At 66.3% G+C, this 111,926-nt stretch carries 107 protein-coding genes and 2 tRNA genes (2 of these 109 only partly in view); 44 read left to right on the top strand and 65 right to left on the bottom strand.

Going from position 1 to position 111,926, the window contains the following annotated elements; translation table 11 throughout:
* Positions 1-71, bottom strand: the start of a protein-coding gene (gene tyrS / locus B3K53_RS04105) for a tyrosine--tRNA ligase (protein WP_292082824.1). It extends 1,186 nt beyond the left edge of the window; 71 of the gene's 1,257 nt are visible here — the first part of the coding sequence; the start codon lies at positions 69-71; the stop codon falls past the left edge of the window.
* A 182-nt stretch (positions 72-253) separates the two neighbouring features.
* Here tyrS and B3K53_RS04100 point away from each other — a divergent pair, with 182 nt between their 5' ends.
* The 3 genes from B3K53_RS04100 to B3K53_RS04090 all read left to right on the top strand — a co-directional run bounded on the left by B3K53_RS04100 (position 254) and on the right by B3K53_RS04090 (position 3,483).
* The gene (locus tag B3K53_RS04100; protein WP_292082823.1) at positions 254-1,396 is read left to right on the top strand and encodes an anhydro-N-acetylmuramic acid kinase; all 1,143 of its coding nucleotides are present in this window, start codon (positions 254-256) and stop codon (positions 1,394-1,396) included.
* Between the two features lie 5 nt (positions 1,397-1,401).
* Positions 1,402-2,349, top strand: coding sequence for a DMT family transporter (locus B3K53_RS04095; RefSeq protein ID WP_292082822.1), 948 nt, complete (start codon positions 1,402-1,404; stop codon positions 2,347-2,349).
* A 156-nt stretch (positions 2,350-2,505) separates the two neighbouring features.
* Positions 2,506-3,483, top strand: coding sequence for a TerC family protein (locus B3K53_RS04090; RefSeq protein WP_292083365.1), 978 nt, complete (start codon positions 2,506-2,508; stop codon positions 3,481-3,483).
* A gap of 7 nt (positions 3,484-3,490) precedes the next feature.
* On the opposite strand, the gene B3K53_RS04085 is transcribed toward B3K53_RS04090, so the two are convergent.
* A complete protein-coding gene (locus B3K53_RS04085; protein WP_292082821.1) occupies positions 3,491-4,141 on the bottom strand; it encodes an alpha/beta hydrolase in 651 nt (216 codons plus the stop codon).
* A 161-nt stretch (positions 4,142-4,302) separates the two neighbouring features.
* Between B3K53_RS04085 and B3K53_RS04080 the strand changes: the two genes are divergently transcribed.
* The 12 genes from B3K53_RS04080 to B3K53_RS04025 are packed head-to-tail and all read left to right on the top strand — an operon-like array spanning position 4,303 to position 14,009.
* Entirely contained in the window at positions 4,303-4,770 is a 468-nt protein-coding gene (locus B3K53_RS04080) for an Rrf2 family transcriptional regulator (RefSeq protein WP_292082820.1), read from the top strand.
* A complete protein-coding gene (locus B3K53_RS04075; RefSeq protein ID WP_292082819.1) occupies positions 4,767-5,903 on the top strand; it encodes a cysteine desulfurase family protein in 1,137 nt (378 codons plus the stop codon). Before B3K53_RS04080 ends, B3K53_RS04075 begins: the two co-directional genes overlap by 4 nt.
* Positions 5,904-5,906: 3 nt before the next feature.
* Positions 5,907-7,373 carry a Fe-S cluster assembly protein SufB gene (gene sufB / locus B3K53_RS04070; protein ID WP_292082818.1) on the top strand — a complete coding sequence of 489 codons (1,467 nt, stop codon included), beginning with the start codon at positions 5,907-5,909 and terminating at the stop codon, positions 7,371-7,373.
* Entirely contained in the window at positions 7,370-7,732 is a 363-nt protein-coding gene (locus tag B3K53_RS04065; RefSeq protein ID WP_292082816.1) for a hypothetical protein, read from the top strand. The genes sufB and B3K53_RS04065 overlap by 4 nt, the downstream gene beginning before the upstream one ends.
* On the top strand, positions 7,732-8,481 hold the full coding sequence (gene sufC, locus B3K53_RS04060) for a Fe-S cluster assembly ATPase SufC (RefSeq protein ID WP_292082815.1): 750 nt from the start codon (positions 7,732-7,734) through the stop codon (positions 8,479-8,481). Before B3K53_RS04065 ends, sufC begins: the two co-directional genes overlap by 1 nt.
* On the top strand, positions 8,478-9,500 hold the full coding sequence (gene sufD, locus B3K53_RS04055) for a Fe-S cluster assembly protein SufD (RefSeq protein ID WP_292082813.1): 1,023 nt from the start codon (positions 8,478-8,480) through the stop codon (positions 9,498-9,500). Before sufC ends, sufD begins: the two co-directional genes overlap by 4 nt.
* Positions 9,479-10,717 carry an aminotransferase class V-fold PLP-dependent enzyme gene (locus tag B3K53_RS04050; RefSeq protein WP_292082812.1) on the top strand — a complete coding sequence of 413 codons (1,239 nt, stop codon included), beginning with the start codon at positions 9,479-9,481 and terminating at the stop codon, positions 10,715-10,717. The genes sufD and B3K53_RS04050 overlap by 22 nt, the downstream gene beginning before the upstream one ends.
* Positions 10,718-10,722: 5 nt before the next feature.
* Entirely contained in the window at positions 10,723-11,124 is a 402-nt protein-coding gene (locus tag B3K53_RS04045; RefSeq protein WP_292082811.1) for an SUF system Fe-S cluster assembly protein, read from the top strand.
* Positions 11,125-11,134: 10 nt separating this feature from the next.
* Positions 11,135-11,533: a HesB/IscA family protein gene (locus B3K53_RS04040; RefSeq protein ID WP_292082810.1), complete on the top strand. Its 399-nt coding sequence runs from the start codon at positions 11,135-11,137 to the stop codon at positions 11,531-11,533.
* A gap of 1 nt (position 11,534) precedes the next feature.
* Positions 11,535-12,524 carry a methionine ABC transporter ATP-binding protein gene (locus B3K53_RS04035; protein ID WP_292082809.1) on the top strand — a complete coding sequence of 330 codons (990 nt, stop codon included), beginning with the start codon at positions 11,535-11,537 and terminating at the stop codon, positions 12,522-12,524.
* Complete coding sequence (locus tag B3K53_RS04030) at positions 12,524-13,180, top strand: methionine ABC transporter permease (RefSeq protein WP_292082808.1); 657 nt, start codon at positions 12,524-12,526, stop codon at positions 13,178-13,180. The genes B3K53_RS04035 and B3K53_RS04030 overlap by 1 nt, the downstream gene beginning before the upstream one ends.
* Before the next feature lie 19 nt (positions 13,181-13,199).
* Positions 13,200-14,009 carry a MetQ/NlpA family ABC transporter substrate-binding protein gene (locus B3K53_RS04025; RefSeq protein WP_292082807.1) on the top strand — a complete coding sequence of 270 codons (810 nt, stop codon included), beginning with the start codon at positions 13,200-13,202 and terminating at the stop codon, positions 14,007-14,009.
* Here the strand turns inward: B3K53_RS04025 and B3K53_RS04020 are convergent.
* From B3K53_RS04020 to B3K53_RS04010, 3 genes are all read right to left on the bottom strand, one after another.
* Positions 14,006-14,788: a lysophospholipid acyltransferase family protein gene (locus tag B3K53_RS04020; protein WP_292082806.1), complete on the bottom strand. Its 783-nt coding sequence runs from the start codon at positions 14,786-14,788 to the stop codon at positions 14,006-14,008. The genes B3K53_RS04025 and B3K53_RS04020 overlap by 4 nt on opposite strands.
* 41 nt (positions 14,789-14,829) lie before the next feature.
* Complete coding sequence (locus B3K53_RS04015; protein ID WP_292082805.1) at positions 14,830-15,888, bottom strand: GGDEF domain-containing protein; 1,059 nt, start codon at positions 15,886-15,888, stop codon at positions 14,830-14,832.
* 90 nt (positions 15,889-15,978) lie between these two features.
* Positions 15,979-17,523, bottom strand: coding sequence for a DEAD/DEAH box helicase (locus tag B3K53_RS04010; protein WP_292082804.1), 1,545 nt, complete (start codon positions 17,521-17,523; stop codon positions 15,979-15,981).
* Positions 17,524-17,832: 309 nt separating this feature from the next.
* Between B3K53_RS04010 and B3K53_RS04005 the strand changes: the two genes are divergently transcribed.
* Positions 17,833-18,096: a hypothetical protein gene (locus tag B3K53_RS04005; RefSeq protein WP_292082803.1), complete on the top strand. Its 264-nt coding sequence runs from the start codon at positions 17,833-17,835 to the stop codon at positions 18,094-18,096.
* Between the two features lie 41 nt (positions 18,097-18,137).
* Here B3K53_RS04005 and topA read toward each other — a convergent pair whose 3' ends face one another.
* Complete coding sequence (gene topA, locus B3K53_RS04000; protein ID WP_292082802.1) at positions 18,138-20,798, bottom strand: type I DNA topoisomerase; 2,661 nt, start codon at positions 20,796-20,798, stop codon at positions 18,138-18,140.
* A 205-nt stretch (positions 20,799-21,003) separates the two neighbouring features.
* Here topA and B3K53_RS03995 point away from each other — a divergent pair, with 205 nt between their 5' ends.
* Complete coding sequence (locus tag B3K53_RS03995; protein WP_292082801.1) at positions 21,004-21,159, top strand: hypothetical protein; 156 nt, start codon at positions 21,004-21,006, stop codon at positions 21,157-21,159.
* A 5-nt stretch (positions 21,160-21,164) separates the two neighbouring features.
* On the opposite strand, the gene dprA is transcribed toward B3K53_RS03995, so the two are convergent.
* The 5 genes from dprA to ruvX are packed head-to-tail and all read right to left on the bottom strand — an operon-like array spanning position 21,165 to position 25,682.
* Positions 21,165-22,250 carry a DNA-processing protein DprA gene (gene dprA / locus B3K53_RS03990; RefSeq protein WP_292082800.1) on the bottom strand — a complete coding sequence of 362 codons (1,086 nt, stop codon included), beginning with the start codon at positions 22,248-22,250 and terminating at the stop codon, positions 21,165-21,167.
* A complete protein-coding gene (gene plsY / locus B3K53_RS03985; RefSeq protein WP_292082799.1) occupies positions 22,247-22,882 on the bottom strand; it encodes a glycerol-3-phosphate 1-O-acyltransferase PlsY in 636 nt (211 codons plus the stop codon). The genes dprA and plsY overlap by 4 nt, the downstream gene beginning before the upstream one ends.
* Before the next feature lie 16 nt (positions 22,883-22,898).
* Positions 22,899-24,197 (bottom strand): dihydroorotase, encoded by a 1,299-nt coding sequence (gene pyrC / locus B3K53_RS03980; protein ID WP_292082798.1) that lies wholly within the window; start codon positions 24,195-24,197, stop codon positions 22,899-22,901.
* Positions 24,194-25,177, bottom strand: a complete 984-nt coding sequence (locus B3K53_RS03975; protein ID WP_292082797.1) for an aspartate carbamoyltransferase catalytic subunit — start codon at positions 25,175-25,177, stop codon at positions 24,194-24,196. Before B3K53_RS03975 ends, pyrC begins: the two co-directional genes overlap by 4 nt.
* Positions 25,178-25,217: 40 nt before the next feature.
* Complete coding sequence (ruvX, locus tag B3K53_RS03970) at positions 25,218-25,682, bottom strand: Holliday junction resolvase RuvX (RefSeq protein ID WP_292082796.1); 465 nt, start codon at positions 25,680-25,682, stop codon at positions 25,218-25,220.
* Positions 25,683-25,801: 119 nt separating this feature from the next.
* Between ruvX and gatC the strand changes: the two genes are divergently transcribed.
* From gatC to gatB, 3 genes are read left to right on the top strand one after another with little or no spacing between them, the layout of a single operon-like run.
* On the top strand, positions 25,802-26,089 hold the full coding sequence (gene gatC, locus B3K53_RS03965; protein WP_292082795.1) for an Asp-tRNA(Asn)/Glu-tRNA(Gln) amidotransferase subunit GatC: 288 nt from the start codon (positions 25,802-25,804) through the stop codon (positions 26,087-26,089).
* 3 nt (positions 26,090-26,092) lie between these two features.
* The gene (gatA, locus tag B3K53_RS03960) at positions 26,093-27,571 is read left to right on the top strand and encodes an Asp-tRNA(Asn)/Glu-tRNA(Gln) amidotransferase subunit GatA (protein ID WP_292082794.1); all 1,479 of its coding nucleotides are present in this window, start codon (positions 26,093-26,095) and stop codon (positions 27,569-27,571) included.
* Positions 27,572-27,573: 2 nt separating this feature from the next.
* A complete protein-coding gene (gatB, locus tag B3K53_RS03955) occupies positions 27,574-29,067 on the top strand; it encodes an Asp-tRNA(Asn)/Glu-tRNA(Gln) amidotransferase subunit GatB (RefSeq protein ID WP_292082793.1) in 1,494 nt (497 codons plus the stop codon).
* Positions 29,068-29,146: 79 nt separating this feature from the next.
* On the opposite strand, the gene B3K53_RS03950 is transcribed toward gatB, so the two are convergent.
* From B3K53_RS03950 to B3K53_RS03940, 3 genes are all read right to left on the bottom strand, one after another.
* Positions 29,147-30,073, bottom strand: coding sequence for an RcnB family protein (locus tag B3K53_RS03950; RefSeq protein ID WP_292082792.1), 927 nt, complete (start codon positions 30,071-30,073; stop codon positions 29,147-29,149).
* A 171-nt stretch (positions 30,074-30,244) separates the two neighbouring features.
* A tRNA-Ser gene (locus tag B3K53_RS03945) sits at positions 30,245-30,334 on the bottom strand.
* A gap of 95 nt (positions 30,335-30,429) precedes the next feature.
* A complete protein-coding gene (locus B3K53_RS03940) occupies positions 30,430-31,359 on the bottom strand; it encodes a DMT family transporter (RefSeq protein ID WP_292082791.1) in 930 nt (309 codons plus the stop codon).
* A gap of 138 nt (positions 31,360-31,497) precedes the next feature.
* Here B3K53_RS03940 and B3K53_RS03935 point away from each other — a divergent pair, with 138 nt between their 5' ends.
* The 5 genes from B3K53_RS03935 to B3K53_RS03915 are packed head-to-tail and all read left to right on the top strand — an operon-like array spanning position 31,498 to position 35,548.
* Positions 31,498-32,319: a septal ring lytic transglycosylase RlpA family protein gene (locus B3K53_RS03935; RefSeq protein WP_292082790.1), complete on the top strand. Its 822-nt coding sequence runs from the start codon at positions 31,498-31,500 to the stop codon at positions 32,317-32,319.
* Between the two features lie 37 nt (positions 32,320-32,356).
* Entirely contained in the window at positions 32,357-32,983 is a 627-nt protein-coding gene (gene tmk / locus B3K53_RS03930; RefSeq protein WP_292082789.1) for a dTMP kinase, read from the top strand.
* Positions 32,980-33,960 carry a DNA polymerase III subunit delta' gene (locus B3K53_RS03925; protein ID WP_292082788.1) on the top strand — a complete coding sequence of 327 codons (981 nt, stop codon included), beginning with the start codon at positions 32,980-32,982 and terminating at the stop codon, positions 33,958-33,960. Before tmk ends, B3K53_RS03925 begins: the two co-directional genes overlap by 4 nt.
* Positions 33,957-34,742, top strand: coding sequence for a TatD family hydrolase (locus tag B3K53_RS03920; protein WP_292082787.1), 786 nt, complete (start codon positions 33,957-33,959; stop codon positions 34,740-34,742). Before B3K53_RS03925 ends, B3K53_RS03920 begins: the two co-directional genes overlap by 4 nt.
* Complete coding sequence (locus tag B3K53_RS03915) at positions 34,739-35,548, top strand: MBL fold metallo-hydrolase (RefSeq protein ID WP_292082786.1); 810 nt, start codon at positions 34,739-34,741, stop codon at positions 35,546-35,548. The genes B3K53_RS03920 and B3K53_RS03915 overlap by 4 nt, the downstream gene beginning before the upstream one ends.
* A gap of 7 nt (positions 35,549-35,555) precedes the next feature.
* Here B3K53_RS03915 and B3K53_RS03910 read toward each other — a convergent pair whose 3' ends face one another.
* Entirely contained in the window at positions 35,556-36,254 is a 699-nt protein-coding gene (locus B3K53_RS03910; RefSeq protein WP_292082785.1) for a TetR/AcrR family transcriptional regulator, read from the bottom strand.
* Positions 36,251-37,777 (bottom strand): carboxylesterase/lipase family protein, encoded by a 1,527-nt coding sequence (locus tag B3K53_RS03905; RefSeq protein WP_292082784.1) that lies wholly within the window; start codon positions 37,775-37,777, stop codon positions 36,251-36,253. Before B3K53_RS03905 ends, B3K53_RS03910 begins: the two co-directional genes overlap by 4 nt.
* Before the next feature lie 194 nt (positions 37,778-37,971).
* On the opposite strand from B3K53_RS03905, the gene B3K53_RS03900 reads away from it, so the two are divergent.
* Positions 37,972-40,206, top strand: coding sequence for a TonB-dependent receptor (locus B3K53_RS03900; RefSeq protein ID WP_292082783.1), 2,235 nt, complete (start codon positions 37,972-37,974; stop codon positions 40,204-40,206).
* Positions 40,207-40,266: 60 nt separating this feature from the next.
* On the opposite strand, the gene B3K53_RS03895 is transcribed toward B3K53_RS03900, so the two are convergent.
* The 4 genes from B3K53_RS03895 to B3K53_RS03880 all read right to left on the bottom strand — a co-directional run bounded on the left by B3K53_RS03895 (position 40,267) and on the right by B3K53_RS03880 (position 44,786).
* A complete protein-coding gene (locus B3K53_RS03895; RefSeq protein WP_292082781.1) occupies positions 40,267-40,662 on the bottom strand; it encodes a hypothetical protein in 396 nt (131 codons plus the stop codon).
* Between the two features lie 717 nt (positions 40,663-41,379).
* A complete protein-coding gene (locus tag B3K53_RS03890) occupies positions 41,380-42,603 on the bottom strand; it encodes an SAM-dependent methyltransferase (RefSeq protein ID WP_292082780.1) in 1,224 nt (407 codons plus the stop codon).
* A gap of 57 nt (positions 42,604-42,660) precedes the next feature.
* Positions 42,661-43,464 (bottom strand): DUF1365 domain-containing protein, encoded by an 804-nt coding sequence (locus B3K53_RS03885; protein WP_292082779.1) that lies wholly within the window; start codon positions 43,462-43,464, stop codon positions 42,661-42,663.
* Complete coding sequence (locus tag B3K53_RS03880; RefSeq protein WP_292082778.1) at positions 43,461-44,786, bottom strand: NAD(P)/FAD-dependent oxidoreductase; 1,326 nt, start codon at positions 44,784-44,786, stop codon at positions 43,461-43,463. The genes B3K53_RS03885 and B3K53_RS03880 overlap by 4 nt, the downstream gene beginning before the upstream one ends.
* Positions 44,787-44,948: 162 nt before the next feature.
* Here B3K53_RS03880 and B3K53_RS03875 point away from each other — a divergent pair, with 162 nt between their 5' ends.
* Genes B3K53_RS03875 through B3K53_RS03865 form a run of 3 tightly spaced genes read left to right on the top strand, consistent with a single transcriptional unit; the run spans position 44,949 to position 46,962 of the window.
* On the top strand, positions 44,949-45,527 hold the full coding sequence (locus tag B3K53_RS03875; RefSeq protein ID WP_292082777.1) for a sigma-70 family RNA polymerase sigma factor: 579 nt from the start codon (positions 44,949-44,951) through the stop codon (positions 45,525-45,527).
* Positions 45,524-46,162, top strand: a complete 639-nt coding sequence (locus tag B3K53_RS03870; protein WP_292082776.1) for a ChrR family anti-sigma-E factor — start codon at positions 45,524-45,526, stop codon at positions 46,160-46,162. Before B3K53_RS03875 ends, B3K53_RS03870 begins: the two co-directional genes overlap by 4 nt.
* Positions 46,159-46,962, top strand: a complete 804-nt coding sequence (locus tag B3K53_RS03865; protein WP_292082775.1) for a DUF1295 domain-containing protein — start codon at positions 46,159-46,161, stop codon at positions 46,960-46,962. Before B3K53_RS03870 ends, B3K53_RS03865 begins: the two co-directional genes overlap by 4 nt.
* Here B3K53_RS03865 and B3K53_RS03860 read toward each other — a convergent pair.
* Positions 46,959-47,366 carry a DUF2177 family protein gene (locus B3K53_RS03860; protein ID WP_292082774.1) on the bottom strand — a complete coding sequence of 136 codons (408 nt, stop codon included), beginning with the start codon at positions 47,364-47,366 and terminating at the stop codon, positions 46,959-46,961. The two genes, B3K53_RS03865 and B3K53_RS03860, sit on opposite strands and share 4 nt — an antisense overlap.
* 482 nt (positions 47,367-47,848) lie before the next feature.
* Between B3K53_RS03860 and B3K53_RS03855 the strand changes: the two genes are divergently transcribed.
* Together B3K53_RS03855 and B3K53_RS03850 are read left to right on the top strand one after the other, a co-directional pair.
* Positions 47,849-50,065, top strand: a complete 2,217-nt coding sequence (locus tag B3K53_RS03855) for a TonB-dependent hemoglobin/transferrin/lactoferrin family receptor (RefSeq protein WP_292082773.1) — start codon at positions 47,849-47,851, stop codon at positions 50,063-50,065.
* A 46-nt stretch (positions 50,066-50,111) separates the two neighbouring features.
* Entirely contained in the window at positions 50,112-51,080 is a 969-nt protein-coding gene (locus B3K53_RS03850) for a DUF6607 family protein (RefSeq protein WP_292082772.1), read from the top strand.
* A gap of 63 nt (positions 51,081-51,143) precedes the next feature.
* On the opposite strand, the gene B3K53_RS03845 is transcribed toward B3K53_RS03850, so the two are convergent.
* The 16 genes from B3K53_RS03845 to rpmF all read right to left on the bottom strand — a co-directional run bounded on the left by B3K53_RS03845 (position 51,144) and on the right by rpmF (position 68,077).
* The gene (locus tag B3K53_RS03845) at positions 51,144-54,362 is read right to left on the bottom strand and encodes an efflux RND transporter permease subunit (protein WP_292082771.1); all 3,219 of its coding nucleotides are present in this window, start codon (positions 54,360-54,362) and stop codon (positions 51,144-51,146) included.
* 12 nt (positions 54,363-54,374) lie between these two features.
* Complete coding sequence (locus B3K53_RS03840) at positions 54,375-55,547, bottom strand: efflux RND transporter periplasmic adaptor subunit (RefSeq protein WP_292082770.1); 1,173 nt, start codon at positions 55,545-55,547, stop codon at positions 54,375-54,377.
* Positions 55,544-56,797 (bottom strand): TolC family protein, encoded by a 1,254-nt coding sequence (locus B3K53_RS03835; RefSeq protein WP_292082769.1) that lies wholly within the window; start codon positions 56,795-56,797, stop codon positions 55,544-55,546. Before B3K53_RS03835 ends, B3K53_RS03840 begins: the two co-directional genes overlap by 4 nt.
* Positions 56,798-56,850: 53 nt before the next feature.
* A complete protein-coding gene (locus B3K53_RS03830; RefSeq protein WP_292082768.1) occupies positions 56,851-57,171 on the bottom strand; it encodes a hypothetical protein in 321 nt (106 codons plus the stop codon).
* Between the two features lie 133 nt (positions 57,172-57,304).
* Positions 57,305-58,255 carry a transcriptional regulator GcvA gene (gcvA, locus tag B3K53_RS03825; protein WP_292082767.1) on the bottom strand — a complete coding sequence of 317 codons (951 nt, stop codon included), beginning with the start codon at positions 58,253-58,255 and terminating at the stop codon, positions 57,305-57,307.
* The gene (locus B3K53_RS03820) at positions 58,252-59,256 is read right to left on the bottom strand and encodes a cysteine synthase A (RefSeq protein WP_292082766.1); all 1,005 of its coding nucleotides are present in this window, start codon (positions 59,254-59,256) and stop codon (positions 58,252-58,254) included. The genes gcvA and B3K53_RS03820 overlap by 4 nt, the downstream gene beginning before the upstream one ends.
* Positions 59,257-59,323: 67 nt before the next feature.
* Positions 59,324-60,730: a dihydrolipoyl dehydrogenase gene (lpdA, locus tag B3K53_RS03815; protein ID WP_292082765.1), complete on the bottom strand. Its 1,407-nt coding sequence runs from the start codon at positions 60,728-60,730 to the stop codon at positions 59,324-59,326.
* A 2-nt stretch (positions 60,731-60,732) separates the two neighbouring features.
* Positions 60,733-61,212, bottom strand: coding sequence for a glutathione peroxidase (locus B3K53_RS03810; protein ID WP_292082764.1), 480 nt, complete (start codon positions 61,210-61,212; stop codon positions 60,733-60,735).
* Positions 61,213-61,227: 15 nt separating this feature from the next.
* Positions 61,228-62,511: a pyruvate dehydrogenase complex dihydrolipoamide acetyltransferase gene (locus B3K53_RS03805; protein ID WP_292082763.1), complete on the bottom strand. Its 1,284-nt coding sequence runs from the start codon at positions 62,509-62,511 to the stop codon at positions 61,228-61,230.
* Positions 62,511-62,828: a DUF5076 domain-containing protein gene (locus B3K53_RS03800; RefSeq protein WP_292082762.1), complete on the bottom strand. Its 318-nt coding sequence runs from the start codon at positions 62,826-62,828 to the stop codon at positions 62,511-62,513. Before B3K53_RS03800 ends, B3K53_RS03805 begins: the two co-directional genes overlap by 1 nt.
* On the bottom strand, positions 62,825-64,168 hold the full coding sequence (locus B3K53_RS03795; RefSeq protein WP_292082761.1) for a pyruvate dehydrogenase complex E1 component subunit beta: 1,344 nt from the start codon (positions 64,166-64,168) through the stop codon (positions 62,825-62,827). Before B3K53_RS03795 ends, B3K53_RS03800 begins: the two co-directional genes overlap by 4 nt.
* 3 nt (positions 64,169-64,171) lie before the next feature.
* Positions 64,172-65,203 (bottom strand): pyruvate dehydrogenase (acetyl-transferring) E1 component subunit alpha, encoded by a 1,032-nt coding sequence (gene pdhA, locus B3K53_RS03790; protein ID WP_292082760.1) that lies wholly within the window; start codon positions 65,201-65,203, stop codon positions 64,172-64,174.
* A 114-nt stretch (positions 65,204-65,317) separates the two neighbouring features.
* Entirely contained in the window at positions 65,318-65,638 is a 321-nt protein-coding gene (locus B3K53_RS03785) for an FtsB family cell division protein (RefSeq protein WP_390182934.1), read from the bottom strand.
* 148 nt (positions 65,639-65,786) lie between these two features.
* Positions 65,787-67,064 carry a phosphopyruvate hydratase gene (eno, locus tag B3K53_RS03780; protein ID WP_292082758.1) on the bottom strand — a complete coding sequence of 426 codons (1,278 nt, stop codon included), beginning with the start codon at positions 67,062-67,064 and terminating at the stop codon, positions 65,787-65,789.
* Positions 67,065-67,163: 99 nt separating this feature from the next.
* Positions 67,164-67,778: a hypothetical protein gene (locus B3K53_RS03775; RefSeq protein ID WP_292082757.1), complete on the bottom strand. Its 615-nt coding sequence runs from the start codon at positions 67,776-67,778 to the stop codon at positions 67,164-67,166.
* A gap of 116 nt (positions 67,779-67,894) precedes the next feature.
* The gene (gene rpmF, locus B3K53_RS03770) at positions 67,895-68,077 is read right to left on the bottom strand and encodes a 50S ribosomal protein L32 (protein WP_292082756.1); all 183 of its coding nucleotides are present in this window, start codon (positions 68,075-68,077) and stop codon (positions 67,895-67,897) included.
* Positions 68,078-68,287: 210 nt separating this feature from the next.
* On the opposite strand from rpmF, the gene B3K53_RS03765 reads away from it, so the two are divergent.
* Positions 68,288-69,256, top strand: coding sequence for a hypothetical protein (locus B3K53_RS03765; protein ID WP_292082755.1), 969 nt, complete (start codon positions 68,288-68,290; stop codon positions 69,254-69,256).
* Between the two features lie 16 nt (positions 69,257-69,272).
* Here the strand turns inward: B3K53_RS03765 and B3K53_RS03760 are convergent, their stop codons facing one another.
* From B3K53_RS03760 to lipA, 3 genes are read right to left on the bottom strand one after another with little or no spacing between them, the layout of a single operon-like run.
* A complete protein-coding gene (locus B3K53_RS03760) occupies positions 69,273-70,403 on the bottom strand; it encodes an NAD(P)/FAD-dependent oxidoreductase (RefSeq protein ID WP_292082754.1) in 1,131 nt (376 codons plus the stop codon).
* A gap of 4 nt (positions 70,404-70,407) precedes the next feature.
* Entirely contained in the window at positions 70,408-70,860 is a 453-nt protein-coding gene (locus B3K53_RS03755) for a type II toxin-antitoxin system RatA family toxin (RefSeq protein WP_292082753.1), read from the bottom strand.
* A 7-nt stretch (positions 70,861-70,867) separates the two neighbouring features.
* A complete protein-coding gene (gene lipA / locus B3K53_RS03750) occupies positions 70,868-71,839 on the bottom strand; it encodes a lipoyl synthase (RefSeq protein ID WP_292082752.1) in 972 nt (323 codons plus the stop codon).
* Between the two features lie 200 nt (positions 71,840-72,039).
* Here lipA and B3K53_RS03745 point away from each other — a divergent pair, with 200 nt between their 5' ends.
* The gene (locus B3K53_RS03745) at positions 72,040-73,596 is read left to right on the top strand and encodes an AMP-binding protein (RefSeq protein ID WP_409515773.1); all 1,557 of its coding nucleotides are present in this window, start codon (positions 72,040-72,042) and stop codon (positions 73,594-73,596) included.
* A 107-nt stretch (positions 73,597-73,703) separates the two neighbouring features.
* Positions 73,704-74,123, top strand: a complete 420-nt coding sequence (locus tag B3K53_RS03740) for a DoxX family protein (protein WP_292082750.1) — start codon at positions 73,704-73,706, stop codon at positions 74,121-74,123.
* A gap of 21 nt (positions 74,124-74,144) precedes the next feature.
* Here B3K53_RS03740 and ygiD read toward each other — a convergent pair whose 3' ends face one another.
* The 4 genes from ygiD to B3K53_RS03720 form a co-directional block, all read right to left on the bottom strand.
* Positions 74,145-74,900 (bottom strand): 4,5-DOPA dioxygenase extradiol, encoded by a 756-nt coding sequence (gene ygiD / locus B3K53_RS03735; RefSeq protein ID WP_292082749.1) that lies wholly within the window; start codon positions 74,898-74,900, stop codon positions 74,145-74,147.
* A gap of 4 nt (positions 74,901-74,904) precedes the next feature.
* Complete coding sequence (gene wrbA, locus B3K53_RS03730) at positions 74,905-75,507, bottom strand: NAD(P)H:quinone oxidoreductase (RefSeq protein ID WP_292082748.1); 603 nt, start codon at positions 75,505-75,507, stop codon at positions 74,905-74,907.
* 88 nt (positions 75,508-75,595) lie between these two features.
* Positions 75,596-76,063, bottom strand: a complete 468-nt coding sequence (locus B3K53_RS03725) for a hypothetical protein (RefSeq protein WP_292082747.1) — start codon at positions 76,061-76,063, stop codon at positions 75,596-75,598.
* Complete coding sequence (locus B3K53_RS03720; protein ID WP_292082746.1) at positions 76,038-76,901, bottom strand: D-alanyl-D-alanine carboxypeptidase family protein; 864 nt, start codon at positions 76,899-76,901, stop codon at positions 76,038-76,040. Before B3K53_RS03720 ends, B3K53_RS03725 begins: the two co-directional genes overlap by 26 nt.
* A 112-nt stretch (positions 76,902-77,013) precedes the next feature.
* Between B3K53_RS03720 and B3K53_RS03715 the strand changes: the two genes are divergently transcribed.
* Genes B3K53_RS03715 through B3K53_RS03705 form a run of 3 tightly spaced genes read left to right on the top strand, consistent with a single transcriptional unit; the run spans position 77,014 to position 79,739 of the window.
* Positions 77,014-78,378: an MFS transporter gene (locus B3K53_RS03715; protein ID WP_292082745.1), complete on the top strand. Its 1,365-nt coding sequence runs from the start codon at positions 77,014-77,016 to the stop codon at positions 78,376-78,378.
* Entirely contained in the window at positions 78,379-79,182 is an 804-nt protein-coding gene (gene mazG / locus B3K53_RS03710) for a nucleoside triphosphate pyrophosphohydrolase (RefSeq protein WP_292082744.1), read from the top strand.
* Positions 79,179-79,739: an HAD family hydrolase gene (locus tag B3K53_RS03705; protein ID WP_292082743.1), complete on the top strand. Its 561-nt coding sequence runs from the start codon at positions 79,179-79,181 to the stop codon at positions 79,737-79,739. Before mazG ends, B3K53_RS03705 begins: the two co-directional genes overlap by 4 nt.
* Positions 79,740-79,846: 107 nt before the next feature.
* On the opposite strand, the gene B3K53_RS03700 is transcribed toward B3K53_RS03705, so the two are convergent.
* The 7 genes from B3K53_RS03700 to dusB all read right to left on the bottom strand — a co-directional run bounded on the left by B3K53_RS03700 (position 79,847) and on the right by dusB (position 88,731).
* Entirely contained in the window at positions 79,847-81,475 is a 1,629-nt protein-coding gene (locus tag B3K53_RS03700) for a Na+/H+ antiporter (protein ID WP_292082741.1), read from the bottom strand.
* A gap of 4 nt (positions 81,476-81,479) precedes the next feature.
* Positions 81,480-82,793, bottom strand: a complete 1,314-nt coding sequence (gene hflX, locus B3K53_RS03695; protein WP_292082740.1) for a GTPase HflX — start codon at positions 82,791-82,793, stop codon at positions 81,480-81,482.
* Positions 82,794-83,039, bottom strand: a complete 246-nt coding sequence (hfq, locus tag B3K53_RS03690) for an RNA chaperone Hfq (protein ID WP_105563529.1) — start codon at positions 83,037-83,039, stop codon at positions 82,794-82,796.
* A gap of 107 nt (positions 83,040-83,146) precedes the next feature.
* Positions 83,147-84,007, bottom strand: a complete 861-nt coding sequence (locus B3K53_RS03685) for a D-amino-acid transaminase (protein ID WP_292082739.1) — start codon at positions 84,005-84,007, stop codon at positions 83,147-83,149.
* Entirely contained in the window at positions 84,007-85,416 is a 1,410-nt protein-coding gene (locus B3K53_RS03680) for a sigma-54-dependent transcriptional regulator (protein WP_292082738.1), read from the bottom strand. Before B3K53_RS03680 ends, B3K53_RS03685 begins: the two co-directional genes overlap by 1 nt.
* Before the next feature lie 10 nt (positions 85,417-85,426).
* Positions 85,427-87,679 (bottom strand): sensor histidine kinase NtrY-like, encoded by a 2,253-nt coding sequence (locus tag B3K53_RS03675; protein WP_409515771.1) that lies wholly within the window; start codon positions 87,677-87,679, stop codon positions 85,427-85,429.
* Positions 87,679-88,731, bottom strand: a complete 1,053-nt coding sequence (gene dusB / locus B3K53_RS03670; protein WP_292082736.1) for a tRNA dihydrouridine synthase DusB — start codon at positions 88,729-88,731, stop codon at positions 87,679-87,681. Before dusB ends, B3K53_RS03675 begins: the two co-directional genes overlap by 1 nt.
* 65 nt (positions 88,732-88,796) lie before the next feature.
* On the opposite strand from dusB, the gene B3K53_RS03665 reads away from it, so the two are divergent.
* A complete protein-coding gene (locus B3K53_RS03665) occupies positions 88,797-89,933 on the top strand; it encodes a bifunctional 2-C-methyl-D-erythritol 4-phosphate cytidylyltransferase/2-C-methyl-D-erythritol 2,4-cyclodiphosphate synthase (protein WP_292082734.1) in 1,137 nt (378 codons plus the stop codon).
* On the opposite strand, the gene B3K53_RS03660 is transcribed toward B3K53_RS03665, so the two are convergent.
* The gene (locus B3K53_RS03660; RefSeq protein ID WP_292082733.1) at positions 89,930-91,231 is read right to left on the bottom strand and encodes a diguanylate cyclase domain-containing protein; all 1,302 of its coding nucleotides are present in this window, start codon (positions 91,229-91,231) and stop codon (positions 89,930-89,932) included. The two genes, B3K53_RS03665 and B3K53_RS03660, sit on opposite strands and share 4 nt — an antisense overlap.
* A 287-nt stretch (positions 91,232-91,518) precedes the next feature.
* Here B3K53_RS03660 and B3K53_RS03655 point away from each other — a divergent pair, with 287 nt between their 5' ends.
* Positions 91,519-92,349, top strand: coding sequence for a YihY/virulence factor BrkB family protein (locus tag B3K53_RS03655; RefSeq protein WP_390182931.1), 831 nt, complete (start codon positions 91,519-91,521; stop codon positions 92,347-92,349).
* Here the strand turns inward: B3K53_RS03655 and B3K53_RS03650 are convergent.
* Together B3K53_RS03650 and B3K53_RS03645 are read right to left on the bottom strand one after the other, a co-directional pair.
* Positions 92,315-92,512 (bottom strand): sulfurtransferase TusA family protein, encoded by a 198-nt coding sequence (locus tag B3K53_RS03650; protein WP_390182913.1) that lies wholly within the window; start codon positions 92,510-92,512, stop codon positions 92,315-92,317. The genes B3K53_RS03655 and B3K53_RS03650 overlap by 35 nt on opposite strands.
* 38 nt (positions 92,513-92,550) lie before the next feature.
* Entirely contained in the window at positions 92,551-93,045 is a 495-nt protein-coding gene (locus B3K53_RS03645) for a CinA family protein (protein ID WP_292082729.1), read from the bottom strand.
* 83 nt (positions 93,046-93,128) lie between these two features.
* On the opposite strand from B3K53_RS03645, the gene B3K53_RS03640 reads away from it, so the two are divergent.
* Complete coding sequence (locus B3K53_RS03640) at positions 93,129-95,405, top strand: fused MFS/spermidine synthase (protein ID WP_292082728.1); 2,277 nt, start codon at positions 93,129-93,131, stop codon at positions 95,403-95,405.
* Here the strand turns inward: B3K53_RS03640 and mfd are convergent.
* Together mfd and B3K53_RS03630 are read right to left on the bottom strand one after the other, a co-directional pair.
* Positions 95,402-98,839 carry a transcription-repair coupling factor gene (gene mfd, locus B3K53_RS03635; protein WP_292082727.1) on the bottom strand — a complete coding sequence of 1,146 codons (3,438 nt, stop codon included), beginning with the start codon at positions 98,837-98,839 and terminating at the stop codon, positions 95,402-95,404. The two genes, B3K53_RS03640 and mfd, sit on opposite strands and share 4 nt — an antisense overlap.
* Before the next feature lie 11 nt (positions 98,840-98,850).
* A complete protein-coding gene (locus B3K53_RS03630) occupies positions 98,851-99,165 on the bottom strand; it encodes a succinate dehydrogenase assembly factor 2 (RefSeq protein WP_292082726.1) in 315 nt (104 codons plus the stop codon).
* An 83-nt stretch (positions 99,166-99,248) separates the two neighbouring features.
* Here B3K53_RS03630 and recG point away from each other — a divergent pair, with 83 nt between their 5' ends.
* Positions 99,249-101,339 (top strand): ATP-dependent DNA helicase RecG, encoded by a 2,091-nt coding sequence (gene recG, locus B3K53_RS03625; protein WP_292082725.1) that lies wholly within the window; start codon positions 99,249-99,251, stop codon positions 101,337-101,339.
* Here the strand turns inward: recG and B3K53_RS03620 are convergent.
* From B3K53_RS03620 to kdsA, 4 genes are read right to left on the bottom strand one after another with little or no spacing between them, the layout of a single operon-like run.
* Positions 101,336-102,433 carry a DUF3089 domain-containing protein gene (locus B3K53_RS03620; RefSeq protein WP_292083364.1) on the bottom strand — a complete coding sequence of 366 codons (1,098 nt, stop codon included), beginning with the start codon at positions 102,431-102,433 and terminating at the stop codon, positions 101,336-101,338. The two genes, recG and B3K53_RS03620, sit on opposite strands and share 4 nt — an antisense overlap.
* Positions 102,434-102,435: 2 nt before the next feature.
* Positions 102,436-103,437 carry an ADP-glyceromanno-heptose 6-epimerase gene (gene rfaD, locus B3K53_RS03615; RefSeq protein WP_292082724.1) on the bottom strand — a complete coding sequence of 334 codons (1,002 nt, stop codon included), beginning with the start codon at positions 103,435-103,437 and terminating at the stop codon, positions 102,436-102,438.
* The gene (rfaE2, locus tag B3K53_RS03610) at positions 103,434-104,894 is read right to left on the bottom strand and encodes a D-glycero-beta-D-manno-heptose 1-phosphate adenylyltransferase (RefSeq protein ID WP_292082723.1); all 1,461 of its coding nucleotides are present in this window, start codon (positions 104,892-104,894) and stop codon (positions 103,434-103,436) included. Before rfaE2 ends, rfaD begins: the two co-directional genes overlap by 4 nt.
* Before the next feature lie 18 nt (positions 104,895-104,912).
* Positions 104,913-105,791: a 3-deoxy-8-phosphooctulonate synthase gene (kdsA, locus tag B3K53_RS03605; protein WP_292082722.1), complete on the bottom strand. Its 879-nt coding sequence runs from the start codon at positions 105,789-105,791 to the stop codon at positions 104,913-104,915.
* 156 nt (positions 105,792-105,947) lie between these two features.
* Here kdsA and sseA point away from each other — a divergent pair, with 156 nt between their 5' ends.
* Entirely contained in the window at positions 105,948-106,784 is an 837-nt protein-coding gene (gene sseA, locus B3K53_RS03600) for a 3-mercaptopyruvate sulfurtransferase (RefSeq protein ID WP_292083363.1), read from the top strand.
* A 3-nt stretch (positions 106,785-106,787) separates the two neighbouring features.
* On the opposite strand, the gene B3K53_RS03595 is transcribed toward sseA, so the two are convergent.
* Together B3K53_RS03595 and B3K53_RS03590 are read right to left on the bottom strand one after the other, a co-directional pair.
* Complete coding sequence (locus B3K53_RS03595) at positions 106,788-108,092, bottom strand: dicarboxylate/amino acid:cation symporter (RefSeq protein ID WP_292082721.1); 1,305 nt, start codon at positions 108,090-108,092, stop codon at positions 106,788-106,790.
* 31 nt (positions 108,093-108,123) lie between these two features.
* Positions 108,124-109,209 carry an amino acid ABC transporter substrate-binding protein gene (locus B3K53_RS03590; RefSeq protein WP_292082720.1) on the bottom strand — a complete coding sequence of 362 codons (1,086 nt, stop codon included), beginning with the start codon at positions 109,207-109,209 and terminating at the stop codon, positions 108,124-108,126.
* A 96-nt stretch (positions 109,210-109,305) separates the two neighbouring features.
* Here B3K53_RS03590 and metC point away from each other — a divergent pair, with 96 nt between their 5' ends.
* The gene (metC, locus tag B3K53_RS03585; protein WP_292083362.1) at positions 109,306-110,499 is read left to right on the top strand and encodes a cystathionine beta-lyase; all 1,194 of its coding nucleotides are present in this window, start codon (positions 109,306-109,308) and stop codon (positions 110,497-110,499) included.
* On the opposite strand, the gene B3K53_RS03580 is transcribed toward metC, so the two are convergent.
* The 3 genes from B3K53_RS03580 to B3K53_RS03570 form a co-directional block, all read right to left on the bottom strand.
* Positions 110,458-110,534, bottom strand: a tRNA-Arg gene (locus B3K53_RS03580). The two genes, metC and B3K53_RS03580, sit on opposite strands and share 42 nt — an antisense overlap.
* Positions 110,535-110,564: 30 nt before the next feature.
* Positions 110,565-110,870: an ETC complex I subunit gene (locus tag B3K53_RS03575; protein WP_292082718.1), complete on the bottom strand. Its 306-nt coding sequence runs from the start codon at positions 110,868-110,870 to the stop codon at positions 110,565-110,567.
* Positions 110,871-110,953: 83 nt separating this feature from the next.
* A complete protein-coding gene (locus B3K53_RS03570) occupies positions 110,954-111,256 on the bottom strand; it encodes a sel1 repeat family protein (RefSeq protein ID WP_292082717.1) in 303 nt (100 codons plus the stop codon).
* Positions 111,257-111,514: 258 nt separating this feature from the next.
* Here B3K53_RS03570 and B3K53_RS03565 point away from each other — a divergent pair, with 258 nt between their 5' ends.
* Positions 111,515-111,926: the 5' portion of an RcnB family protein gene (locus B3K53_RS03565; RefSeq protein ID WP_292082716.1), read on the top strand. It continues 140 nt past the right edge of the window; the window shows 412 of its 552 coding nt (coding positions 1-412); the start codon lies at positions 111,515-111,517; the stop codon falls past the right edge of the window.

Below are 111,926 nucleotides of genomic sequence, written 5' to 3'. Positions count from 1 at the left end.
GTCACCTGGTGGATGTAGCCGCGCGATTGCAGGGTCTTGAGGAAGTCGGACTTGAAGGCTTGGTCGGTCATGGACGGCTCCGTAGCAGGGATGCCGGCGGCCGTCTTCCTTTCGGGAAGTCGCACCGCCAGCGAAGGCGGCACGAGATCGCGGCCGCTCTCTAGCTCAGCGAACGGTAATACAGGCCGGAAATGGCGCGGACGGCGATCATGGGCGCTAGCTACGGCGTGCGTGACGTGGCAGTCAACCCGCCATGACGACCTCCTCCTCGACAAAGACCCTCCGCGTGCTCGGTTTCATGACCGGCACCTCGCTCGACGCCGTGGACATGGCGGTGATCGAAACCGACGGCGAAAACATCATCAGCTTCGGCCCGGCGGGCGAGATGAAGCTGGACACGGAAACGCGCGCCATCGTCGAGGACGCCATCGAGGACGCCCTTGACTGGGAGCGTGACGAAGAAGAGCCCGACAGCTTTGAAGACGCCCGCATGGCGGTGGCCGACGCCCATCTGGCGGCGGCGCTCGGCTTCATGGCGGTGAACGGGGTCAAGGCTAGTTCGTTGGACCTGGTCGGTGTGCATGGCCAGACGGTTTTGCACGAGGCGCCGACGCCGGAACTGCCGGGCCGCACGGTGCAGTTGATCGACGCCCTCAGCGTGGCCGAGGGGCTAGGCGTTCGCACCGCCTATGATTTCCGCAGCGCCGATGTGGCGGCGGGCGGGCAGGGGGCGCCGCTGGCCCCGGTCTATCACGCGGCCCTGGTGAAGAAGGCGGGTCTGAGCGGGCCGGTCGCCGTGCTGAACCTGGGCGGGGTCGGCAACATCACCCTGGTCCGCGCCGACGGCGAGCTGGAAGCCTTCGACACCGGCCCAGCCAACGGCATGGTCGACTTGCTGGTCCAGTCGCGCGGCAAGAAGCGCATGGACGAGGGCGGCAAGCTGGCGGCGGCGGGGACGGTCGATCAGGCTATTCTGGACGCCTATCTGGCCCATCCCTATTTCGCGGCGATGGGGCCGAAGTCGCTGGACCGGTTCGATTTCTCGCTGGACCCCGTCGCAGGCCTGTCGCTGGAAGATGCGGCGGCGACGCTGACGGCCTTTGCCGCAGAGGCCGCGGCGCTCGGCGTGGCGCGCTGTTCGGAGAAGCCGGCCAAGGTCGTGGCCTGCGGCGGCGGCCGGCATAATCCGGTCCTGCTGGCGGCGATCCGCGAACGGGCGGGCGTGCCGGTCACAACCGCCGAGGACGAGGGTTGGCGTGGGGACTCGATCGAGGCCGAAGCCTTCGCCTTCCTCGCCGCTCGCTGCCTGCTGCGCCTGCCGATCAGCTTCCCCGGCACAACCGGCGTGGCTGAACCGATGACCGGCGGCCGCATCGTGGAGCCGGGCGACCAGTGAGCCTGATGCAGTCCCGGCGCGTCTGGGGCGTCGCCAGCGGCATGGCGGCCGGCGCCCTGTGGGGTCTGGTCTTTCTGGCGCCCAAGGTAGCGCCCGAAGCGTCGCCCATGATGCTGACGGCGGGGCGCTATCTCGCCTATGGCCTGATCGCGGCCCTGCTGATCGCGCCGCGCTGGCGGCGGGTGACCGCCGCGCTGGACTGGAAGGCGTGGCGGGCGCTGGCCTGGCTGAGCCTGGCCGGCAACATCATCTATTTCGTCTTCCTGGTGGTCAGCGTCCATTTCGCCGGCGTCGGGGCCTCGGCCCTGATCGTCGGCATGGTGCCGGTCGTGGTCGCTTTGTGGGGGCTGAAGGACAAGGATTCGCCGCCGCTGGCGCGGGTGGCGCCGCCCATCGCGGTCGCGGCGCTGGCGGTCGGTCTGATCGGCTGGGAATCCTTGAGTCAGGGCGGGGGCGGCCACGACGGCGTTCAGACCGTGATCGGTCTGGCCTGTGCGCTGGCGGCCCTGCTGTCATGGTCGGCCTTTGCGGTCGGCAATAGCCGCTGGATGAGGCGACTGCCGGAAGTCTCGCCGCATGACTGGTCGCTGCTGACCGGGGTGGTGACGGGCGGGGTCGCCCTGCTGCTGGCCGTTCCGGCGGTTCTGACCATGGGTGCCTGGTCAGGCGAGGCCTGGGTGCGCTTCCTCGGCGTCAGCTTGGGCGTCGCCGTCTTCGCCTCCATCATCGGCAACGCCTTCTGGAACCAGGCCAGCCGTCTTCTGCCGCTGACCATGCTGGGCCAGATGATCGTGTCCGAGACCCTGTTCGCCTTCCTCTACGGCTTCCTGTGGGAGGGGCGTGGACCGACCATTATCGAGATCGTGGCCATGATCCTGATGGTGGCCAGCGTCGTCTGGTGCGTGCGCGCTCACCGTCCGGCGGCGGTCGCTGCGGCGGAAGGGGAACACTAGGTCGCAGCCGGGCGGCTGAACGACCTCGCCATTTCCGCGTTGCCTTGTGAGCGGACCGGGCCCCTCTGGCGACCCTGTGGGAGATGATGGTCGTGATGTCGGGCCGCGCCGGTCGTCCGCTCGGGCGTCGGGAGCGTGAACGGTCCAGAGGCGCGGATGGAGTTCCTGACGGTTGAATGGATGGGCAAGCCCGCCTGGATGTGGGCGGGTTTTATGGTGGTCGTGGTCGCCCTGCTGGCCTTCGATCTGGGCGTCCTGCATCGCAAGGCGCACGAGATCGGCGTGCGGGAGAGCCTGTTGCTCTCGGCTTTCTATATTGCGGTCGCCCTGCTGTTCGGGATCTGGGTCTGGGTGCGGCTGGGGACGGGCAGCGGGCTCGACTATCTGACCGGCTACGCCATCGAAAAGAGCCTGGCGATGGACAATGTCTTTGTCATCGCCATGATTTTCAGCGCCTTCGGCATCCCGCGCCTGCATCAGCACCGCGTCCTGTTCTGGGGCGTGCTGGGCGTCATCGTGCTGAGGGCGGTGATGATCGCGGCAGGGGCGGCTCTGATCAGCCGCTACGAGTGGGTGCTCTTTGTTTTCGCCGGCTTCCTGATCTTCACCGGCGGGAGGATGATGGCCACCAGCCCCACCGAGGAAGCAGCCACCGGGCAAGGTCTGGTAAATTGGCTGAGGCGTCACATGCCAGTGACGGATCAGTTGCACGGATCGCGGTTCTTCGTACATGAGAAGAACTCCGCCGGGCGGATGATCTGGCACGCCACGCCGCTGTTCCTGGCCCTGGTGACCATCGAGTTTGCGGACGTGATCTTCGCTGTGGACTCGGTGCCGGCGATCTTCGCCATCACGACGGACCCCTACATCGTCTACACGTCCAACATCTTCGCCATTCTGGGGCTACGGGCGCTCTATTTCGCCTTGGCGGCGGTGATCCACCGCTTCGCCTATCTGAAGCAGGCGCTGGCGATCCTGCTGGTCTTCATCGGGGGGAAGGTCATCGCCGCGCCGCTGATGGGGTTGGAGAAGTTTCCGCCGGCGATCTCGCTCGGCGTGACGGCCGCCATCCTGGCCGCGGGTATCCTGTGGTCGATGTGGAAGACCCGGGCCGAAACCCGGGTCGACACATGAAGTCCGATCAGGCCGGGTTCTCGGCCAGTCGCTTGTCCAGATAGGCGCCGACGCGGCGATCGACGGCGTCGATATGGTCCTGCCAGAAGTGGCTCGCGCCTTCTTCCAGTTCGTAGTCGATGACGATGCCTTTTTGCGTGCGCAGCTTGTTGACCACGCGCTCGACCTCGACCGGCGGCACGACGGTATCGGCGGTGCCGTGCAGGAACAGGCCAGACGCCGGGCAGGGGGCCAGGAAGCTGAAGTCGTACATGTTCGAGGGCGGCGACACCGAGATGAAGCCATCCGTCTCGGGACGACGCATCAGAAGCTGCATGCCGATATAGGCGCCGAACTGATAGCCGGCGACCCAGGTCTGGGTGGCGGCGGGGTTGTTGGCCTGCAGCCAGTCCAGGGCCGTGGCTGCATCGGCCAGTTCGCCGATGCCGCTGTCGAACTCACCCTGCGACTTGCCGACGCCGCGCGAGTTGTAGCGCAGGGTGGCGAAGCCGCGCTGGACGAACAGCTGGTGCAGGGTCACCGCCACCGGGTTGTTCATATGCCCGCCCGCCTTGGGGTGCGGGTGCAGGATCAGGGCGATCGGCGCATTGGGGCGCTTGCCGGGCGAATAGCGGCCTTCGATACGGCCCGAGGCGCCGGGAAGAATGACTTCAGGCATGGATCAGCGGAATCCTGTCTTCAACTGTCGTTTCGCGGGCGGACAATACTTGACCAACGCAGTAGGACTTTTTAAGTCCGCTCGGCGTGGCGCACTTGTCTGCGAGGGCGCGGGTTCTAGCACATGAGCCCCGAAAAGCGTGAAATTTTTGAGGGCATTCCATGCGTCTGTCGACAAAGGGACGATACGCCGTAATGGCGATGGCCGATCTGGCAAAGAACGGCGCGGATCGCGCGGTGTCTCTGGCCGAAATCGCCACGCGTCAGGAAATCTCCCTTAGCTATCTGGAACAGTTGTTCGCACGGCTTCGTAAAAGCGGTCTGGTCAAGAGCGTGCGCGGACCGGGCGGCGGCTATCGCCTGGCGCGCGAGGCCTGTGCGACCGCCGTGGCTGAAATCGTTCTGGCCGTCGACGAGCCGATCCGCGCCACCCGCTGCGTCGGCGCCGGATCGCCCAAGGGCTGCATGATCAAGGGCGAGCGCTGCATCACCCACCACCTGTGGGAAGATCTGGGCCAGGAAATCCATCGCTATCTCGCCAGCGTCAGTCTGGAAGACGTCATCCAGCACCGCACGGGTCCGGCGCGCCTGGGCGTGCCGACCGGCGCCGGGATGGAGGCCGCGGCATGAGCGTCTATCTGGATTACAACGCCTCGGGTCTGGTCCGTCCGGAAGTGCAGGAAATCATGGCCAAGGCCCTGGCCGACAACGGCAATCCGTCGGCGGTCCACGCCGCCGGGCGCCGGGCGCGGGCGCGCATCGAGACGGCGCGGGCCCAGGTGGCGGAGCTGGTGGGGGCTGATCCGACCGCCGTGGTCTTCTCGTCCGGCGGCACGGAATCCAACGCCCAGGCCATTGTCAGCGCTCTGGCGGCGGGCTGCGAGCGGTTGATCGTCGGCGCGACCGAACATCCTTGCGTGGCCGAGGCGGCGACGGCGACAGGCGCACCGGTCGAGGTCCTGCCGGTCGACGAAAACGGCGTGGTCGATCTGGCCTGGCTGGCCGGGGCGCTGGCGCGTCCGGGCCGCGCCGTGGTCGCCATCCATCACGCGAACAATGAAAGCGGCGTGATCCAGCCCATCGCCGAGGCGGCGGCTCTGGTCCGCGCGGCGGGAGCCTGGCTGCACGTCGACGCCATCCAGTCGGCGGGCAAGATTCCGGTCGATATGCGGACGCTGGACGCGGACAGCCTGACCCTGTCGGCGCACAAGCTGGGCGGGCCGCAGGGCGTGGGCGCTCTGGTGCTGAAGGAAGGCGTCGCCGCCGTGCGTATCCTGCATGGCGCGGGTCAGGAGCGCGGCCTGCGCGCCGGGACCGAGAACATGCCGGGCATCACCGGCTTCGGCGCCGCCGCCGATTGCGCGGCCCGCGATCTGGACCAAGCGATGGCGCATGTGGTTTGGCGCGATACGGCGGAAGCCAAGGTCAAGGCGGCGGGCGCCACCATCATCGGCGGCGCGGTTCCCCGCCTGCCCAACACCCTCTTCATGGCGATCGAGGGCTGGGACAGCCCGCAGCAGTTGATCACGCTCGATCTGGTCGGAGTCATGGTCTCGGCCGGCTCGGCCTGTTCGTCGGGCAAGGTCAAGCCGTCCAAGACGATCAGCGCCATGGGCCTGGATTCGCTGGCGACCGGGGGCGTGCGCGTTTCCGGCGGCTGGGGCACGACGCAGGGCGACTGGGACCGGTTCGCCGAGGCCTGGGTCACGGCCTGGAACAAGCATCAAGCGCGTCTGTCTGAGCGCGTGAAGGAAGTCGCGTAAGTCATGGCTGCTGTTAAGGAAACTGTCGAAGCTGTCGCCGCGCTCGAGAAGTATGAGCACGGCTTCACCTCGGACATCGAAACGGAATATGCGCCGCGCGGTCTGAACGCCGACATCATCCGCTTCATCTCCGAGAAGAAGGGCGAGCCGGAATGGATGCTGGAATGGCGCCTGGCCGCCTATGAGCGCTGGCTGGCGATGGAGGAGCCGACCTGGGCGGCGGTGAAATACGAACCCGTCGACTATCAGGACCTCTACTACTACGCCGCGCCGAAGCAGAAGGAGGGACCGAAGTCGCTGGACGAGGTCGATCCCGAGATCCTGGAAGTCTACAAGAAGCTGGGCATCCCGCTGAAGGAGCAGGAGGTCCTGGCGGGCGTGCAGGGCGCGCCCAAGGTGGCCGTGGACGCCGTGTTCGACAGCGTCTCGGTCGTGACCACCTTCAAGGAGGAACTGGCCAAGGTCGGCGTGATTTTCATGCCGATTTCCGAGGCCTTGCGCGAATATCCTGATCTGGTGCGGCAATATCTGGGATCGGTCGTGCCGGTGTCGGACAACTATTTCGCGGCCCTGAACAGCGCGGTCTTTTCCGACGGGTCGTTCGTCTACATCCCGCCGGGCGTGAAATGCCCGATGGAGCTGTCGACCTATTTCCGCATCAACGCCAGCCAGACCGGCCAGTTCGAGCGCACCCTGATCATCGCCGACAAGGGCAGCTACGTTTCCTATCTGGAAGGCTGCACCGCGCCGATGCGCGACGAGAATCAGCTGCACGCGGCGGTCGTGGAGATCGTGGCCCTGGACGACGCCGAGGTGAAATACTCGACGGTTCAGAATTGGTACCCCGGCGACGCCGAGGGCAAGGGCGGCATCTACAACTTCGTCACTAAGCGCGCCGACTGCCGTGGCGACCGCTCGAAGGTCAGCTGGACCCAGGTCGAGACCGGCTCGGCCGTCACCTGGAAATACCCGTCCTGCATCCTGAAGGGCGAGGAGAGCTCGGGCGAGTTCTATTCCATCGCCATCACCAATGGGCATCAGCAGGCCGACACCGGCACCAAGATGATCCATCTGGGCAAGAACTCGAAGTCGCGGATCATCGCCAAGGCGGTGTCGGCGGGCAAATCGGACTCGACCTATCGCGGCCTGGTCTCGGTGCATCCCAAGGCCACGGGCGTGCGCAACTTCACCCAGTGCGACAGCCTGCTGATTGGCAAGGAGTGCGGCTCGCACACCATCCCCTATATCGAGGCCCGCAACGGCTCGGCCCAGCTGGAGCATGAGGCGACGACGACCCGCCTGTCGGAAGACCAGCTCTTCTACGCCCAGCAGCGCGGCCTGTCGGAGGAGGAGGCGGTGGCCCTGCTGGTCAACGGCTTCGTCCGCGACGTGATGCAGAAGCTGCCGATGGAATTCGCCGTCGAGGCGCAGAAGCTGGTGGCGATCAGCCTTGAGGGGAGCGTGGGGTGACCTTTACGAAAGCCTATCTTCGCGAAGCCCACAAGCACTGTGCCAACCACAGAGCCGAAGTTCAGGCGAGCTTGGTTTGTGGCTGCTTTTACTGCCTGGAGACCTATCCTCCGACCGAGATTGAGGATTGGATTGATGATGTGGAGGGAACTGCGCTTTGCGCCCGATGCATGATCGATTCCGTTATCGGTGACGCTTCGGGATTTCCCGTGGAAGACCGTGCGTTTCGTGAAGAAATGCATGAGTTCTGGTTCAAACGGACTGTCACGCTTGATCGCGCCGGAAACGTTATTCCCCAACAAACGTCCAAATCATTGTCGGCCCGAATTGCCGGCTGGTTCACCAAGAAGACCGTCTGATGCTTTCCATTTCCAACCTCCACGTCTCGGTCGCTGACAAGCCGATCCTCAAGGGCCTGACGCTCGAAGTGCCGGCGGGCGAGGTCCATGCCGTCATGGGGCCGAACGGGGCCGGCAAGTCGACGCTGGGCTACAGCCTGTCGGGCCGTCCCGGCTATGAGGTCACGGACGGCTCCGCCTCGTGGAACGGTCAGGACCTGCTGGCCCTGGCCCCCGCAGAGCGCGCGGCGGCGGGCGTCTTCCTGTCCTTCCAGTATCCGATGGAGATTCCCGGCGTGCCGGCCATGACCTTCATCCGCACGGCGCTGAACGCCCAGAAGCGCGCGCGTGGCGAGGAGGAGGTCTCGGCCCCCGCCTTCCTGAAGCAGGTCAAGGCGGCGTCGCAGGCGCTGAAGATGGACTTCGACATGCTGAAGCGGCCGCTGAACGTCGGCTTCTCGGGCGGTGAAAAGAAGCGGATGGAGATCCTGCAGATGGCCCTGCTGGAGCCGTCGCTGCTGATCCTGGACGAGACGGACTCCGGCCTCGACATCGACGCCCTGCGCATCGTGTCCGAGGGGGTGAATGCCCTGCGTCGCGCCGACCGCTCCATGCTGGTCATCACCCACTATCAGCGCCTGCTGGACTATATCAAACCGGACAAGGTGCACGTGCTGGCCGCCGGCCGCATCGTCGCCTCGGGCGGGCCTGAACTGGCGCTGGAGCTGGAGGCGGAAGGGTACGACAAGTTCCTGCCGACCGCGGCATGAGCGCAGCGCCGCAAATCGATCTGACGAACGCCGAGACCTTTCCGTCGCGGCGCACGGAGGCTTGGAAATACAGCGACTTGAAGCGCTGGCTTCGTGAAGCGCCTGAGCCCTCGGGAACGGCGCTGGTCGGAGCGCCGGGGCCGTTTTATGACCTGGGCGGAGAGGCGATCGTCTTCGCCAACGGCCGCCCGGTTGGCGTCACTGACTTCATCGCCTCGGGCGTGCAGACCCTGCGTCTGCGCTTCCTCTCGGACGCGGTCGGCACCGGCCACACGGCGGCGGCGCGCATCGTGGCCCGTCCGGGCGCGAAGCTGCTGCTGCTGGAGACGCATGAGGGCAAGGGCTCGGCCTATGTGGCCCACAACAAGGTCGAGATCGACGTCGCCGGCGACGCCGAGGTCACCCGCATCGTCCTGATCGAGGAGCCCGAGGACGCTATTTCGGTGATGAACGCCGAGGTGCGGCTGGAGGCCGGCGGTCGCTATCGCCAGACCATCGTCACGACCGGCGCCAGGCTCCAACGCATCGAGACGCAGTTGAGCCACGGGGCCGAGGGCGCCGACACGCGTCTGGATGGCCTCTATTTGTTGAAGGGTTCGCGCCATGCGGACCTGACGACCGTGGTCGATCACCGGGCCGCCGACGGCACGACCAGCCAACTGACCAAGGGCGTCGTCCACGACACCGCACGCGGCGTGTTTCAGGGCAAGATCATCGTCGAGCGCGGGGCCGACGGCACCGACGCCCGCATGGCCCACAACGCCCTGATCGCGTCCGAGCGCGGCGAGATCGACGCCAAGCCCGAGCTGATCATCTATGCCGACGACGTGCAGTGCGCCCACGGCAATACGGTGGGGACGCTGGATGAAAGCGCGCTCTTCTATATGCAGCAGCGCGGCATTCCGGCCGACGAGGCTCGCGCCCTGCTGGTCCAGGCTTTCCTGTTCGAGGTCGTTGATCGCATCGAGGACGAGGCCGCCAAGGAGGTTGTGCGCGCATGGCTGACGGCTCGCCTGTGAATACCTTCGACCCCTACGCCGCGCGGGCGCAGTTCCCGATCCTGTCGCGACAGGTGAACGGCAAGCCGCTGGTCTATCTGGACAACGCCGCCTCGGCGCAGAAGCCGCGTGCGGTGATCGACGCCCTGGTGGCGTCGATGGAGGGCAGCTACGCCAACGTCCATCGCGGCCTGCACACACTGTCGAACGAGGCGACCGAGGCCTTTGAGGCGGCGCGCGAGATCGTCGCCAGCTTCCTGAACGCGCCCTCGGGCGAGAACATCGTCTGGACCAAGGGCGGGACAGAGGCGATCAATTTGGTCGCCAACGGGATCGGCCTGAGCATCGAACCCGGCGACGAGATCATCGTCACCGAGATGGAGCACCACTCCAACATCGTGCCGTGGCACCTGCTGCGCGAGCGCAAGGGCGCGGTGCTGAAATGGGCGCCGATCAAGGACGACGGCTCGCTTGATATGGAAGCCTATGCCGCGCTTCTGGGGCCGAGGACCAAGGTCGTCGCCGTCACCCACATGTCCAACGTCCTGGGCACCATCAACCCCATCGCCGAGATCACCCGTCTGGCCCATGCCGCAGGCGCACGGGTGCTGGTCGATGGCTGCCAGGGCGCGGTTCACGCCACGCCAGACGTTCAGGCCGTCGGCTGCGACTGGTACGTCATCACCGGCCACAAGCTGTATGGCCCGACCGGCGTCGGCGCCCTGTACGGCACGACCGAGGCTCTGGAAAGCCTGCCGCCCTATCAGGGCGGGGGCGAGATGATCCAGACGGTCGAGAAGGACCGCATCACCTATGCGGCGCCGCCGCATCGCTTCGAGGCCGGGACGCCGCCGATCCTGGAGGCCATTGGTCTGGGCGCGGCGCTGGAATGGCTGTCGGGCTTTGATCGGCAGGCCGTGGCCGCGCACGAGATGGCCCTCTATGACCACGCACGCGCCCGGCTGGCCGACGCCGACTGGCTTCGGGTGCTGGGCGAGGCCGAAGAGAAGGGCGCGCTGCTGACCTTCTCGGTCGAGGGCGCCCACGCCCATGACGTGGCCCAGATCATGGACCGTTACGGCGTGGCCGTGCGGGCCGGTCTGCACTGCGCCGAACCGCTGGCGAAAAGACTGGGCGTGACCTCGAGCACGCGCGCCTCCTTCGCCCTATATAACACCGTGGAGGATACAGACGCCTTCATGGATGCGCTGATCAAGGCGCGGAACTTCTTCGTGTGACGAGTATGGACGACGCCAAGACCGAAACCGCCATCAGCGACAGTGACGCCTTCGCCGCCAGCTGGGACGAGCCGCAGAAGAGCGCCCTGTCGCAGGCCGAGCTGGACAAGCTGACCGACGACCTGATCGAGGCGCTGAAGACGGTGTACGACCCGGAAATCCCGGTCGACATCTATGAGTTGGGCCTGATCTACAAGGTGGACGTGTCCGACGACCGCGACGTCCTGGTCGAGATGACGCTGACGGCGCCGGGCTGTCCCGTGGCCGGCGAAATGCCGGGCTGGGTCGAGGCGGCGGTGATGAAGGTCGAGGGCGTGCGCAGCGCCCGCGCCAATCTGGTGTTCGATCCGCCGTGGGACTCCTCCAAGATGAGCGACGAGGCCAAGCTGGCCCTGAACATGTTCTGAGGACGTAGCGATGACCGAGCTTCAGACCGCCGCCCGACCGCGCCGCCCCCGGCCCAAGGCCGTAACCCTGACCGCCGCCGCCGCCGCGCGCGTGCGCGAGATCATGGAAAACGCCGAAAAGGATTATGTGGGTCTGCGCGTCGGGGTGAAGAACGGCGGTTGCGCCGGGCAGGAGTACACCTTCGCCTATGCCGAGCAGATCGAGCCGCTGGACGAGGTGGTCGAGGACAAGGGCGTCACGATCCTGATCCAGCCCAAGGCCGTATTGTTCCTGATCGGCTCCGAGATCGACTATGAGACGACCAAGCTGGCGTCCAAGTTCGTCTTCCGCAATCCGAACGAGACCGACGCCTGCGGCTGCGGCGAGAGCGTGACCATCATCCCCGCCGCCGCTCTGGACGCCGACTGACATGATCCGACTGGAAGGCGTGACCCGGCGCTATCGCAGCGCGGCGGGCGAGCGCACGGCGCTGGACGGCGTCGACCTGACCATCGGACGCGGCGAGGTGTTCGGCGTAGTCGGGCGTTCGGGCGCCGGCAAGTCGACCCTGATCCGCGCCATCAACCGGCTGGAGACGCCCGACGCGGGCCGCATCTTCGTCGATGATCAGGAAATCACGGCGCTGAAGCCCGCCGAGCTGCGCGCCGCGCGGCGGCGGATCGGCATGATCTTCCAGCATTTCAACCTGCTGAACGCCAAGACCATCGAGGATAATGTCGCCTTCCCCCTGCGGCTGGAAGGACGGCCCGAGGCCGAGGTGAAGGCGCGCACTGCGCAGCTGCTGGAGCAACTGGGGCTGGCGGAACACGCCAGGAAGCATCCGGCCCAGCTGTCGGGCGGTCAGAAGCAGCGCGTCGGCATCGCCCGCGCCCTGGCCTGCGGTCCCAGCGTCCTGCTGTGTGACGAGGCGACCAGCGCGCTTGACCCGGAGACGACCGAGGACATCCTGACCCTGCTGGACGGGCTGAACCGCGACCTCGGCCTGACCATCGTCCTGATCACCCACCAGATGGAGGTGGTGCGCCGCGTCTGTGACCGGGTGGCGGTGTTGAAGGACGGCCGCATCGCGGAGCAGGGCGCGACGGCGGATGTCTTCCTGCATCCGCAGCACGCCGTGACCCGCGCCATGCTGGCCGAGGGCGAGGAAGCCTTTGACGCCTCGGTCGTGCCGGTCGGTGCGCGGATGGCCAAGCTGACCTTCCGCGGCGGCTCGACCTATGAGCCGGAACTGAGCCGCGTCGCGCGAACGGTGGGCGTGGACTATTCGATCCTGTCGGGACGGATCAGCCGCATCCGGGGCGAGCCCTATGGCCAGCTGGTCGTGGCCTTCACCGGCGGCGACGCCGAGGCGGCCGTGGCCCAGCTGACCGCGCGCGGCGTGACGGTGGAGGCAGCCTGATGTTCAAGAACGTTGATTGGGCCGAGATCGGCCGCGCCACCATCGACACCCTGCTGATGCTGGGCGGCTCGCTGGTGCTGACCGTCATCCTGGGCGTGCCGCTGGGCGTGCTGCTCTATCTGTCCGGCAAGGGGCGGCTGGCGGCCAATCCGGTGCTGAACGCCGTGCTGTCTCTGATCGTCAACGTGCTGCGCTCGGTGCCCTTCATCATCCTGCTGATCGTCATGTTGCCGGTGACAGTGCTGCTGGTCGGCACCTCGCTGGGCGTGGCCGGGGCCATTCCGCCGCTGGTCGTGGGGGCCGCGCCCTTCTATGCGCGACTGGTCGAGACGGCCCTGCGTGAAGTGGACAAGGGCGTGGTCGAGGCGACCCAGGCCATGGGCGGTTCGACTTTCCAGATCGTCACGCGGGCCCTGCTGCCTGAGGCCATGCCCGGCATCATCGCCGGGGCGACGGTCACGGCCATCGCCCTGGTCAGCTACACCGCCATGGCGGGCGTGGTGGGGGCAGGCGGACTGGGCGATCTGGCCGTGCGCTTCGGCTATCAGCGGTTCCAGACCGACGTCATGGTGGTGACCGTAGTTCTGCTGCTGATCCTCGTACAAATTCTGCAGATGATCGGCGACCGTCTGGTCGCTAAGGTTTCGCACCGCTGATTTTTCGAAAGCCTGCCCCATGATCCGCCGTTCGCTGCTGCTGTCCGCCGTCGCTGTCCTGACGCTTGCCGCCTGCGGTCAGGGCGCGGACAAGAAGGCGGGCGCCGAGGGCGCGCCCCTGCTGGTCGGCGCCACCGCCGTGCCGCACGCTGAAATCCTTGAGGTGGTGAAGCCGATCCTGGCCGCCGAGGGCGTGCCGATCGAGATCAAGGTCTTCAACGACTACGTTCAGCCCAACGTGCAACTGTCTGAAAAACGGTTGGATGTGAACTACTTCCAGACCAAGCCCTATCTGGACGAGTTCAACATCGCGCGCGGCGCGGATCTGGTGACGGTGGCCGGCGTCCACGTCGAGCCTCTGGGCATCTATTCCAAGAAGCATGCGACGCTGGCGGCGATCCCGAACGGGGCGCAGGTGGTGCTGCCGAACGACGCCTCGAACACCGGGCGCTCGCTGCTGCTGTTGCAGGGCGCCGGCCTGATCACCCTGCGCGATCCGACCAATCCGCTGCAGACCGTTCGTGACATCGCGACCAATCCCAAGGGGCTGAAGTTCCAGGAGGTCGAGGCCGCCACCATCCCGCGCATCCTGCCCCAGGTCGATGCGGCGGTGATCAACACCAACTACGCCCTGGACGCCGGATTGAAGCCCAAGACCGACGCCCTGTCGCTGGAGGGGGCCGACAGCCCCTATGTGAACTATCTGGTGGCCCGCCCGGACAACCAGAACGACCCGCGCGTTCAGGCCCTAGCGACGGCGCTGCGCAGCCAGGCGGTCAAGGACTTCATCGCCAAGAAGTACGACGGGGCGGTGATCCCAGCGGCTTAGGCCGCCGCAGGCGTCGCGAGCGTGGCGGCTTCGCTGGGCGTGGCGACCTGAACCGCCGCGGTGATCGGCTGGCCGGTGGCCTCGGCGATCAGTTCAGCGGTCTTGCCTTCAATCGCCGCTTCCAGCCTGGCCAGGAACTCATCCTTGGGCAGGCCGGTTGGAATGGGCGCCAGGAATTCCAGCGTGGCGGTACCCGGTGTCTTGCGTGCTTCTTCCTGGGGCCAGAACAGGCCGAGGTTGGTCGCCAGCGGCACGACCGGCATGTCGAAGTCGCGATACATGTGCCAGACACCCGAACGGTAGCGATACTTCTCGCCGACCTTGGCCAGGTGGCCTTCAGGATAGATCAGGATCTTGCGGCCTTCACGATGGGCGTCGGCGGCGCGTTCCTTGAGTGCGGCGCGGGCAGTGTGGCCGCCGCAGCTGTTGACGACGATGGCGCCGAGTTTTCTCAGCACCGTACCCAGCAGCGGAAATTTCTCGAGGTGGTCGCCGGTGACGAAGGCCAGGTCGTCGAACTGATCATAGGTGGCGAAGCCGTCGCCCCAGCTCTGGTGCTTGGAGGCGATGATGAAGGCGCCTTGCGGCAGACGCTCCTTGCCGCGAACCTTCAGGTGAATGCCGGCGAACAGTGCCATGGCCTGCACCATGCGACGCACATAGCGGCGGATGACCCAGGTGGTCGCACGCCGACCTGGCGCCAAGGCTGCGAAGGCTGCGGTCAGACCATAGCCGATCGAGAGGGCCCAATAGGCGAGATTGAAGGTGAAGCTTCTCATCCGGTCGATATGAAACGGACCCGGGGCGGTTCGGCAACCGTTTAAGCGGCGGCCTTCTCCATGAGCTCGGCGTTGGTGACGCAGTTCCGACCGCCGCGCTTGGAGGCGTAAAGCGCGGCATCGGCGCGCTCAAGCAGACCCAGAGCCGTCTCGCCGGAACCACGCTCGGCGAAACCGACGGAGATGGTCACGGCGCCGAGGTCGTCGTTGGTTGATCGGCGGCGCAAAGAACGCGAACCGATTTCTTCGCGAACCGCGTTGAGGGCGGCTTCCACGGCGCCGGGCGTCTCGCCGGGGAAGATGACCGCGAATTCCTCGCCACCGTATCGGGCGGCGATACGAGGATTGCGTGCGATCCGGCCCAGGACACTGGCGACGTAACGCAGCACCTGATCGCCGGTCTGGTGACCCCAGGTGTCGTTGAAGCGCTTGAAGTGGTCGATATCGACGATCGCCAGCGTCAAGCCCTTGCCTTCGGCCTCGGCCTCATCACAGAGGCGCGCCAACTGTTCATCGAACGTCTTGCGGTTGGCCAGATTGGTCAGGGCGTCGGTCATGGCGTCGCGACGGACCTGCTCCAGGTGTTCGCGCAAACGAACCACTTCGCGGTTCGACGATTCCAGCCGCTTCTCAAGCGCGGAGGTGTGGCGTTGGACCTTGCGCGTCGCGCTGGAAAGGGTGCTGACGATGGCGGAGAGATCCGTCGCTCCGCCCGCGTCCTGCATCTTCGCCGACGCAGAACTGAGCGTCTCGCCATAGGCAGTCTGGGTCTTGCGGGCGTTGTCGATGGCCTCGGCCACCGCAGCGAGTTCGCGGTTCAGGACAGCCCCGACATCGCGGATTTCCTCGGAGAGGCGGCCGCGCGGAAGGAATTCCGCAGCCAGCATTTCAGCCGTCGCGTCGGTGAACGGCGCGTCACCGGCCAGCAGGCGGTCGAGTTCCCGGCCCAATGGACCTTCGGGGTCGCTGACATAGTGCAGCCAGAGCTCGAAATTCAGCGGCGTCGGCCAGACGGAGGCCTGTTGCATGGCGTCGACGATGCGGTGCGCCAGCTCATATGCCTCCGGTCCCCGAAGGGCGGTTTCGACCTGCGCCGTCATTCTGATTCTCGCGCCCCAATTCTTAGTTGGCGGACACTAGAACGCCGATCCGTAATGACCAGTTAAACCGAGGGCCAGAATGCCTCTGCTTTAATCCTGAAAGACGACCGGACGACGCAGGAATGCAGGGATGTCGTCGCCGAAACCGCCGCTGGCGGCGCGAAGCGGCTGTTCCTTGGCCTGCTCGGACTTACGCGGTTCGCGCGGTTCAGGAGCGCGATCGCGGCGTTGAGAGGCGGGCTTGGTTGCAGGCGTCGCTTGCGCTGTCGTGTCGACGACGGCGTCCGCAGCTTCCGAAGTCGTGAGGGGCTTGGCGGAGCGGCGGCTGCGCGAACGACGGGGGGCTTCCTCGAGGGTTTCTTCTGCCTTGGGAGCGGCGCGGGCGATGGGCTCCATCGACGCGACGTTGTCGCTCTTGGGGATCGGGCGCGGGCGGTCACTGCGGCCACGGCCACGGCCCTTGGAGTCGTCGCTGCGCGGGCGGTCCTTGATAGAGGCGAAGTCGATGTCGTCCAGCGACATCTCTTCCGGGGCTTTCTTGATGAGCTTCAGCACCTTGTCCAACGACTTGTCGTCGGAGGGCGTGACGATCATGAAGGCTTCGCCCTTGCGACCGGCGCGGCCGGTGCGTCCGATACGGTGCACATAATCGTCGGCATGGTGCGAGACGTCGTAGTTGAAGACGTGGCTGACGTCCGGGATGTCCAGACCGCGCGCGGCGACGTCCGAGGCCACCAGGATCTTCAGGTCGCCGGCGCGGAAGTCGGCCAGAGTCTTCATCCGCAGCGACTGATCCAGGTCGCCGTGGATCGGCGCGGCGTCGAAGCCATGAGTCTTCAGCGACTTGGCGACGATATCGACTTCCGACTTGCGGTTGCAGAAGACGATGCCGTTCTTGACCTCTGACCGTTCGATCAGGGCGCGCAGAGCGGTGCGCTTGGCCTTGGGGTCGCTGGTCGGGATGCGGACCAGATACTGGGTGATGGTATCGGCGGTCATGGCCGGACGCGAGGCCTCGATCCGGGTCGGATCCTTGAGGAACTGCGTGGTCAGGCGCGTGATCTCGGGCGGCATGGTGGCCGAGAAGAACAGGGTCTGGCGACGCGGCGGCGTCAGCTTGAAGATGCGCTCAATGTCGGGAATGAAGCCCATGTCGAGCATGCGGTCGGCTTCGTCGATGACCATCATCTCGACGCCGGTCAGCAGGATCTTGCCGCGTTCGAACAGGTCCAGCAGACGACCCGGCGTCGCGATCAGGACGTCGACGCCCTTGTTCAGCAGGGCGACCTGGTCGCCCATGGACACGCCGCCGATCAGCAGGGCCCAACTCAGCTTGGTGCCCTTGGCGTATTTGGCGAAGTTCTCGGCGACCTGATCGGCCAGTTCGCGGGTCGGGGCCAGGACCAGGGCGCGCGGCATGCGGGCGCGGGCGCGGCCCGAGCCGAGGCGGTCGATCATCGGCAGGGTGAAGGCGGCGGTCTTGCCGGTGCCGGTCTGGGCGATGCCCAGGACGTCGCGGCCGGCCAGGGCCACCGGGATGGCGGAGGCCTGAATTGGGGTCGCTTCGGTGTAGCCCGTGTCAGCGACCGCTTGCAGGGTCGTGGCCGAGAGGCCCAGCTTGGTGAATTCTGTCATGAAACCTTGAGGACGGAGGAAACGTCGTAACGTCTTCGACTTACGGAACCGCCCCTCGTGGGCGAGTGGGCGGCGCGCATCGCCAGTCCAATTCCGAGCCTGCGGCGGTATATGGAAACCCCTACGCCTCAGTCAAGTATTTCCGTTCGGGAACCGGGCGGTTGGCAAAGTCTTACAGCCCTGTAATGTCGCCGAGGGGAAGGGAGGCTCTGTCGTATGCGTATGAAAACGCTTGCGTTCGCCTTGGCCGCTTGTTGCGCGACGGCGCTGCCGGCTCAGGCGGAGATGGAATCAGCTTTTGGAAACACCGTGATCTCCCACTATCCGGATGGAAGTTGGGTAAAGCACTGGTTTGACCGCGACGGCAGCTACAGGGCCGTGTTTTCCGACGGTCGGCGCCTGACCGCGCGCTGGGCTGTCGAAGGCGAACGAGTCTGCCTGAACGGCATCCGACCGCGAATGCTGCTTTCGCGGTTCTGTACGGCCATGGTCGAGGCGTCTGTCGGTCAGACCTGGCCCGGACGTGATCCGCTGGGGCGCCGGGTTCGCAACGAACTGGTGGCGGGGCGCTAAACCCTCCCGATCCGCTGGCGGACCGGGAGGGCATGGCGACCTTACTCCGCCGGAGCGGTCTTTTTAGCGGCGGCTTTCTTGGCGGCCGGCTTCTTGACCGCAGGCTTTTTCGCCGCCGCGGGTTTCTTCTCGGCGGCGGCCTTGGCCGGGGCCTTTTTGGCGGCGGGCTTCTTGGCCGCAGCCGCCTTCTTCTTCGGCGCTGCACCGGCCTTGGCGGCCAGCAGAGGCAGGGCGGCTTCCAGCGTCACGTCTTCGGGCGTCATGCCCTTGGGCAGCGTGGCGTTGACCTTGCCCCATTTGACGTAGGGACCGAAGCGGCCGGCCATGACCTGAACGGGGACTTCATCGTCCGGGTGAGCGCCCAGTTCCTTGAGCGGCGCCGTGGCTGAGCCGCGACCAGGACGACCGGCGCGCTTTTCAGCCAGCAGGGCGACGGCGCGGTTGATCCCGACCTCGAACACCTCGTCGATGTCCGAGACGTTGGCGTAGGTGCCGGCATGCAGGACGAACGGACCGTAGCGGCCGAGACCCGCCGTGATCATCTTGCCGTCCTCGGGGTGAGGACCGACTTCCCGCGGCAGGGCCAGCAGACGCAGGGCCTGATCCAGCGTCAGGGACGCGGGGCTCCAGCCCTTGGGCAGGGAGGAGCGTTTCGGCTTTTCCTCGCCCGGCGGCGTGGTTTCGACATAGGGGCCGAAGCGACCGATCTTGAGCTGCACCGGCTGGCCGGTCGCCGGATCGGCGCCCAGTTCGCGGTCGCCGCCGTCCGCGCCGCCTTCGGCGCCGTCAGGCGAGGCCACGGGGCGGGTGTACTTGCAGTCGGGATAGCGCGAGCAGCCGATGAAGGCGCCGAAACGGCTGGTCTTCAGGCTGAGCTGGCCCTGATGGCACAGGGGACATTCGCGCGGGTCCGAGCCATCCCCCTTGTCCGGGAAGATGTGGGCGCCGAGGGCGTCGTTCAGGTGATCCAGAATGGCCGTGGTGCGCAGTTCGCCCGCGGCCTGGGTCGCGGCGTGGAAGTCGGTCCAGAAGCTGCGCAGCAGCGCCTTCCAGTCCAGATCGCCGGCTGAGACCTCGTCCAACTGGGTCTCCAGTGCGGCGGTGAAGTCGTACTCGACCCAGCGCGTGAAGAACTGCTCCAGGAAGGCCGTGACCAGCCGTCCTTTGTCCTCGGGATAGAAGCGGTTCTTGTCCATGCGGACGTATTCGCGGTCACGCAGGGTCGTCAGGATCGAGGCGTAGGTCGAGGGGCGGCCGATGCCCAGCTCTTCCAGCTTCTTGACCAGGGTGGCTTCCGAGAAGCGCGGCGGCGGCTCAGTGAAATGCTGGTCGGTGCGGACGCCTTCAACCTTGGCCTTGGCGCCTTCCTTCAGCGCGGGCAGGCGACCGCCTTCGTCCTCGTCGTCCTCGGACCCTTTCTGCTTCTCGTCGCGGCCTTCTTCGTAGGCGGCGATGAAGCCGTCGAAGACCACGACCTGACCGGTGGCGCGCAGGCCGGTCTGGCCGTCGGGCGTCTCGATCTCGACCGTGGTGCGGTCCAGACGCGCGCTCTCCATCTGCGAGGCGACCATGCGCTTCCAGATCAGCTCGTAGAGGCGCTGCAGGTCGCCTTCGAGGCGCAGGGATTCCGGGTGGCGCGCGATGTTGGTCGGCCGGATGGCTTCGTGCGCTTCCTGGGCGTTCTTGGCCTTGGTCTTGTAGTAGCGCGGTTCGGCCGGGACATAGGCGGGGCCGAAACGGTCGGCGATGACTTCGCGCGCCTGGGCGATGCCCTCGGGGCTGACGAACAGGCCGTCGGTCCGCATGTAGGTGATCAGGCCGCCGGTGTCGTCGACGCCCTCGTACAGCTTCTGCGCAGCCTGCATGGTCCTCTGGGCGGTGAAGCCCAGCTTGCGCGCGGCTTCCTGCTGCAGGGTCGAGGTGGTGAAGGGCGGGGCGGGCGAACGCTTGGCGGGCTTCTTCTCGACCGACTTGATGGTGAAGTCGCCGGCCTTGATGGCGTCGCGAGCGGCGAAGGCCATTTCCTCGGTCGGGATGTCGAGGCGCTGGATGCGCTTGCCCGCGTGCTTGACCAGGCGCGTGGTGAAGGGCGGGCTGTCGGCGACCAGATCGGCCTCGACCGACCAGTATTCCTGAGCCTTGAACTTTTCGATCTCCATTTCGCGATCGACGACGATGCGCAGGGCTACCGACTGCACTCGACCGGCCGAACGGGCGCCCGGCAGCTTGCGCCACAGGACGGGCGACAGATTGAAGCCCACCAGATAATCCAGCGCGCGGCGGGCCAGATAGGCTTCGACCAGCTCCATATCCAGCTGACGCGGATTGGCCATGGCTTCCAGCACGGCGGCCTTGGTGATGGCGTTGAAGGTGACGCGCTGGACCTCGGTGTCCTTCAGCGCCTTCTTCTTGTTCAGGACCTCCAGAACGTGCCAGCTGATCGCTTCTCCCTCACGGTCGGGGTCGGTCGCGAGGATGACGCGGTCGGCGCGCTTGGCGGCCTCGGCGATCTCGGACAGGCGCTTGGAGGCCTTGGCGTCGACCTCCCACTGCATGGCGAAATCTTCGTCAGGCAGGACGGAGCCGTCCTTGGACGGCAGGTCGCGGATATGGCCGTAGGAAGCCAGCACCTCGTAGCCGGAGCCCAGGTATTTATTGATGGTCTTGGCCTTGGCGGGGCTCTCGACGATGACGAGATTCATGGCGCTCTATCGGGGAAATCGGGGCGCGAACGTGGTTGGCGTCGCGAGGGAAGTCAATCGCATGGATTTCAGGAACTACCTGAAGGCGTTTAGCGCGGCTTGTCCGTCTACTCAAAGTTGTGTATTGCCTTTGTCTGCAATCGGGAGCGAGACGATGTCGAGCCAAGGCGTTGGGGTGCCGCTGCAGCAAGATGCTTCGAGGACCATGGGTCCGACGCCCGACCTCGCCGACTATCCCGTGCGGGAATACGTCACCTCCATGGCGCGGGAACTGGCCAGAATGGCCCGATGGGACGGCGATGAGGCCTTGGCCGGCGCGCTGGAAGCCGCATCGACCATGGCGTCCGGCCCGACCAAGTAGCTCGATCAGTTGGAGGCTAGCCCGCCGGGTAGAAGCGTTGCTCGACCGGCCAGGTTCAATTCCAGCAGGGCGGCGGCGACAAGTCCGATCGGCAGGTTCAGCGCCCGCGCCAGTTCGTCGCGTGGGGTCGGCGTAGGAGACAGAAGGGCGGCGACCTGTTCGATCAGGGCGTCGTCCAGAACGTCCGGCGCGCCGTCGAAGGGCGAATCGACTGGGGGCTCGCGCAGGGTCCGCAGGGTGGTGAAGGCGCGTTCGACATCCTCCAGCCCCTCGCAGAGGATGGCGCCCTGACGCAGCAGTTCGTTTGGGCCTTTGGAGCGCGGGTCCAGCGGCGATCCTGGAACGGCGAAGACGTCGCGTCCCTGTTCATTGGCGAGGCGGGCGGTGATCAGCGAGCCAGAGCGGATTTCAGCCTCGACCACGATCACCCCGCGCGACAGGCCCGAGATGATGCGGTTGCGGCGGGGAAAGTCGCGGGCCTGGGCGCGGGCGCCGACGGGGCTTTCCGAGACGATGCAGCCCCGTTCGACGATCTGGCGATAAAGGTCGGCGTTCTCGGACGGGTAGATGTCGTCCACGCCGCCGCCGAGGACCGCTACCGTGCCGGTCGGCAGTGCGCCCAGATGCGCCGCCGCGTCGATGCCGCGCGCCAGACCCGACACGACGACATGGCCGGCTTCGCCCAGTTGCTGTGACAGGCCGCGCGCGATGCGCTGGCCGCCCGCCGAGGCGATACGGGCGCCGACGACCCCGACGCTGGGGCGCGACAACAGGGCGACGTCGCCGCGCGTCCAAAGCAGGGGCGGGGGCGGGTCGATGGCGGCCAGCATGTCGGGATAGTCGGCGTCGCCCAGCAAGATCAGTCGCGCGCCGGCACGGTCACCGGCCGCCAGCTCGGCCTCGACGCGATCGACGGCGGGCAGGGCGTAGCCGTCGCGTCCGCTGCGGCGCACCAGATCAGGCAGGGCTTCGATCGCGCGGACGGCGGAACCGAAGCGTTGCAGCAGTTGAGAAAAGGCCACGGGGCCGACGCGGTCGGTGCGGGCCAGCCGAAGCCGGGCGAAACGCTCGGCGTCGGACAGGAGGGTCAAGCCTTCTTGGCCCCGATCTTGGGCTCGGCGCCTTTCAGCAGCCGGGCGATGTTCTCATGGTGGCGGATATAGATGAGCACGGCGGTGAAGATCGCCAGGATCAGGATGGGCGCGGGCGCGGGCAGATCCAGCATCGTCAGGGGCAGCAGGGCGTAGAGGGGCGTCAGCGCCGCCGCGACCAGGGCCGCCAGCGAGGAATAGCGCAGGGCGAAGGCCACGATCAGCCAGGTCGCCGCCGCCAGCAGGCCCAGAGGCCAGCAGGCGGCCAGGATCAGGCCGAAGAAGGTCGCGACCCCCTTGCCGCCTTTGAAGCCCAGCCAAACGGGGAAGAGATGGCCCATGAAGGCCGCGCCGCCGGCGATGGCACCCGCGGCTTCACCGAACAGATAGCGGGCGATCAGCAGGGCGACCGCGCCCTTGCCTGCGTCCAGCACAAGCGTGGCGATGGCCAGATCCTTGCGGCCGGTGCGCAGAACATTGGTCGCGCCGATATTGCCCGAGCCGATATTGCGCACGTCGCCTGCGCCCGCAGCGCGGGTCAGGATAACCCCGAACGGAATTGAACCGAGCAGGTATCCGCCGATAGCTACAAGCCCGAGCGTAAGGAGCGCCGGCCCCGCCAGATCCTGCAAAGTGATTCGCTCCCGTTTAGCGTGCGTCGTGGACGATGCGTCCACCGACAACAGTGAGCAAGACCTTGCCTTGCAGGCGACGACCGTCGAAGGGCGAATTCTTCGATTTCGAACGTAGTGTGGCCGCATCGACCACGACCGGAGCGCCGGCGTCGAACAGGACCAGATCGGCGGGCGCGCCTTGCGCCAGCACACCGGCGTCCAGACCCAGCAAACCGGCGGGGCCCTGGGTCAGCGGGCGCAGAACGTCCAGCAGGTCCAGGCCGTGTTCGTGGTGCAGCATCAGGGCGGCGGGCAGCAGGGTCTCCAGCCCCACGGCGCCAGGCGCGGCCTCGGCGAAGGGGCGACGCTTGTTCTCCGCGGGCTCGGGCGCATGGGCCGAGGTGATGGCGTCGATCAGGCCTTCGCGCACGGCCTCGACCAGGGCCTGCCGGTCGCTCTCGGCGCGCAGCGGCGGGTCCAGCCGGTAGAAGGTCCGGTAGTCGCCGATGTCGATCTCGTTGAAGCAGAGGTGGTTGATCGACACTGAGGCCGAGACCTCCAGTCCACGGGCGCGAGCGCGGGACAGGGTCTGCAGCGCGCCTTCGGTCGAGATCTGGTCGACCAGGAAGCGAGCGCCGGTCTGTTCGACCAGGGCCAGGTCGCGCTCCAGCTGGATGCGTTCGGCGATGGCGGGGGCGCCGGACAGGCCCAGGCGGGTGGCCAGTTCGCCCGAGGTGGCGACGGTGCCTTCCGACAGCCAGGGCTCAGCCGGACGGCAGGCGATCAGGGCGTTGAAGGCGGCGGCGTAGCTCATCACCCGTTGCAGGGTGCGGGTGTTGACGATGACCCGGTCGCCGTCGGTGAAATAGAGGGCGCCCGCTTCGTGCATCAGGCCGATCTCGGCCATGCGCTGGCCGTCTCGGCCCTGGGTCGCTGCGCCCGCCGCCCGGACGTTGACCAGTTCGAGCGCCGCGCCACGACGCTGGATGTGGTCGATCAGGGCGGGGTCGTCGATGGCCGGGTCGGTGTCGGGCTGGACCACGATGGTCGTGACGCCGCCCGCCGCCGCCGACAGGCTGGCCGACTTCAGCGTTTCCTTGGGTTCGTTACCCGGCTCGCCGGTCTTGACCCGAATGTCGATCAGGCCGGGAGCGAGGCAGCGCCCCTGGGCGTCGATGACGGTCACCCCTTCGGGACGCTGGGTCGCCTGACCGTGGACGACCTCGACGATGCGGCCGTCCTGGATCAGGACCGCGCCGGGGCCGTCATAGTCGCTGGCTGGGTCCAGCAGGCGGGCGTTGACGATGGCCAGCGTATTGGGAGCAGCGGTCATGCGGCGGCTCCGGCGCGGCGGTGGGCGAGGGCGGCCAGAACGGCCATGCGGGCGGCGACGCCCATCTCGACCTGATCCTGGATCAGGGAGACGCTCAGGTCGTCGGCCACGTCGGAATCGATCTCCACACCCCGGTTCATCGGGCCTGGGTGCATGACTTTCGCGTTCGGCGCGGCCCATGCCAGCTTCTCGCGGTCCAGCCCCCAGAAGCGGAAATACTCGCGGGTCGAGGGGATCAGGGCGCCCGTCATGCGCTCCAGCTGAAGACGCAGCATCATGACGACGTCGCAGCCGGCCAGACCCTCCTTCATGTCGTGGAAGACCTCGCAGCCCCAGCGGTCGGCGTCGCCGGGCACCAGAGTCGGCGGGCCGATCAGGCGCACACGCGCCCCCATCATCGACAGCAGGGCGACATTGGAGCGGGCCACGCGGCTGTGAGCGATGTCGCCGCAGATGGCCACGGTCAGGCCGCCGACGTCACCGAAGGCGCGGCGCAGGCTCAGCAGGTCCAGCAGGGCTTGCGTGGGGTGTTCATGGCGTCCGTCGCCGGCGTTGACGACCGCGCAGCCGACCTTCTGCGACAGCAGGTCCACGGCGCCCGACGACGAATGGCGAACCACCAGGATTTCCGGCTTCATCGCGTTCAGCGTCACCGCCGTGTCGATCAGGGTCTCGCCCTTGGCGACCGAGGAGGCCGAGACCGGCATGGTCACCACGTCGGCGCCCAGACGCTTGGCGGCGATCTCGAACGACGAGCTGGTGCGGGTCGAGTTCTCGAAGAAGAGGTTCACGACCGTCTGGCCGCGCATGAGGTCGATCCCCTTGGCCGACTGTCGATTGAAGTCGACGAAGGCGTCGGCGAGATCCAACAGCGCCAGGGCGGCGGGCGGGTTCAGATCGCCGGCGGCGAGGAAGTGATCACGGGGGAAGGGCGACAGCCGTTCCTCGATGGTTTCGGTGACGGAAGCGGCATGGGTCATCGAGACGCCGCTATAAGCCCGACTCTTCGCGAGGGGAAGGTCAGCCGCGCAGACGGTCCAGCGCGCCCTGCAGAATCCAGGCGGCGGCGGTGCGGTCCACGACATCGGCGCGGCGCTTGCGCGTCAGGTCCAGTTCGTCGATCAGGAAGCGTTCGACCGCCGTGGTCGACAGGCGCTCGTCCTGGAAGGCGACGTTGACCGGGCGGATGCGCTCCAGATTGCGGGCGAAGGCGCGGCAGGACTGGGCGCGCGGACCCTCGGTCCCGTCCATGTTCAGCGGCAGGCCGATGATCAGGGCCGAGACGTTTCGACCGTTCATCAGCTTGATCAGCTGCTCGGCGTCCTGGGTGAATTTGGTCTTGCGGATCAGCTGCAAAGGGCTGGCGATCATGCGGCTGGTGTCGGACACGGCCACACCGATGGTGTTCTCGCCCAGATCCAGCCCTAGCCAGGCGGTGTCAGGCGGGCAGGCGGCGGGCAGGTCTGTAAGGTCGAATACGGGCACGCACGTCCCATATTGCAATGCGGAACGCTTGTCGAAGCCGCATCGGGCGGTTAACCCACGACAGGAGTCAGTCTGGGCGACTCCCTTGCGCCCCGACTGGATGAATTTCGGAGATTTCCATGGCTATCGACGCCGCGACGGTGAGGCGTGTCGCCCACCTCGCCCGCATCAAGACCCCCGAGGACCGCCTGGAGCCGCTGGCCCAGGAGCTGAACGGCATCCTGAACTGGATCGAGCAGCTGAACGAGGTCGACGTGCAGGGTGTCGAGCCGATGACCTCGAACGTCGCCCAGCCCCTGCGCCTGCGCGAAGACGTCGTCACCGACGGCGCCAAGGTGGACGCAGTCCTGTCGAACGCTCCGAAGGCCGCTGACGGCTTCTTCGTCGTGCCCAAGGTCGTGGATTAAGTTATGAGCGATCTGACCAAACTTACCCTTAAAGACGCCGTCGATGGTCTGAAGGCCAAGACCTTCTCGTCCGAGGAACTGACCCGTGCCTTCCTGAACAACATCGAGGCCTCGAACCCGAGTCTGAACGCCTATGTCGAAGTGACGGCGGACAAGGCGCTGGAACAGGCGCGCGCCTCCGACGCCAGGCTGGCAAGGGGCGAGGGCGGCGACCTGGAAGGCGCGCCGCTGGGCATCAAGGACCTGTTCTGCACCGAGGGCGTGCAGACGACGGCGGGCTCCAACATGCTGCGCGGCTTCGTGCCGCCCTATGAATCGACTGTCACCGCCAATCTGTGGCGTGAGGGCGCGGTCATGTTGGGCAAGCTCAACATGGACGAGTTCGCCATGGGCTCGGCCAACGAGACCTCGGCTTTCGGTCCGGTCAAGAACCCCTGGAAGGCCAAGGATTCAGACGCCGAGCTGACGCCGGGCGGTTCGTCGGGCGGTTCGGCCTCAGCCGTGGCCTCTGATCTGTGTCTGGCCGCGACCGCCTCGGACACCGGCGGTTCGATCCGCCAGCCCGCCGCCTTCACCGGCACGGTCGGCATCAAGCCCACCTATGGCCGCGCCAGCCGTTTCGGCATGGTGGCCTTCGCCTCCTCGCTGGATCAGGCCGGCCCGATCACCAAGACGGTGACCGACGCCGCCATCCTGCTGAAATCCATGTGCTCGTTCGACGCCAAGGACTCGACTAGCCTCGACATCCCGACGCCTGACTGGACCCAGTCGGTCGGCCAGTCGGTCAAGAGTCTGCGCATCGGCGTTCCGGCGGAATACCTGATCGACGGCATGTCCGAAGAAATCAAGGCGCTGTGGGAACAGGGCGTGGCCTGGCTCAAGGCTGCGGGCTGCGAGATCGTCGAGATCAGCCTGCCGCACACCAAATACGCCCTGCCGGCCTACTATATCGTGGCCCCGGCCGAGGCCTCGTCGAACCTGGCCCGCTATGACGGCATGCGCTTCGGCCACCGCGCCGAAGACTTCTCGTCGCTGGACGACCTCTACGCCGCCTCGCGCGCCGAAGGCTTCGGCAAGGAGGTTCAGCGCCGCCTGACCATCGGCACCTATGTGCTCTCGGCGGGCTTCTATGACGCCTACTACGTCAAGGCGCTGAAGGTGCGTCGTCGTATCGCCGAGGACTTCGACAACGTCTGGGGCAAGGTGGACGCCATTCTGACCCCGTCGACCCCGACGGCGGCGTTCAAGCTGGGCGACAAGCAGATCGACCCGCTGACCATGTATTTGAACGACGTCTTCACGGTGACGACCAACCTGGCCGGTCTGCCGGGCATCTCGGTGCCTGCAGGTCTGAGCAGCGACGGTCTGCCGCTGGGTCTTCAGGTCATCGGCAAGGCGCTTGATGAAGCGACCGTCTTCCAAGTCGCGGCCGCACTGGAAGACTCCGCCGGTTTCGTCGCCAAACCGGCCAAGTGGTGGTGAGCATGTCTGAGAACAAAACAGTGATCAAAGGTCGCACGGGCGACTGGGAAATCGTCATGGGGCTGGAAATCCACGCCCAGGTGGCGTCGAACGCCAAGCTGTTCTCGGGCGCGGCCGTGGGCTTCGGCGCGGGGCCGAACGAGCAGGTGTCGCTGGTCGACGCCGGCTTCCCCGGCATGCTGCCGACCCTGAACAAGCACTGCGTCGAGCAGGCGGTGAAGTCGGGTCTGGGCCTGAAGGCGCAGATCAATCTGAAGAGCCAGTTCGACCGCAAGAACTACTTCTATCCCGACCTGCCGACCGGCTATCAGATCAGCCAGCTGTATCACCCGATCGTGGGCGAGGGCGTGGTCGAGGTTGAGGCCGAAGACGGCAGCTTCTTCAACGTCGGCATCGAGCGCCTGCACCTGGAACAGGACGCGGGCAAGCTGATCCACGACCTGTCGCCGACGGAATCCTACGTCGACCTGAACCGGGCCGGCACGGCGCTGATGGAGATCGTCTCGCGCCCGGACATCCGTTCGCCGGAGCAGGCGGTCGCCTACGTCAAGAAGATCCGGACGATCCTGATCTATCTCGGCACCTGCGACGGCGACATGGAGAAGGGCAACCTGCGCGCCGACGTGAACGTCTCGGTCTGCCGCGTCGGCAACTACGACAAGTTCAAGGAAACCGGCGACTTCGGCTTCCTGGGCACGCGCTGCGAGATCAAGAACGTCAACTCGTTCCGCTTTATCAGCCAGGCGATCAACTACGAGGCGCGTCGCCAGATCGAGATTCTCGAGGACGGCGGTTCGATCGTTCAGGAAACCCGCCTGTATGATCCGACGGCGGGCGAGACGCGTTCGATGCGTTCCAAGGAAGAGGCGATGGATTATCGCTACTTCCCCGACCCCGACCTGCTGCCGCTGGAAATCGAGCAGGCCTGGATCGACGAGATCAAGGCCAACCTGCCGGAACTGCCGGACGAGAAGCGCCGTCGCCTGATGGCTGACTACGGTCTGTCGCAATACGACGCAGTGGTGCTGATCTCGGAACAGGCCAAGGCCGACTACTTCGAGGCCGCCGCCAAGGGCCGTGACGCCAAGCTGGTGTCCAACTGGGTCACCAACGAGGTCTCGGCGCGTCTGGCCGCCGACGGCAAGGACTTCAGCGAGAACCCGCTGCCGGCGGCGCACGTCGCCCAGTTGGTCGAGTTGATCGAAACCAACGTCATCTCGTCCAAGATCGCCAAGGAGGTCTTCGACTACGTCTGGAATGGCGAAGGCTCGCCCGCCGAGGTGGTCGAGAAACACGGCCTGAAGCAGGTGACCGACACCGGCGCCATCGAGAAGGCCGTTGATGACATCATCGCCGCCAATCCGGACAAGGCCGCCGCCGTGGCTGAGAAGCCGCAAGCCCTCGGCTGGTTCGTTGGTCAGGTCATGAAGGCCACGGGCGGCAAGGCCAACCCCGCCGCGGTCAACGACATCCTGAAGGCCAAGCTGGGTCTGTAAGACCCTCTGATCAAAAGCCAGGCGCTCTAAGAAAAGGCCCCGGAGATCGCTCTCCGGGGCCTCTTTGTTTCGGCGTGGACTACCAGTTCCAGGCGTCGCGGACGACTTCGATGATGTAGCCATCGTACTCGTCGATCAGGTAGATCGCGTTGTCGACATAGACCCAGCGGGTCCCCGGAGGCGGGTAGCCGAGACCATAGGTCCGCCAGTCGTTGACCTGATAACGCCAGAAGACATCCGGCAGGTACTGGCCGACGTAATACTGCCGGTTCCAGTAGGAGCGCGGCACGCTGTAGTAGCCGTAGCCCGGCGCGAAATAGAAGCCGAGCCGCACGCCGCTCCAGCCCCGGAAGCGGTTGTCATGACGCCACCAGTCGCTGCGGTGACGGCGATCCCAGTCGCGCCGCCACTGGTCGCGGTTCCAGCGGTTGTGGAAGTCGCGGTAGTCCCGATCGTTGTTCCAGTTCGGCCGGTCGGGCCTATTAGGGCGATTGGGCTGATCGGGACGGTTGGGCCGATCCGGCCTGTTCCAGTCCGGGCGGTTGGGACGACCCGGCTGTTGCGAGCCAGGGCGATCAGGTCGGTTCCAATCCGGACGGTCGGGCCGGTTGGGTTGTTCGGGACGATCCGGTCGGTTTGGGCGATCCGGCGTTCCAGGACGATCGGGACCCCTTTGATCCGGACGGTTCGGCCATTGACCGTTGGTTCGGTCGGGGCGGTTCGGGCGGTCCGGGCGCGTATCAGGTCTTCCCTGATCGCTCGGGCGATCCGGACGATTGGGCCTGTCCGGGCGCGCCTGACCGCCGGGGCGACCTTCCTCTCCGGACCGCTGAGGACGTTCGGGGCGCGGATTGTCCGACCGGGACTGGGGACGCTCGGCACGACGCTGGGCGCGCGACGAATCTTCAGCCTGAACCTGCCGCTCCTGGGCCAGTGTGGCGACGGGGGCGAGCGCGGGGAGAGCGAAGCTGGCGATGGCCGTGAACACCATCAGGGAACGTTTCATGGTCTTCTTCCTCGCACGCCAAGACTGGCGGCTTGAGCGCCAATCTGACGTCCGCGCCATGAACCCCGGCTGAACGCGGGTCTGCGGAAACTTGCAGGATTCCTCTAGGCCTCGGCGGACCGTGCGATCCTCAAGCGCCGTATCTCGCCGGGCAGAACGTAAGGACGGCAGTGGCGGAAGCGGTGGGATTCGAACCCACGGACGGCTCTCACCGTCGCTGGTTTTCAAGACCAGTGCCTTAAACCACTCGGCCACACTTCCTCACTTGGCGCGAGTCGAGACAACGCGCGGAGGCGTGCATAGCGGCAAGTTCGCCATCGCCCAAGCATAAAGCGCAGGCGAGTCGAGCCTGGGCATCAGGCCTTGCCAGGAGCCGATGGCCGCGTCACGAGCCAGATCCCCGCACAGACCAGAGCCAAGGCCGCGAGATAGCTCCAGCGCAGCAGGGATTCGCCCAGGAAGATGGCCGACAACGCGACCCCGAAGACCGGGATGAGGAAGTTGAAGGCTGCGATCATTCCCACGGGATTATGCTTCAGCAGCAGGCTCCAGACGGAGAAGGCTACCGAGGAGAGCAAGGCCATATAGAGCAGCAGGCCGCCGGAGCGGAGGTCCAGCCCCTCCATCTGACCCCCGCCAACCATGCCAATCGCGATCAGGATCACGCCGCCGACAGAGAGCTGCCAACCGGTCATGACCATGGGATCCATGTCCGCCGAGAGGCGCTTGCCGTAGATGGAGGCCGCCGCCAGGACGAAGGCGGCGAAGATGACGAAGCCTTCGCCCAGCAGGCTGAAGTCGAAACCCAGGGCGCCGCCGCCGAGGTTGACCACCACCACGCCCATGAACCCGATCAGGCAGCCCAGCGCCTTGCGCGTGCTGAGCCGATCATTCGCATAGATGAAGTGGGCCAGAACCACGCTGAAGAAGACGCCGGTGGCGTTCATGATCGACGACTTCACGCCGCTGGCGTGAGCCAGGCCGACATAGAAGAAGACATACTGGATCGCGGTCTGGGTCAGGCCCAGCAAGGCGACCTGGCCCATCTGCCGACCGCTCAGCGCCAGAATCGGCTTGTTCATCGCCGAGGCGACAAGCAACAGGATCACGCCCGCCAGGGCGAAGCGCCAGCCCGCGAACAGCATCTGGCTGGCGATGTCGCTCGGCGCGATATGCAGCAGGGCATAGCCGTTCTTGATCGCCGGATAGGCGCTGCCCCAAAGGATGCAACACAGGGTCGCCAGGGCGAAGACGCCCGAACGGGTCTGATAGAGGAAGAGTTTCAAGGGGCTCGCTTCAAGAACAAGGCGCAGGCGCGAAGGCGACGCCGCGGCGTGGGAACGCATAGTCCCAAAGCCCTCATTAACCAAACCGGAAACCTGGTGAGCGATGATCACTTCGAGTGAGCAGGAGTGCGTACGGCCATGTTGGCGAAAATGCTGAAGGGCGCAGTGGTCGCCGCCGCCTTTTCCACACTGGCCGCTTGCGCCAGTTTCGGGGGCGGACGGGACGCCCCGCTGCGTCCGCCGGTCGTGACCGATCCCGCGCCGATCGTGTCCGGCACCATGCGGCCCTATCAGATCCGCGGTCGCTGGTATCGGCCCGCCGAGCAGCCGCACTATGATGAGGTCGGGCAGGCGTCCTGGTACGGATCACAGCATCACGGCCGCCCAACCTCGACCGGCGAGCGGTTCGACATGAACGCCCTGACGGCGGCGCATAAGACCCTGCCTTTGCCAAGCCTGGTGGAGGTGACCAATCGCGCCAATGGCCGCAGAGTCATCCTGCGCGTCAATGATCGCGGGCCGTTCGTGGACAGTCGGATCATCGATTTGTCGCGGGCGGCCGCCGAGGAGTTGGGGCTGCTGTCGCAAGGCGTCGGCGAGGTGCGGGTGCGCTATGTCGGGCGGGCGCCGCGAACGGGCGGCGGCATGGCGATGCAGCGCGCGGAAACGACCCCCGCCGCTCGGCCCACGCCCTATAGTCCGCCGACTACGCCAATCCCCGCGGTATCCGAGGCAGCGACCTATTGGGTTCAGGCCGGCGCCTTTTCGGATCGTCGCGCGGCCAAACGAATCGCTGACCGGTTGGGCGAGCGAGCCTCCGTTCAAGACATCCGCAGCGACGGACGGTCGCTGTTTCGGGTGATCGTCGGTCCATGGCCGGACGCCAATGCGGCCGAACAGGCCCGTCAGGCGGTCATCGCACGCGGGTTTGGCGACGCCCTGTTGATATCAGGCGGTTAAGGCTTGCCTGACGCGCCGGGCTCGCCATTGTGCGCGGGTGCAGCGCGGTAAGTTCATCACATTCGAAGGCGGCGAGGGGGCCGGCAAGACCACGCAGGCGCGCCTGCTGGTCGAGCACCTGCGCTCGCTCGGGATCGACGTCATCCAGACACGTGAGCCGGGCGGTTCGCCGGGCGCCGAGGTCATCCGCAACATTGTCGTGGCCGGAGACGCCGAGCGCTGGTCGCCACGCACCGAGACCCTGCTGATGTACGCTGCGCGCTCGGATCATCTGGAGCGCACCATTCGGCCAGCTCTGGACGCCGGCAAATGGGTGGTCTGCGACCGCTTCGCCGACTCCAGCCGCGTCTATCAGGGCGCGGGCGGCGGCGCGCCGGAAAGCCTGATCGAGGCCCTGGACGCTGCCATCGTGGCCGAGGACCAGCCGGATCTGACCCTGGTGTTCGACCTGCCGGTCGAGGTCGGGCTGGAGCGCGCCTTTGGGCGCGGCCTGTTCGAGACCCGGTTCGAGTCCAAGGGACTGGCCTTCCATCAGAAGCTGCGTGAGGGCTTCCTCGGCGTGGCGCGTCGTCACCCGGAACGCTGCGTCGTGATCGACGCCACCGGCGAGCTTGAGGCCGTTTCAGAACGTCTGCGGAGCGCCGTCGCCGAGCGGTTGCTGTGAGCGAACATCCACGCGACCGGTTCGATCTGGTCCCGGACGTCGCCGCCGAGGAAGCCTTTCTGGACGCTCTTAACCGGGGACGTCTGCATCACGCCTGGCTGCTGTGCGGCGTCGAGGGCAGCGGTAAGGCGACCTTCGCCTATCGCGCCGCGCGCCGCCTGCTGGGCGCCGCGCCCGACCCGTCGCGCGGGCCGCTGGGCGCCGCGCCCTATGATCCGGTCAGCCAACTGGTTACGGCGCAGTCCCATCCCGATCTGCTGGTGATGGAACGGCTGGTCGAGGGCGGCAAGCAGAAGAAGACCATCTCGGTCGATCAAGCGCGCGATCTGCCGGGTTTCTTCGCCAAGAGCCCGTCCCAGGCCGACTATCGCGTGGCGATCATCGACGCGGCCGATGACCTGAATATCAACGCCGCCAATGCCTTGCTGAAGATTCTTGAGGAGCCGCCTGAGCGGGGCGTCTTGCTGCTGGTGACTCATGCACCGGGTCGGCTGCTGGCCACGATCCGCTCGCGTTGCCGCCGCCTCAGCTTCCCGATCTGGACCCCGGACCAGTTGGAAAGCCTGGTGCGCAACCGCACGGGCGCCGATCCCGACGACGCGCGACTGGCCGCCGACATGGCTGGCGGATCGCCGGGCGCGGCTCTGGCCCTGTCGTCCGGCGCCATGCAAGAAGTCGACGCCCTCGCGCGCAGCTGGGTGCTGGGCGATGCCGTTGATCGCGCTGAGCAGCTGGCTGTCGCCGACGGGTTTCGCGGCGCCGAAGGTCAGGCGCGGTTCGAGGCGCTGATGGACCGTCTGATCGCGGCGGTGAAGACCCGGGCGCTGGAGGCGCCGGCCGGGCAGGGGGCGCGCTGGGCTGAACTGTGGACCCGTCTGGCCGAGCTGCCGGACCGCACGGCGGCCATCAACCTGGACCGGGCCGACGTTCTGGCCGGCGCCCTGGCCGATATCGCCCGCACCAAGGCTCTGAGATGATCATCGACAGTCACGTCAACCTGCACGCTCCTCAGTTCGATGATGATCGCGACGAAGTCATCGCCCGCGCCCGCGAGGCCGGGGTGCGTCTGATGGTCGAGATTTCGGACAAGCTTTCGACCTTTGAGGCCACGCACGCCCTGGCCATGGCCCACGACGACATCTGGTGCACCGTCGGTGCCCATCCGCATGAGGCCAAGGACCATGTCGAGCTGACGGTCGATGAACTGGTCGCCCTGGCCAAGCGCCCGCGTGTCATCGGCATCGGCGAGTGCGGCCTGGACTTCCACTACGACCTCAGCCCGCGCGATGAGCAGGCGGCGGTCTTCCGTCAGCACATCGACGCCGCACGCCGCACCGGCCTACCGCTGGTGGTTCACACCCGCGAAGCCGACGAGGTCATGGCCGCGATCCTGCGCGAGGAACACGCCAAGGGCCCATTCAAGCTGCTGATGCACTGCTATACCAGCGGCATCGAACTTGCTGAAACCGCGGCGGAACTCGGCGCGTGGTTTTCCGTTTCCGGCATCGCTACCTTCAAGGCGGCGGAGGACGTGCGCGAGGTCATTCGCCGGATGCCCGAGGACCGGATCATCGTCGAAACCGACTGCCCCTATCTGGCGCCGATCCCGCATCGCGGACGCCGCAATGAACCGGCCTATGTCGGTCTGGTGCTAAAGAAGCTGGCCGAGATCCGGGGATGGTCGCTCGAAGAAGCCGACCGGCGCACAACCGACGCCTTCTTCGCCCTGTTCGACCGCATACCTCGGCCCGCCGAATGACCGGGGCGGGCGAGCTGGAGATCGTCATCCTCGGGTGCGGATCGTCCGGCGGCGTGCCGCGCGGCGATGGCGACTGGGGCGACTGTGATCCGGGCGAGCCCAGGAACCGGCGGACCCGCTGTTCCATGCTGGCGCGGCGTCATGGCCCGAATGGGACCACCAGCGTCCTGATCGACACCTCTCCCGACCTGCGGCAACAGGCCCTGGCCGCCGAGATCCGCCACGTTGATGCAGTCCTCTACACCCACGACCACGCCGACCAGACGCACGGCATCGATGATCTGCGGGTCTTCGCCATCCATGCGCGGCGACGCATCCAGGCCTGGATGGACCCGGCGACCCATCACGCGCTGGCCAAACGCTTCGACTATATTTTCGAGAGCCATCACGCCTATCCGGCCATACTTGAGGCGCAGCGCATTCCGCCTCATGGCGAGGCCTGGCGTGTGGACGGCGCGGGCGGCCAGATCCCTGTCGTGACCTTCGATCAGGCGCACGGGCCGATCCGCTCGGTGGGCTACCGCCTTGGACCGGTCGCCTATTCCAGCGATGTGTCTGATCTGGACGAGGCGGCGCTGGAGGCGGTGCGCGGCGCCGACCTCTGGATCATTGACGCTCTACGCTACTCGCCCCATCCGACCCACGCTCATGTCGACAAGGCTCTGGACTGGATCGCACGGGCGGATGTCGGGCGGGCGGTTCTGACGAACCTCCACATCGATCTGGATTACAATCGCTTGTCGGCGCTTCTTCCCGATCATGTCGAGGTCGCCTTCGACGGCTGGAACTGCTGCTTCCCGATGTGAATCGGGCTCAAGCGCGGCGGATGGCTTCGAATCCGCCGGTGAAGACGGCTTCCATGGCGTCGCAGATTGCGGCCATTTCCGAGGACTTGCACAGGCCGCCTGACAGGACGTCGATACGGCCGGTCTGAGCCAGCGACAAGGTCAGCGACCCCGACAGCAGGTGATAGAACCAGTAGATCTGGCGTGGCGGAGTTTCTGGCGCGATGCGCTTCAGAACGCCGATGAAGCGGTCGATCACCGGGTCGAAATGCTGGTGCATGGTGTCGCCGCCCCAGACCGGAGTGTTGTTCACCTGAGCGACCAAGGCCGCGTAGTTCAGCCAGGCTTTGTCGCCATCGTCGAAAAGCTCGAACAGCGGACGCAGGAAGGCGTCGATGGCCCCGCGCACGGTCATGGCGTCGCCGTGCTTGGCCTCGTACTGGTCCAGGCTGTCGAGACGCAGCTTGTTCACCACCTCTGCGCGACGGCCGAAGACGGTCGAGAACAGCCGATTCTTGTCGTCGAAATAATAGTGCAGCAAGGCCGTATCAACGCCCGCCTCCTTGGCGACGGCCTTCAGGGTGACACCGTGTAGGCCCTCGCGTGCGAACAGAGCTTCGGCCACATCGAGGATGCGGGTCGTCGTCTCCTCGCGGCGCTGGGCCTTGGGTTTGGGCGGGGCCTTGGCTTTCGCCTTGGCGCGCGGCTTGGTCACGGTGGCGGTCATCGCGCGACTTTAGCCGAGAACAGGGTTCGCAGGCGATCCCGCGCCCGCAGCAGCAGGATCAGCAGTCCGCCTTTGCGGCCATGATGATCCAGCGCCGCCTTCCACCAGCCGTACTTCACCTCGCCGCCGGGCGTGTCGTTGAACACCATCCAGGCGTCGTCAGCGGGGACATAGGCGGGCCAGTCGGCGCCCGGCGCGCCGGTCCGGGCGAAATCGACCCATCGCTTGTGCATGGCGGCGCTGATCGCGCGGTCGGCCGGTGTCGCGGATGGCGCACCGTCGGGACGGTGATCCAGGGTCTCGAAGACGTGGAAAATTTCGGCGGCGTGGGCGGCGCGAGGCATGGCTTCACGCCGTGCTTCCTCCACATAGTCAAAGGCGTAGAGCCAGGCCTTCGAGCGACGCGGCCGCGATGCGATCCAGCGCGCCGGGGCAGCGAAGGCGAAGTCGCGGAAGCCGAGGCGGATCAGTTGCTCTTCGTCGCCGTTCGCCTGCGGGTAGAGGCGGGCCAGCGCCGCGTTCGGCTTGATCAACTGGCCGAAGCGTTTCAGGCCGCCGCCGTAGTTGAGCAGGGAATCCTCGCCGCTGTTGACCCCGATCATCAACGGCACGTCGGTGAAGTCGCCGCGCGCGAAGGCGCTGATCGGGTCGCGGTCCAGCAGGCGACCGTCGATGACGGGTCCGAAGGCCCCCTCTACGTTCGTCAGTCGCTCGTACGCGACAGCGCGCAGGGCAGAGGCGTCAGGCAGGGCCAGGCCGAGCGCCGTCGCAGCGGCCACGCCGCGTTCCTGCGCGGTTTTCAGCGGCGTGGCGGGCAGCCAGCCGCCGCCGGACTGGACAATCGCCTTGTGGAACAGGCCGCGCGCCCGCTTGGCCGTCATCAGGGCCAGGATGTCGAGGCCCCCGGCGGACTCTCCGAACAGGGTGATGCTGGCGGGATCGCCGCCGAAGGCGCTGATATGATCCCGCACCCATTCCAGAGCGGCGATCTGATCCAGAAGGGCCTGATTGCCCAGCGGTTCGTCATGCGCTGCTTCCTCCGTCAGGGCCGGATGGGCGAAGAAGCCGAGCTGGCCCAGGCGATAGTTGACGCTGACCAGGACCACTCCGTCGCGGGCGAAGGCGGCGCCGTCATAGAAGGGCAGGGAGCCGGCTCCCATCCGGTTCGACCCGCCGTGCAGCCAGACCATGACCGGCGCGGGAGCGACGGCTTCGGCGGGCGCCCAGACATTCAGCGTTAGGCAGTCTTCACCGATCGGTTCCGGCGCGCCGCCGATGGATACGATGTCGGCCACGTCAGCCGGACCGGCCTGAGGCGCGGAGAGGCCGAACTCCGCCGCTTCGCGTACACCGTCCCAGGCAGGGAAGGGCTGCGGCGCCTTCCAGCGCAACTTGCCGACAGGCGCGGCAGCGTAGGGCACGCCGCGAAACACATTGGCCGGGCCCTCGCGACGGCCGCGCAGATCACCGGACGGAGTGTGCGCGACGGGCGACGTCGCGGATCGGTTGAGCTGATCCATCATTCTTCCTCCAGGCGCGATCTTCGCCGCACTCGTTCATTTGAGAATGAACAACGCTCGCTCGACTGTCGAGCCGTCGCGTGAAACTTCATTCATGCAAGAATGAATGATGTTGACAGCGAGGCTGTTCGCGGACCACCGTCGGACCAACACAGATCAGCGGCGATCAAACGACCGCGCGTGGAGAGGAAACGAGAATGCGAACGACAGGACAGTTGCGTCTGGCGCTGATGAGCAGCGTCTTCATCACGGCCTCGATTTGCGCGGCGCCGAGCTTCGCCCAGCAGGCGACGGAGACCGAGCAGGCCTCCAGTGTCGATGACATCGTCGTCACCGCCCGTCGCCGTGAGGAGAGCCTGAAGGACGTGCCGGTCGCCGTCACCGCCGTCAGCAGCGAGCGTCTGGAACAGACAGGCGCCGCCGACATCACCACCTTGCAGCAGCAGACCCCGAACGCCACGGTCCAGATCGCGCGCGGCACCAACTCGACCCTGACCAGCTTCATCCGCGGCGTCGGCCAGCAGGACCCCCTGTGGGGCTTCGAGCCCGGCGTCGGCCTCTATGTTGACGACGTCTATGTGGCCCGTCCGCAGGGTGCGGTGCTGGATATTTTCGATATCGAGCGACTGGAGGTTCTGCGCGGACCGCAAGGCACCCTCTATGGCCGCAACACCATCGGCGGCGCGATCAAATACGTCACCAAGCGCCTGGGCCAGGATCCGGAACTGACGCTCAAAGGCGCCTACGGCAGCTATAACCAGGTTGATCTGATCGCCTCGGGCTCGGCGCCCCTGACCGACACCCTCCGCATCGGCGGCGCGGTTGCCCGCTACACCCGCGACGGCTACGGCACGAACCTGACCACGGGCGCCGAACACTACAACAAGGATGTCACGGCGGGCCGCCTCAGCGTCGAATGGACCCCGACCGACGACCTCTTCTTCCGTCTGGCGGGCGATATCACCGAGGACGAGTCCAACGCTCGGCACGGCTATCGCCTCAAGGCGCCGACGACCGACGGCATCTATGACACCCGCGCCGGCATCGGCGACGACGGCTATGTCCGCACCCGTGGTCTGTCCTTCACCGGCGAGTGGAACGTCAACGACGCCCTGACCTTCAAGTCGGTCACGGCCTGGCGCGACGGCGACACCAAGGGCGACGGCATCGACTTTGACGGTTTGCCGCAGCCGATCCTCGACATACCTGGCTACTACGCCGACAGCCAGTTCACTCAGGAATTCCAGCTGCTGTTCGAAGGCGAGCGTTGGCAGGGCGTGGCGGGCCTCTTCTATATGGACGCCTCGGCCGAGGGCGCGTTCGACACCGTCATCGGTCTCTATCCCAGCATGGGGCCGGGGCTGCCGGCGGGCCTGACGACCTTCACCGGAGGCAAGGTGGACACCGAGAGCTTCGCCGTCTTCGCCGACTTCAGCTACGACCTGACAGACCAACTGTCGCTGTCGGTCGGCGGCCGCTGGACCCAGGACAAGAAGAGCGTCGACCAGCTCCGCCAGAACTATCTGGGCATCAAGAGCCCGTTCTTCGGCAACAGCGCGGCCATCCCGGCGGGCCGTCCCTCGACCGACTACACCAACTCGGACACCTATTCGGAGTTCACGCCCCGGATCAGCGCTAGCTACAAGTTCACGCCGGAACTGACGGGCTACGCCTCCTACGGTCGCGGCTTCAAGTCGGGCGGCTTCGACATGCGCGGCGACGCCTCCCTCTATCCCGAGACGATCAACGGCTATCAGCCGGAACTGGTCGACACCTACGAGGTCGGCCTGAAGGGCTCGCTGCTGGACCGGCGGATCAACTTCGCCACGGCCCTGTTCAAGTCGGAATACACCGACCAGCAGATCACCTCGCAGTTCTTCATTCCGCCCGCTTCGGTCGTCAGCTTCGTCGACAACGCGGGCTCCAGCGAGATCTGGGGTTGGGAGCTGGAGGCCAGCGCACGGATCACCGACAGCTTCATCCCGCGCCTGACGCTCGGCTACCTGGACGCCAAGTTCAATGAGTTCGTCACCTTCAACCCGCTGACCGGCAAGCGGGAGAACATGGCCGACCAGCGCCACTTCCAGAACACGCCGGATTGGACCGCCAATATCGCGCTGCCCTACAGCGTCGATCTGGGCGATCTCGGCTCGGTCATCTTCACGCCGATGGCCTCCTATCGCGGCGCGACCCAGATGTTCGAGACGCCGATCCCGCTGCTCGATCAGGGATCTTACTGGCTGTACGATGCCACCCTGATGTGGACCGCACCGGATGCCCGCTATCGAGTCAGCCTGGCAGGCCGGAACCTGGGCGACGAACGCTATCGCGCAGGCGGCTATAACTTCCCGGGCGCCATTACCGGGGATTCCGTCATCGGCTTCTATGGCGCGCCGCGCACCGTGACCTTGAGCGTGACGGCGAACTTCTAGGATTAGACGCCCTGTCCCTCCTCCAAAGCCATGGGGCTTGGGGGAGGGGCTCTTCCCCGGCTAGTCGTCAGCGCCGTCAACCGCGCTGGTGACCAGGTCACGCCAGGTAGGATCGGTGTCGTCCACCAGGTCGACGTCGTCCATTAAGGCCACAGCCGTGCTTCCATCCGGCAGGATCAGACCCAGCACTTCCATGGTTTCGCCGTCGGATCCAACATGGGCTTCGGCCTGAACGACAATCGCCGCCTGTTCGCCGTCATCTTCCCACCAGATAATCGGTTGGGGCAGCTCCATTTCGATCACCCACGACTCGTCCGTGTCACCCAAGGCGAAGATCGCCCTGTGAGCCTGCACGTCGTCGAGGGTGGCCACAGCGCCGGTAAAGGTCTTCAGTCGCGCCCAGTCATCGACATCGAATCCTTCGCCATCGTCGTGCTCCATAAGATCTTCAGTCATTTGCGTTTTCGCGGGTTGCTTCGATCATGTCAGGGTCTAGCGCCTGTGAGCACCGAGGCAAGTGTTCAGGCAACTGTGAGCGCTCCTAGATCCTCGGACTCCAAGTGATTGAATCCTAGAGAGCTGCTGGTTCTTGGTTTCTTGGAATCCGGGGCGCGGTCTAGCAGACGCCCATGCCGGTCTCAGGCCTAAGACGTAGAGCGAAGCGATCGATAAAGAGTGCTGCGCGATACGCCTAAGGTCGCCGCGATCTCAGCCATGGTCTGATTATCGGCATCTGTTCGCGATCGAAAACGACGCTGTCCATATCAGCGTGAATGTGCCGGTTCGGTTTGCTTCTTCAGTTCGTGACGCCGCGCTTCATCGCCGCGTGACACCAAACGAGCTAATTTTTACCGCTGTCAGCCACGAGTTGGAGATGGCCAGGGACAGCGCTGCGTAGAGCCTCTTTCGGAGAATCTCATCAATGCGGCACCGGGAATCTCGCCAATCAGGAACCAAACAGCCAATTTGGTCCGGAGTCTCAAGAATGAGGAACTCTGACAACACCTGTGAGCGCTAAGATATATTTTCGCATAATATATCTTAGGCGATAAATCGACATAGCGCCACTTGGCGGTTTTGTGACTGATTGAATATGTTGCGAACCCAGCGTCGGCGGCATTTTTGGTGTGCGCACAGGTGCTCGCGCTGGATGACGCCGGGCCGACGAGGTCATCAGGCGCGCTGCAGCGCCATCTGGATCACATCGGTACGACCCGAGCGGAAACCGGCCTCGCAATACGCGAGATAGAAGCGCCAGAGGCGACGGAATCGTTCGTCGAAGCTCGCCTCGGTCCTGACAATTTCGCCCCAGGCGCTTTCAAAGCGTCGCGTCCATTCGGCGAGAGTTTCGGCATAGTCGCCGCCGAAACGTACGATCCCCGCCTCGACCAGGCCCGCGCTGGAGATGTCGGGCGCCATCCGCGCTTCGGACGGCAGGCAGCCTCCGGGAAAGACATACTTCTGAATGAAGTCCGTGCGGGCGTCGTATTCGTCGAACAGGTCGTCCTGAATGGTGATGATCTGCAGGCCCGCCCGCCCGTCGGGCGTCAGGACGTCGTGCAGCTTCTGGAAGTAGGTGGGCCAGTATTCGCGCCCCACCGCCTCGAACATCTCGATCGAGGCGACGCGGTCGAAGCGCCCCTCGACGTCGCGATAGTCGATCAGGCGGATATCGGCGCGTTCGGCCAGCCCCGCCTCGAACAGACGACGGCGTGCATAGTCATGCTGTTCGCGCGAGATAGTGACGCCGGTGACCATGGCCCCGATCTCGCGCGCCGCGAACTCGGCGAACCCGCCCCAGCCGCAGCCGATCTCCAGCACGCGATGCCCCGGCCGCAGGTCCATCATCCGCGCCAGAGAAGCATACTTGGCGCGCTGGGCGTCCTGAAGCCCCTGCCCCGCCGTTTCGAACCGCGCCGAGGAATAGGTCATCGAGGGATCCAGCCAGGCTCCGTAGAAGGCGTTGCCAAGGTCGTAGTGGGCGTGGATGTTGCGTCGTGACCCGCGCCGGCTGTTGCGGTTCAACCGATGCCCGACCCAGTGGACCAGGTTCATCAGCGGATTGCCGTCGAACAGACGCCGGATGTGTTCGTAGTTATTGACCAGGGTTTCTAGCAGGAGAGCCAGATCCGGCGTGTCCCACTCGCCCGCCATATAGCCCTCTGCAAAGCCTATATCCCCGCTCTTCAGCACGCGTGCGGCGAAGCGAGGATCGCGGATGTTGAGGATGGCGGCCTTGCCGGGTGTCTGACCGGTCAACTGATGAAGGCGGCCATCGGGCAGGACCAAGGTAAGACGCCCCCAGGTCCAGTTGGCGGACAGAAGCCGCAGAAGCAAGCTGAAGACCGGAGACACGGCCCGCCCACCGTTCTGATCGCCGCAATAGGTGGTGGTCATGACGTCAGGCGCCCTTCGCAAGAGAGGCGGGCGAACGTGGCCCGATGTTTACAGAGGTCAACGCGCCAGACGGCTTTCACGCGCCCTGTGCTGGATCGTCACAGGATCGCGGGCTGGCGGCGGTTGGCGGGTCAGACGCACGCCCTTGATCCAGAGCTTCAGCGCCTCCCAGTGAATTGCGGCCATGACTTTGAGGGTCATCAGAGGCAGGGCCAGGACGGCCGCCCCCAAAGTCTTGTCGTCCAGCGGGCGACGTTCGGCGGACATGGCGGCGGTGATCAACACGCCCTCGGCGTCCACGCCGTCGATTGTCAGGTCCAAATGGGCGCCGGGCGCATGACCGCGAAAGGCGTAGTCCATCTCCATGCCCATGAAGGGCGAAACATAGAGAGCCTTGGCCGCGCCCTGTCGGATCAAGCCGGCCGCCTGATCCTCGCGCGGCACGGGAATGACGTAGGCGTGTCGCACGCCGAATGTGCTGGTCACCTCATAGACCATGGCCGCCAGCCGGCCGTCGGGGTGATGACAATAGTAGAGACTGATCGGATTGAAGACGTAGCCCAGCACCCGCGGCATGGTCAGCAGGCGAATCGGGCCGTCGCCAATGTCGATCCCCGCACGAACGAGAAAGTCCTCGATCTGCGGGCGCAGCGGCGCGCCCGAGCCGTCACCGTGGTCCCGGTCGTGGACGGACAGCAGATTGAAACGATTGCGCGAGAAAAAGCGCATCCGCCGGTCCAGCTCGTCGATCTCGGTCAGATCGAGCAGCAGCCAGAAGACGCGATAGTGCAATCGATGCGCCCTGGGGCGCAGCCGCCGGTGCATGACCTCGCCACGATAGAGGGCCGAGGCCTGGGTCACGCCGCCTTCTCCATCGCGCAGGCGGCGGCCGTCGACAGATGGATGCGCCCGCTCTCGTTCTCGACCGACCAGGGGCGCCGAACGCCGCCCAGTTGCTCCGCCACAGCCAGGCCTGCCTGCAGGCCGTCCTCATGGAAGCCTGCGCCGAAGTGAGCGCCGCAGAACCACACGCCCCCCTGCCCCTGCAGGCTCCACAGCTGCTTCTGGGCATGGATGGCGGCTGGGCTAAAGATCGGATGTTCGTAAAGTTCGCTGCGCAACAGGGTATCGGGCTTGGGCGGACGCGGAGGGTTCAGTGTGACGAACAAATCCTGGCCCGGCAGGCCCTGAAGCTTGTTCATCCAATAGGTGACGCACAGGCCCTCCTCGGCCCCGATATAGTTCCAACTGGCCCAGGCCCGGCGACGTTGCGGCATCAGGCCAGCGTCCGTGTGCAGCACTGTCAGGTTGCGGCTGTAGCGGAAGGCGCCCAGCACCTCCTTTTCCCGCGCGGTCGGCTCGGCCAGCATGGCCAGGGCCTGATCGGCATGGGCGCCGATCACCACATGGTCGAAGCGCTCGACCCGGTTCTGGCTGTCGTGGACCATGACGCCCTGATCCGTGCGGCGCACCGCCGTCACGCCATGATTCAGCCGCACGTCGCCGATCTCGCGCGCCAGACGCTCGACATAGACGCGGCTGCCGCCCTCGACGGTGCGCCACGACGGACGCCCGACCAGCTTCAGCAGACCGTGGTTGCCGCAGAACCGGATGAAGGCCTCGGCTGGATAGTCCATCAGGGTATGGGCTGGCGAGGACCAGATCGCCGCCGCCATCGGCAGCAGGTGATCGTCGCGGAAAGCCTCGCTGAAGCCCTCGCGCGTCAGATACTCGCCCAGCGTCAGGTTGGGATCGGTCAAGCCGCCCAGGTCGATCGGGGCCTCGCGATAAAAGCGCAAAATCTCGCCTAGCATGGACCAGAAGCGCGGCCGCAGGAGATTGCGGCGCTGAGCGAACAGGCCGGGCGCCGCATATTCGAACCGGCCGTCGTCCAGCGACACGGCGAAGGACATATCCGTCTTGCTGGTCGGGACTTCCAGATGAGCGAAAAGGGCGATCAGATTGGGATAGGTGGCGTCGTTGAAGCAGATGAAGCCCGTATCCACTGCCGTCTCTCCGGTCGCGGTCCCGGCGATCACGGTGTTGGAATGGCCTCCGAGGCGATCCGCCTTTTCGTAGAGCGTCACCGTATGACTCTGCGACAGAAGCCAGGCCGAAGACAGGGCTGCGACGCCCGACCCGACCACGGCGATCTTCAGCGGGCGATCGAAGGAATGCGGCATGACGGCTCCGAAACACGCCTGCCGTGGCTTTGCAGGCTGACCGGATTACGCACCCAGGTCGCGATCGGATTACGAATGATCCAGACTTTTTCCCGAAGCGTATTAGGCTCCATGCATGTCGAGGCCGCCCCATTCACACCTTCAGCCAGGACCTCGTGCGGCATGACCGCCGACGGCCCCACACCGGACCCCTTTGCGCACGACCGCTTGATCGAGGCGGTGGCCTTACGGCGTGATCGGGAGGCCTTCGCCGAGCTGTTCAGCTATTATGCGCCCCGCCTGAAGGCCTGGCTGATCAAGTCGGGCGCCACTGCAGCCGCGGCAGAAGATTTCGCCCAGGACGCCATGCTGACGGTCTGGCGCAAAGCCGATCTGTTCGACGCCCGCAAGGCTCGGGCCGCGACATGGATCTTCACCATCGCCCGCAACCGCCGGCTCGATATGCTGCGTCGCGACGCGCGCCCTCTCCCCGCTCCGGAGATCGACCTCTCCGACGCCGGGGTGCAGCGCCCGGACGACATCCTGTCCGCCTCCCAGGATGCCGAACGCGTCCGAAGCGCCTTGTCCCGTCTCAAACCTGATCAGGTCGAGGTATTGCGCCTCGCCTTCTTCATGGACAGCCCCCATTCCGAAATCGCCCGGCGGCTCGACCTGCCTCTGGGCACGGTCAAATCCCGCATCCGCAACGCCATGAGCAAGCTCCGCCTGATCCTCGAACCGTCCGAGGAAGCCACCCGATGAACCCTAGTCGCAATCCTTCTGAGGAACGCCTTCTCGCCTATGCCGCCGGAACGCTCAGTCCGCCCGAGGCTGTCGTCGTCGCCGCCCACCTGGCCCTGCGCCCGGCCAACGACGCCTGGGTGCGCCGACTTCAGGCGGTCGGCGGCGAGTTTCTGGAGGAGACCGCACCGAGCGCACTGTCCGACGACGCTCTCTCGAGGGCCATGGCGCTCATCGAGACCGACGCCGGTGAGGTCAGGGTTCCAGCGCCGCTGAACGACATGCCCGAACTGCCCGAGCCGCTGCGGCGCTACGCGCTCGGCCCCTGGCGCTGGATCGGTCCGGGCATCCGGGTCCGCGACGTCCACGCGCCGCGCGACGGCGCCTGCCGGGTCATACTGCTGAAGATCGATCCCGGTCGCGAGACGCCGCGTCATACGCACGGCGGCGTTGAGCTGACCTGCGTCATCTCGGGCGCCTACGCCACCGAGACCGAACGGTTCGACGTCGGCGATCTGGAAGAAGCCGACGATGACGTCATGCACCAGCCTCGCGTGGTGTCGGACACTCCCTGCCTTTGCGTCGTCGCCCTGGACGGCGAGATCCAATTGGACGGCTGGCTGGGCCGTCTGATGCAGCCTTTCGTAAGACTGTGATCCCATTGCTAGCGCTCTGGGGCACGGCGACGCTCTTTCTCGCCGTCGTCATGAGCGCGGCCTGGGTGGTTCAGCGCCGCACGGGACAAGGTGGATGGGCTGACGCCTTCTGGTCCTTCGGCCTGGGGTTGGCCGGCGTCGGCGTGGCCCTGTTCCCGCTGGACGGGTCGTCCCCATCCGCGCGGCAATGGCTGGTGGCCGTTCTGATCGGATTATGGGGTCTTCGGCTTGGTCTTCACATCGCCCATCGGGCCGCGCGCGAAGCCGAGGACCCACGCTACGCCCGGCTGCGTGTGGAATGGGGCCAAGGCTTCCAGGCGAAGATGTTCGGCTTCCTGATGCTTCAGGCCGGCGCCGCCGCCTTTCTGGCGCTCAGCGTGCTGGCGGCGGCGCGCAATCCAACGCCGGGATTGACGTTGCAGGACGGCGCGGCCGCCTTGCTGTTCGTATCAGCCCTGATCGGAGAAGCCGTCGCCGATCGACAACTCGCCGCCTTCAAAGCCGATCCCGCCCACAGGGGACAAGTCTGCGATACCGGCCTGTGGGCCTGGTCGAGGCATCCCAACTACTTCTTCGAATGGCTGGGGTGGTGCGCCTGGCCCGTATTCGCGATCAGTTTCAGCAGCCCCTGGCCTTGGGGTTGGCTGGCCCTGACCGGTCCGGCCTACATCTACTGGCTTCTGAACCATGTGTCGGGCGTTCCCTTGCTGGAGGCCCATATGCGCCGGTCGCGCCCAGAGGCCTTCGCCGCCTACGCCGCGCGCACCAGCCGCTTTTTCATTCGCCCGCCAAAGCGCTAGATGGCGCGCAGCAGCCGCATGGCGAGCGCGCACGCCATCGCCGACGAACCGGCGCTGACGCAAACGCCCCAGGCCATGTCAATCAGCGACAGCTTCAGGCTCCAGGTCTTCAAAGTGGCCAGATTCGTCAGGTCATAGGTGCCATAGGCGAACAGGCCGAACAGCCCGCCCCAGAGCAGCGCCTTCTTCCACCCGCCGTCCGCCAGTCCCGGCAGGACGGCGAAGATCGTCAGTCCTGCGGCGTAGAGGGCGTAAAAGGCGACAGCGGGCGCCAGTCTGAAGTTCTCCGCCAGCATCGAGCCGATCAGCGGGCGGTAAAGCCGGTCACCCATGCTTCCCAGCCAGGCCGTGTCGATCACGGCGAAGACGACCAGGGTCAGAAGGTAGGCGATTGCTATGTTCATGGCGTAATCCTGTCGGCATTCTCGCGAAATACGTTCGCTACGATCAAACGGATCGTTCGCCGTTCCAGACGGCTGATATGCGCCGTCAGCGGACATGCCATCGCCGTCGGTGACCGGGCCTCCACCCCGCCCAATACCGCAAGGCATCGACGATGATCTGGAAGGCGCGCAGCTTCTGCCTGCGGCTTGCCGTCCCGCCCTGATCCACGTGGGCATCCGAGCAAGGCTTAGGCGGATGTGAACCTGATGGTGGCTTTACGTGCGTGACGTTCGAGGGACGGCCGCCTCGCTGCGCAGCCGGGCCTACGCATCGCGGACATGGCGGTCGCGGGGTCGGGATCAGTGGCAGTTTGGTCGCCCAAGTCGCCCTCAACCGCATCGGTCCGGGGCGTCGAGCTAAGTCTCATCTGCAGAATTATTGCGGTTGATTCTGATAATCGTTCGCAGTAATTGCGCAGCCCTCTCCAACCGGGGCTGTAACCATGCGCTCGCTTCTGATGTTCTCCGCCGGGCTGACCGCCCTTTCGGCCGCCGCCTTCCCCGCCATGGCGGAAGAGGTGGTCGACCTTCAGAAGGCTGTGCCGATCGCGCCTGTCACGGTTGTCGGGACCCGCACCCAGCGTCGGATGGACGATGTGCCGGCCAGCGTCAGCGTCATCACGGCTGAGACCATCGAGAATAATCTGGTCACCGACATCAAGGACCTGATCCGGTTCGAGCCGGGCGTCAGCGTCCCGACCAGTCCGGCCCGCTTCTCCGCCGCACTGTCGGGAGCCGGTCGCGACGGGAACTCAGGCTTCACCATTCGCGGAATGGGCGGCAACCGCGTCCTGATCATTCAGGACGGCGTGCGCGTGCCGGACGGCTTCGCCTTCGGCGCCCAGGCGGTCGGTCGCGGCGGTTATAACGACCTGGACCTGGTCAAGTCGGTCGAGATCCTGCGCGGACCGGCCTCAGCCCTCTACGGCTCGGACGGCATCGCCGGCGCGGTCAGCTTCACCTCCAAGGACCCGGCCGACTTCATCAATAGCGGCGAGAACTTCGGTGCTCGCGCCCGCGTCGGTTACAACTCGGCTGACGACGGCTGGACCGAGGGTCTGGCCCTGGCCGGCCGCACCGGCGCCCTGTCTGGCCTGCTGGCCTACACCCGTCGCGACGCCCATGAGACCGAGAACATGGCCGAGGTCGGCGGCACGGGCTCGGCGCGCACCCAGCCCAACCCCCAGGAATTCGCCTCGAACGCCATCCTGGGCAAGCTGGTCTGGGACGCCAACGCCAACCACACCGTCCGCTTGACCTATGATCACTTCGATCAGGAGATGGATGGCGAGGCGCTGAGCAGCTATTCAGCCACCGTCATCGGCCTGACGGCCCACGACGAGACCCAGCGCGATCGCGTCAGCGTCGATTGGCGTTTCAATGATGTCTTCGGCTTGGATGACGGCTCGGTCGCCGCCTACTGGCAGGACGCCACGACACGTCAGTTCACCTATGAGGACCGTACGCCTGCGGTCGACCGCACCCGCGACGTCACCTTCGACAACAGCGTCTGGGGCATGGCCGCGCAGGGGTCCAGGACCTTCGGCGGCGAGACGATCCAGCACCGCGTCACCGTCGGCGGCGACTGGTCGCGCACCACTCAGGAAGGCCTCCGCGACGGCACGGTGCCGCCGATGGGCGAGCCCTTCCCCGCCCGCCCCTTCCCCAAGACGGAATACGATCTGGCCGGCCTGTTCATTCAGGACGAGATCGAGCTGCTGGGCGGCCGTCTCAGCATCATCCCGGCGCTGCGCTACGACTGGTACGAACTGACGCCCAAGGCTGACGCCCTTTTCCCGGCTCCCTCGGCGAGCCAGAGCGACAGCCATCTGTCGCCCAAGATCGGCGCCATCTACTGGATCGACGACCACTTCAGCGTCTTCGCCAACTACGCCCAGGGCTTCAAGGCGCCCTCGCCGATGCAGGTGAACAACTTCTTCGCCAACCCGGTCTTCGGTTACGAGTCCATCCCGAACCCGGACCTGACGCCGGAAACCAGCGAGAGCATTGAAGGCGGCTTCCGCTTCCGCAACCTCGACATGTTCGGCGGCAACCTGTCGCTGTCGACCACGGCCTTCCACACAAACTACGACGACTTCATCAATCAGATCGTCGTGCGCGGGACGGGCGTGCCGGGCGTCGATCCGTTGATCTACCAATACGTCAACCTGACCGAAGTGAAGATCTGGGGTCTGGAAGCGCGTGGCGACATCCGCTGGGACAACGGTTTCTCGGCCATCGTCGCCGCCTCGTTCGCCGACGGCGATCAGGAGACGGACGGCGCCAAGGGCAAGCTGACCAGCATCGATCCGGTCAAGGTCGTGGGCGGCCTGAACTACGCCGCGCCGTCGGGCGTCTGGGGCGGTTCGGCCACCGTCACCTGGTCGGGCAAGAAGGACCGCGCCGGCTGCGGCGGCGGCAACTGCTGGCAGGGCGAGGAATTCGCCATCCTCGACCTGACCGCCTTCTGGAATGTGACTGAGAAGGCCACGCTGCGCGCCGGGGTCTTCAACGCCCTGGACGAGACCTACGCATGGTGGAGCGACGTGCGCGGCCTGTCGCGCGGCGGCACGCTCACGGCCCCGACCGACCCGGCCACCCTGCCCGCCTTCACCCAGCCCGGCCGCAACTTCGGCGTCTCGCTGAACGTCCGCTACTGAGACCCGGGCTCCGAAAATGCGAACGAACGTCACCAAGGAAAACTCCATGCGCGCCCTATTGATCGCCGCCGCCCTCCTGACGGGCGCTGCGCCCGCCGCGACCGCACTGGCCCAGACCGCCGCGAGCGCCACCGCGCCGGCCAACTCGTTCGAACGGGATCGCCAGTCGATCCTGGCGCAGGCCGGTCAGTACCGCGTCCACTTCGACATGCGCGAGAACGTCAGCTTCCGCCCCGACTACGACCCGATGGAAGGCAAGCTGTCAGGCGGCAGCGAAATTGTGCGCGTCGTCTATGACAAGGGCGACCGCATCAGCCTGCAGCATATCCTGGTCATGGAACATGAGGGTCAGGCCATCGTCATCAAGCACTGGCGTCAGGACTGGGTCTATCAGCCGGAAGCCGTCCTTACCTACGCCGGACCGAACCGGTGGACTCTGATGGCGGTGTCAGCTCAAGAGCGAGCTGGCGCCTGGTCGCAGACCGTGTGGCAGACCGACGACTCGCCCCGCTATGGCGGCGTCGGCCGCTGGACCTACGGCAACGGCATGAAGGTCTGGACCTCTGAGCCGACCTGGCGACCGCTGGCGCGGCGGGATGCGGTGCTGAACCCGATCTACGACCGCTATCTCGGGACCAACCGCCACGCCCTGACCCCGAACGGCTGGGTGCACATCCAGGACAACATGAAGATGTCGGGCCGCGCCGGCGGCGAGCCGATCGCCATCGTGCAGGAAGACGTCGTCAACACTTACGACCGGTCCACCAGCTACTCGCCCAAGGCTGGCGACGACTACTGGGCGGCGACGAAGGACTACTGGGCCGCTGTCCGCGACGCCTGGGACGCCGTCATCGCCCGCAACAACGGCGTCTACATCGAGGAAGAAGCCCAGACCGGCGTCGTCACCGGCCCTCCGTTGATGGACCTGGCCCAGAAGATCCAGGACGGCGAAATCACCAGCACAGTCGCCATCGCCGAGGCGCGCACCATCATCGAGACCGCCACGCGACGCTGACACCGCGTAGGCGAGGAAGAAGCCCCTCTGATTGCCGGTCAGGGGGGCTTCTGTCGTCTGGAGCTAGTCGTCCATCCTGTCGCTTCGACGCTTTGCCGCCCGGGCGGCGAAGGTCGGCAGGACCAGAAGGGTCAGGGCCGTGGCGGTCAGCAGGCCGCCGATAACCACGGTGGCCAAGGGCTTTTGGACCTCGGCCCCTGCCCCTTGCGCCAGCGCCATCGGAATGAAGCCGACGATGGCCACCAGGGCTGTGGTCAAGACGGCCCTGAGACGGCTGGACGCCCCCTCGATAGCCGCTACGACGGGCTCGAGGCCCGCCTGCAACCGCTCGCGGATCGCCTGCATCAGCACCAGACCGTTCAGGGTCGCGACGCCCGACACGGCGATGAAGCCGACCGACGCCGAGACCGAAAACGGCATCCCCCTCAGCAGCAGGGCCAAGGCCCCGCCGACCAGGGCCAGAGGCACGCAGGCGAAGACCAGGCCCGCCTCGGTGAGCGACCCCAGCGCCATGAACAGCAGAACGCCGATCATGACGAAGACGATGGGAATGACCAGGCCCAGGCGTTGCTCAGCCCGTTTCAGGTTCTCGAACTGCCCGCCCCAATCCAGACGATAGCCGACCGGAAGGGCGACGTCGGCGACCGACCTTTGCGCGTCGGCGACGAAGCCGCCCAGATCGCGGCCGCGCACATTGGCCTGGACCACCATGCGCCGACTGCCGTTTTCGCGACTGATCTGGTTCGGACCCTCGGCGGTATGGATGCGCGCCACCGAGGACAGGGGCACGACGACGCCGGTCGATGAGACGATCGGCAGGGCGGCCAGGGTGGCTGGATCGTTTCGCACGTCGTCAGGCAGGCGCACGACGACGTCAAAGCGACGGTCGCCTTCGAAGATGCGCCCGGCCTCGGCGCCGCCGACGGCGGTGGAAACCGCCTCTGAGACATCCGCCGCCGACAGACCATAGTTGGCCGCCGCGAAGCGATCGACGCTGATGGTCAGGGTCGGCAGGCCGGACGCCTGCTCCACCCGCACATCGGAGGCCCCCGGCGTGGCCCGCAGCTTGGCGGCGACAGCTTCCGCCGTCTTCTGCAGGGTGTCGAAGTCGTCGCCATAGACCATGACAGCAAGGTCGGTGCGGACCCCTGAGATCAGTTCGTTGAAGCGCAGCTCGATCGGCTGGCTGAACTCGAGGCTGTTGCCGATCTGCTGGCTGGCGACCTGTTCGATGCAGGCGATCAGGTCTTCCTTCGACAGCTTGGGATCGGGCCAGTCCTTGCGGTCCTTGAGGATGATGACCGCATCCGAGATGTTGGCGGGCATAGGGTCGACCGCCGCCTCCGCGGTGCCGGTGCGCGAAAAGACGGTCTCGACCTCGGGCTGGGCCTTAATGGTGCGTTCCAGGGCCATCTGCATGGCCAGCGACTGCTCCAACGAGGCGGACGGCACGCGCAGCGCCTGCATGGCGATGTCGCCCTCGTCCAGGGTCGGAATGAACTCCCGGCCCAGGCTGATGAAGGAGACGGCGCCGACGGCCGTCGTCGCCAGAGCGGCGATCAGCACCATCTTGGGGCGGGCCACCGCCGCGCCAATGGCGGGCTGTATCCAGCGTCGAGCGAAGCGCAGAACCCGTGTCTCATGTTCCTCGACCTGACCGTCCGCGCCCAGATGAACCGTCTTGGGCTCGCGCACGAACAGGGCCGCCATGGCCGGGACGAAGGTGAAGGAGAAGATGAAGGCGCCGATCAGGGCCAGCATGACCGTCGCCCCCATCGGTACAAAGGTCTTGCCTTCCACCCCTTCCAGCATCAGCAGCGGCGTGAAGACCAGCAGGATGATCAACTGACCGAATGCGGCAGGCTTGACCATTTTGCGCGCCGCCTGAACCGCCACGCCGAGACGCTCGCTACGGGTCAGCATCCGTCCCAGCTCGGCCCGTTTCCGGGTCAGCATCAGCAGGGAGTTCTCGATCACCACCACGCCGCCGTCGACCATCAGACCGAAGTCGAGCGCGCCCAGGCTCATCAGGTTTCCGCTGATGCCGAACCGGTTCATGCCTATGACGGCGAACAGGAAGGACAGCGGGATCATCAGCGCCGTGATCCCCGCCGCCCGAAAATTTCCGAGCAGCAGGAACAGCACGAGGATGACGAACAGCGCCCCTTCGATCAGGTTGCGCGCCACGGTCGATATGGTCGAGTTGACCAGATCGCTGCGGTTCAGAACCGGAGTCGCGACGACGCCCGGCGGCAGAGACGCACCGACCTTTTCCAACTGCTTGGCCGCCGCTTGAGCCACGGTCCGGCTGTTCTCACCGGCCAGCATCAAGGCAGTGCCGAGGACGGCTTCGTGGCCGTCGCGGCTGGCGCCGCCCAGACGCGGCGCCTGGCCGATCTCGACAGTGGCCACGTCGGCGACGCGAACGACCAGACCGCCACGATTGACGACCGGCGCCTGGGCCAGATCCTCGACCGTCGCGGCCAGGGCGTCGGCGCGCACCACCAGGGCCTCCCCTGCCCGCTGGACATAGCCGGCCCCGGCCTGGGTGTTGGCGCGCTCCAGCGCCAGCACCAGATCATTCAGGCCCAGACCGTAGCGGGTCAGGGCCGCCGCGTCGGGCCGCACCGCGTATTCCTTCACATAGCCGCCGTTCACGTCGATTCCGGCCAGACCGGGCGCGGTGCGCATCTGCGGGGCGATGATCCAGTCCTGGACTGTGCGCAGATAGGTAGCGCGTTGTTGCGGGGTGGTCAGCCGCTCGCCTTGGGGCGTCAGATAGGCGCCGTCAGACTGCCAGCCCGGCTTGCCGGTGGCGACCGTGGTCTTGGGGCTGAAGGGGACATAGTCGACGGTCCACATCTGCACCTCGCCCAGACCCGTCGTGATCGGCGACAAGGCTGGCTCGACGCCTTCGGGCAGACTGTCCGACGCCTGCCGCATCCGCTCAGCGACCTGCTGGCGAGCGAAATAGATGTCAGTCTGGTCGGTGAAGACGACCGTGATCTGGCTGAAACCGTTGCGCGAGAGCGAGCGGGTGCTGACCAGGCCGGGAATGCCCGACATGGCTGTTTCGAGCGGATAGGTGACCTGTCTTTCGATCTGTTCGGGCGCCAGAGCGGGCGCGACGGTCGTGATCTGAACCTGTCGGTTGGTGATGTCAGGAACGGCGTCGATCGGCAGTTTGGTCAGTTCGAACAGGCCCAGCGCGGCGATGAGCGCCACGACCAGGACGACGAACCCGCGAAAGCGGACAGACGCCTCAATGATAGCTTTGAACATATCCGTCGCCCCCTAGTGGCCGTGCTCGGCTTCGCCCTTGGCGAGCTCGGCTTTCAGCAGGAAGGCGTTGGCGCCGGCGATGCGCTCGGCGCCGGTCAGGCCCCGCACGATCTCGGTGCGTCCTGCCGCCTGCCGTCCGACCAGAACGGGCGCGGCGCGGAAGCCGGTCTCGGTGCGCACGAAGACCACGCTTGCGCCCTCGACGGTCTGCACGGCGTCGGACGGCACGGTGACGCCGCCGACCGCTTCGCCCGTCGCCACCGCGCCCGTGACCGCCGAGCCTGCGGGCGGCAGGGCGTCGACGGTCGGTCGGGCTCGAATGACGGCCGCGCCGCTTTCCAGGCCGCCGCCGGTCGCCACGCCGGTCACGACGCTATCCACGTCGCCTGACGGGGTCGTGACGCGGATCCTGCTGCCGGTGCGGACATGAGACGCCACGGCGGGCGGCGCGCTGAACACCATTTCGACGCGCGCCGGATTGGTGATCTCGGCGACCACACCGCCTTGAGCGGCGAAACCTCCCGGTCCGACCAGAACGCTGGTGACTACGCCCGCAATCGGGCTGACGACGCTGAGACGGCCCATGGCGTCGGGCGATCCCGCCGCTGCGGACCGGGCGCGCGCGGCGCGGGCGGCGGCCTCGGCGCCCATGGCATGAGCGTGTGCGACCTCGGCGTCACGCCGCGCGACCACGCCCTGATTGGCCAGGTCCTCTTCGCGGCGGTGCGCCTGCTGGGCGGCGATCGCCGTGGCCTGTGCCGCGTCGGCGTCGGCTTTCAAGGCGGCGGCGTCGCCACTGACCAGGATCGCCAGAACCTGACCGACGCGAACCGACTGCCCCGGCGCGACCAGCACCCGTTCGACGCGTCCCGCAACAGCGGCGGCCACCGCGGCGCGAGCATCCACCATCGGCTCGACGCGGCCGGACAGGCGGACCTCGCCTCCGCCGCCGCCGCCGACCGCGACAACCGAGATGCCGACGGCTTCGATCTGGGCGGGCGACAGTTCGACCACACCCTCGCCTGCGCCTTCGGAAACTTCCTTATCGGCGCGGTTGGTTTCAGTCGCCTCCGGCGCGGCTTTCGGTTGGCCCTTGAGCACATAGAAGCCCGCGCCGCCCAGAAGGGCGACGGCGGCGGCTCCGGCCGTCAGCCAGGTCTTGTTCAGTCCAGCGGTGCGTTTCATTGAACAGCTCCAAACGGGGCGCGGCCTTGCAGGCGCGCCAGGTCGATTTCCGCCCGGACCCGCGCCAGGCGGGCGTCGACGGCGGCGTTACGGGCGGAGATCAGGGCGGCGCGCGAGACGCGCAGTTCCAGTTGCGAGATGCGGCCGGCGTCAAAGCCGATGCGCGACAGGCGGTAGGCTTCCTGTGCGGCGGTCACACCGGCGTCGGTGGCTGACACCCGGCTGGCCGAGGCGTTCAGGCGGGCTTTAGCGGCGTTTCGATCCGCCTGAGCTTCCTGACGCGCGCTCAGCAGGCGGGCGTCGGCGGCCCGCAACTCGGCCTGGGCGGCGTCGATATTGCCCCGGTTCCGGTCGAACAGCGGCAAAGGCAGGCTGAGCCCCAGGGTCAGGGCCGTGGCGTCCTCGGCCTCATAGCGACGCAACCCGACCGAGGCGCTGACGTCGGGACGGGCGCGGATACGCTCGACCGCGATCTGTCGCTCCGCTGTCTCGCGCTCGGCCTCGGCCACACGGACGACGAGCGTGGCTGCGTCCCCAGACATGGCAGCTGAGGGGACCTGATCAATCAGGCTGGCCTTGATCGAGGTCACGGGCGTCGGCAGCATGGCGACCGCCGTCAGCCTTGCGAAAGCGGCGTCCCGTTCAGCCTGCGCCTCGTCCAGGCTCGCGCGGGCGGTGGCGGCTTCGCTCTCGCCCTGAAGGGCGCGCATCATAGGCTCGCGACCTTCCTCGACCAGGGTCAGGGCCGCACGGGCGTCGGCCAGGGTGACGCTCAACGCCTCTTCGGCCAGATGGAAGCGCCGCTCGGCGGCTTCGGCCTCGGCATAAACCAGGGCCAGTCGCCCCGCAGCATCGACAACGGCGAGATCACGGCGCAGCGCAAGCGCTCCGGCTTCGGCGCGGGCCACATCGACGCGTGCGCCGCGTCGCCCCCAGAGTTCGAGGTCCTGAGTGACGCCCAGCGTCGTTTCCGCATTGCCGAAGCCTTCGAAAGGCCCGCTGCCAAAGGCGTTTTCAACGTCCAGCGCCAGCGTGGGGTTGGGGCGAACGCGGGCCTGTCTGACCCGGGCCTCGGCGGCCTCTTGAAGAGCGCCCGCTTCCATGGCTGTGGGCGAAGCACCGACCTGCTGCAGCAGGATTTCAAACGCGGGCGCGGGATCGGCCCAGGCAGGGCCGGTCGTTGCGGTCGCCAAGGCGACCATGGCGCAGCCCGCCGCGATGCGCGGCAGACGACGATAGAGGGATGGCATGTCCTGTTTCCCAGAAAATTGACGTGAAGGGCGCGCGAAGGCGCGCAACCACGTCAGGTTCTGGGTGGGCGCTCTGGACCGGCGGGCGGGTGCGAAATCAGTCGATGAGACAGGGTTGCGAGCAGAAGCTCGCGTCGAGGCGCAACGTTGAACGACGTATCCTGACGCGCTGGCGTCGAGACGCCGCCGTGATGGCAATGTCCATGCGAACAGGCCGGATGGTTCGCATCGTCGGCTGGATGGGGCTGGTTGCCGTGGTCGTCGATCACCAGGACGGTGCCGGACGGCTCGCCCTCGGGCCCGCAACTCATGGCGTCAGCGGCAGGAACGAACACGAACAAGGCGATTAACGACGCCATCAGCGCCGCCAGCATTCCTCGCCTTATCGAGTTGGACCCCATCAGGCTTTTCTAACACGTCCCCCGCCGCCGACAATCGCGCTGTTGTCGCATTAATGAAACGCGCGACGTCCGCATCCTGCCCGGCTCGCGCGATTTCCATTAGGGGTCAAAGGTCGTCGACCTGCTGCTCAGCGGTTCGAGTTTCATCCTTCAGCCAGCGCACGAAAGCCCGGGCCGGTTCGGACACGCCGCTGCGGCGCGTCAGCACATGATAGGCCAGCGCCGTCGACAGGGCCCCGTCGGCGAAAGGCGCGACCAGACGACCCGAGGCGAGGTCGTCGGCGACAAAGGCGTAGGGCGCCAGGGCCACGCCCTGACCATGGGCCGCAGCCTCGATCGCCAAGGCGGTCTGATCGAATCGCGGACCGGCCGAGGCGTCGATATGGGGCAGCTTGCGGGACGCCAGCCAGGCGGGCCAGTCCGGACGCGGCTCTTCCATCTCGCCGGGCCGCAGATGGATCAGGGTGTGATGGGCCAGATCAGCCGGGCGTTTCAGCGGATGCGCGCCGCTTAGCAAGGACGGGCTGCACACGGGGGTCACATCGGCGGACAGCAAGCGCTCCGACCGAACGCCAGTGTAGTCGCCCCGACCATAGCGCACCGCCACATCCACCCGTCCGCCGCCGACGTCGGCCAGCCGCATGTCGGCCGACATCCAGACCTCGACCTCGGGATGAGCGGCGGAGAAACGCGCGATACGGGGCGCGAGCCACTTGGCGGCGAAGGACGGCGGCACGCTGATCGCCAGGGCATGGCGTCGGTTGGGACGGTACAACAGGTCCCCCGCCCGCTTCAGATAGTCGAAACCGTCGTGCAGCAGCGGATAGAGCTCGGCCCCCAGTTCGGTCAGGGCGATCTGGCGCCCCTCGCGATGGAACAGGGGGGCGCCGGCATGTTCCTCCAGAATACGGATCTGCTGGCTGATGGCGCCGGGCGTAACTGACAGTTCCTCGGCGGCGCGGGTGATGTTCAGGCGACGCGCGGCGGCCTCGAACGCCTTCAGCGCATTCAGGGGCGGAATGCGGCTCTCGACGGCCTGCTCCTTCTTGCGACTCATCGGTTCAGCCACTCTGGCGTCGGCAGGCCGCGCGCGGTCAGGAAGGCCGGATCATACACCTTGCTGGCGTAGCGCTGACCGGAGTCGCACAAGACGGTGACGATGGTCTTGCCCGGCCCCAGGTCGCGGGCCATGCGGATAGCCCCGGCGATGTTGACCCCGCTGGAGGGCCCCAGCGACAGACCCTCGTGCTGCACCAGATCAAACAGGATGGGCAGAAACTCGGCGTCCTCGATCCGGTAAGGATGATCGACCACAAGTCCTTCCAGGTTGCCGGTGATGCGGTTGACGCCGATGCCCTCGGTGATCGAACTGCCTTCACCCTTCAGCACGCCCTCGGTAAACCAGCTAAACAGCGCCGCCCCCGGCACGTCGGCCAGACCGATGCCGATCTCCGGCTTCTGTTCGCGCAGGTAGGCCGCGCACCCCGCCAGCGTCCCGCCCGATCCGACGGCGCAGATGAAGCCGTCGATATTCCCGTCCGTCTGTTTCCAGATTTCCGGCGCCGTGCCTTCGTAGTGAGCCTCGCGGTTGGCCGGATTGTCGAACTGATCGGCGTAGAAGGCGCCGTTCGGCTCGCTCTCGTTCAGTTCCTCGGCCAGGCGGCGCGAGAAGTGCACGAAGTGATTGGGGCTGGCGAAGGGGGCAGGATCGACTTCAATCAAGCGGGCGCCGTGCAGACGAACCGCCCGCTTCTTCTCGTCCGTCTGGCTGCGCGGCATGACGATGACGACGGGATGGCCCAGCGCCGCGCCGACCAGGGCCAGACCGATGCCGGTATTGCCCGCCGTGCCCTCGACGATGACGCCGCCAGGCTTGAGCGCGCCCGACGCCCGCGCTTTCCTGATGATGCTGAGCGCTGCACGGTCCTTGATCGACCCGCCGACATTCATGAACTCGGCCTTGCCGAGGATCTCGCAGCCGGTCAGCTCCGACGCGCGCCTGAGCCGCACCAGGGGCGTGTTGCCGATCAGGCCGAGGGCGTCAGAGGCGACGATCATGAAACTTCCGAACCGTGGAGAAGAGGGCGATCCTCTTAGCCACAGTTCAGATTTTCTAACAACCGGATCAGATGTGGATCACGCGCCCGTAGGCGTCGAGGGCCGCCTCATGCATGGCCTCGGACATGGTCGGGTGCGGATAGACGATGCCGTGAATGTCTTCCTCGGTCGCTTCCATGGTGATGGCGGTGACGTAGCCCTGGATCATTTCCGTGACTTCGTGGCCGATCATATGGGCGCCGATCAGGGCGCCGGTCTTGGCGTCGAAGATCACCTTGACGAAGCCGTCGATTTCGCCTGCGGCCACGGCCTTGCCGTTCACGCGGAACGGGAAGCGGCCGATCTTGACCTCGCGCTTCTCGGCGCGCGCGCCCTGTTCGGTGATCCCGACCGAGGCGACCTGCGGCTGGGCGTAGGTGCAGCCGGCGATGGGCGAATGGACGTTCGGCGTCTTGTACGCGGCGATGTGCTCGGCCGCATGGATGCCTTCGTGGCTGGCCTTGTGCGCCAGCCAGGGCGCGCCAGCGCAGTCGCCGATGGCGTACAGGCCTTTGACGTTGGTCTGGCAGTGGCTGTCCGTCTTGATGTGACCGCGGTCCAGTTCGACGCCCAGCGCCTCCAGGCCGATGCCGTCGGTGTTAGCGGTGATGCCGACGGCCGAGATGCAGACCTCGGCCTCCAGCGTCTCGGCCTTGCCGTTCACTTCAACAGCGACCTTCACGCCCTTGGAATCCTTGGAGACCTTGGTCACCTTGGCGCCGACCTTGAACTTGATGCCGCGCTTCTCGAAGGACTTCTGAGCGGCCTTGGAGACCTCTTCGTCCTCGACCGGCATGATGCGATCGACCGCTTCCACCACGGTCACTTCGGCGCCCAGGGCGCGATAGAAGCTGGCGAACTCGATGCCGATGGCGCCCGAGCCGATGACGACGAAGGTCTTGGGCAGCTTCTTGGGGGCCAGGGCGTCGCGATAGGCCCAGATCTTGTCGCCGTCGGCTTCCAGACCGATCTGCGGCAGGGCGCGGGCGCGGGCGCCGACGGCCAGCATGACGGTCTTGGCTTCAATAGCGCGCGTGCCGCCGGCCTTCAGAGCGACGACGACCTTGGGAGCCGCAGCGCCTTTCTCGAGCGTGGCCGAGCCCTCGATCACCTCGATCTTGTTCTTCTTCATCAGGAAGCCGATGCCCTTGTTCATCGTCGCCGCGACCCCGCGCGAGCGCTGGATGATGGCGTCGAAGTCGAAGGAGGCGCCGGATGCCGACAGGCCGTATTCCTTCAGGTGGCTCAGGCTCTCGAACTTCTCGCCCGACTTCAGCAGGGCCTTGGTCGGGATGCAGCCCCAGTTCAGGCAGATGCCGCCCAAATTCTCGCGCTCCACGATGGCGACCTTCAGGCCCAGCTGGCTGGCGCGGATCGCCGCGACGTAACCGCCGGGGCCCGAACCGATGACGACGAGATCGAATTCAGCAGCCATGATCAGATCAACTTCTCGATGTCGGCCTTGATGGCCGCGGGTTCAGTCTGAGGCGAATAGCGCGCAACGACGCGGCCTTCGCGGTCGGTCAGGAACTTGGTGAAGTTCCACTTGATGTTCTGTGAGCCCAGGAAGCCGCGCTTCTGCCGGGTCAACCAGGCATAGAGCGGATGCCGGTCCGGTCCGTTGACCTCCACCTTGTCGAACAGGGGGAAGGTGACTTCAAAACTGGTGGCGCAGAAGGCGGCGATCTCCGCCGCCCTGCCCGGCTCCTGGTCGCCGAACTGGTTGCAGGGAAAGCCCAGCACCTGGAACGGCGCGTCGGCGAAGTCGCGGTGCAGTTTCTCCAGCCCGTCATACTGACCGGTGAAGCCGCACTTTGACGCCGTGTTGACGATCAGCAGCGCCTGACCGCGAAAGCGGTCCAGCGCCACATCCGTGCCGTCGATGGCGCGGGCGGAGAAGTCATAAACCGAGGTCATGACTTCACCCTCCCCCTAGGCCAGCATCGCCACGGGATCTTCGATCAGCGGCTTGAACGCCTGCAGGAAGCGAGCGCCCGTCGCGCCGTCGACCACCCGGTGATCGCAGGTCAGGGTCACGGTCATGACCGTGGCCGGCACGATCTGGCCGTCCTTGACGACCGGACGTTGCTCGCCCGCGCCTACGCTCATGATGCAGCCCTGCGGCTCATTGATGATCGAGGTGAACTGCTTGATGCCGAACATCCCCAGGTTGGACACCGAGAAGGTGCCGCCCTGGAACTCTTCGGGCTTCAGCTTGCGTTCGCGGGCGCGCTTGGCCAGGTCCTTGGACTCGGTCGCGATCTGCGCCAGGCCCTTGGTCTCGGCCTTCTTGATGATCGGGGTGATCAGACCGCCGTCGATCGCCACCGCCATCGAGACGTCGGCGTTGTGGTGCATGGCGATGCCTTCAGGGGTGTAGGAGGCGTTCGCCTCCGGCACCATCTTCAGGGCCAGGGCAGCGGCCTTGATGACGAAGTCATTGACCGAGACCTTGATCCCCTGCGGCTCCAGCATCTTGTTCACCTTGGCGCGAACAGCCATCAGCTGGTCGATCTCGCAGTCGATGAACAGCGGGAAATGCGGGACGTTCTGGATGCTGTCGACCATGCGACGCGCCACGGCCTTCTTCATGCCGTCCAGCGGGATCAGGTCGTAGCTGCCGTCCGGAATGCCCATCTGGGCCAGAGACTGGACCTGACGCGGGGCGATGCCCGAGGTCGCGGCGGCGGTCGCCGTCGAGGTTGCGGGCTGAGCCGCGCCCTTCGGAGCGCCTTCAACGTCACGCTTGACGATGCGGCCGTGCGGGCCGGTGCCCTTGATCGACTTCAGGTCGACGCCGTTCTGGGCGGCGATGCGACGCGCCAGGGGCGAAGCAAAGATACGCTCGCCGCTGTCCGACTTCGGCGCAGCGGGAGCCGGGGCGGCCGGCGCCGCGGCCTTGGGGGCCTCGGCCGCAACCGCCGCAGCCTTGGGCGCCTCTTCCGCCTTGGCGGCTGCCTTGGGGGCCACCGCGCCGCCTTCATCCTTCAGACGGGCGATCGGCGTGTTGACCTTCACGCCTTCGGTGCCTTCGGCGACCAGGATGTCGGTGACTTCGCCTTCATCCACGGCCTCGACTTCCATCGTGGCCTTGTCGGTCTCGATCTCGGCGATGACGTCGCCGGCGGAGACGACGTCCCCGACCTTGACGTGCCACTTGGCCAGAACGCCCTCTTCCATCGTGGGCGACAGGGCGGGCATCAGGATGTCAGTCATCAGGCATTCCCCTTCGGCGCAGCCACAGGCTCGGCCACGGTCTGCACATTGTCGGCCTTCACGACCTGGGACAGACCCTGAAGGATGCGATTGTAGGCTTCGCGCTCGTTGTGGCCGTGACGCACGGCGTAACCGTGCGCCATGTGGCGAGCAGCATAGGCCAGCAGCTCGCCAAACTTGATCGGGTCCTCGAAGGCGGGCTTCACGGACATGACCGGTTCGTTGTTCGACCACCACATCCGCAGGATTTCGATAGCCTGCGGATCAGCAACGACGCTTTCCGGCGCCGTCAGCATGAACTCGGACGCTTCGCTCACGCCATCACCTGCTTCACGGCGGCGACGATCTTGTCCACGCCCGGCAGTGACAGGGCTTCCAGATTGGCGGCGTAAGGCAGCGGCACGTCTTCCTGGTGCACGCGCAGCGGCGGAGCGTCCAGGTAGTCGAAGGCGTGTTCGATCACGCGGGCCACGACCTCGGCGCCGACGCCCATCGGCCCCCAGCCCTCTTCGGCCGAGACCAGGCGGTTGGTCTTCTTGACGCTTTCGACGATGGTCTCGTGGTCCAGCGGACGCAGGGTGCGCAGGTCCACGACCTCGGCCGAGATGCCTTCCTCGGCCAGCTTTTCGGCGGCCTGCAGGGCGAAGCCGACCATGCGGCTGTGGGCCGTGATGGTGACGTCCGTGCCTTCACGGCGAACCTTGGCCTTGCCGATCGGCACGACGTAGTCCTCGACTTCCGGCACGTCGAACTCGATGCCGTACATCATCTCGTGTTCGAGGAAGACGATGGGGTTCGGATCGCGGATGGCGGCCTTCAGCAGCCCCTTGGCGTCAGCGGCGTCATACGGCGCGATGACCTTCAGTCCAGGAACCTGGGCGTACCAGGCCGAATAGTCCTGGCTGTGCTGCGCGCCGACGCGGCTGGCCGCGCCGTTGGGACCGCGGAAGACGATATCCGCGCGGATCTGACCGCCCGACATGTACAGGGTCTTGGCGGCCGAGTTGATCACGTGGTCGATGGCCTGCATGCCGAAGTTCCACGTCATGAACTCGACGATGGGCTTCAGCCCCGCCATGGCCGCGCCGACGCCGAGGCCGGCGAAGCCGTGCTCGGTGATCGGGGTGTCGATCACGCGCTGGTCGCCGAATTCCTGCAGCAGGTCGCGGCTGACCTTGTAGGCGCCCTGGTACTGGGCGACTTCCTCGCCCATCAGGAAGACGCGGTCGTCGCGGCGCATTTCTTCGGCCATGGCGTCGCGAAGGGCGTCGCGGATGGTCGTCTTGACCAGCTTGGCGTCAGCCGGGATTTCCGGATCGCGCAGTTCCGTCTTGGGGGCAGCCGAAACAGCAGCGGCCGCCGGAGCAGCCTGAGCGACCGGGGCCGCATCAGCCTTGGCTGCGGGCGCGGGGGCGCTGTCTTCGCCAGCCAGCCGCGCGATCGGCGTGTTGACCTTCACGTTCTCGGAGCCTTCCGGCACCAGGATTTCCAGCACTTCGCCTTCATCGACGGCTTCGACTTCCATCGTGGCCTTGTCGGTTTCGATCTCAGCGATCACCTGGCCGGCCGACACGGTGTCGCCCGCCTTGATGTGCCATTTGGTCAGCGTGCCCTCTTCCATCGTGGGGGACAGCGCCGGCATCAGAATGTCGGTCACGGATCAGGCCTCCACGTAGACGTCAGTATAGAGCTCGGACGGATCCGGCTCAGGGCTTTCCTGTGCGAACTGCACGGCTTCGGCGACGATGGCTTTCACCTCGTTGTCGATGGCCTTCAGCTCTTCCTCGGTCGCCTTGGCGGCGGCGAGCAGCATCTTCAGATGGTCGATCGGGTCGCGGGTCTTCTTGACCTCATCGACCTCTTCCTTGGTGCGGTACTTGGCCGGGTCCGACATGGAGTGGCCGCGATAGCGGTAGGTCTTCACTTCCAGGATGTACGGACCTTCACCTGCACGGGCGCGGGCCACGGCGCGGGCGGTGGCGTCACGGACGGCCAGGACGTCCATGCCGTCGACCTGCTCGCCCGGAATGCCGAAGCTGGCGCCGCGCATGAACAGCTCGGTCGTGGACGACGAGCGCTCGATGCTCGTGCCCATGGCGTACTGGTTGTTCTCGATGATGTAGATGGCCGGCAGCTTCCACAGCTGGGCCATGTTGAAGCTTTCGTAGACCTGACCCTGGTTCGAGGCGCCGTCACCGAAGTAGACGAAGGCCACCGAGTCGTCGCCGCGGTACTTACCGGCGAAGGCCAGGCCCGTACCCAGCGCCACCTGGGCGCCGACGATGCCGTGACCGCCGTAGAAGCCGGTCGGCACGTCGAACATGTGCATCGACCCGCCCTTGCCCTTGGACGAGCCGCCGATACGACCGGTCAACTCGGCCATGACGGCGTTCGGGTCCATGCCCGCAGCCAGCATATGACCGTGGTCGCGGTAGCCGGTGATGATCTTGTCGTGGCCTTGCTTGACGCTCTCCTGGACACCCACCGCCACGGCTTCCTGGCCGATGTAGAGGTGGCAGAAGCCGCCGATCAGGCCCATGCCGTAAAGCTGGCCCGCGCGCTCCTCGAAGCGGCGGATCAGGACCATCTCGCGATAGAAGCGCAGCAGGTCTTCTTTCGAAGCCTGAGGCGTGTTCGGAATCTTGGTGTCGTCCGCGCTGGACGAGGATTTCTGAGCGGCGGCTTTCGCCATCCGGCATCTCCCGGCTGCGCCCCTGCTTTCAGGGACTCTTATCGTTACGGAAAGGGGCTTTAGCAGCCTTCGTTCCCGAAACGCAAAGCGAGCCGCTCAAGCTGTAACAATAGTTCAGGAGGTTTGGATCGCGTCAGAGTTGTGCGCGACGGGCGCGCTCAGGCGAACTACGTAGTCGCGCGGATCGGCAAAGCCGAGCACCGCCCTCGCCCGCTCTTCCAGCAGGTCCTTAGAAAGACTCTCGGTCCGCAAATAACGCACGCGAACTTCCAGATCGCGGCGCTGCTCGGTCAGGTGGGCCAGTTGGGCCTCGCGTTTGGCGAGAAGGGCGTCCCGCTCGCCGCCGCTCAGCAAGCCGCGCTGCCCGGTCAGGGCCTGAACGCCCAGATAGACGATCAGGAACAGCAGGAAGGCGGACGGAAGATAGGGCTTCATCTGCTCAGGCACGACGGACGCTCCTTCTGAGCGTGAACACAGTTTCCCGATGGTGACCGAAAATGCCTAACGAACCGTAGCTTGGCCGCAATTGCGAACGCCGTCTCCGAGGTCGGAGACGGCGTCGCTTGCTTCTTTCTGAGAAAGCTTACTTGAGCAGCATGCCGTCGCCGAAATATGCGGCCTGGTCGCCCAGCATCTCTTCGATGCGCAGCAGTTGGTTGTATTTGGCCGTACGGTCCGAACGGGCCAGCGAGCCGGTTTTGATCTGACCGCAGTTGGTGGCGACGGCCAGGTCGGCGATGGTGGAGTCTTCGGTTTCCCCCGAGCGGTGGCTCATCACCGAGGTGTAGCCGGCGCGGTGGGCCATATCGACGGCGTCCAGGGTCTCGGACAGGGTGCCGATCTGGTTGACCTTGATCAGGATGGAGTTGGCCAGGCCTTCGCCGATGCCTGCGGCCAGACGGCGCGGGTTGGTCACGAACAAGTCATCGCCGACCAGCTGAACGCGGTCACCCAGACGGTCCGTCAGCAGCTTCCAGCCGTCGAAGTCGTCCTCGGCGCAGCCGTCCTCGATCGAGACGATCGGGAAGCGCTCGACCAGGTCGGCCAGGTAGCCGACCATGCCGTCGGCGTCGAAGGACTTGCCCTCGCCCGTCAGGTTGTACTTGCCGTTCTTGAAGAACTCGGTCGAGGCGACATCGAGGCCCAGATGGAAGTCCTCGCCCGCCAGATAACCGGCCGCCTGACCGGCCTTGGTGATGAAGGCCAGGGCCTCTTCGGCCGAGGCCAGGTTCGGCGCGAAGCCGCCCTCGTCGCCGACGTTGGTGTTGTGGCCCGCGTCCTTCAGCGCCTTCTTCAGCGCGTGGAAGATCTCAGCTCCCATGCGCAGGGCGTCCGAGAAGCTGTCAGCGCCGGTCGGCAGGATCATGAACTCCTGAATGTCGATCGGATTGTCGGCGTGAGCGCCGCCGTTGATGATATTCATCATCGGGGTCGGCAGGATGCGGGCCGAGACGCCGCCGATGTAGCGGTGCAGCGGCAGGTTGGAGCTGATGGCGCTGGCCTTCGCCGCAGCCAGGGACACGCCGAGGATGGCGTTGGCGCCCAGGCGGCCCTTGTTCTCGGTGCCGTCCAGTTCGATCAGGGCTTCGTCCAGCCGGCGCTGGTCCTCGGCATCCATGCCCGACAGGGCGTCGAAGATCTCGCCGTTGACGGCGTCGACCGCCTTCTGGACGCCCTTGCCGCCCCACATATCCATGTCGCCGTCACGCAGTTCAACGGCTTCGTGCGCGCCCGTCGAGGCGCCCGACGGCACGGCGGCGCGGCCGAAGCTGCCATCTTCCAGGGTCACGTCGACTTCGACCGTCGGGTTGCCCCGGCTGTCGATGATCTGGCGGGCGACGATGTCGGCGATGTCGGTCATGAGGCAGGCGCTCTGTCAGGAGAGGGAAAGTGTGACGGTCGGTTTAGACCAGCCGTCGCCGAATCGCCACCGGGCGACGCGCCTTCCCTGAGTTCAGCCTTAGCTGCAGCCTTCGACGTTCTGGATGCTGGGGCCGCCCGCGTGGATAAAGGCCACCTTGCCGTCGCCACCAATCTCGTACACCAGCCCCCGCGCCGTCGGATCGGTGACATAGGCGCCCTGCAATTGAGGTTTGCCTGGCCAGAGGGTGACATAGGCCGACGGCGCGCCCTGATACTTGTGCGGCGTAACGGTGGCAGTGACGCCGTAACGGGCCTTCACCTGCTCGCCGTCATCGCCGACGCCGACGCCATCCTCGGTCTTGACGGTCGAGTTTTTCGTAGCTGTCAGCCGCGTCAGGACGCCATTCTCAACCATGACCAGCAAGCCCTCAGGCGCGCGGGGCGGATGATAGTAGCGGCATTCCGACGGTGCGGCCTCGGCGGCGTTGGCGGGCGGCGGGCCAAAGGCGGCGTCCACCTCGGCCTGGGTCATGCCGATCTTCAGCGGACCATAGCCCAGCGGCGTCAGCACGGTAGCCAAAGCGGCGTCAGCAGGACCTGCTGGTGCAAAGACCTCAGGCGCCTTCGTCTCGGGGGTCTTGGCGGCTTCGGGTGCATTGCAGGCGGCCAGCGCCAACACAGCGACGGTACTGAGGACGGCTTTGCGGATCATGCGGAAGGCTCCAATGGTTCAGCTTCACCGCGTACAACGCACGAAAACGGCGCGCGATGTCATCGCGCGCCGCTAAATTCTATCGTCCGGCCGGAGCCGGAACCCAAATGAAGACCTTAGTCTTCCTTCGGCGTCATGACCTGACGGCCCTTGTACATGCCGGTCTTCAGGTCGATGTGGTGCGGACGGCGCAGTTCGCCGGTGTCCTTGTCTTCCACATAGGAGTTGGCGCCCAGGGCGTCGTGAGCACGACGCATGTTGCGACGCGAGGGGGATACTTTGCGCTTCGGAACGGCCATGTCCGTCTCAATCTCTAAGTCGGTGCGCCGTGAAGACGCGAAAACATACAGTGTCGGCCCCCCGATTAAGAGCCGCCACGCGAGGGCGGGCTTATGCATGAAGACGTTCCCGATTTCAAGTCGTGCCGCGACAATCAGCCAAGCAAGTCAGGGTGGCGGTCCGAACCTGCCTGGGGCAAGGTCCTGACACCGATGTCATTGGAGCACGACATGCGCAAACTCTGGATGACCACCTTGGCTGCGAGCCTCGCCATTCCCGCCTTGCTGGGTCCTACGGCTGGGTTGGCCCAATCAGGCGTGAATGTCGTGCCGCTTCCTGACGCCGCCGCCTATCCAGAGGGCGTCACGGTCGATCCGGCGACTGGCGCCATCTATACGAATAGCGCCAACACGGGCGTGATCTTCCGCATCGATCCCGACACCGGCGCCGCCGTTCGAATTGGCGATCCGCTCGGCCTAGGTGATTCGCCGCCGGCCAAGCCCGTCTCCGTGGCGCTGGGCCTCAAGGCTGACGGACAGGGCCGCCTGTGGGTGGCCGGGGCGCGGACCGGTTCGATGCATGTCGTCGATATCGCCACTGGCGAGCGGCTGGCGCGCTTCACCACACCGCAAGGCGCCTGGCTGATCAATGACGTCGCCCTGACGGCGGAAGCCGCCTACTTCACCGACACCCTGCGTCCGGTGCTGTGGCGCGTGGCGCGTGATTCGCTCGCCGATGCGGCTCTGGAGCCCTGGTTGTCGTTCGAAGGCACGGCTCTGGAATACGGCGAGGAGCCGAATCTGAACGGCATCGTCGCCACGCCGGACGGTCGCTACCTGATCGTGGTCCTGATGAAGACGGGGCGGCTGTTCCGGATCGACACGCACACACGCGAGGTGGCGGCTATCGACTCAGGCACGTCGGCGCTGGACGGCGGCGACGGCCTGGCCCTGGTCGGCCAGCGGCTGTTCCTCGTGCGTCAGTCCGCCGGCGAAGTCGTGGCTCTGGACCTGTCGCCGGACCTGAGCGCCGCCAGCGAGGTGAAGCGGATCAAGCCCGCAGAACTGGCCTGGCCGGCGACAGTCGCCGTCCGAGGCGACCGCCTGATCGTGGCCAACAGCCAGTTGAACCGTCGGGCATCAGGCGATCCGGCCCTGCCGTTCAGCCTGGCGTCGATTCCGCTGTCAGCCTTCGACTAGCCACGCAGTCTTGGGGTCAGACCTTGGTCAGGGCCACGGCCACGGCCTCGCCAATCGCCAGCGAACTGGTCAGACCTGGGCTCTCGATGCCGAACAGAGCCATCAGGCCGTCGATGCCGTGATGCTCTCGCCCATGCAGCTGGAAGTCAGGCTGCGGCTCGTCCGGTCCGTGAATCTTGGGCCGGATGCCGGCGTAGTCGGGCGTCAGGCGCTCGACCGTCACGCCCGGCCAGAAGCGTCGGATATAGAGCGCGAACGCCTCAGCCTTGGCCGGATCGACGGAATAGTCCTCGGCCTCCACGTAGGTCAGGTCCGGGCCGAACACCCCCTGCCCGCCAAGATCCTTGCGATAATGGGTGCCCAGCGCCCCGTGGATCGGCGGCGGATAGATCAGGCGGTTGAACGGCGCCGGCCCCGTCAGGCGGAAATAGACGCCCTTGCCTAGATGGCGGGCCGGAATGTCGGCGACGGGATAGCCGTCGATGCTTGCCGCCACGCTCTGGGCCGACAGGCCGGGCGCGGTGACCAGCAGCCGGGACGTCAGCACCGCCCCGCCCTCTCCCGAATCCGGGCCGCCCGCCGTGATCCTGAAACCGCCGTCCGGCAGGGGCTCGGCTCGCTCGAACGGCGTGGAGACTACGACCGAGCCGCCCGCGTCCTCGATCTCGCCTTGCAGGGCCAGCATGTAGTCGTGACTGGCGAAGACGCCGCTCTCGGGCGACAGGATGGCGGCGTGAGCGTTCAGTTCCGGCTCCAGCGCCCGCGCCTGGGCGCCGGTCAGGTGCTCCAGCCCCTCGACGCCATTGGTTGTCGCCTGCTGGAAGATGGCCTCGATACGCGCGACCTCAGCCTCCTCCGTCGCCACGACCAGCTTGCCGCACTTCCAGTGGTCGATCTTGTGGCTGCTCAGAAAGTCATAGAGGGCGCGCCGTCCCTCGACGCAGAACTTCGCCTTCAGCGAGCCGGTCGGATAATAGAGCCCGCCATGGATGACCTCGGAATTGCGTGAGGACACGCCCTGACCGATGTGCGGCTCTTTTTCGAGCACAAGCACCGACAGACCGCGCTTCGCCAGCGCCCGCCCGCAGGCCAGCCCCACAGCCCCCGCGCCCACGACCGTCGCATCGAAGTCGAAAGGCGCGGCCATGGTTCTACCTCTTGCCGTACAAGGCCTTGGCGCGGCCCTCGAAACACTGGATCAGCTTATCGACCGCCCGGTCGAAGTTCGCCTGCAGCATCATGTCCAGCATGCGCGACTTGAAGGCGAAGTCGATGAAGAACTCCAGCCGCGTCCCCTCGGGGTGCGGGTGAAACTCCCAGCGATTCTTGAGGTGCTTGAACGGCCCGCGGATCAGGCCGACCTCTACCTTGGGCGCGTGGATGTCATGCCGGACCCAGGTCGAGAACCGCTCGCTCAGGAAGGCGAACCCCACGCCAGCCTCGGCGTCCAGCAGACGAACGCCGAGCGCCTCGTCTCGCTTGTTCCAGACGCGCATGGAGGTGATCCACGGCACGAACTCCGGATAGGCCTCGACGCCCGCGACCAGGTTGGCCAGATCTTCGGGCGCATAGGGAAGAATGCGCGTTACGCGATGGACCGCCATTCAGGGCTTAGCGGGCCGAACGGCCTGCCTGCGCCTGACGCGCGGCCTTCAGGCGGGCGAAGTCGTCGCCTGCGTGGTGCGACGAACGCGTCAGCGGCGACGACGACACCATCAGGAAGCCCTTGGCGCGCGCAATGGCCTCATAGGCCTTGAACTCTTCCGGCGTGACGAAGCGGTCGATGGCGGCGTGCTTGCGGGTCGGCTGCAGGTACTGGCCGATGGTGATGAAGTCGACGCCGGCAGAGCGCATGTCGTCCATCACCTGCATGACCTCTTCCTTGGTCTCGCCCAGGCCGACCATGATGCCGGACTTGGTGAACTGGTTCGGATCGCGCTCCTTGACCATCTGCAGCAGGCGCAAGGAATGGAAGTAGCGGGCGCCGGGGCGGATCTTCAGATAGAGGCGCGGAACCGTCTCGAGGTTGTGATTGAAGACGTCGGGCGTGGCGTCGATCATCACCTCGGCCGCGCCGTCCTTGCGCAGGAAGTCGGGGGTCAGGATCTCGATGGTTGTGTTCGGCGCCTGCAGGCGGATCTGACGCACCACTTCGGCGAAGTGGGCGGCGCCGCCGTCAGCCACGTCGTCGCGGTCCACCGAGGTGATGACCACATGGTTCAGACCCATCTGCTGGACAGCCAGACCGACCTTGACGGGTTCTTCGGGGTCCAGGGCCTGCGGCAGGCCGGTCTTGACGTTGCAGAAGGCGCAGGCCCGCGTGCAGGTGTCGCCCATGATCATCAGCGTGGCGTGCTTCTGGCTCCAGCACTCGCCGATGTTCGGGCAGGCCGCTTCCTCGCAGACCGTCACCAGACCCTTGGAGCGAACGATATCCTTGGTCGCATTATATTGGCCCGAACCGGGCGCCTTGACCCGCAGCCAGTCAGGCTTCTTCAGCACCGCCGATTCCGGGCGGTTCTGTTTCTCCGGGTGACGCAGCTCGGAAGGCTTCTTCGTCAGGGTATCGATCAGCGTGACCATAGCCGGCGGTCTGGCTCCTGTGCAGAAGGGCGGTATGTCGGCTTTCCGACCGCCGATGGCAAGCCACAGACGGTTTCAGTGATGGAGATGCGACGTTCACGCGACGTTACGCATCTTTTCAAGGCGACCTTACGTCACTAGGTTCCGGCCTCTTGTAACCGAGAGGGCCGCCGAGAGCTCTCCGAAGGAGGACGTGCTTGCTGCGGGCAGCCCTGGACCCCAAGGTCTATGACGAATCCCTGTTCGACGCGCTGATTGATGCGCGCGCCCGCTATGGCGACAAGGAGATCCTGGAAGATCAGGATCGTCACCCCCTGACCTACACCGGCCTGATCCGCGCCGCCTTCGTGCTGGGACGCAAGATCGCCGCCATGACCCAGCCGAGCGAGCGCGTCGGCGTCCTGCTGCCGTCCAGCGCGGGCGTGGTCGTCACCTTCTTCGGCCTGCACGCTTTCGGCCGCGTGCCGGTCATGCTGAACTTCACCTCGGGCGAGGCCAATCTGAAGGCGGCGCTGAAGACGGCGGGCGTCAGCAAGATCCTGTCGGCCAAGCGCTTCGTCACGCAGGCCAAGCTGGACGACCTGATGGAGACGCTCGGCGAGGTCGCCGAGATCATCTGGCTGGACGACGTGCGCAAGACCATCGGTCTGGCCGACAAGCTGTATGGCCTGAGCGCAGGCATGGCCCCGCGCCGCTTCCGCACCAAGACCGACCCGGATTCGCCGGGCGTGGTCCTGTTCACCTCGGGCAGCTTCGGCGCGCCCAAGGGCGTGGTGCTGAGCCAGCGCAATCTGGTCGCCAACGCCCGTCAGGTCGCGGCGCACATCGACCTGAAGCCCGAGTGGGTCATGTTCAACCCGCTGCCGACCTTCCACTGCTTCGGCCTGACCGGCGGGGTCATCCTGCCGCTGCTGCAAGGGATGAAGGCCTTCGAATACCCCTCCCCCCTGCACGCCAAGCAGATCACCGACCTGCTGCCCCAGGTGAAGGCCTCGATCCTGTTCGCGACTGACACCTTCCTGAACCAGTACGCCCGCGTAGCCGAGCCAGGCGACTTCGCCACGTTGAAGTTCGCCGTGGCCGGCGCCGAGAAGGTGCGCGAGGAAACCCGCGCCGCCTTCAACGCCAAGTTCGGCGGCCTGACCCTGCTGGAAGGCTATGGCGCGACCGAAGCCGCTCCCGTGGTCGCCGTGAACCATCCCGACCGCAACCGCCCGGGCACGGTCGGCCAGATCATGCCTGGCATGGAATACCGCCTGGACAAGGTCGAGGGGATCGAGGGCGGTGGCCGTCTATACTTGCGCGGCCCGAACGTCATGGCCGGCTATATCTCGCCGAGCGACCCGGAAGGAATCGAACCTCTGGCGGACGGTTGGCACGACACCGGCGATATCGTCGACATCGACGCCGAGGGCTACATCACCATCCTCGGCCGGGTGAAGCGCTTCGCCAAGGTCGGCGGCGAAATGGTCTCCCTGCTCGCGGTCGAGGATATGGCCGGCGCCGTCTGGCCCGAGCATCGCCACGCGGCGGTTTCGGTACCCGACAGCAAGAAGGGCGAGCGTTTGATCCTGGTCACCGACCATGCCGGCGCCGAATCCGCGCGCCTTTCGGAGTGGGCGCGCGAAAACGGCGCGCCTGAACTGGCGGTGCCGAAGAAGATCATCAAGCTGGACGTCATTCCGGTCCTGGGCACAGGCAAGACCGACTATGTCGCCATCCAGAAGCTGGTCGAGGATGCGTTGAAGGCCGGCTGATCGGGACGGCTTGCAGAGCCCGCGACTTCGCCTAACCTCCGCCTTTGCGTCTTGCGTCGATCCGGTTTGCGGAACCGGCGGTCGTGCGCCATCGGGAGGAAAGACTTATGGCGAGTGCAGCGTCCATTTCGGGTTGGGCCCCGCGATTCCAGAGCGTTCTGCGGATCGTGGCCGGGCTGCTGCTGCTTCAGCACGGCGCGCAGAAGATCCTGGGCTTTCCGCCCGGCGGACATGGCGGCGCGTTCGACGTCTCCAGCCTGTCCACGCTCGCCGGCTGGTCCGGCCCGATCGAGCTGGTCGGCGGCATCCTGATCATCCTGGGCCTGTTCACCCGCCCGACCGCCTTCATCCTGTCCGGCTTCACCGCCGTGGCCTACTGGATGGTGCACGCGCCGCAGAGCCCCTACCCGATCAACAACGGGGGCGAGCTGGCGGCGCTCTACTGCTTCGTCTTCCTGTACCTCTTCTTCGCCGGGCCGGGCCCAATCGCCCTGGACAGCATGATGCGCGGCGGCCGCCGTCGCTAATGGCCTGAGACGGCGCCTGGATCAGCCGATCCGGGCGCCGGTCATCGAGATAGAGCCGCCCTCGATCACGTCATTGAAAAAGCTCACCACCTCGCCCGGCGCCTGCTGGGCGGCGACGTAGAGCAGCGGCAGATAGTGTTCGTCGGTAGGCACGCTGAGCTGCGCCTGTTCGGCCAGGTTCACCCAGTCGATCAGGGCGTCATGATCGCCCGCGACAAAGGCCCGCTTCACCGCCTCGTTAAAGTCGATGGCCCAGTCATAGGGCTCGCCGCCCGCCCGTTTCCACGTCCGCAGATTGTGCACGAAGTCGCCGGACCCGGCGATCAGGACGCCTTCGTCCCTCAGAGGATGTAGCGCCTTCGCCAGCTCATAGTGGCCCCGCGCGTCGATGGTGCGGTCCAGCGACAGCTGAACGATCGGCACGTCGGCTTCGGGCCAGACATGGGCCAGGACTGACCAAGTCCCGTGATCCAGCCCCCATTGCGTCGTCTGTTGCGCGCCGGTCAGTTCCACCACCCGGTCCGCCAGCGAAGGCGAACCGGGCGCGGGATACTGCATGGCGTGAAGTTCCTCCGGAAAGCCGCCGAAATCATGGATGGTTTCCGGCCGCTCCTGCGCCGTCACGCCCAGCCCGCGCGTCTCCCAGTGGGCCGAGACCATGACCACGCCCTTGGGCTTGCCGATCTCCTCTCCCAGCGCGCGCCAGGCGTCCGCGTAGGGACCGCCCAAGGCGTTCATCGGAGAGCCGTGACCAAAGAAGATAGCGGGCTGGCGCATGATCTTAACCGTGCAGCTTCTTGGCGATCTCAGCGAGATGCTGACCCTGATAACGGGCGCCGTCCAGTTCGTTGTCACTGGGCATGCGCGAGCCGTCGCCCTTGGTCAGGGTGGTGGCGCCATAGGGCGAACCGCCGGTGATCTCGTCCATGTTCATCTGGCCCTGGAAGCCGTAGGGCAGCCCCGCGACGACCATGCCCTGATGCAAGAAGAAGTTATGCAGGCCGCTGAAGGTGGTCTCCTGACCGCCGTGCTGGGTCGCCGAGGCGGTGAAGGCGCCGCCGACCTTGCCGATCAGCTTGCCCGTGAACCACAGGCCGCCGGTCTGATCCAGGAAGGCGCGCATCTGCGAAGCGGCGGTGCCGAAGCGCGTGCCCGCACCGATGATGATGGCGTCGTAGTCGACCAGGTCATCGACCGTGGCGATCGGCGCGGCCTGATCCAGCTTGTAGCCCGACTTCAGAGCCAGTTCGGTCGGGACCGTTTCGGGGACGCGTTTGATGTCCACCACTGCCCCGTCCACCCGGCGCGCGCCCTCGGCGACGGCTTCGGCCATCTGCTCGATGTGGCCATAGGTCGAGTGATAGAGGACGAGAATCTTGGGCATCGAACGCTCCGCTAAATCTGACTGACACAAAAGCAACTGCATCAGTTCCTGATTTAGCGAGATGCTGCAGCGCCGCAAGTCCCGATCGTCAAATTTCCATGCGCCGGGCCAAGGGGCAGACGCGGTCGTAGAAAGCCTGACTGGCCGGCGCCCGCCCCCCTCGCGACAGGATGAAGCGGTGCTCCACCACCATGGCCTGCTGCTCGATGTTCAGACCGCTCCAGTCGCACAGGTCGTCCAGCGGGTAGGCGTAGGCGGCAGGTCCGTCTCCCGCCCTGAGCTTGTTCAGCAGCAGGTTCAGCCCGTTCTGCGCCTGCCATACATGGACAAGTTCGTGGATGAAGACGGCCTGGGTCCGCAGCGGCGCGCGCGACAGGTCGGGCTCCAGCGTCTTCTTGGGCCAGACGATCCAGTCGCGCCCGAACCAACGCCCCGGCACGAAGGCCCGATCAAAGGGCCAGGGCGAACCCAGGAAACGAATGTCGTTCAGCCGCAGCGCCGCGCCAAAAACCTCGCGCGCCAGCGCAGCCTCACCGTCCGCCAGCGGCCGTATCATTGCCTGTCCATTCCCAATGCCAAGGCTCGAACACATAGGGGGTGAAACCGAAACGGGCGGCGTTGGCCACCAGCCAGCGATAGGCCGGCCCCTGGGCCATGTGGCGGCGGCTCATGGGATCGGTCGAATCCACACCCATGCCGGCGACATGGCCGACATGAATGTCGATCGCGGTTCCCGTGCGATGTGGCGAACAGGCGGCGCGGCGCACGCCATCGCAATTGCCCTGCGCGGCGCAACGGGCGGCGTCGGCTTCAGGGTCGCGGAAACCCGAGAATATCTGCATCAGCTCAGGATCAGCGGCGATGGCGGGCACCTCGGCGCGAGCGGCGGCCGCCATGCGGCGATAGGCGTCCAGCACGTCGCGGCGCAGCAATCGGGTCATGCGCTGTGCGTGTTCTTCGGCGGGATCAAGATAGGCCAGCATGATATTCGGCGGCGGCTCAGGACATTCTCCCCTTACCCGCGCCATGACGAAGGGGCGGCGCTCCTGCCACAGGCCGCGGAACACCTGAAAGGTCGCCTGGTCGAACTGCCCCGTCACCATCAGGCCATAGCGCGCCTGAAACCCCGCCAAGGCCTCGGCGAAGGCCGGCGACGCGGGATCGCACGGCGTGCCGATCTCGCGCTGGATCAGGGGCGTATAGGTTTCCCAGCCCCATTCCGCTGATCCGAACGGCGACCATTCCAGGGTATAGAGCGAAATCCCGTTGGCCTGGGCTGCGCCGTCCCATGCATTGGTCGGCCGGTCGCAGATCTGGGCGTCGGCCTTGGCTGCACCTGCCCCGCCGAGAACCGCGAAGAAGGCCGCCGCTAGGATCGCAATTCGCACTGACATGACATTAGCAGGCCTCAGGTCGCGCTCGACTGCAAGGCCGTCTTCGCCTGTTCGCGGAAAACCGGCATGGTGAAGCTGCGGCCGACTCAAGGCCGCTCATCCCGGACGCCCGATGTCATCTGTCTCCGCTGCTGACGCCCCACGTCGTTCCAACGCCGTTCTGGCCGCTTTTTCCGGTCCCTGCCTGCCGCTGGCGGCCTTTGGCGTGGCCCTGCCCGTCACGCTGCCGGAGTTCTACGCCACCCATGTCGGCATGGAGATGGGCATGGTCGCCGCCGTCTTCATGGCGGTGCGGGTGATCGACATCCTGTTCGACCCCTTCATCGGCTGGGGCATGGACAAGACCAAGACGGCTTTCGGCCGCTATCGCCCGTGGATGGCGGTCTCGACGCCGATCCTGATGCTGTCGGCGCTGATGATGTTCGTCCTGGTCCAGCCCGGCGCCGGCCCCGCCTATCTGTTCGCCTGGCTGCTGGTCCTCTACCTCGGCTTCTCGATCGGCACGCTGAGCCAGCTTGGCTGGGCGGCGGTTCTGGCGCCCCAGTATGATCAGCGCAGCCGGGTCTATGGCTGGTGGCAGGTGTTCAACATCATCGGAGTCATCCTGATCCTCATCCTGCCGACCGTGGTGGTTAAGACGGGCATCGGGAACTATGCCGACGGTGTGCGGATCATGGGCTGGGCCATCCTGATCGCCCTGCCCGTCACCATCGGCCTGGCCATGATCGCCGTGCCGGAACCGGTCAACCTCGGCGCGCCGCCGCATGGCGGGCCAGGGGCTTATTTGGCCCTGTTCAAGATGAAGACGGTGCGCAAGCTGCTGATCGCCGACCTGCTTCTGGGCATTGCGCCGGGCATCACCGGCTCGCTGCTGTTCTTCTTCTTCGGTCAGATCAAGGACTACGACCACACCCAGGCATCGCTCTTCATGCTGATCTACTTCATGGCCGGTCTGGTTGGCGCGCCGATCTGGGCCTGGCTGGCGACCAAGATCGGCAAGGACAAGGCCTTGGCCGCCGCCAGCCTGATCTTCGCGGTCTTCTATGTCGGCGCGACCCTGGTTCCCGGCGGCAACTTCGCCCTGACGGCGACCGCCATGTTCATCGCTGGTCTGCCCTATGCGGCGGGTCTGTTCCTGCTGCGCGCCATGATGGCCGACGCCGGCGACGAGGTGCGACTGGAAACGGGCGTGGACCGCACCGGCCTGATGTTCTCCATCCTGTCGGCGACGACCAAGCTGGGCCACGTCTTCGCCCTGCTACCCTACGCCCTGCTGCCCCTGGTGGGGTTCAAGGCACTGCCCGGGCCCGAGGGCAACAGCGAGTTCTCGCTGCTGATCCTGCAAGTCCTGTTCATCGCCGTCCCCGGCCTGCTATTGGCCGCAACCGCATGGGTTTTGAAGGGCTACCCCCTGACGCCCCAGCGGCATGATGAAATCCGCGAGGCGCTTGCGCTGCGCGACGCCGGGACCGCCTGAATGACCCACTCCGTCGACCGCCTGAAAGAGATCATGGTTCGCTTGCGCGATCCGAACGGCGGTTGCCCCTGGGACGTCGAGCAGACCTTCGCGACCATCGCCCCCTATACGATCGAGGAGGCCTACGAGGTCGCCGACGCCATAGAGCGCGCCGACATGGAGGAGTTGAAGGTCGAACTGGGCGACCTGCTGTTCCAGGTCGTCTTCCACGCCCGCATGGCCGAGGAAGCCGGACATTTCGCCTTCGACGACGTGGCCGAGGCCATGGCCGACAAGCTGGTCCGTCGCCACCCGCACGTCTTTGGCGAGGAGGCCGCCAAGCCCGACGGCTCGGCGCAGAAGGCGCGCTGGGAGGACATCAAGGCCGCCGAGCGCAAGGCCAAGGAACAACACGGCGTTCTGGACGATGTACCCGTCGGCCTGCCCGCCCTCACTCGCGCCGCCAAGCTGACCAAGCGGGCAGGCCGCGTCGGCTTCGACTGGCCATCGACCGACGAGGTCTTCGACAAGCTGGCCGAAGAGGTCGAGGAGTTGCGCGTCGAGATCGCCGCCGGCGACAAGGACAAGGCGCGCGAGGAACTGGGCGACCTGTTGTTCGTCGTCGCCAACCTGGCCCGCAAGCTGGAACTGGAGCCCGAGGACGCCCTGCGCGCCGCCAACGCCAAGTTCGTCCGTCGTTTCGGCTTCATCGAGGCAGAACTGGCCAAGGACGGCCGTACGCCGGAACAGTCCGACCTGGCAGAGATGGACGCGCTTTGGGACGCGGCCAAGGCGGCCGAGAAGGCGGCTAAAGCAGCGGGATGAATGGCCCGTTCGACCTCATCATCTTCGACTATGACGGGGTCATCGCCGACAGCGAACTGCTGAACAATGCGGTGATGGCCGAACTGCTCACCGACATCGGGCTGCCGACGACCCTGGATGACGCCTTGGCGACTTATCTGGGCAAGCGGTGGCTGGACTGCGAACCCATCATCTCGCAGCGCCTGGGCGCGCCCTGTCCGCCCGGCGTGCGCGAAGAATGGACCCGGCGCTGTCATGACCGCGCCGGACTCGAGCTCGGCAGCGTAGCCGGTTTCGAGGCCTTCCTTTCCGCCCGCGCCGAGCGCCGCTGCGTCGCTTCGTCCAGCCCGCCGGATTGGATCGAGATGGGCCTACGCCGCTTCGGTGCCCATCAGACATTCGGCGGCCCGATCTTCAGCGCCGCGGTGCACGTCAGCCGAGGCAAGCCGCACCCCGACCTGTTCCTGTTCGCCGCCGAAGCGATGCAGACGGCGCCGTCACGCGCGCTGGTCATCGAGGACAGTCCAACGGGCGTCATCGCCGGCGTGGCGGCGGGCATGACCGTGGTCGGCCTATGAGCCGGCGGGCATGTGCGCGACGGTCATGCCCAGACCCTGGCGGATGCCGGCGCGCATCAGGTGTTCGACAGCTATGCCGATCTGGCCGCCTGGATCGCCGTCGCGCCTCAGACGTAGCGCAACTCCTGCAGGTCGACCTCGCGGATCAGCTTTCTTGCAGTCTCTTCGTCGACCAGCCGCATCCGGCCCAGCCGCACCAGTTCGGCGCGCTCGGCGGCCAGACCGGCCAATCGCAGGTGGCGCTCAATCTCGTCCGCCTTGCGCGTCAGCATCACATCGTCGCCCTCGGCATGGGTCCGTGTCTCGATGCGATAGCGATAGACTTCCATCAACCGGGCTGCTGTCTCGGCGTAGAGATCAGGATTGCTCTTGCCCTCGGCCATGGCGTGCTGGGTATCCTCGATAGCCCGCATGGCGGCCGAGGCGGCGGCGACGCGCGAGCGGTCTTCTTCTTCCAGGTGCGACGGCTCCGGCGGGAGTTCGACACCCTTGAGCAGGCGCGGCAGGGCGACGGTCGCAAGGACGAGGGAGACAATGATCACGCCCGCCGCCAGAAAGATCGCCAGATTGCGCGCCGGCATGGGCGAGCCGTCGCCCAGCACGAAGGGTAGGGTCAGGATGCCCGCCAGGGTGATCGCGCCACGCACCCCCGCCAGGGACATAACCGCCACCAAGCGCCAGCCGACCTTGGGGGGCGCGTTCTTGCCGCGCTTGCGGAACAGGGTCAGCTTCAGCGAAGTCCACACCCAGACGAAGCGCAGGGCCGCCAGCGCCGCCACGATGGCGAAGACATAGACCGCCAGCCACCAGATTTCCTTATGCTGGGTCGATTGGATAACCTCGGCCGCGCGCGCCATGATCGACGGCATTTGCTCGCCCAGGATGACGAAGATCAGGCCGTTGGCGACGAACTGCACCGTATCCCAGACGACGGCGCGACGGATGCGGGTCGCCGCCATGGCCGAGCCCTGTCGCTCGGTAAAGCTCATGGTCACGCCGGCGGCGACCGCCGCCAGAATGCCCGAGGCGTGGACGGCTTCGGCCGCCAGGTAGGCGGCGAAAGGCATCAGCAGGCTGATCAGGATCTGACCGCCGACGTCCTCGCCCCAACGACGGCTGATCCAGCCCTTGATCAGGCCGATCGCCAAGGTGACCGCGACGCCTACGGCAATGCCCGCCACCGCCAGCCAGGCGAAGGTTCCGACCGCGCTGGTCAAGGAAAAAGCTCCGGTCGTGGCCGCAATGACGGCGATCCGCATGCAGGTCAGACCCGTCGCATCGTTCAGCAGCGACTCGCCCTCCAGGATATGCATCAGCCGCTTCGGAATCGGCGCGCGCGCCGCGATGGCCGAAACGGCGATGGGATCGGTCGGCGACAGGATGGCCGCCAGGGCAAAGGCCACCGCCAGCGGCATCGCCGGGATCATCCAGTGGATCAGAAAGCCCAGCCCCACCACGGTGAAGACCACCAGGCCCAGCGCCAGCTCCAGGATCACCGCCCGATCCCGACGCAGCGCCTCCTTCGGGATGCGCCATCCGTCCACGAACAACAGGGGCGGCAGGAACAGCAAGAAGAAGATGTCCGGTTTCAGATCGACAGCTTCGCCGGTGATCAGGACGACCGCCGCCCCCAGGCCGATCTGCACCAACGGCAGGGCGATCCGCGTGATCCGCGCCACCCAGCCTGACAGCACCACGGCCAGCAACAGGAACAGGATGGTCTCGATCAGGTGCATGGGCTCAGTCGATAATGTCCGGGTAGAGGCGTTCCAGCCGCCCGAGCGCCGCCGGGTGCAGGCGCACGACCAGATGGGTCCGCCCCTGCTCGTCGGTGTCGCGGAAGGTGACGCGACCATTCTCATAGAGCCAGGCCAGGGCCTCGCCCTGATGCGGCTCCAGCGTCAGGCGGGTCTCGGGATCATCGTCAATCAAGCCCGCGATGGCGTCGCGTAGAGCGTCGATGCCCTCCCCGGTCCAGGCCGAGACGGCGACCGCCTTGCCCTCCCGCGCCAGACGTTCGGCCTGCCCCAGCACTGCTTCGCGCACGTCGGCGTCCAGCAGGTCGATCTTGTTCCAGACCTCGAGGATGCGGCGTGTCTTGCCCTCCGGCGTGGGGATTTGCTCCAGCACGGCCTCGACGTCCTTGGCCTGGGCGTCGCTGTCGGGCGAGGCGATGTCGCGGACGTGCAGGATCAGGTCGGCTTCACCCACCTCTTCCAACGTGGCGCGGAAGCTCTCGACCAGCTCGTGCGGCAGGTCGGAGATGAAGCCCACGGTATCGGCAATGATGGCCGGCCGCCCCTGCGGCAGCCGAATGGTGCGCTGGGTGGTGTCGAGGGTGGCGAACAGCAGGTCCTTGGCGAAGACCTCGGAGCCGGTAAGCCGGTTAAACAGGGTGGATTTGCCTGCGTTGGTGTAGCCGACGAGAGCCACCGACGGGAAAGGCACCTTCTTGCGCGCCTTGCGGTGCAGACCGCGCGTGCGGCGCACCTCTTCCAGCTCGGCCTTCAGCCTCACGATCCGGTCGGCGATCAGGCGCCGGTCCAGCTCGATCTGGGTTTCCCCCGGACCGCCGGTCGAGCCGGTGCCGCCGCGCTGGCGCTCGAGGTGGGTCCAGGTACGGACCAGGCGCGAGCGTTCGTAATCCAGCCGCGCCAGTTCGACCTGCAGCCGACCTTCCTTCGTCCGCGCACGGCGTCCGAAGATTTCCAGGATCAGGCCGGTGCGGTCGATGACCTTCACCTCCCACGCCTTTTCAAGATTGCGCTGCTGCACAGGGGACAGGTCGTCGTCGACGACGACGGCCTCGGCGTCGGCGGCGCGGACCAGGGCGGCCAGTTCCTCGACCTTACCGGACCCGAACAGGGTCGCGGGCGCGGTCGAGCGCAGACGCACGATCTCTTCGGCGCGCACGTCCAAGTCCAGCGCGCGGGCCAGGCCCGCGGCTTCCTCAAGGCGTTCGGAAGCCAGTCGCGGGCTGTCCGAGCGGCGGTCGGGGTGGATGACGACCGCCCGGATCAGCGGAACGGCGTGGTCGATAAGCTTGGAGGTCAATCAGTCTTCTTCGGCGTCGGGCTCGTACATCTGCACGGGCGCGGACGGCATGATGGTCGAGATGGCGTGCTTGTAGACGAGCTGCGACTGGCCATCGCGACGCAGCAGCACACAGAAGTTGTCGAACCAGGTCACAATGCCCTGCAGCTTGACGCCGTTCACCAGGAAGATGGTCAGCGGGGTCTTGGTCTTGCGGACGCTGTTGAGGAAGGTGTCCTGAAGGTTCTGGCGTTTGTCTTGCGACATGGCAGGTTGGTCCTGTTCTTGGTTCTTTTTCGCCGGCCAAGGCGGCCGGTGCGGACCCATCGGCCCGCACACAACCTTAAACGCGCCTTCGCAGTCGCGGCAACGCCCTAAATAGCCTCGCGACGCGCCTGTTCAAGATAGACCTCGCGCAGACGGGTCGCGACCGGGCCCGGCTTGCCGTCCGCGATCTTCGATCCGTCCAGCGAGATGATCGGCATTACGAAGGAGCTGGCGGCGGTGACGAAAATCTCCTTGGCCCGCTTAGCCTCGTCCACGCTGAACGGCCGCTCGTCCAGCTCAATGCCCTCGGCCTCGGCCAGCTTCAGTATGGCCGTGCGGGTGATGCCGCGCAGGATGTTGGCCTGGGTGTCACGAGTGCGCAGCTTGCCGTTCTCGTCGACGATCCAGGCGTTGGTGGACGAGCCTTCAGTCACCAGCCCCATGTCATCGACCATCAGGCACTCATAGGCGCCCTTCTCGCGCGCAGCCTGCTTGGCCAGGACGTTGGGCAGCAGACCCACGGTCTTGATGTCGCAACGGCCCCAGCGGATATCGGGCATGGTCACGCCCGCCGCGCCCTTGGCGGCCAGGGCTTCGCCCTTGGCCAGATCGATGGTCTTGGACGTGACGATGACGCTGGGCGGTGTGTCCTTCGGGAAGCCGTGATCGCGTGGCGAAGTCCCACGGGTGACCTGAATATAGACGATGCCGTTACGCACCCGGTTGCGCCGGATGGTTTCCTTGAGCACTCGTTCCAGGGCTTGGGCGGTCATCGGGATCGGGATGCGGAGTTCGGTCAGGCTGCGGGCCAGCCGCGTCATGTGACCTTCGAAATCGGCCAGCTTGCCATCGAACACCGACCAGACCTCATAGACGCCGTCGGCGAACTGGAAGCCGCGATCCTCGATGTGAACCGTGGCGCCGTTGTGGGCCTGATAGGTTCCGTTGACGTAGGCGATCCTGGACATCAGGCGCCCTCTCCTTCTTCGTCTTCGCCGCCGCGAGCGGGCGAAACGCCCAGCGACTTCAGTTTGCGGTGCAGTGCGGATCTTTCCATGCCGATGAAGGCGGCAGTGCGCGAGATATTTCCGCCGAAACGCATGATTTGCGCGGCCAGATAGTCCCGTTCGAACACTTCGCGCGCCTCACGCAACGGCAGGGCGATGATGCGATCGGCGCCCAGAGATGACGCCCCACCCGACGACGCCACTTCCTGGGGCAGCATGTCGGCCGTGATCGGCTCGTCCGGATCGCCCGTCGCCAGGATCAGGAGGCGCTCGACGTTGTTGCGCAGTTGGCGGACGTTGCCCGGCCAAGGATGGACCTGAAGCACGGCAAGCGCATCGTCGGCGATCCGGCGATGCGGCAGCCCCTGCGAGGCCGACAGGTTGTCGACGAAATATTCGATCAGCTCGCCGATGTCCTCACGACGCTCGGACAGCGGGGGCACGCGGATCGGCACGACGTTCAGGCGGTGGAACAGATCCTCGCGGAACCGACCCTCGGCGATCTCGACCTTCAGATCGCGCGCGGTCGAGGTGACCACGCGGACGTCCACCTGCACGTCCTGCTCCCCGCCGACACGACGGAACCGCTGCTCGACCAACACGCGCAGGATACGGCTCTGGCTCTCACGTGGCATGTCGCCGACGTCGTCCAGATAGAGTGTGCCGTTGTGGGCGCGCTCGAACACGCCGATCTTGCGCGGACGGCCGTCGCCGCCCTCTTCGCCGAACAGTTCCACGTCCAGCCGTTCCGGGGTCATGCCGGCGGCCGAGATGGCGACGAACTCGGACTTGGCGCGGGGGCTGCCGTCATGGATCTGACGCGCCACGAGCTCCTTGCCCGAGCCGGGCGGGCCCGAAATCAGGACGCGGCTGTTGGCCGGCGCCACCTTGGCGATGGTGCCGCGCAGCAGTTGCGCCGCCGCCGATTTCCCAATCAGGCCAGTGGGCGCCATCGTCTGCGCCCGCAGACGGCGATTCTCACGCTTCAGAGCGGCGGCTTCCAGCGCGCGCTCGATTACGACCACCAGGCGATCCGATTTGAACGGCTTTTCGATGAAGTCATAGGCGCCGCGCTTCAAGGCGCTGACGGCGGTTTCGATGTTGCCGTGGCCTGAGATCATGACGACCGGCAGGTCCTCATCCAACTCCTTGACGACATCCAGCAGCTCCAGCCCGTCCAGACCGCCGCCCTGCATCCAGATATCGAGCACGGCCAACGACGGCTTGCGCGCCCGGATCGCGGCCAGGGCCTCATCAGAGTTGGCGGCCGTTCGGACCGAATGGCCCTCGTCCTCGAGCAAGCCTGAGACCAGTTCGCGGATGTCCGCCTCGTCGTCCACGACCAGAATGTCGGCACCGGTAATGCGCATGACGCCTCTCTTACTCCGCCGCCCGCGCCGTGCCGGGGGCACGTTGGGCAGCCTTGCTGTCTTGGGTCAGGGGGAAGATCAGGCACACGCGTGCGCCCGATAAAGTCTCGGCGTCTGCCAGCTTCAGCTCGCCGCCGTGGTCTTCACAGATGCGTTTGACGATGGCCAGGCCCAGGCCCGTACCCTTCTCGCGCGTCGTAACATAGGGCTCGGTCAGGCGATCACGATCCTTGGCCGGCAGACCGACGCCGTCGTCCTCAATCACGAAGGTGGCGATCCCGCCCTCGACCGTCAGGCGGGCGATAATGCCGGTTGCTTCCGCTGGAGCCGTATCGCGCATCCGCCGCGCGGAAACGGCCTCGCCGGCATTCTTGAGGATGTTGGCCAGGGCTTGACCGACCATGCGCCCGTCGCACTGCAAGATGACGTCCGGCAGAGGTTCGATCAGTTCAACAACGATATCCGCCGCCGCCACACGCTGAGCGAATACCGCCTCGCGCAGCATTTCTGCTGGGTTCTCGCGCGTGAAGCGCGGGGCCGGCATCCGGGCGAAGGACGAGAACTCGTCCACCATGCGGCCGATGTCGCCGACCTGTCGGATGATGGTCTCGGTGCAACGGTCAAACACCTCGACATCGTCGCTGACTTGCGAACGGTATTTGCGACGCAGGCGTTCGGCCGACAGCTGGATCGGCGTCAGGGGGTTCTTGATCTCGTGGGCGATGCGACGGGCGACGTCGCGCCAGGCGGCGTTGCGCTGAGCCGTGACCAGCCGTGTGATGTCGTCGAAGGTCAGGACCATCTCGCCACTCTGCCCGCCTTCGATACGGACGCGCAGACGACGGGCTTCACCGGCGCGGCTGACGTCGATGTCCTCTTCAATGTGGGCCTCGGCGCGTTCGGAAAGTTCAGCCAGTTCAGGCGCGACCTCGGCCAGCAATCGCCCCTGCACATCCGCCTCGTCGATGGCCAGAAGTTGGCTGGCGCTGTCGTTGATGGCCGAGATGCGGCCCATGCGGTCCAGACCGATCACTCCGGCGCTGACGCCCGACAAGACCGTCTCGATGAAGCGACTGCGGCCTTGGGCGTCGTCGCTGGCGGTCTTCAGCGCCGCCTGCTGGGTCATGATGTCGCCGGTCATCCGATTGAAGGCCTCGGACAGGACGATCAGGTCAGACGGCGCCCCCGTATTGTCGACCCGCGCGCTCAGGTCGCCGCCCGCCACCTGGTCCGCCGCCTTCACCAGACGGCCGATGGGAGCCGAAATCGAACTGGCCGCGGACATGGCCAGCCAGACCGCGCCGACCAGAACCAGCAGGGCGGTCTCCAGATAGCTGAGCGCGAAGGCCGCTTGAATCCGCGCCCGACTTTCCTCGGCGGCGCGATAGGCGGCGATGGATTCCTCGCCATTGCGCATCCGCTGGATCAGACCCGGCGCTAGGGGCCGGACGACATAGAGGTAGGCGTGACCATAGTCAGGCAGCGGATACAGCGCTCGCACCATGTCCGGGTTTTCAGTCACGGTCGTCGGCGCCACTTCGCCGGCCGCCACAGTCTCGAACGCTTCCTGCGGAGGGGCAACATAGGGCGGCGCGTCGGGCTGCTCGCCGCTGGCAAGAATCTCTCCGTCGCTGTTCAGAATATAGAGGGCCGGATAACCGAAGAAGTCGCCGATCTGGGCCAGAGCACGTGAAAATTGAATGCGGTTGTCGAACAGGCTTCGCACCCCGCCCAGTTCCGTCGACATCGTCTCAAGATCGACCTCCAGCCCCGCGCCGACATCGGCGACGTAGGCCCGGCCGATTTCGGCGCCGTTCTCTACCGCCGAACGGACATTGGTGCTGAACCACTGGTCCACGCCGCGGTTGACCAGGACACCGAACACCAGCGCGATCAGGACCGCCGGAACGACGGCGACCAATGAAAACAGGGTGACAAATCGCAAATGCAGCCGGGAGCCAGGGTCGTTGCGGTTCCTGGTCAGACGCAGCACCCGCCCGCCGATCACTGCGGCCAGACCGCCGATCAAGACCAGGTTAGCCAGCAGGATGAACAGGACGAACTGACTTGCCGCTGTTCGTGCATCGCCGCCGGCTGTCGCGCCTGGCGCGATGGCAACCAGCCAAATCGCCGCGGCGGCGATCAAGGAGGCGACAGCGTAGGCAGAGACGAACAAGGCCCGGGCGCGACCGCTAGCCAAACGCCCCCAGAGCGAACGCTCGGGGTCGTGACCTTCAGTCTGCGCGGCAGGCAACTCCGTCATCACCTTGCAGCTTCAACCAACTGTGGCCGATTTTCAACACTAGAGTTGCTGAATTGATCCACCGCAACCGACCAAAGCTGGGAAAGCGCTTTCTCAACCTCACCGGGCGTCTCCAGCCGACAGAGGCGCGCCTTGGCGGCGCGTCGCTCCAACGGTTCCTCCGGCCAAGGCGCCTGTTCGATATACCAGCCCAGATGCTTGCGGAACATCTTCAGGCCAAGCGGGAGGCCATAGAATGCCGCTGAAGCCCGCAGGTGCTCGATGACGATGGCCAGACGCTCTTCACGACTAGGTTCCTGAAGTCGGGTTCCATCCGTCAGCGCGCGTTCCAGATGGGCCGCGAGCCAGGGCCGACCATAGACCCCTCGGCCGAGCATCAGGCCGTCGGCGCCGGACTGAGCGAGAGCCTCTCGCGCCTGTTCGGCGGTTATGATGTCGCCGTTGACGATGACTGGAATGCCCACCGACCGCTTGACCTCGGCCACCGCGTCCCAGTCCGCGACGCCGGTATAGAATTGCTTGCGGGTGCGCCCGTGCACCGTGACGGCGGCAACACCGAGATCCTCGGCGCGCCGCGCCAGATCAGCCGCGTTGTGGCTGTTCTCGTCCCAGCCCAGACGCATCTTGACTGTGACCGGGCGACTGACGGCCGCCACGACCGCCCCCATGATCGCCGCCGCCCGTTCGGGGGTGCGCATCAGAGCCGAACCGCAGGCAGCGCCAGTGACCTCCTTGGCCGGGCAGCCGAAATTCAGGTCGATGATGTCCGCGCCCGCCTTTTCCGCCATGCGCGCGCCTTCGGCCATGGCCGCCGGATCACCGCCGACCAACTGGATCACCGTCAGCGGCAGTCCGCCGCCGACAGCCGCACGTCGCACCACGTCGGGCCGCCCGCGCGCCAGTTCCGCCGAGGCGACCATTTCAGTCGCGACGTAGGTCGCGCCCAGCTTGGAGGCGAGCACTCGGAACGGCAGGTCAGTGATCCCCGTCATGGGGGCCATCAGCACCCGGCCGGCGATCCGCACGTCTCCGATTTGCAATCCTGTGCTCATATGGCCCTTACCGCCAACTGTTGCCCCTCTCGTCAAGCGGAACTGGGGCGCTTAGAAGGCCGGACATGGGATTTGCAGCAATCGTTGTGGCGGCCGGTTCCGGCTCGAGAGCCGGCGGAGACAAGCAATGGCGGAGCGTCGGCGCCAAGCCGATGGTCCGCTGGTCGGTTGAGACCTTGCTGAAGGCAGGGGCCGATCCAGTTCTCGTCGTCGTCGCGCCAGGCGCCGAATCTCGATTGAACGAGGCGCTGGACGGGCTGTCAGGATGGACCGCAGTCATCGGCGGCGCCACGCGAGCAGAATCAGTCTGCGCTGGCCTGACCGCTCTGGCCGCCAAGGACGACACGCCGGTCATGATCCACGACGCGGCCCGACCGTTCCTGACCTCCGAGGTGATCGAACGCCTGCTGGCGGCGCTGAATGACGCCGACGGGGCCCTGCCCGCCCTTCCCGTGGCCGACAGTCTGCGTCGCGGCGTGGACGGCCTGGTTGTCGGCGGCGTCGAGCGCGAAAGTCTCTGGCGCGCCCAGACGCCCCAAGCCTTCCGCCTCAAGACCATCCGCGACGCCTACGCCGCCTGGACCGATGCCACCGCCCCCACGGACGAAGCCGCCGTGGTCGAGCGCGTCGGCGGCCGGGTGCGCCTGGTCGAGGGCGACGCTCGCTTGATGAAACTGACCTACCCCGAGGATTTCGCCATGGCCGAGGCCCTGTCGCCCAAGACCTTCCGCATCGGCCAGGGCTATGACGTGCATCGCTGGGGGCCGGGAACCTCGGTCTGGCTGTGCGGAGTCGAAATTCCTCACGACCAGACCCTGATTGGGCATTCCGACGCCGATGCAGGCCTGCACGCCCTGACCGACGCGATCCTCGGTGCTATCGCCGACGGCGACATCGGCGACCATTTTCCGCCCAGCGATCCGCAATGGAAAGGCGCCTCGTCGGACCGCTTCCTGGTTTATGCGGCTGAACGCGTGACCGCGCGCGGCGGCCGGATCGTGAATGTCGATGTGACCCTGATCTGCGAGCAGCCCAAGGTGAAACCGCATCGCCTGGCCATGCGCGAACGCCTCGCCGAGTTGCTGCAGATTCCGCTCGACGCGGTCAGCGTCAAGGCGACGACGAGCGAGGGCCTCGGCTTCACTGGTCGCGGCGAAGGCCTCGCCGCCCAGGCCGTGGCCTCGGTGGAACTGCCCGCCTAGCTCCTGGACAGATCCGCCGACGCCCGCTCAAGCACGGCCGCAGGCGTTTCCCCGTTGCGCATTTCCGCCACCCCGACTTCAAACTCGACCACGAAGGGCGAACGATCCTTGCCCGCGTCGAAAGCGGTGCAGGCGATCACGGCAGAGATTCGTTCGGCCGCCATGCGCGCAGCGGCCGCGCTCGTGGCGGGCAGGACCAGAGCGAACAATTCGGGCCCCAGTCGCGCCGCAGTATCCTCTACGCGCACAAGTCGCGACACCATGGCGCCGATCTGGGGCATGGCGCGATCCAGCCAGCCGCCGTCGCGCGCCTGAACGACAGGGTCACGTTCGGCTACTCGCAGAACGCAGACTGACAGGGCGCGATTGCGTGATCGCGCGCCCTCGGCGAGACGCGCCAGATGGGAGGCGAACAAATCGCGTGTGAACAGGCCGGTGGCCGCGTCCGTCAGGTCCGAGCCCCGAACTGAATCGAGGGCACGCCGGATGGCCTGACGACGGCGATGGTTGCGAGCCAGAGCCAGAACCCGCTCGGCCGTCTCGTCCTCCGGCGTTTCAGCCGCGGCCACATCGGCGAAGCCTCTGCGGAACAGATCCGCCAGTTCGACCTCGGCCGCACCACGCAAATAGAGCACCAGCGGAATATGATAGAGGCGCGTATTCCGCTTCATGCCGGACGCGATCGACAAGGCCGGCGCATGATCTTGCCCCCCCCAAAGCACGGCGGCGTCAAACGCCCGCTCATGCAGGTAGTCGAAAGCGGTGTAGGGCGTCGGCGCGGCGATGACCTCGGCGCCGGCAGCCGACAGGGCGTTGGACATGGCCAGGAAGCGACGGTCGGCCGCTCCCGCCGTCAGAATTTGCAGGGGCGTATCGCCGAGATCGGGCGCCTGCAGGGTCACCCCGTGAGCCGCGAAGGTCTGCTGCCGCAGCTTGAACTCCTCTTCGGCGATGCCGGCGCGCGTCAACTGATCGAGCCGCAAGGCGGCCTGCGCCGGATGCGGCGCCGAAGACATGGCAAGATCGACGTCGCCTTGGCCTGACTCGTCACCGATCATAAGGATGGGCAGATAGCGCGGCGCGGCGGCCTCACGAAGCCGGGCCAGCGCGGCGCCGCCCTCCATTCCGCGCGCGTCAATTACGGCCGCATCGACCGCCATATCCTTCAACACCAGAACGGCGGCGTCCAGCGTCCGCGCCGTCATCGTGGGCCATCCCAATTGGTCCAGACCCTCGCAAAGCGGGCCGATCAGGTCGTCATCGAAAGCGACAACCAGTACGCGCGGATCGGAATCCAAAAGTCTCTCCTTGAGGCCCGGTCGGTTCGCCCCCGACGCCGATGCTCCGAGCCGTGGCGATGATACCGACGCCTCCCCCTGTCTAGCAATGGGGCCGGCGCCGACCTCAGGTTACAATTTAAACCGCGCTGACAGAGGGTTTCGCCATTGGCCGAATGAGGTTAATCGGTCGCTTTGACGGATGCCGAGGTCCAGGCTTGAACCAACAACACCGATTGACGGCCCTGCCCCTTTTCTGGGGCAAGCTGGCGGTTCGCTCCTTCACCCGGAGTTGGGGGCGCGACGTCATGCTCTACACGGGCGGCGTATCCTTCTTCGCCCTGCTGGCCGTCTTCCCCGCCATCGCCATCCTGATCGGCTTCTACAAGGTTGTCCTCTCCATTGGTCAGGTCAGCGAGCAAGCGGCGGCACTGGCCGATGTCGTCCCGCACGCGGCGCGCTCCATCTTCCTGAACGAGATCGACCGCCTGGCGAACGCCTCGGCCCGCACTGTATCGGCGCAAAGCGCTCTCGCCCTGATCATCGGCGCATACGCCGCGCACCGCGGTTTCAAGGCCTTGCTGGCGGGTTTGAACCTGATCCACGACGAGACGGAGCCGCACGGCTTCTTCAAGTTCAACATGCTGGCCTTCCTGGTCGCGCTGGCCGCCTTCGTCCTGTTCACCGTGGTGTCTGGCGCAGTCGTGACATCTCGGCTGATGGAGCACACCCACGCCCAGGACCCCGTCGGTCTGCTGGTCCTGCCGCTGGACGGCCTTTGGCCCTCGCTCGGCCTGTGGCTCGGCCTGACCATGCTTTACCGTTACGCCATGTCCCACGCCGCGCGCGTGGCGTGGAAGGCGGCGATCATGGGTGGTCTGATCGCCACTGTCATGTCGACCTTCTTCTCATGGCTTTGCGCCATCTATGTCGAGCAGATCGCCCAGCTCGGCGCCACCTACGGCTCGGTAGGCGCGGTGGTCGTGCTGCTGATCTGGCTATCATGGAACGTCAACGCCATCTTCTACGGCGGGGCCTTCGCCACCGAACTGGAGATCGCGTGGAAAACGCCGGAGCCGGAAGTTGAGGCTGACAGCTCGGTCGTCAATCTGTCGGAACGCCGCCAGTCTCGACAGTGATGCGCAGCACGCCGTCCTGCTCCTCGACCCCACAGACCTTCCCGCCCAGATCCCCCATCAGATAGGGTACGTCGATCCGCGCCATCGGGTCCGTCGCCAGCAAGGTCAGCCGCGCGCCCGGCGCCGCCCCCTCCATCGCCCTGCGTAAACGCAAGCTCGGCACGGGGCAACGATGCCCGCGCGCATCCACCACAAGCCCCGTCACGCGGTCACCGCCCTCAGCAACATGGCCAGGGCGACGCGCACGCTTTCCAGTCGCACCGCCTCCCTCCCGATATCGCCGAACCAGCGTTCGTCATGAACAACGACGCCGTCGCGTCCGACGGCCGCGAAATGCACCAGTCCGACGGGCTTTTCGATTGAGCCCCCGCCAGGCCCCGCGACCCCGGTGATGGACACCGACGCCGAGGCCCGCGATCTCTGAACCGCCCCCTGCGCCATCGCCCGCGCGACGGGGTCCGACACGGCGCCGAAACGCTCCAGAAGCTCGCCGTCCACTCCGAGAAGCTCGACCTTGGCCTCGTTGCTGTAGGTGACGAAGCCGCAATCCAGCACGGCCGACGAGCCCGCGATGGCCGTGATCGCGCCCGACACCAGACCGCCGGTACAGCTTTCCGCCGTCGCCACCATGACCCCGGACTTAAGCCCGGCTTCGATCACGGCTTCAGCCGCAGCCTGAATATCATCGGGGAACATGGCTATGCGCTCCGTCTGCGAGTCGGTCTAAGGCTGCCGTCAGGGAGCGGGTCAGTCGACCCGCAACAGCCAGCGGATCGCGAATGACCGATTCCACCATGACGACGGCCCTCCGCAAGGGCGCAGCGATAACACCCGTCTTGTTCGCCGTCGCCATCTTCACCTCGGCGTCTCTCGTTTTTATCGTCCAGCCGATGGTGGCCAAGCTGGTCCTGCCGATGCTGGGTGGATCGCCGTCGGTGTGGAACACCTCCATGGTCTTCTTCCAGACCGCGTTGCTGGCCGGATACGGCTATGCGCATCTGCTGCAGCGCGTTCGATCATTGAAATGGCAGGCGGTCGTTCATCTCGGCCTTCTGGCGGCGGCGGCGCTGTTTCTGCCCTTGCAGATCAGCGGCCTGTTGGGCGAGCCTGATCCTGCGGCTCCGAATGCCTGGCTGCTGGCGACGCTGGCCTTGTCGGTCGGCGCGCCGTTCGCGATCCTGTCAGCCACGGCGCCGCTCCTTCAGGCCTGGTACGCCCGTGTGCGCGCCGACCACGCCGATGGTCAGAACCCCTACGTCCTCTATGCCGCCTCCAACCTCGGCAGCTTTCTGGCCCTGCTCGCCTACCCGGCCGTGATCGAACCGCTGATGTCCCTGTCTGGCCAAAGAGTCGGCTGGACCGGCGGTTACGGGCTTTTCGTCATTCTGGTGGTCGGCCTCGCGGTCGTGGTCTGGCGCCGTCGCTCGCAGGACGCACCTGAGCCCGCGCCTCTGGCCGTCAGCGCGCCCATTCCCTGGCGCGAGAAGGGCGTGCTGGTTTTGCTGGCCGCGGCGCCGTCCAGCCTGATGCTCGGCGTCACCGCCCACCTGTCGACGGATGTGGCCTCAGCGCCCTTCCTCTGGGTCGCGCCCCTGGCCCTCTACCTGCTGACCTTCGTCATAGCCTTCCAGACCCGGCCGTGGATCAGCCTGCCGACGACCCTGGTCCTTCAGGCCGCACTCGGCGCCGTCGTGGTCAGTCTGGTGGGCATGAACACCGGTCAGTGGCTGTTGCTGCTTCTGGCCCACCTGACCGCCTTCTTCTTCACCGCACTCATGTGTCACCAGCGGCTCGCCGCGCGACGTCCCGCGCCGGATCGGCTGACCGAGTTCTATCTTCTGCTGTCGCTGGGCGGCGTGGTCGGCGGAGCGTTCAACGCCTTGCTCGCCCCGGTCATCTTCAACGGCGTCTGGGAGTATCCTCTGGTCATGGTGCTGGTCGGGCTAGCGAGACCGTGGGGCGATGGCGCCCTGTCGCGCCGCGATATCCTCCTTCTGCTCATCGGTATCGGAGTCGCCGTCGCGCCGCCGATCATCCTTGAGATCATGCGCTACAACCCCGACTTCCGCGCCCTGCTCAGCGACCAGGCGCGATTGCAGATGGTTCAGGTCATTCTGGGCGGGGCGGCGATCTGCGCCTTTCTGGTCCGCGACCGTGCGATCCTGTTCACCATCATCATCGCCGCCATCACCCTGTCGGCCCACCACGTCGGTCGCGGCTACGACTGGAACCTGACGGAACGCAGCTTCTTCGGCGTGATGCGGGTGGCCGTCACGCGCGACGACAGCATGGGCGGTGACCTCCATGTCCTAATGCACGGCACCACCCTGCACGGCGCCCAGGCCCGCGCGCCCGGCTTCGCCTGCAGCCCCACCATGTATTACGCTACCGCGACACCCCTAGGTCAGGCGGCGCAGCGAATCCAGCAGCGTACCCCGGCGGCCAAGATCGGCGTCGTGGGCCAAGGCTCAGGCGCCATGGCCGCCTACAAGCGCGCCGAGGACGAGCTGACCTTCTTTGAGATCGACCCGATGGTGGACCGCGTGTCGCGCGATCCGTCCTGGTTCACCTACATCTCGCAGTGCGCCGACGGACCCATTCGCACCGTGCTGGGCGACGCGCGCCTGACCATGGCCAAGGAGGCGCCGGGCACCTACGACCTGCTGGTCATCGACGCCTTCTCGTCGGACGCCGTGCCCACGCACCTGCTGACGGTCGAGGCCATTCAGGGCTATCTCAAGCTACTGAAGCCTGACGGCGTGGTCGTGCTACACCTGTCCAACCGCAACCTCGAGATCACCATGCCGGCAGTCGCCGCCGCTCGTCAGCTGGGCGCCGCCGACCTGCATCAGATCTATATCGAGCAGCCGAACGCCCCCGAAATGGCCGAGGCCTCGACCGAGGCCCTGGCCATCTCCCCGACCGCCGAAGGCCTAGCCGACTTCAAGGGCGACGGCCGCTGGCGCAAGCTGGCCCCGACCGAGGTGCGCCCCTGGACCGACGACTACGTCAACCTGTTCGGCGCCTTGATCCGGCAGATGAAGGGGCGCGGTTAAGCCGCCCCCGCCACCCGCGCCAGATCGGCGGTGATCCGTTCGGCGACCTTCAGACGGTCGTCGGGCGTGGGCCATTCGCCCTTCACCACGATCTTCTGATCCGGCCTGATCTTCCAGAAGGCCTGGTTCTTCTGGATCAAACCGACCAGTCCCATCGGATTGGGGAAGCTGTTGTTGCGCAGGGTCAGAACCGCGCCCTTGGGCCCGATGTCGATCTTCTCGATGCAGGCCGTGCGGCAGTTGGCCTTGATGCCGACAATGCGCAGAAGCTGCTGCGCCTCGTCCGGCAGCGGGCCGAAGCGGTCGATCAACTCGGCCGCCATGGCCTCGCGATCCTCCATCTTTTCAGCGTCCGACAGGCGACGATAGAGGCTAAGGCGAACGTTCAGGTCTGGCACATAAGCTTCTGGAATCAGGACCGCCGCGCCGACGTTGATCGACGGCGACCAGCCTCGGTCGGCTACGCCCTCGCCCGCTTCGCGCAGTTCGGCGACGGCGTCTTCCAGCATCTGCTGATACAGCTCGACCCCGACCTCGCGAATGTGGCCCGACTGCTCGTCGCCCAGCAGGTTGCCGCCGCCGCGCTGGTCCAGGTCGTGACTGGCCAGTTGGAAGCCGGCGCCCAGATTGTCCAGCGACTGCAGCACCTGCAAACGCCGCTCGGCTGACAGGCTCAGCGGACGCTTGGGATCAGTCGTCAGATAGGCGAAGGCCCGCGCCTTGGACCGACCGATGCGGCCGCGAATCTGGTGCAACTGGGCCAGCCCGAACATGTCGGCCCGGTGCACGATCAGGGTGTTGGCCGTCGGAATATCGATGCCGCTCTCGACGATGGTGGTCGAAACCAGCACGTCGTACTGCCCGTCGTAGAAGGCGCTCATCACCTCCTCCAACTGGGTCGGGCTCATCTGACCGTGGCCGACCACGAACTTCACCTCGGGCACCTGCTCGCGCAGGAACTTTTCGATGTCCGGCAGTTCCTTCAGGCGCGGCGCGACATAATAGGCCTGACCGCCGCGATACTTCTCGCGCAGCAAGGCCTCGCGCACCAGCACCGGGTCCCACGGCGTGACATAGGTCCGCACCGCCAGACGATCGACCGGCGGCGTGGCGATGATCGACATCTCGCGGATGCCAGACAGGGCCATCTGCAGGGTGCGCGGAATAGGCGTGGCGGTCAGGGTCAGCAGGTGCACGTCGGCCCGCAGGGACTTCAGCTTCTCCTTGTGCTTGACGCCGAAGTGCTGCTCCTCGTCAACGATCACCAGGCCCAGATCCCTGAACCCGACCTGTTCGGCCAGCACCGCATGGGTGCCGACGACGATCTCGAAGGTTCCGTCCTTCAGGCCCGCGCGCGTCTCGTTGGCGTCCTTGGCCGTGACCATGCGCGACAGGTGACGCACCGTGATCGGCCAGCCGGCGAAGCGCTCGGAGAAGGTCTTGAAGTGCTGGCGCGCCAGCAGGGTCGTCGGGCAGACGATGGCCACCTGCTGACCGCTCATGGCGACGACGAAGGCCGCCCGCAGCGCCACCTCGGTCTTGCCGAAACCGACGTCGCCGCAGATCAGGCGATCCATCGGCGTGCCCTTGCCCAGATCTTCCAGCACGTCACCGATGGCGTTCAACTGGTCGTCCGTCTCCTCATAGGGGAAGCGGGCGCAGAACTCGTCGAACAGGCCGGACGGCGGCACGATGGCGTCGGATACCCGCAGCGCCCGCTTGGCGGCCAGGGCGATCAGACCCTCGGCCATGGCGCGCAGGCGTTCCTTGGCCTTGGCCTTGCGACCCTGCCAGCCGGCCCCGCCCAGGCGATCCAGCTGAACCCCGTCGGCGTCGGTGCCGTATCGGGTCAGAAGGTCAATGTTTTCAACCGGCAGATAGAGCTTGCTGTCGCCGGCGTAGAGCAGTTCCAGACAGTCGTGCGGCGCCTCCTGGATTTCCAGCGTCTTCAGGCCCTCATAGCGCCCGATGCCGTGATCCAGGTGAACCACCAGATCGCCCGCCGTCAGGGCCGAGGCCTCGGCCAGGAAGTTGGAAGCCCGACGCTTGCGCTTGGGCCGCGCCAGACGGTCGCCCAGGATGTCGGTCTCGGAAATGACCGCGACCTCGTCGGTGACGAAGCCGTGCTCGACTGGCAGAACCGCGCGCAGATAGATGTCTTTCGGCGCCGCCAGAACATCGTCCCAGTCGCGCACCGGCAGGACGTGGGTCAGGCCGTGATCGCCCAGCATGGCCGCCAGACGCTCGGCCGAGCCCTCGGTCCAGGAGGCGAACAGGACCCGCTTGCCCTGCCCCTTCAATGCCTCGGCGTGCTGCGCCACCGCGGCGAACAGGTTGACGCTGTCCTGCGAGCGCTCGGCGGCGAAGCTGCGGCCCAGACGCCCGCCGGCGTCCTCGCCCGATCCGGCGGCCAGCGGCGAAAGGCGTCGCACGGCCCGCCCGGCCAGGGCGCTGTTCCAGTCGCCTTCGTCCAGATAGAGGCTCTGCGGCGCGGGCGCGCGATAGGCTGCTCCTCCCTTGCCCTTGGCGGCCTCCTTGCGCGCCTCATAGGCGTCGCTCGTCAGACTCCAGCGCTCGGCGCGGGCCTGCTCGACCTGACTGTCGAGGAAGACCGGCGCGCTGTCCGGCAGGAAGTCGAACAGGGTGTCGAGCCGGTCGTAGAAGAGCGGCAGCCAGTGCTCCAGCCCCTGACGGCGCGCGCCCTCGCTGACGGCGGCGTACATGGGCTCGTCGCCCGGCGCGCCGAACAGATTCAGATAGCCGCTGCGGAACCGCGAAATGCTCTCGGCGTCCAGCAGAACTTCCGACACCGGCAGCAGGGCGACCTGCTTCAGTTGCCTGGTCGAGCGCTGGGTTTCGGGATCAAAGGCGCGGATGGATTCCAGTTCGCTGCCGAACAGGTCCAGACGCACCGGCTCATCAAAGCCCGGCGGGAAGACGTCGATGACGCCGCCGCGAATGGCGTATTCACCACGCTCCGACACGGTCGAGGCGCGCACATAGCCGTTGGTCGAGACGTAGCGTTCCAGCGCCGCCGTATCCAGATCACGCCCGACCTTGGCCTCGAAACCGGCGCCGGTGACGGCCTGACGCGGCGGCGTGCGCTGGGTCACGGCTGCGACGGTGGCGACGACCAGCACAGGCTTGACGTCCGACGGATCGCGCTGGGCCAGTCGGGTCAGGGTCGCCATGCGCTGGGCCGCAACCGAGGCTGTGGGGCTCAGACGGTCGTAAGGCAGGCAATCCCACGCCGGATATTCAAGAACTTCAATATCCTTGGCGAAGAAGCCGAGCGTCTGGGTGAAATTACCTGCGCGCTGATAATCTCGCGCCACCAGCAGGCCGACGCCGCCCTGGGCCTTCAGCCGCTCGGCGACGACCAGCGCATCCAGCCCCTCGGGCGCGCCGCCCAGTTCGACGTCACGCCGCGCCATCGCCTCACTCATCAACCGATACCCTTGGCCACTTCCGCCGCAACGTGTTCGCGCATGAAGGCCCGGATGCGCGCCAGCATCGGCCCGTCGAACTCGGGCGGGGTCGGCTCCTTCTCGATGATCCAGGCGTAAAGGTACTGGTCCTCCTCGTTCAGGAGGTGCTCCAGTTCGTCCAGTTCGGCGTCGCTCAGCGTCGGCCCGATCTGGTCCGTGAACGGCCCCAGCACCATGTCGGCCTCGCGGAAGCCGCGTCGCCAGGCGCGGTAGGAAATCCGGCCGAGTCGTTGTTTCCGAGCGTCCTCTGGACGTGCATCAATATCGGCCACGCGGTTCCTTGCCCGGTCCGTTCATGTGAAGAGTTGGATCAGATAGCGTTCCCGTTCCGTTTTCGCCAGCTATGCTGAGGCTAATGCGGCCCGAGATTCTCTTTCCCCTGTTCGCGGACGTCTCCACCCTGAAGGGCGTGGGGCCCAGAAGCGCGCCCCTGGTGCACAAGCTGGCGGGTCCGCTGGTGCGCGACGTCCTGTTCCTGTCGCCGTCAGGGATCATCCAGCGCCGCCGCACGACCGCCGCCGCCGCCGTCGAGGGCGAGATCGGCGTCTTCGAGGTTTTGATCGACCGGCTGATCCCGCCGCACAAGATCGGCGCGCCGTTCAAGATGCGGGCGTCGGATGAGACCGGCTTCGTTCATCTGATCTGGTTCGCCGGATCGCCGCGCCATATCGAAAGCCTGGCCCCGCGCGGCGAGCGGCGGCTGGTCACGGGCAAGGTCGAGCGCTTCAACAACGAGGTGCAGATCGCGCACCCCGACTACATCCTGCCGCTCGAAAAGGTGGACGAGATTCCCCTGTCCGAGCCCATCTATCCGGCCACCCAAGGCCTGACCTCCCGCGTGGTGCGCAAGCTGGCGCAGGGCGCGCTGGCGTTGGCTCCAGAGTTGGCCGAGTGGCAGGATGCCGCCTGGCTGTCGGCGCGGCGCTGGCCCGGCTGGCGCGCCGCGCTGGAGACCCTGCACGCCCCGACGACGGAACTGGACCTGACGCCCGAGGCCCCGGCCCGTCAGCGCCTGGCCTATGACGAGCTGTTCGCCCACCAGCTGGCTTTGGCGCGCCGTCGCCGCACGCGACAGATCACCCCAGCGGCGCGCATCAGGGCTGGCGAGGCCTCGCGACGGATGCTGGCCGCCCTGCCCTTCACCCTGACCGGGGCCCAGGCCCGCGCTCTTGAAGAAATACGCGCCGATTTGGCCGCGGGCGAGCAGATGGGGCGGCTGCTGCAAGGCGACGTGGGCTCCGGCAAGACCGCCGTCGCGGCCCTGGCTCTGGCCGACGCAGCGTCCAGCGGCTTCCAATCCGCCCTTATGGCCCCCACCGAAATCCTGGCCCGCCAGCACTATCAGCGACTGGCCCCGATGCTGGAGGAAGCCGGCGTCTCGACCATCCTGCTGACCGGCCGCGACACGCAGAGCGAGCGACGTCAGCGGTTGGCGGCTCTGGCCTCCGGCGAGGCCCAGGTCGCCATCGGCACCCACGCCCTGTTCCAGGACGCGGTCCAGTTCCACCGCCTGGCCCTGGCCGTCATCGACGAGCAGCACCGTTTCGGCGTCAATGAGCGCCAGCGGCTTCAGGCCAAGGGTGATCCGGCTATTGGCGGGGTCCACCTGCTGACCATGTCGGCCACGCCCATCCCGCGCACACTGGAACTGACCCAGTACGGCGAACTGGAAGTCAGTCGCCTGATGGAGAAGCCCCCGGGCCGCACGCCCGTCGCCACCGCCGTCCTGCCTCTGGTCCGTATCGGCGAGGTGGCCAAACGGCTGAAGGCGGCGGTCGACAGCGGGGCGCAAGCCTACTGGATCTGCCCTCTGGTGGCTGAATCCGAAGCCATCGATCTGGCCGCCGCCGAGGAACGCGCCAATGATCTGCGCCGCATCCTGCAGGTCGAGGTCGGCCTGGCCCACGGCCAGATGCCGGGCGCCGAGCGCGAAGCCGTCATGGCCGAGTTCGCCGAGGGCCGCATCCCGCTGCTGGTCGCCACCACGGTCGTCGAGGTGGGTGTTGACGTGCCCAACGCCTCCATCATGGTCATCGAACACGCCGACCGCTTCGGCCTGGCCCAACTGCACCAACTTCGCGGCCGCGTCGGACGCGGGGCCAAGTCCAGTTCCTGCATCCTGCTATACGGCGGTCAGGACGGTGCGCTGGGCGAGACCGCGCGCGAACGTTTGGAGACCCTGCGTCGCACCGAGGATGGGTTCGAGATCGCCGAAGAAGATTTCCGCCTGCGCGGCGGCGGCGACCCGCTTGGCCTGAAGCAGAGCGGCTTCCCGGCCTATCGCTTCGCTGACCCTATCAAGCATCGCTCGCTGATGCTGGCGGCGTCCGACGACGCCCGCCTGATCCTGGGCCGCGATCCAGATCTGACCAGTCCGCGCGGCCAGGCCATACGGGTGCTCGAGGCCCTGTTTGACTGGCGGGCGGACCGATCGGGAGCCGACTAGGAGGTCTGCCGGGTGTTCCAGGCAGCCAGCCGCGCCAGGGCGTCCGCTTCAATGTCCGCATAGAACAGATTGTAGGGTCGCGCCTTGCGGCGGTCAGCCCAGCCGCTGAACTCACGGAAGGATTCCGATTTCAGCACCGTGTGACGCAACAGGCCGTCGCGGCATTGGGTGGCGATCTGACGGTCGATAAAGGCAGGGCGAAGCCCCCACTCCAGCCCTGTGGCGTTGGCGGCGCCCAGGTGACGGCGCTCGGGAACCGCCGCGCCGTCGTCGCTACCGGATACCGGGTTCACGCAAAGAGCGGGGCGATCGCCCAATTCAACCAATTGGCCGCGGTCATCCCAGATCAAGGCGCGTCGCAGCCTGCGCTTTGCAGCCCCTTCGTCGCCCTCGCCGACCTGCGACCAACCCACGACGCACCCCGTCTGATCCCGGGCGTGACAGGCGGTGATCGGCGTCGTCTGATTCACAGCGACAATGGCGTCCATCAGATAGACCGCGACCAGCCGCTGGCGCAGACTCGGGTCCACCGCCACGCGCTCCTTCACCAGACGCGCGATCAGGTCCGCCCCCTGCTCGACCCCTGCCAGGATGATGGGCCCGGTCAGATGCTCCGCAAGCCATTGATTGAACGCCTGTTCGACGTCGCCATAGGCGAAGGCGCGCGCTTCACGGGCATCCTCGCGAAGCGTCAACCGCGTGTAGAGGCTGGCCTGCCGATAGCGTGGCGCGCTGATGGCGCCGGCTCTGGCGAAGGGACCGGCATAGTTGGGAATCACAACCCGCTTCAGATAGGCGTCGGCTTTGCGGTCGCCGATCGGACCGTTCCAGCCCGCCCCGCCGTTGTAGGTGGTCGAATGGACAAAGAAGATGGCGGCGTTTTCCGCGCTCGGAGCCCGGGCGTCCAGCAGGGCCCAAGCCGAAGGCTGACGATAGTCAGGCGGGGGCGGCGGCTCATAGGTCTGGAACGGAACCTGGGGATCCAACCCCGCCTTGAGTATATCGCCGCGCCAGACCATGACAGCGGCCACCAAAATGAAGACGAGCGCAAAGCCCGTATAGCCGACCCATTGGCGCAAGGTCAGGCTGGGCATCTTCATCGATAGGGATCCGGCTTGGACAGAAATTCCTGGACGTAGCGCCGCACACCCTCTTCCAGCGGCGTCGATTGGCCGTTGAAACCGACCGCGCGTATGCGCTCCATGCTGGCCTCGGTGAAGTACTGATACCGGTCGCGGATCACCTCGGGCATATCGATATAGGCAATCGACGGCTCCTTACCCGCCGCCGCGAAGGTGGCGCGCGCCAGATCGGCGAACGACCGGGCCTGTCCCGAACCGGCGTTGAACACGCCCGACACGTCCGGCGTCTGCAACAGCCAGTCGATGATGTTCACCACGTCGTCGACATAGACGAAGTCGCGCAGCTGACCGCCGTCTGGATAGTTGGGGTTGTGCGACTTAAACAGGCTGACCGTCTCACCGGCCTGCACCTTGGGCCAGATCTGGGCCACAACCGACTTCATGCCGCCCTTGTGACCCTCGTTCGGGCCATAGACGTTGAAGAACTTCAACCCCGCCCACTGGCGCGGCGCCTCGCCCCGATCGGCCTGACGCACGGCATATTGGTCAAACAGATATTTTGAATAGCCATAGGCGTTTAGAGGACGCAGCGCATTCAGACTCTCAGGATCGTCGCGATCCTCGAACCCCGTCTCGCCGTCGCCATAGGTCGCCGCCGAGGAGGCGTAGATCATCCGCACGTCGCGAAGCGCGCACCAGTCCCAGATGTCGCGCGACAGGCTGAAGTTGGTACGTAAAATCAGGTCCGCGTCCGGCTCGGTCGTCGAGGAAATGGCGCCCATGTGCACCACGGCCTCGATCCGCTCGGCGTGGCGCTCCAGCTGTTCGAACAGCTCTTCCGGCGCCCACAGGTCGGCGATGGGATGCTTGGCGATGTTCTTCCACTTGGCGAGATCGGCCGTCTCCAGCCGGTCGCAGACGACCACGTCCCAGGCGCCGCTCTCACACAGACGCGCCACGATGTTGGAGCCGATGAAGCCCGCGCCGCCCGTGACGACGATCATTCGCGGGGTCATGCCTTGTCTCCAGTCATCTTTTCAATCGTCTTCGTCGTGGAATAGCCGTCGGCGAATTCGGCCAGGCGGACTTCCCCACCCCAACTCTCGACCTCTGCGGCGCCGACGACCTTGTCCTTGGTGTAGTCCGCCCCCTTGATCAGCACATCAGGCCGCAGCCGCTCGATAAGGGCGATGGGGGTCGGGTCGTCGAAGGCCGTCACCCGATCCACGCTGGCAAGACCGCCGATAACGGCGGCGCGGCTGTCCAGGTCGTTGACCGGACGCCCCTCGCCCTTCAGGCGACGCACCGAGGCGTCGGTGTTCAGCGCCACCACCAGCCGATCGCACCAACCGCGCGCCTGGGCCAGATAGGCGACGTGACCACGGTGCAGGATGTCGAAGCAACCGTTGGTGAAGCCGACCTTCAGGCCCTGACGCTTCCACGCCTCGACCTGATCCGACAGTTCGTCCAGCGGCGTGACCTTGGACTGGGCCAGGGCCGCGTGCTGGCTCATCTCGGCCTCGATCAGTTCGGCGGGCGTGACGACGGCGGTGCCGCTCTTGCCCACGACGACACCGGACGCGAGGATGGCGAACTGCACCGCCTGTTCCAGCGTCGCGCCTGCGCCCAGCGCAAGGCCCAGCGCGGCCAGACAAGTGTCGCCCGCGCCCGAGACGTCGAACACCTCGCGCGCCCGACCGGGGAAGTGGGTGACGCCGCCGCCACGCCGCGCCAGCGTCATGCCCTTGCCTGCGCGGGTGACGATGACAGCCTTGGCGGTCGTGGAGGCCAGCAGGGCGGCCAGCGCCGCCTCGACCTGTTCGTCGGTTTCGGTCGGCAGGCCGGTGGCGCCCGCCAGTTCGCTGGCGTTCGGCTTGATGACGTCGACCGCGCCATAGCGCGCGAAATCGCGGCCCTTGGGGTCGACGATGACCGGCGCGCCGTATTCAGCCCCGGCCCACAGCGCCGCCTGGATGGCGCCGTCGTCCACCACGCCCTTGGCGTAGTCGGACAGCAGGATGGCGCCCGCGCCCTGAAACACCGCCTTGTCAGCATAGCCGGAATGGAGCGCAGCCTCATCGTCCAGGCGGAGCAACTGCTGGCCGGCGGCGACGAAGCGCGTCTTGACGATCGTGGCGGCGCCCTCGGGCCGGATCAGGGCGTCCTCGATCCGGTGCTCTGCGGCGATCAGATCGGTCAACTCGGCGCCCGCCGCGTCATCGCCCGCCACGGCGCCCAGACGGGCCAGACCGCCCAAGGCCGCGACGTTGCGCGCCACATTCCCCACGCCGCCGGGCATGGCCACGGTGCGGCGCGCGCGCAGGACGGGGATCGGCGCTTCAGGCGAGATGCGGCTGACCTCGCCATAGACATAGCGATCCAGCATCAGGTCGCCGACGCAGGCGACCTTCAAGTCATGCACGCGTTCCAGCAGGGACTGCAGGGCGCCGAGATCAAGGGAACGTTCAGCCATGACGCCGAACTAGCGGATTCACGCCGCCTTAGCCATCGGCCCCTTGTGACCCAGCTTGATGGCCAGGTCGTCGAAGGCGATCAGTTCGGCGGCCAGGGCCTCGAACTGACTCAGCGGCACCATGTTCGGACCGTCCGACGGCGCGTTGTCCGGGTCTTCGTGCGTCTCCATGAAGACAGCGTCCACGCCGACGGCCACGGCGGCGCGGGCCAGCACCGGGACGAACTCGCGTTGGCCGCCCGAGGAGGTGCCCTGCCCGCCCGGCTGCTGCACGCTGTGGGTCGCGTCGAAGACGATCGGGCAGCCGATCTCACGCATGATCGGCAGCGAGCGCATATCGCTGACCAGGGTGTTGTAGCCGAAGCTGGCGCCACGCTCGCAGGCCATGACGTTGGGGTTGCCCGCGCCAACGACCTTGGCGATGACGTTCTTCATGTCCCAGGGGGCCAGGAACTGCCCCTTCTTGATGTTGATCGCCTTGCCGGTCGCCGCGGCAGCCAGGAGCAAATCGGTCTGACGCGACAGGAAGGCCGGGATCTGCAGCACGTCCACAGCCTCGGCCACGCCTTCGCACTGGGCCTCGGAGTGAACGTCGGTCAGGGTCGGCAGGCCGGTGACTTCGCGGATTTCGGCGAAGATCGGCAAGGAGTCCTTCAGGCCGATGCCGCGCGCCGCGGTGGCGCTGGTGCGGTTCGCCTTGTCGAAGCTGGTCTTGTAGATGATGCCGACGTTCAGTCGGTCGCTGATTTCCTTCAGCTGATGAGCCGTCTCCAGCGCGTGCTGGCGGCTTTCCATCTGGCAGGGGCCGGCGATGAAGACGATGCGACGTCCGCCGCCAATCACGACGGGCTTCTTGAGGCCTTCGGACAGTTCGATGACGGCGTTGGGACGGTTCACGGCGGCGCTTTCGGCTGTTTGAATCGATCAGGTCGCGGCTCAATGCCGCAACTTTGCGTCCGACAGGTGGCGTCAGACCCTTGGTTTCGCAACCTACAGGGCGACTCAGGGCCTGACCACATGGCTGAGCCGTCGTGTTATCGTGAGCCCATGCCTATGCCCTCGGACAGCGCCCTGATTTCGACGCAAGACCTGGCGGATCGCCTCGGCGCGCCGAACCTGCGGATCATCGACGCCAGCTGGTGGCTTGATGGACGCGACGCACGCGCCGATTTCGAGCAGGAGCGCCTGCCGGGCGCGGTCTTCTTCGATCTGGAAGCCATCTCAGATCACGACAGCCCCTACCCCCACATGCTGCCGAAGCCTCAGGCCTTCGCCGAGGCCATGGGCGCGCTGGGCGTGTCCGAGAACGACGACATTGTCGTCTATGACGCCCAGGGCCTGTTCTCGGCGGCGCGGGTATGGTGGACGCTGCGGATCATGGGCGCGAAACAGGTCCGCGTGCTGGACGGCGGCCTGCCGAAATGGGGCGCGGAGGGACGACCTCTGGAGCACGGGCCGGTCACGCCCGGACAGACCGCAAGCTTCAAGCGGTCGTTCGACGCGGACCGCGTCGTTGATCTTGGGCAGGTCCGACGGGCCTTGGCCGGCGAGGCTCAGGTGGTGGATGCCCGCGGCGCGCCCCGTTTCAGAGGGGAGGCCGCCGAGCCCCGACACGGCGTCCGCTCCGGCCATATGCCCGGCGCGCTGAACCTGCCCTTCGGCCAGTTGCTGAACGCCGACGGGACAATGAAGCGTGGCGCGGCGCTGGAAGCCGCCTTCCACGATGCCGACGTCGACCTGGACCGGCCCCTCATCACCAGTTGCGGGTCCGGCGTAACCGCCGCCATCCTGACTCTCGGCCTTGCTGAACTGGGTCGTTCGTCGCGGCTCTATGACGGATCGTGGGCCGAATGGGGCGCTCGCACCGACACCCCCGTCGAAACCGGCTGATCGTTAGGCCACAGCCCGAACCGTCGCGTCCGTATCCTCCTCGCCGCGCGACACCACGGTCGCCACGACCAGATCGCCGGTCACGTTCAGCGTGGTCCGGCACATGTCCAGGAAGCGATCCACGCCCAGGATCAGGCCGATCCCCTCTGGCGGCACACCCACCATCGCCAGGATCATGGCGATGACCGGCAGAGATCCCGCTGGCACCCCCGCCGTGCCGACCCCGCCCAGAATGCAGACCAGCATGACAATGACCTGCTGGCCCAGGCTCAGATCGACGCTGAAGAACTGGGCCAGGAACAGCACGGTCACGCCTTCGAACAGGGCCGTGCCGTTCTGATTGGCCGTCGCCCCGACCGTCAGGACAAAGCGCGCGATCTTGCGCGGCAGGCCCAGGTTCTGTTCAGCGACACGCAGCGACACCGGCAGGCTGGCGTTGGACGAGGCGGTCGAGAAGGACACCACCATCGCCTCACGAATGTCTCGGAAGAATTTGACCGGCGACATCCCGCCCAGGGTCGCGATGCAGATCGGATAAACCACGAACATATGGATAGCCATCGCCCCCACCGCGACGGCGACAAAGGCGGCCAGCCGCACCAGAAGATCCCATCCGAACAGGGCCGCGAGATTGAACATCAGGCAGGCGATCGCCACCGGCGCCAGGCGGATGACCAGGTTGATGAGCTTCATCATGACCTCGAACACGCCCTCGATGGTCTTCTGCAGGGTCTCCGTTACCGGGCCCTTCGTCAGGACCAGCCCGATCCCGAACAGCAGGGCGAAGACCATGACCGGCAGGATCTCGTTCTCCGCGGCCGCCGTAAAGACGTTGGACGGCACCAGATCCAGGAAGAAGTCGCCCGCGCGGACCGAATCCGGCGCGCTGCCGACGATGGAGGCCGCGCCGCTGCGTCCCTGCTCCAGAAGTTGCTGCGCCAGTACGGGGTCCACGCCGTCGCCGGGTCGGAACAGGTTGACCATGACCAGACCGATCAACACGGCGACGGCCGAAACGAAAATCGTGAACAGCAGGCTCTTGGTCCCCGCCCGCCCGAGAGTCTTAAGGTCTCCCATCTCGGCCACGCCGATCACGAGAGCCGAAAACAGCAGGGGCAGCACCAGCATGAACAGCAGGCGCAGGAAGATCTGTCCCGCAGGCCCGGTGATGTTCGAGGTCAGCCACTGAACCCAGGGCGCGTCGCCGCCAATCGTCAGATTGACCGTCAGACCGCCTAGCAACCCGACCAGAAAGCCGATCAGCATCAGCCCATGCAACGGCAGACCTTTTCGCGTCCTGACGGTCATGCGTCCCCCTTTCGGGCGGCCGACCGATGCCCTAGCGAATCGGCAGAGCGTAGATCAGGCCGCTGGGCCGCGCGCTCCATTGCGCGTTCAGACCCCTGGCCAGATTCAGCGCCGATTGCTGGCCAAGGTTCCGTTCAAAGATCTCGCCATAGTTGCCGCCCGCGGCGATCGCGTCTCGGGCCCAGGTCCGCGGCAGGCCGATGGAGGGGCCGAACTCGCCCTCCTCGCCCAGCAGTCGACGGACGCGCGGCTCCTGGCTGTCTCGGGTCAAAGCCGCCACATTGGCCTTGGTCACCCCCAACTCCTCGCCCAGCATCAGAGCGTTCAGCGTCCAGCGGATCACCGCTGTCCACTGATCGTCCCCATGGCGTACGACCGGCCCCAACGGCTCCTTGGAAATGACGTCCGGCAAGATCGCGTGCTGCTGCGGGTTCGCCAGGGTCGTTCGCGCCGCCGCCAGCGCCGAGATATCTGCGGTGAAAGCGTCGCATTCCTCGCGCGCATAGGCCTGTCGCGCCTCTTCCTCGGTCTTCACCATAACCGGGCGGAACTCGATTCCGCGCGTGCGGAAATAGTCCTCGACGTTCAGCTCCGTGGTCGAACCCGTCTGGACGCAGATGCGGGCGCCGTTCAGCTCGGACGCGCTATTCAGGTTCAGGGCGCGGCGGACCAGGAAGCCCTGACCGTCGTAATAGTTGATCCCGGCAAAGCTCAACTCGCCGCCGGTGTCCCGGCTCATCGTCCAGGAGGTGTTGCGCCACAGGACGTCGACGCGTCCGTCCCGCAGGGCGTCGAACCTCAGTTCCGCGGTCAGCGGCACAAATCGCACGGCGTCCGGGTCGCCGAAGATGGCCGCCGCCGTCGCCCGGCAGAAGTCGACGTCAAAGCCGCGCCACGCCCCGCGATTGTCCGTATAGGCGAAACCGACCAGCCCCTGATTGACGCCGCAGTTAAGATGCCCGCGCTGCTTTATCGCGGCCAGCGTGGGGCTGGCCTTGTCCGTCGGCATGGTGGTCGTGGTCGGTCGCGAGGTCGTCGGAGTCTCCGTCTGATCGGTCTTTGCCCGTCGCTCGCAGGCCGCCGTCGCCAGCAGCAGCGCCAGCGATATTCCCGTCACGTTCCTCGCCGCCCGCATTCCCTCACCCTCGCCAGCTTGCGCCCCCGCCTTCTTTAGAGCCCTCTAGGCCCAGAACCGCAACCCGCCGGAGCCCTCATGCCTCGCCTTTCCGACCGCACCCGCCTGATCGCCTCCGCCACGCGACGGGGTCAGGGCCGACGGCCGGTCAATCCGCCGATTGAGCGCGCTTCCACAATGCTCAGCGACGACCCGGCCTCGATGCAGGATTCGGCCTCTGGCCCGGTTTATGGCCTGGACGGCACCAGCGCCGCGCATGAACTGCGCGCAGCCCTGGCCGATCTGGAGGGCGCCGGCGACGCCTTCCTTGTCCCGTCAGGCCTTGCCGCCATCACCGTGCCCTTGCTGGCCCTGCTGCGCCCCGGCGAAGAGGTGGTGACCAGCGACGCCGTCTATGGTCCCACGCGCCGCTTCCTTACACGCCACCTGGCCACACGCGGCGTTACGACCCGGTTCCATCCGGCCGACGCCTCGACAGCGGACATCCTCGCCCTGTGCAGCGAGCGGACCCGCGTCCTGCTCATCGAATCCCCTTCGTCCCTCACGTTCGAGATCGTCGATGTGCCCGCCCTTGCCGCCGCCTGCCGGGCGCGCGGCGTCCTGACGGTGATGGACAACACCTGGGCGGCGGGTCTGGCCATGCGACCGCTGGACCTCGGCGTCGATGTCAGCGTCCAGGCGGTGACCAAGTACGCCGCGGGTCATTCCGACCTGCTAATGGGCGCAATCGCGATTCAGGACGCCGGGATTGCGCGCGCAGTTCTGCACACGATTGAAGACATGGGCTGGCATGTCTCGCCCGACGACGCCTGGCTGGCGCTGCGCGGCCTGCGCACCTTGCCGCTGCGCTACAATGAGGCGTTGAAGTCCGCGCTTCAGGTCGCCCACTGGCTTCAAACCCGACCAGAAGTCGAACGCATCCTGTTCCCGCCCCTGCCCGGCTCGGTTAGCCACGACCTCTGGCGGCGCGACTACTCAGGCGGGGCGGCGCTGATGGGCGTTGTCATGAAGGGCGGCGACAAGGCCAGGGCTCACGCCCTGATGAGAGGACTGAACCTGTTCGGCATGGGCTATTCCTGGGGCGGCTTCGAAAGCCTGGTGACCCATGAGACACCGCAGCTGAGCCATCGCCTTCACGCACCTGACCTGCCGGGCCAGCTGCTGCGGCTGCATATTGGCCTGGAGGATCCGGCAGACCTGATCGCGGACCTGGAAAAAGGCCTGGAGGCCTGGCGCGCCCTGCAGGACTCGAACCTGCAACATCCCGCTTAGAAGGCGGGTGCTCTATCCGGTTGAGCTAAGGGCGCCTCGGCCAGGGCCGCAGCGAGAGGCCTGACCTAGTGGGTCCAGGACTGCTTGCGGTTGGTGGCAAAGTTGTCAGCGTAAGCCTTGATGATCACCGGCGCTTCCTGCGGTTCATGCAGGCGGAAGGCTATGCCGTGACGCTCGGCGTACTCGACGGCTTCTTCCTTGGTCTCGAAGTTCAGCCGCACCTGGCCATTCATGTCGGTGGTGCTGGTCCAGCCGGTCAGCGGATCCTGAGTACGCGCCGAAGCCGGTTCGAACTCCAGCCGCCAATCATTGGTCTTGGCCTTGCCCGACTGCATCGCGGTCTTGGCCGGGCGATAGATGCGAGCGAGCATGGGCGGAATCCTTCGGCGACTTGTCTTGGCCGGGTCCATAGCCCGACCTCGCCGCCCGGTCCAGCCGTCCGCTGCGACAAGCTTCAGGCGGCGAGCGTGGTCGAACCCGCGTCGATCCACCGGCGCGCGGCGCGTTGGGCCTCGGCGATCTCGTCGTGGTCCATCTCCTCGCTCATTTCACGACGATAGATGCGCGCCTCGACCGAGCCCTTCATGGCCGCCAGATTGAAGATCATGTGAGCCGAAACGCGGTCAATAGGACAGCCGTCCAGACCCGCCGAATAGGCCAGCCCCAAGCGGAACAGGGCGTCTCCGTCCATGTCCACGGTCGGCAGCGGCAGGGCCGCGGTTTCGAGAGCTTCGGGCGCGGTTTCGTGCGCGATCATGTTCAGTCCTCCGGGCGTCGGTCATTCTGACCCTGCCTTTCGAACGCCATTCAAATACCAGCGGTTTGAAATTAGAGTTAACGGCTCCGCTGGCCCGGCGATCGGATGCGCGCGCTCGTGGGGCCCGCATAAACAATCGAGGCGCAAACCTGACTGAGCCGTTCAGGACGAGTTCATGCGTCGGGCCCGACCTTGGCCTCCTGTTTCAACGGGTCGTCCGCAGCTTTCCCTCGGCGCCCAGACCAAGGAGACGTCCAGATGAACCGCCTGACCAAGGCCGCCATCGTCGCCCTGGCGCTGACCACCACGGCCGCGCCGCTGGCGGCCCAGGCCCAGAACCGCGACCACCGTGAGTGGCGCCAGGAGCGCCGCGAGGACCGCCACGACCGTCGTGAAGATCGCCGCGAGTGGCGCGAGGATCGACGCGAAGACCGTCGCGAGTGGCGTGAGGACCGCCGGGACGACCGTCGCGACTATCGCCAGAGCCGCCACTATGACCGTTGGGACCGCAACAACCGCGACTGGTGGCGCGGTCGCCCCGAGTTCCGCGACTATCGCGGCGCCCGCCAAGGTTACTGGTATGCGCCCGGGCGTGGCTATTACCGGGTCGAGCCGCGCTATTACGGCTATCGCTGGCGCCAGGGCGGCTACCTGCCTTCTGCCTATCGCG

It is taken from the genome of Brevundimonas sp. UBA7506, from assembly GCF_002479495.1.
Taxonomy (GTDB): domain Bacteria; phylum Pseudomonadota; class Alphaproteobacteria; order Caulobacterales; family Caulobacteraceae; genus Brevundimonas.
Note: the sequence above shows the minus strand (reverse complement) of the source record. Positions and strands in the feature narration are given on the sequence as shown.

What these genes read in the sequence shown, in the direction of transcription:
- B3K53_RS03820 (WP_292082766.1), bottom strand. Translation starts at nt 59,256, where the DNA reads ATGATCGTCGCCTCTGACGCCCTCGGCCTGATCGGCAACACGCCCCTG.
- rfaE2 (WP_292082723.1), bottom strand. Translation starts at nt 104,894, where the DNA reads ATGGCTGAACGTTCCCTTGATCTCGGCGCCCTGCAGTCCCTGCTGGAA.
- wrbA (WP_292082748.1), bottom strand. Translation starts at nt 75,507, where the DNA reads ATGCCCAAGATTCTCGTCCTCTATCACTCGACCTATGGCCACATCGAG.
- gcvA (WP_292082767.1), bottom strand. Translation starts at nt 58,255, where the DNA reads ATGAGTCGCAAGAAGGAGCAGGCCGTCGAGAGCCGCATTCCGCCCCTG.
- B3K53_RS04035 (WP_292082809.1), top strand. Translation starts at nt 11,535, where the DNA reads ATGATCCGACTGGAAGGCGTGACCCGGCGCTATCGCAGCGCGGCGGGC.
- metC (WP_292083362.1), top strand. Translation starts at nt 109,306, where the DNA reads ATGCCTCGCCTTTCCGACCGCACCCGCCTGATCGCCTCCGCCACGCGA.
- B3K53_RS03765 (WP_292082755.1), top strand. Translation starts at nt 68,288, where the DNA reads ATGCGCAAACTCTGGATGACCACCTTGGCTGCGAGCCTCGCCATTCCC.
- B3K53_RS04010 (WP_292082804.1), bottom strand. Translation starts at nt 17,523, where the DNA reads ATGACAGAATTCACCAAGCTGGGCCTCTCGGCCACGACCCTGCAAGCG.
- B3K53_RS03995 (WP_292082801.1), top strand. Translation starts at nt 21,004, where the DNA reads ATGGGTCCGACGCCCGACCTCGCCGACTATCCCGTGCGGGAATACGTC.
- B3K53_RS03905 (WP_292082784.1), bottom strand. Translation starts at nt 37,777, where the DNA reads ATGATGGATCAGCTCAACCGATCCGCGACGTCGCCCGTCGCGCACACT.
- rpmF (WP_292082756.1), bottom strand. Translation starts at nt 68,077, where the DNA reads ATGGCCGTTCCGAAGCGCAAAGTATCCCCCTCGCGTCGCAACATGCGT.
- B3K53_RS03840 (WP_292082770.1), bottom strand. Translation starts at nt 55,547, where the DNA reads ATGAAACGCACCGCTGGACTGAACAAGACCTGGCTGACGGCCGGAGCC.
- B3K53_RS03575 (WP_292082718.1), bottom strand. Translation starts at nt 110,870, where the DNA reads ATGCTCGCTCGCATCTATCGCCCGGCCAAGACCGCGATGCAGTCGGGC.
- B3K53_RS03900 (WP_292082783.1), top strand. Translation starts at nt 37,972, where the DNA reads ATGCGAACGACAGGACAGTTGCGTCTGGCGCTGATGAGCAGCGTCTTC.
- B3K53_RS04050 (WP_292082812.1), top strand. Translation starts at nt 9,479, where the DNA reads ATGGCTGACGGCTCGCCTGTGAATACCTTCGACCCCTACGCCGCGCGG.
- B3K53_RS03830 (WP_292082768.1), bottom strand. Translation starts at nt 57,171, where the DNA reads ATGCTGGCGGCGCTGATGGCGTCGTTAATCGCCTTGTTCGTGTTCGTT.
- B3K53_RS03705 (WP_292082743.1), top strand. Translation starts at nt 79,179, where the DNA reads ATGAATGGCCCGTTCGACCTCATCATCTTCGACTATGACGGGGTCATC.
- lipA (WP_292082752.1), bottom strand. Translation starts at nt 71,839, where the DNA reads ATGGTCACGCTGATCGATACCCTGACGAAGAAGCCTTCCGAGCTGCGT.
- B3K53_RS03855 (WP_292082773.1), top strand. Translation starts at nt 47,849, where the DNA reads ATGCGCTCGCTTCTGATGTTCTCCGCCGGGCTGACCGCCCTTTCGGCC.
- gatA (WP_292082794.1), top strand. Translation starts at nt 26,093, where the DNA reads ATGAGCGATCTGACCAAACTTACCCTTAAAGACGCCGTCGATGGTCTG.
- B3K53_RS03620 (WP_292083364.1), bottom strand. Translation starts at nt 102,433, where the DNA reads ATGCCCAGCCTGACCTTGCGCCAATGGGTCGGCTATACGGGCTTTGCG.
- B3K53_RS03640 (WP_292082728.1), top strand. Translation starts at nt 93,129, where the DNA reads ATGACCGATTCCACCATGACGACGGCCCTCCGCAAGGGCGCAGCGATA.
- gatC (WP_292082795.1), top strand. Translation starts at nt 25,802, where the DNA reads ATGGCTATCGACGCCGCGACGGTGAGGCGTGTCGCCCACCTCGCCCGC.
- B3K53_RS04090 (WP_292083365.1), top strand. Translation starts at nt 2,506, where the DNA reads ATGGAGTTCCTGACGGTTGAATGGATGGGCAAGCCCGCCTGGATGTGG.
- B3K53_RS04045 (WP_292082811.1), top strand. Translation starts at nt 10,723, where the DNA reads ATGGACGACGCCAAGACCGAAACCGCCATCAGCGACAGTGACGCCTTC.
- B3K53_RS03895 (WP_292082781.1), bottom strand. Translation starts at nt 40,662, where the DNA reads ATGACTGAAGATCTTATGGAGCACGACGATGGCGAAGGATTCGATGTC.
- B3K53_RS03785 (WP_390182934.1), bottom strand. Translation starts at nt 65,638, where the DNA reads ATGAAGCCCTATCTTCCGTCCGCCTTCCTGCTGTTCCTGATCGTCTAT.
- B3K53_RS03665 (WP_292082734.1), top strand. Translation starts at nt 88,797, where the DNA reads ATGGGATTTGCAGCAATCGTTGTGGCGGCCGGTTCCGGCTCGAGAGCC.
- B3K53_RS03755 (WP_292082753.1), bottom strand. Translation starts at nt 70,860, where the DNA reads ATGGCGGTCCATCGCGTAACGCGCATTCTTCCCTATGCGCCCGAAGAT.
- B3K53_RS03880 (WP_292082778.1), bottom strand. Translation starts at nt 44,786, where the DNA reads ATGCCGCATTCCTTCGATCGCCCGCTGAAGATCGCCGTGGTCGGGTCG.
- gatB (WP_292082793.1), top strand. Translation starts at nt 27,574, where the DNA reads ATGTCTGAGAACAAAACAGTGATCAAAGGTCGCACGGGCGACTGGGAA.
- B3K53_RS03975 (WP_292082797.1), bottom strand. Translation starts at nt 25,177, where the DNA reads ATGACCCATGCCGCTTCCGTCACCGAAACCATCGAGGAACGGCTGTCG.
- B3K53_RS03685 (WP_292082739.1), bottom strand. Translation starts at nt 84,007, where the DNA reads ATGTCCAGGATCGCCTACGTCAACGGAACCTATCAGGCCCACAACGGC.
- B3K53_RS04025 (WP_292082807.1), top strand. Translation starts at nt 13,200, where the DNA reads ATGATCCGCCGTTCGCTGCTGCTGTCCGCCGTCGCTGTCCTGACGCTT.
- B3K53_RS04030 (WP_292082808.1), top strand. Translation starts at nt 12,524, where the DNA reads ATGTTCAAGAACGTTGATTGGGCCGAGATCGGCCGCGCCACCATCGAC.
- pyrC (WP_292082798.1), bottom strand. Translation starts at nt 24,197, where the DNA reads ATGACCGCTGCTCCCAATACGCTGGCCATCGTCAACGCCCGCCTGCTG.
- mazG (WP_292082744.1), top strand. Translation starts at nt 78,379, where the DNA reads ATGACCCACTCCGTCGACCGCCTGAAAGAGATCATGGTTCGCTTGCGC.
- B3K53_RS04040 (WP_292082810.1), top strand. Translation starts at nt 11,135, where the DNA reads ATGACCGAGCTTCAGACCGCCGCCCGACCGCGCCGCCCCCGGCCCAAG.
- eno (WP_292082758.1), bottom strand. Translation starts at nt 67,064, where the DNA reads ATGACCGACATCGCCGACATCGTCGCCCGCCAGATCATCGACAGCCGG.
- B3K53_RS03915 (WP_292082786.1), top strand. Translation starts at nt 34,739, where the DNA reads ATGACCGGGGCGGGCGAGCTGGAGATCGTCATCCTCGGGTGCGGATCG.
- recG (WP_292082725.1), top strand. Translation starts at nt 99,249, where the DNA reads ATGCGGCCCGAGATTCTCTTTCCCCTGTTCGCGGACGTCTCCACCCTG.
- B3K53_RS04075 (WP_292082819.1), top strand. Translation starts at nt 4,767, where the DNA reads ATGAGCGTCTATCTGGATTACAACGCCTCGGGTCTGGTCCGTCCGGAA.
- B3K53_RS04085 (WP_292082821.1), bottom strand. Translation starts at nt 4,141, where the DNA reads ATGCCTGAAGTCATTCTTCCCGGCGCCTCGGGCCGTATCGAAGGCCGC.
- B3K53_RS03890 (WP_292082780.1), bottom strand. Translation starts at nt 42,603, where the DNA reads ATGACCACCACCTATTGCGGCGATCAGAACGGTGGGCGGGCCGTGTCT.
- B3K53_RS03715 (WP_292082745.1), top strand. Translation starts at nt 77,014, where the DNA reads ATGTCATCTGTCTCCGCTGCTGACGCCCCACGTCGTTCCAACGCCGTT.
- mfd (WP_292082727.1), bottom strand. Translation starts at nt 98,839, where the DNA reads ATGGCGCGGCGTGACGTCGAACTGGGCGGCGCGCCCGAGGGGCTGGAT.
- B3K53_RS03810 (WP_292082764.1), bottom strand. Translation starts at nt 61,212, where the DNA reads ATGACCTCGGTTTATGACTTCTCCGCCCGCGCCATCGACGGCACGGAT.
- B3K53_RS03700 (WP_292082741.1), bottom strand. Translation starts at nt 81,475, where the DNA reads ATGCACCTGATCGAGACCATCCTGTTCCTGTTGCTGGCCGTGGTGCTG.
- sufD (WP_292082813.1), top strand. Translation starts at nt 8,478, where the DNA reads ATGAGCGCAGCGCCGCAAATCGATCTGACGAACGCCGAGACCTTTCCG.
- B3K53_RS03740 (WP_292082750.1), top strand. Translation starts at nt 73,704, where the DNA reads ATGGCGAGTGCAGCGTCCATTTCGGGTTGGGCCCCGCGATTCCAGAGC.
- B3K53_RS04100 (WP_292082823.1), top strand. Translation starts at nt 254, where the DNA reads ATGACGACCTCCTCCTCGACAAAGACCCTCCGCGTGCTCGGTTTCATG.
- B3K53_RS04080 (WP_292082820.1), top strand. Translation starts at nt 4,303, where the DNA reads ATGCGTCTGTCGACAAAGGGACGATACGCCGTAATGGCGATGGCCGAT.
- lpdA (WP_292082765.1), bottom strand. Translation starts at nt 60,730, where the DNA reads ATGGCTGCTGAATTCGATCTCGTCGTCATCGGTTCGGGCCCCGGCGGT.
- B3K53_RS03595 (WP_292082721.1), bottom strand. Translation starts at nt 108,092, where the DNA reads ATGACCGTCAGGACGCGAAAAGGTCTGCCGTTGCATGGGCTGATGCTG.
- ygiD (WP_292082749.1), bottom strand. Translation starts at nt 74,900, where the DNA reads ATGCGCCAGCCCGCTATCTTCTTTGGTCACGGCTCTCCGATGAACGCC.
- sufC (WP_292082815.1), top strand. Translation starts at nt 7,732, where the DNA reads ATGCTTTCCATTTCCAACCTCCACGTCTCGGTCGCTGACAAGCCGATC.
- B3K53_RS03775 (WP_292082757.1), bottom strand. Translation starts at nt 67,778, where the DNA reads ATGATCCGCAAAGCCGTCCTCAGTACCGTCGCTGTGTTGGCGCTGGCC.
- sseA (WP_292083363.1), top strand. Translation starts at nt 105,948, where the DNA reads ATGCCCTCGGACAGCGCCCTGATTTCGACGCAAGACCTGGCGGATCGC.
- topA (WP_292082802.1), bottom strand. Translation starts at nt 20,798, where the DNA reads ATGAATCTCGTCATCGTCGAGAGCCCCGCCAAGGCCAAGACCATCAAT.
- B3K53_RS03860 (WP_292082774.1), bottom strand. Translation starts at nt 47,366, where the DNA reads ATGAACATAGCAATCGCCTACCTTCTGACCCTGGTCGTCTTCGCCGTG.
- B3K53_RS03760 (WP_292082754.1), bottom strand. Translation starts at nt 70,403, where the DNA reads ATGGCCGCGCCTTTCGACTTCGATGCGACGGTCGTGGGCGCGGGGGCT.
- B3K53_RS04015 (WP_292082805.1), bottom strand. Translation starts at nt 15,888, where the DNA reads ATGACGGCGCAGGTCGAAACCGCCCTTCGGGGACCGGAGGCATATGAG.
- rfaD (WP_292082724.1), bottom strand. Translation starts at nt 103,437, where the DNA reads ATGACCCCGCGAATGATCGTCGTCACGGGCGGCGCGGGCTTCATCGGC.
- B3K53_RS03835 (WP_292082769.1), bottom strand. Translation starts at nt 56,797, where the DNA reads ATGCCATCCCTCTATCGTCGTCTGCCGCGCATCGCGGCGGGCTGCGCC.
- B3K53_RS03725 (WP_292082747.1), bottom strand. Translation starts at nt 76,063, where the DNA reads ATGATACGGCCGCTGGCGGACGGTGAGGCTGCGCTGGCGCGCGAGGTT.
- B3K53_RS04020 (WP_292082806.1), bottom strand. Translation starts at nt 14,788, where the DNA reads ATGAGAAGCTTCACCTTCAATCTCGCCTATTGGGCCCTCTCGATCGGC.
- B3K53_RS03655 (WP_390182931.1), top strand. Translation starts at nt 91,519, where the DNA reads ATGCTCTACACGGGCGGCGTATCCTTCTTCGCCCTGCTGGCCGTCTTC.
- B3K53_RS03675 (WP_409515771.1), bottom strand. Translation starts at nt 87,679, where the DNA reads ATGACGGAGTTGCCTGCCGCGCAGACTGAAGGTCACGACCCCGAGCGT.
- B3K53_RS03950 (WP_292082792.1), bottom strand. Translation starts at nt 30,073, where the DNA reads ATGAAACGTTCCCTGATGGTGTTCACGGCCATCGCCAGCTTCGCTCTC.
- B3K53_RS04095 (WP_292082822.1), top strand. Translation starts at nt 1,402, where the DNA reads ATGCAGTCCCGGCGCGTCTGGGGCGTCGCCAGCGGCATGGCGGCCGGC.
- B3K53_RS03850 (WP_292082772.1), top strand. Translation starts at nt 50,112, where the DNA reads ATGCGCGCCCTATTGATCGCCGCCGCCCTCCTGACGGGCGCTGCGCCC.
- B3K53_RS03720 (WP_292082746.1), bottom strand. Translation starts at nt 76,901, where the DNA reads ATGTCAGTGCGAATTGCGATCCTAGCGGCGGCCTTCTTCGCGGTTCTC.
- B3K53_RS03570 (WP_292082717.1), bottom strand. Translation starts at nt 111,256, where the DNA reads ATGATCGCGCACGAAACCGCGCCCGAAGCTCTCGAAACCGCGGCCCTG.
- B3K53_RS03645 (WP_292082729.1), bottom strand. Translation starts at nt 93,045, where the DNA reads ATGTTCCCCGATGATATTCAGGCTGCGGCTGAAGCCGTGATCGAAGCC.
- B3K53_RS03935 (WP_292082790.1), top strand. Translation starts at nt 31,498, where the DNA reads ATGTTGGCGAAAATGCTGAAGGGCGCAGTGGTCGCCGCCGCCTTTTCC.
- B3K53_RS03870 (WP_292082776.1), top strand. Translation starts at nt 45,524, where the DNA reads ATGAACCCTAGTCGCAATCCTTCTGAGGAACGCCTTCTCGCCTATGCC.
- B3K53_RS03680 (WP_292082738.1), bottom strand. Translation starts at nt 85,416, where the DNA reads ATGCGCATTACCGGTGCCGACATTCTGGTCGTGGACGACGAGGCGGAC.
- B3K53_RS03805 (WP_292082763.1), bottom strand. Translation starts at nt 62,511, where the DNA reads ATGACTGACATCCTGATGCCCGCCCTGTCGCCCACGATGGAAGAGGGC.
- B3K53_RS03910 (WP_292082785.1), bottom strand. Translation starts at nt 36,254, where the DNA reads ATGACCGCCACCGTGACCAAGCCGCGCGCCAAGGCGAAAGCCAAGGCC.
- pdhA (WP_292082760.1), bottom strand. Translation starts at nt 65,203, where the DNA reads ATGGCGAAAGCCGCCGCTCAGAAATCCTCGTCCAGCGCGGACGACACC.
- B3K53_RS03845 (WP_292082771.1), bottom strand. Translation starts at nt 54,362, where the DNA reads ATGTTCAAAGCTATCATTGAGGCGTCTGTCCGCTTTCGCGGGTTCGTC.
- hfq (WP_105563529.1), bottom strand. Translation starts at nt 83,039, where the DNA reads ATGTCGCAAGACAAACGCCAGAACCTTCAGGACACCTTCCTCAACAGC.
- B3K53_RS03920 (WP_292082787.1), top strand. Translation starts at nt 33,957, where the DNA reads ATGATCATCGACAGTCACGTCAACCTGCACGCTCCTCAGTTCGATGAT.
- B3K53_RS03875 (WP_292082777.1), top strand. Translation starts at nt 44,949, where the DNA reads ATGACCGCCGACGGCCCCACACCGGACCCCTTTGCGCACGACCGCTTG.
- dusB (WP_292082736.1), bottom strand. Translation starts at nt 88,731, where the DNA reads ATGAGCACAGGATTGCAAATCGGAGACGTGCGGATCGCCGGCCGGGTG.
- sufB (WP_292082818.1), top strand. Translation starts at nt 5,907, where the DNA reads ATGGCTGCTGTTAAGGAAACTGTCGAAGCTGTCGCCGCGCTCGAGAAG.